Here is a 115,343-nt window from a genome sequence, read left to right as displayed (position 1 = left end):
CCCTTTCCTTCCCCTCCTCGCTCCCCCACTCCCCCATCTCCCCGTTTCCCCGGAGCCCCAGGGCGCCGTCTCCCTACCCCGCCATGCCCATTTCACCCGACGCCGAAAGTCGCATCATGCCGAAGAAGACCTCCGAATCCCTGTCCGTGAACCGTTCCGCCCTGACCCACCGGATCGGCTACGCACTGCGCAACCCCGCCCGCATAGCCCCCTATGTACGCCGCTCCGTGCGCGACACGTGGCTGAGCGCCAAGCACCCCAACCACGTCGACTACTACCGCGCGGTGATGGCGTCGGACACCAGCCGCAACCCCGAGGCGGCCGTCGGCAGCCAGACGCATGAGCGCTGGCTCGCGCTCGGCGCGATGCAGTTCGACTACCTGGCTGAGCACAATCTGAAGCCCGGCCACCGGATGCTCGACATCGGCTGCGGCAACCTGCGGGCCGGCTGGCGCTTCATCGACTATCTCGATGCCGGGAACTACTACGGGATCGACATCTCGCCGGACATCCTCATCTCCGCCAAGCGCACCGTCAGCACGTACCACCTGCAGGACAAGCTCCCGCATCTCACGATCACCCATGACCTGACCCTCGACTTCCTTCCCCAGGGCCATTTCGACGTGGTTCACGCGCACAGCGTGTTCTCGCACTCGCCGATCGAGGTCATCGGGGAGTGCCTGGCCCACGTCGGCCGCATCCTCGCGCCCGGAGGCTTCTTCGACTTCACCTTCGACCGCACCGACGGCGTCGAACACGCGGTGCTGCGGGAGGACTTCTACTACCGCACCGAGACCCTGATCGCCCTCGCCGCCGAACACGGACTCGTCGCCCGGTTCATGGAGGACTGGGAGGAGCGGCCGCACGGCCAGTCGAAGATCCGCGTCTACGCCCCCGAGAACGGCTAAGGGCTCCGCCACCGGCACGGGCGGGAGCAGGGGCCGCCATCAGGACAGCGGCCCCGAAACCCGACTGACCGAGCGGCCCGAGTCACCTATCGTCAACGTGATTCCTGGCGCGGGCCTCGGCCTGCGCCAGGGCAAGGACCATGACGTGGAGGATGATTGTGCGCTACCGCGAGCTGGGACGCAGCGGTCTGTCCGTATCCGAGATCGGTTACGGCGCGTGGGGCATCGGTGAGTCCGGCTGGGTGGGTGCCACCGAGGACGAATCCGTACGCGCCCTGCACCGCGCCATCGACCTCGGGGTGAACTTCATCGACACCGCCCGTGGCTACGGCGAGAGCGAGCGGATCGTCGGCCGGGTCGTCCGCGAGCGGGCCGGTGACGAGGTACGCGTCGCGACGAAGGTGCCGCCGAAGAACGCCGTATGGCCCGCACCGGACGGCCTGGACCCAGCAGCCGCTTTCCCCGGCGAGCACATCCGCGAGAGCCTGGAGACCAGCCTGCGCGCCGGCGGCCTGGACCACTTCGACGTGCTGCAGTTCCATGTCTGGAACGACGAGTGGGTCGGCCGCGGGGACTGGCTGGAGACGATCACCGAACTGAAACAGGAAGGGAAGATCGGACTGTTCGGCGTCTCCATCAACGACCACAGGCCCGACAGCGCACTCGAACTCGTACGCAGCGGCTCCGTGGACAGCCTGCAGATCATCTACAACATCTTCGACCAGTCCCCCGCCGACGAACTGCTGCCGCTCTGCGCGGAACACGACGTCGGTGTCATCGTGCGCGTGGCGCTGGACGAGGGCGGTCTCACCGGTCGGATCACCGCCGGTACGACGTTCCCCGAGGGCGACTGGCGCAACCGCTACTTCCGCGGCGACCGCCCGGCGCAGGTCGAACAGCGGGTGTCCGCGATCGTCGACGACCTCGCTATCGCCCCCGACGAGATCGCGGAGAACGCGCTGCGGTTCGTCCTGAGTTCACCGGCGGTCTCCACCGTGATCCCCGGAATGCGCACCCTGCGCAACGTCGAGCGCAACACGGCGGTGAGCGACGGACGCCCGCTCACCGCCGACCAGCTCGCCGTGCTGGCCAAGCACCGGTGGGAGCGCAACTTCTACAGTTGATCCGCCGGGACTCCCGACGGCACCACTGCCGGGACATCGGGTCCCCACCCGTGTTCCGCGAGACCCCCTCCGTACCTGCGGAGGGGGTCTCGCTGTTGGCGGTGCCGGTGCGGGAGCCACGGCCCGCGGTTTCCAGGTCGTTGAGTACCGTGTACCCCGAACACGACACCGGGATCGTCGTCCCACCGCGCGGAACTTTCGCCCCGACGCCGCGATCTCCATCACTTTCCTGATATCAGGAACAAGCCCTACGCACCATTTTCCGATGAACCACTCTTACACGGGGGTTGGCAATCCAAGCGCAGTCGATCGGCACATCAAGACCCCGCCGACCCTCCGAAGAAGTCAAGAGCAATCGCCTCGACAGCGCCCTTGCGGCCGTATCCCTCTATGCGGCGATCAAAATCATCGGCCTCATAGGCTTGATAACCTGGTCCGCCTTCCAGCAGAAGAGCCCCCATGAACTGTTGAGCCGGCGCTGGGACTCGCTCTGGTACACGCGCGTCGCCGAAAGCGGCTACTCGTTCACGGTCCAGGCCCCCGACGGGCGAAATCTCTCCAGCATGGCCTTCTTCCCGCTCCTTCCCTGGCTGGAGGAGGCGGGGGCCCGCATCGGCCCCTGGAACGCGTCCGACACCGGGCTGGCCATCAGCGCGGTGTCCTCGCTGGCTGCCGCTCTGGGACTTTTCCACCTGGGACGTCACGTCCACAGTGCACGAGCCGGAGTCATCCTGGCCTGCCTGTGGGGCGCCCTGCCGGTCGGCATCGTTCAGTCCATGGCCTACAGCGAATCACTCTTCGTCGCGCTGGCCGTCTGGGCACTGCTCGCCCTGCTGCGCGATCAGTGGATGACGGCGAGCGTTCTCGCGCTTCTCGCCGGGCTGACGCGGCCTGTCGGCATTGCGATCAGTGCGGCCATTGTCGTCTCCGCGGCAGTCGTGCTCGCGACCAGGAGGTCCGAACTCAGCGGAAAGAAGCGGATCAGCCTCATCGCGAGCTGTATCGTCTCCCCGCTCGGCGCGGTCGGCTACATTTTGTGGGTCGGACAGCGGAGACAGAAATTCCTCGGCTATCTGGATGTGCAGGCGGAGTGGGGAAACGGATTCGACGGCGGAATCGCCTTCGCGAAATTCCTGGCTGCTCCCCTGTGGGATTCCGGAGTACTCGCCGCGGGAATCCTCCTGGCACTCGTCCTCCTTTGTGCGTGGCCGCACCGGATCGCCTGGAAGCAACGGCAGCCGATCGCGCTCGTGGTCTACTCCGCCATCATCACGATCATGGCGGTCGGAGCATCAGGGTATTTCGGATCGAAACCCCGTCTGCTGATCCCTGCCTTTCCCCTCCTGCTGGTGTTGGCGATCAGGATGGCCCGCGCGCGCCCCGCCTGGACCGTGGTGGTGCTCTCGGCGATGACCGCCGTGAGTGCGGTGTACGGAGCGTTCTGGCTGAACGGCTCCGGCCCTCCGTGACCTAAGGTCTGTCCCGTAGCGCGCCCACGGGCCCTTCCGCCAGTGACACATATCAGCGAAAGCCATGAGAGATCCCAACGGGTCACGGGCCCGATGGCACCTAGCGTTCGAGGGAGCGGGCACACCCGGTGACCGCGCATCGCACGTACGCCAAGGAGACGTCATGTCGAGCCCGGCCCCGACCCCGCACCGGCTCAGCAGGAGGCACGTGGTGAGCGCGGGCGCGGCCCTCGCCGCGGGTCTGGCCACCGGTCTCGCCGTGACCGCCGCGCCCGCCGCCGCGTCCGGACGGGCACCGGGTGCCGCGCGGCCCACCGGCACCGAACCGCCCGTGCGGCTCGTTCTGCCCCGGCCGACCGGCCGCCACCCCATCGGCACCGTGGCCCTGCACCTCAGCGACCGCAGCCGCCGCGATCCGTGGGTGGCCGACCAGCCGGTGCGGGAACTGATGGTCCAGTTCTGGTACCCCGCCCGCGAAGCCGCCGTCCCGAGCCGGCCGGACCTCCCCAGGGCTCCGTGGATGACCGCGGAGGCCGCCAAGGTCTTCCAGAAGACGGGGGTCCTGCTCGACGGCTACGTCACGCTTCCGGTCACCCACGGCCGTACCGGCGCCCCGGCCGACACCCGCGCGGGCCGGCGCCCCGTGATCCTCTTCTCGCACGGACACGGTCAGCACCGCGCGTCCAGCATGACCCTGGTCGAGGACCTCGTCAGCCATGGATACGTCGTCGTCACGATCGACCACACCTACGACGCCGGGCAGGTCGAGTTCCCCGGCGGCCGGGTCGCGGCCTACGCGATGCCGCCCCTCGGCGAGGGTGACGACGACCCGGTCATCCTGAAAGCGGTCGACGTGCGGGTCGCCGACACCCGGTTCGTCGTGGAGGAGCTGTCCCGGATCGTACGGTTCCGGCGCTCCGGCGCCGGGCCGCTCCCGCACGGTCTCGCCGACCTCCTGGACCTGTCCGCGCTCGCGATGTTCGGCCACTCGCTCGGCGGCGCGACGGCGGCCTCGGCAATGGCGTCGGGGGTGCCGCTTCGCGCGGGCGTGGACCTCGACGGCTCCCTCTTCGGCCCCGTGGTGGACTCGGGGCTGCGCAAGCCGTTCCTCCTGATGAGCGAGGACGCGGACACCGACCCGAGCTGGGTAAGGGTCTGGCCCCATCTGCGGGGCTGGCGTCGCCGGCTCCGCATGACCGGGACGCGGCACTTCTCGTACACGGACTACGAGAGCTTCCTGCCCCAGGCCGCCGCCCGCCTCGGGGCGACCGACGAGCAGGTCGCCGAGTTCATCGGCCCGCTGGACAGCGTGCGGTCGACCGACATCCAGCGGCGCTTCCTGCGCGCCTTCTTCGACCTCCATCTGCGCGACCGGCCGGCCCGGATCCTCGAAGGTCCGTCCGCCCGCTACCCGGAGGTGCGCTTCGTCGGCTGACGAGGGGGACGGGCCGCCGCGCGCTCACGAGGGCCGCGAAGCCTCCGGGCACGTGGCGGCATCCTTCACGGTGCGCCGGTCGGCGCGCCCCGGGCGCGGAGTCAGAGCCGGCCGAGATCCGAACTGACCCACCGCTGGGGCCGCATCCGGATCACCACCTGCTCGCCGTGGTTCTCCGAGGCGAAATCGACATAGCCGGCGACCTTGTCCGCCGCGAGATAGCGCGCCGAGACCTCTTCCAGGTCACCGCGCGTCGCGGCACGGGTCTCGACGACGGGGCCCTCGACGGACACGTAGCGGATCGTCGGCTCCACCCGGTCCACCAGGATCGTGAACCGGCCCGCGGCCGCGATCAGTTCGGCCTTGCGCGAGGTGCGCCCCGTCAGGATCCTGAGGTCGCCGCCCGGCGTGTACTGGTACCAGATGGGTACGCTGAGCGGCGCCCTGTCCCCGTCCCCGGCCGCCACCGCCAGCGCGGCGATATGAGGCTCGGCAAGGAACTGTTCACGCTCTTCGCGGGTGAGTGCCACTGCAGACTCCATTCGTACGTGGACCGGGGCCACCCAGTGTGCCCCCGGCCACCCGCCGCCGCCCCGATCGTCCCCGCCCCTGGCGGTGGCGTGTCGTCGGTACGGGGGAATCGGTACGGGGGAATCGGACGCGGAAGAGGGCCACGCCATGACGGACATCATGTCAGGGGCATACGGCGCCGTAGGGTGCTCCGATGGCGCCGGGCCATCGTCGGGTGCGTACGGCAACGGATGGGAGACGCGCGGATGTCGCGCTACCGCGAGATCAGGTTCCGGGCCACGACGCTGTTCCAGCGCAGGGTCGCCAACCCCATCACCCGGCGTTCACCGGGGCAGACAATCGTGGAGACCCTGGGACGCACCTCCGGGCTGCCCCGGCGTACGCCGGTCGGCGGCCGACGGACCGGGCACGAGTTCTGGTTCGTCTCGGAGTTCGGGGAGAAGTCCCAGTACGTGCGCAACATTCAGGCACACCCGCAGGTCCGGGTCCGGATCAAGGGGCGCTGGCACAACGGCACCGCGCATCTGGTCCCGCACGACGACCCGCGTGCCCGGCTGAGGGAGCTGCCCCGCTTCAACAGCGCGGCGGTCCGCGCCTTCGGTACCGACCTGCTGACCGTACGAGTGGATCTCACGGACTGACGCCGCGCGGCCGTTCAGCCGGTGGCTTCGGTACCGACCTGCTGACCGTACGAGTGGATCTCACGGACTGACGCCGCGCGGCCGTTCAGCCGGTGGCTTCGGTTCCGATGCAACCCACAGGTCGCCGCAGCCCCACCGGTCAACGCAAACCCACAGGCCCACCGCGGACCCCCGTGCGGGCGCCGGAGCGGTCCTCGCGGGTCTCAGCTGACGAAGCCGACCGCGCTCAGCCAGGCATCGGCGATGAGCCTGTGGCCGAGAGGGCTCGGATGGACCCCGTCCGGGGCCAGCTCCGCCGCTTCCCTCTCCTCCGCTGCGCGGAGCAGGGCGAGGTCGGCACGTACCACCTGGGCCCCGCCGGCCAGCGCGGCACGAAGGACGGCGTCGGTGCGGGGCGACAGGTCCTCGAACCAGCCTTCCTGGTCCGAGGTGACCGGAAGCAGAAACGGAGTGATGACGACCAGTCGCGCGGACAGTTCCCGCGCGGTGTCGGCGAGGAGCCGTTGGAGGCATGCTTCGAACTCGTCGACCGGGCTGAGGAGTCCCCGGTCGTAGCGCCGCCAGGTGTCATTGATACCGATCTTGACCGTGACCACGGTGGGCCGGTGGCCGATGACATCGGCGGCCCAGCGGGATTCGAGGTCGTACACGCGATTGCCGTTGAGGCCCTTGTTGATGACGGTGGGGCCGGGTCCGGCGCTCTGCCGGGCGCGCAGCGTCCGCGCGATCTCGTGGACGTAGCCGTCGCCGAGCGATGCGGAATCCGAGCGGTCGCGGCCCGCGTCGGTGATGGAGTCACCGATGAACAGAAGCCTGTCGTCCTGCCTGATGTGCATGTCTGCCGTCCTGGCGTCGGGGGTGGAGGGAGGGGAGCCGCCGCTCATCGGTCCCGCCGCGCGCCCGCTCATCGGGCCGCCGCGCGCCGCAAGGTGGCGGCCTCGCGCGCCAGCACGGCGGGATCGTCGCCGGGCACGAACTCCAGGAGCGCTTCCCACTGGGCGGGCCGCCGCTCCAGCAGGTCGAAGACCCCGGACCACAGGTCCTCACGGTCCGCCAGCGGCAGCCGGCGGTTGCCCGGCCACCACGAGAAGACATGCACTGCGCCGACCCGGTCGCCGAGTTCCGCGAGCCCGGCCAGCGCCTCGTCGTCGGGAGCGTCGAGGGGTGGCTGCCAGTAGGTGCGGAGGTTGTCCGCGCCCACTTCGTCCAGCAGCCGGACGGTTGAGGCGACGGTGTCGGTGAGGGTCTTCGAGTGGAACTCCAGCGCGAGCTCCAGGCCGTGGTCCGCGGCGATCCGGGCCGCCTCCCGCAGACAGGCCACGGTCCCGCGGCGCTCCTGCGGCGTGGCGGCCGACGAGCCGGCTCCGCCCGCCCAGACCCGTACCCGCGGCGCCCCCAGGAGCACCGCGGCTCGGGCGATCGCCGGGAATTCGGCGGCCTCGCCCGGCGTGGCGCGGAAGTACGAACCGTACGAGCAGGAGGCGAGCCCGTACCGGTCGGACGCGTCACGAGCCGCGCGGACCGCGCCGGGGTCGTCCGGAGGAGCGTGCACGTCCGCCCCCCACTCGACCACCTCAAGTCCCGCCTGCGCGGCGCGGCGTGCGACGTCGGTGGCGGGCAGCCCCCGGAAGGTGACCGAGCACAGTCCCATCCTGATCACGGCATCCCTTTCTCCCTGCGGTCGCCTCGCGGCGGCTCTTCTGTCGGTCTTCTGCTGCTGCTCTGCTGCTCTTCCCCGGTGCTTCCCCGGGGCCGATCGGTGGCTACGGCGATGCGGTCCGCCCGGGCCTGTCGGGCGGACCGCATCGCCGGCGCCCCGTCACCGGTGACGGGTCACGCGGCGTTCGGGCCCACGTCCGCGGTCGTGAGCGGGCGGCGGGCCGGGGGCACCGTCGCGTATTCGTCGGCGCCGATGTCACGGGCGCTGCCACGTGCGTCGCCGTCGATGTCATCGGCCACGGCCGGGCTGGCCAGGGTGGCCGCGCCGATCGCCGGGCTGCCAGCCGACAGCCGGGCGATGCCGTCCGATCCTGCCACCAGCTTCGGGTCGACGCGGGTGTAGCCGCCGGAAGGAGCGTTGCCGTTGGACGCCGCACCCCACAGGATGTTGCTCTGCCAGGTGAAGGCGGTGGTCGTCCCCATCGCGACCAGGCTGCCGGTGGCACCGACGAGCAGGTTGTCGGCGATGACGACGTTCCGGGGCTCGAACGCCCGTGTCTCGCCGGACAGGGAGCCGGAGTTGTTGAGCAGCGTGTTGTGCACGATCACCGCGCGGTCGCACGCGTCGTTGCCCCGCCGCTCCTCGGTCGTCTCACCGGAGTTGTGGTCGCGGGTGGTGCCGCTTCCGACCACCAGCGCCCGGCCCGACAGCCCGCTGAGGTAGTTGTTGACGATGAGGTGGTCGTTGCCGTAGAGGCGCAGGCCGTCCGTGCCACCGAGCAGGTAGTTGCCCTCCACCCTGGAACGGTTGCCGTGCCGCAGCACGATTCCGCCGACGCTGTCGCGGACGGTGTTGTACCGGATGATGTTGTCGGAGGACTTCACCGAGATGGTCTCGGGATCACCGTTGCACCGCTCGAACAGGTTGTACTCCACGACCGCGTTGGCGCCGGACAGCGCCCGGCCGCTGACGCCGAGCCGGATCGGCTCGCCGCCGTTGGCCCCGCCGAAGCTGTGGTCGGAGAAGTGGTTCCTGAAGATGTGCAGGCGCTGTGCCATGGCGGTCGAGCCGGGGCCGTCGACCACGATGAAGATGCCCGCGGTGGTCTTGTCGTGGAAGTGATTCCGGTCGATCTTCGCGTCGTCCGCCCGCACGACGACCCAGTAGAGCCCGTCGATGTCCGCGAACCGGAAGTCGTTGCGGGTCAGCCGGATGCGCGAACAGTTCGCCGGGAGCTCCAGTGAGGTGCTCTGGCGGAAGGCGAAGCCACTGACGGTGATGTTGCTGGAGTTGCTGAAGACGAAACTGCGCTCGCCCTGGAGCACCGCGCCGCCGCGGGTTTCCGAGACGATGGTGATCGGTGCGTCGGTGGTGCCGTTCCTGCCCGAAACGCTGATGCCGCCCGACGGGACGGTGTAGGTACCGTCCGCCAGAACGATCCGGTCGCCCGGTGCGGCGGAGTTGATCGCGGTCTGGAGGGCGGCCAGGGAAGCGACCGGCGCCGCGGCCTCCGCCGCGCCCGCCGATGCCAGGTGGGTGAGCGGCACGGCGGCCAGCGCTGCCACCGCGGTGCCTCTGAGGAACGTGCGTCGTTGCATGATGCCTCCATGTAGGGACAAGAAGGTGCCGGGCCGCTCCGTGCAGCCCCCGCGACTGGACGTGCTGCGATCGGCGGAGGGGACAGCCGCCGGCGAACCGGACCGGCTGTCCCCCGCGGACATGTGGTCAGCGGGACCGGGGGCCCACGTCGGCCGGGGTCAGCGGCTCGCGCCTGGCCGGCCTGCGTGCGTACTCGTCCGCGCCCACATCCCGGGCGCGCCCGCGCGGCTGCCCGTCGATGTCATGGGTGACGTATCGCCGCCGGAGCGTGGCCGCGTCGATCGCCGGGCTGCCCGCGGTCAGCCTGGCGACGCCGTCCTGGCCCGCCTTCAGCTTCGGGTCGACGCGGGTGAAGCCGCCGGCCGGGATGTTGCCGTCGGATGCCGCACCCCACAGGATGTTGCCCGACCAGGTGAAACGTACGGTGTTCGCCATCGCGACCAGTTCGCCCGAGTCCGCGACGAGCAGATTGTCGGCGACGGTCACGTCCCGCGGTTCGTGCGGGCGCTGGCTCTCGCCGGAGAGCATGCCGTGGTTGTTCACCAGGGTGTTGTGGGCGATGACGACCCGGTCGGGCGCGTCGTTGCCGCGGCGCTGGTCGGCCGGCTCCCCGGGCAGGTGGTCGCGGGCGGAACCGCTGCCGATCACCAGGGCTCGCCCGGACAGACCGGCGAGGTAGTTGTTGACGATCACATGGTCGTCGCCGTAGATCCGAAGGCCGTCCGTGCCGCCGATGAGGTGGTTGCCCTCCACCCTGCTGCGGTTGCCGTGCCGCAGGACGATCCCGCCGAGGCTGTCGCGGACGGTGTTGTACCGGATGGTGTTGTCCGAGCTCTTGACGGAGATCGCCTCGGGGTCGCCGTTGGCGCGCTCGAACAGGTTGTACTCCACGACCGCGTGGGCGCTGGACAGCGCCCGTGGGCTGAGACCGAGCCGGATCGGTTCACCGCCGTTGGACCCGGCGAAGCTGTGGTCGGAGAAGTAGTTCCTGAACACATGGACGCGCTGGGCCATCTCCTCCGTACCCGCGCCCTCCACACAGAGGTAGACGCCGAGCGTGGTCTTGCCGTGGAAGTGGTTGTGGTCGACCTCGCTGTCGTCGGCGCGCACCATCACCCAGTGCAGGCCCTCGATGTCGGCGAGCTGAAAGTCGTTGCGGGTCAGCCTGATGTGCGAGCAGTTCTCGGGGATCTCCAGGGTGCTGCTCTGACGGAAGGAGAAGCCGCTGAGGGTGATGTGGCTGGAGGCGTCGAGAACGAAGCTCTGTACGCCGCCGAGGACGACGCCGCCGAGGGACTGGGCGGCGATGGTGATGGGTGCGCGCGCGGTGCCCCGCTTGTTCCGGACGGTGAGGGGCCGGTCCGACGGAACGGTGTAGCCGCCGTCGGCCAGGACGATCCGGTCACCCGGTCGGGCTCGGTCGATCGCGGCCTGGAGTTCGTCCAGCGAGCCGACGACGGCCGTGGCGGCTGCGGCGCTGCCGGTCAGGAGAGAGCCGGTGGGGACGGCGACCAGCGCTGCCCCTGCCGCTGTGCCCATGAGGAACGTGCGGCGTTGCATGATGCCTCCGAGAGTGTGGTGGTGGATCGGGGCCCGCACCGGGTCAGCCGTCGGTCCGGTCGGCCGGCTCGTCCAGGAACAGTTCGATGACGGGCACGGGGGTGTCGGGGCGCTGGACGGGGATCTGGAGAGTGAGCGTTCCCGCGGGCTGCCCGCCCATCTCGGTGTTGACCGCGGGCCGGTCCGGGGCGATGTGGACCTGGGTGATCTCGGACGCGTCGTTCAGCAGCTGGGCGTAGCGCACCCTGCCTGCGAGACCCGGCAGGTGCAGATGGCGCAACGGCCAGGCGAACAGGTGGACGTAGAGCCGATCGCCGCGCTGGGTGTACCGGCATTCGGAGGGTGCGGTGTACGGGGACGGGCCGCAGCCGCGCACCGAGCGCTCGTGCAGGTCCATCCACCGGCCGATCTCCCCGAGTACGGCGACGGCGCGCGGGTCGAGGTCGCCGCGGCCGGTGGGGCCGACGTTGAGCAGCAGGTTGCCGTCCTTGGACACCCCGTCGACCAGCATGCGGATCAGCAGGTCGGCGCTCTTGTGGTCGAGGTTGTCGCGGTCGTAGCCCCAGCTCCCGTTGAGCGTCTGGCACGCCTCCCACAGCACGGGCCGCCCGTCGTCGGTCATGGGACCGGAGGGCTGGTACTGCTCGGGGGTGACGAAGTCGCCGGGAATGCCCGTCCTGTCGTTGACGAGGACGTGCGGCTGGAGTTCGCGGATCGTCTCCATGAGCTTCGGGGAGTCCCAGTCGTCCGGGCCCTTGCCGCCCCACCAGGTGCGGCCCGCGTACGAGAAGTCGAAGAACAGGTAGTCGATGCGTCCGAAGGACGTCAGCAGCTCTCGGACCTGGCCGTGCAGGTAGCGCCGGTAGTCGCGGATGTCGCGGTCGGCCGTCGCGGCCTTGAACTCCTCGTCGTCGCGCTGCGGATGGGTGCCGTCCACGGGGAAGGAGGGGTGGTGCCAGTCGATCAGGGAGTAGTAGAGGCCGACCTTGAGCCCCTCGGCACGGCACGCCTCGACGAACGGTCCGACGAGGTCGCGGCCGTGCGGGGTGTTGGTGGCCTTGTACTCGGTGAGGGCGCTGTCCCACAGGCAGAACCCGTCGTGGTGCTTGGTGGTGAGGACGACGTACCGCATGCCCGCGGCTCTCGCCGCCCTGGCCCACTGGACCGGGTCGTAGCGGTCGGGGTCGAAGTGGTCGAAGTACACCTGGTACTGCTCGTCGGTCAGCTTCTCCCGGTTCTTCACCCACTCGTGCCGTGCGGCGAGGGAGTACAGGCCCCAATGGACGAACATGCCGAACCGGTCGTGGGTGAACCAGGCCGTCTCCGGGGCCGGTGCGGGCACCGGGGTCGCGGCGGGCGCGGGCGACTCCGCCGCGGGGGTGTCAGCGCTCGGGGTCATGGGGGTATCGCTCCTTGTCGTCGGCATCGGGTGGCGTGCTCGGGGCGCTGTCGGCGCTCCGGCGGACGCGACCGGAGGGGCTGGTGGTGCGGGGTGTCGCGAAGAGCGGCGGGTCCGGCCGGCGGGCTCGCGGCCCGAGGTCAGGAGACTGTGCCGGGTCAGCCCTTCAGGGCGCCGGAGGTCAGACCGTGGACGAAGGACCGCTGGAAGAACAGGAAGACGACCACGGAGGGGAGCAGGGCCAGCAGGGACGCGGCCATCACCACTCCGGGGGTGACGGCGGGGTCGATCCGCAGGGTTCGCAGGGCCAGCGGGAGCGTGTAGGAGGAGGAGTCCGTGGAGACGAGGAGCGGCAGCAGGTACTGGTCCCAGATCATGGTGAAGCCGAAGACTCCGATGACGCCGAGCGCGGGCTTGCACATCGGCATGATGATCTGGGCGAAGATGCGCAGGTCTCCGGCGCCGTCGATCCGGGCGGCCTCCTCGAGCTCCCGGGGTACGTCCTTCATGAACTCCGTCATCACCAGGATGGAGAAACCCCAGGCGCCCAGCGGGACGATCATTCCGGCGAGGGTGCCGATGAGGTTGAAGTGGACCACCGGAAGGTCGGCGAGGATCAGGGACAGCGGGAGGGCCAGGATCTCCTCGGGCAGCATCAGCGTCGCCAGGATCGCGACGAGCGCCAGCGTCATCCCGGGGAAGACCTTCCTGGCCAGCGCGTAGCCGGCCAGGACGGAGACCGCCACCTGGAGCAGCAGCCCGAAGCCGACCACGAAGAACGAATTCAGCAGGTACCCGAGCACCCCCTGGTCGAAGGCGATCCTGAAGTTGTCCAGCGTGGCGCCCGAGGGGATGACGCTCAGTTCCGTCGGGTCCTTGACGTGGCTGAAGGCACTGACCAGCAGGGCCAGCAGGGGCCCGGCGAAGACGATCAGGACCAGCAGGTAGGTGACGGCTTTGAGGATCCGCCCGCCCGTGCTCCTGCTCTCGGTCAGCCCCAGCGCGGTCTCGGTCGGCGCACTCATTTGCTCTCCCTGCGTCGCAACAGATGGACGACGATGGTCAGGATCAGCGTCGCGATGAACAGCAGGACGGCTCCCGCCGCGCCGACGCCGAGTCGGTTCTGCTCCAGCCCGAGCTTGTAGATCAGGGTCATCACGACCTCGGTGGAGCCGTCGGGCCCGCCGTTGGTGAGCAGGAACACCTCGGTGAACACCCGCAGTCCGCGGATCGCGGCGAGGATGAACAGGATCGAGAACACCGACCGCAGTCCAGGCACCGTCACATGCCACACCCGCTGCGTCCTGGAGGCACCGTCGACCTTCGCGGCCTCGTACAGACCGCGGTCCACGCTGGTCAGCCCGGCGAGGATGATCATCATGTCGTAGGGGGCGCCCCGCCAGATGCCGGTGAGCATGATCGAGGCCATCGAGGTGTCGGGGTCGTTGATGAATCCCGAGGGGCCGAGCCCCACCATGCCGAGGATGCCGTTGAGCATGCCGTCCTCGGTCGGGTGGTACATGATCCGCCACAGTTCGGCGACGACCGCGATCGGCACCACCACCGGCAGGAACGCCGCGGAGCGCACGAATCCCAGCCGGCGGCCCTGCCCTTCCATCAGCAGGGCGAGCGCGAGGCCGAGCGCCATCGAGCCGGCTGTCTGCCCGGCGGCGAGGACGACGGTGTGCCACGCGGCTTCGCGGAATCCTTCGGAGTGGAGCACCGTGGAGTAGTTCTCGGTGCCGACCCATTTGTTTCCGAGGTAGGGCTGGACCTCCTGGAAGGACATGGTCAGCGCGTTGGCCATGGGGATGAACTTGAAGTACAGGAAGAGGAGGAGTGCGGGGGCCAGGAACAGCCACGGCGTCCACCATCGGCCCGCCCGGCGGTTGTTCCCGCGGCGGTCCGCGGGGGCCCCGCCGTCCTTGCGGCCCGTTTTCCGGGCGGCGGGGCCGGCCGCCGGGAGGGCGGCGGCCGGATCCGCCTGGTCAAGGCTCATGACGCGGCGATTCCCTGCTCCTTGAGGATGTCGGCGAGCTGCTTGTCGAGCTCCGCCAGCTTCGTCCCGATGTCCAGGTCGCAGTCGGCCATCAACGCGTTGACGGTCTCCGCGGTCGTCTGCCGCACCGGGGTCCAGTTGGGGATGGACGGGGCGTACCGGCCGGAGTTCTGGTACACGTCGGCGTACGTCTTCCAGCGGGGGTCGGGGCGGACCTCGGAGACGTCCACCGTCTTGTTGACGGGCAGTTGCACGGTGAAGCCGGTGTCGCCCTCCATCCCGATCTTCTGCCCATCGGCGGAGAGGGCGAAGTCGGCGAAGGAGTCCTGGCCCGCCATGTTCTCGGAGCCCGCCATCAGATAGACGGAGGCACCCTCGGCGAGCACGGTCGCGTCCTTGGGCCCCTTGGGCATCGGCACGACCTCGTACTTGTCCTTGCCGAGTGTCTCGTCGAAGCGGGGCAGCAGGTAGGGGCCGACGACGAACATGCCGGTCCGGCCCGCCTCGAACGTCTCGTTCGTGGGCGGGGTTTCCATGGTCACGGCACCGGGCTGGATGACCTTGTCCTTGCAGCCGAGATCACGGAACCACTGTGCGGCCGCCACCGATTCCTTCGTGCTCATCGCGGGCTTGTACGTGCCCTTCCCGGCTTCCGTGATGAAGTCGCCGCCCGCGGCCCAGAGGAAGTTGGAGAAGTACCAGGAGGCGTATCCGCGCTTGGTGGACAGCGGCGCGGCGAGGCCGGAGGTGTTGTTCTTGCCGTCACCGTCCGGGTCCTTGGTGGTGAAGGCGGAGGCCATCGCCGCGAAGTCGTCCCAGCTCCGCGGGACTTCCAGCTTCAGCTTCTCCCGCCAGTCCTTGCGGATGAGCAACGCGGACGCCTGTGCCGAGTACGGCAGGCCGAACTGCTTGCCGTCCACGCTCTTGCCGGAGTCCAGCCCCTGGCCGATGATCTGTTCGGCGCTCTTGATCTTGCCGAGGTCGATCTCGCGGAGCAGGCCCTGGCTGTGCATGGCACCGAGCTGCGTCACATCGTTCATGACGATGTCGGGCAGGTTCTTCTGCGCGGCCCGCTGCTGCAGCTTGGTCTCGAAGTCGTCGAAGATCGCCGTGACCTTGACCTTGAAGCCCGTGGCCTTCTCGAACGCGGCAGCGAGCTTGAGCGTGCCCTTCTCCCCCGGTCCGCCCGGTGTCGTCCTGGTCCATAGTTCGAGCGGTGCCTTGGAGTCCTGCTTGGCGTCCACTCCCGCAGGCCCTGATGTACAGCTGGTGAGGACCAGCGCCGAGGCGAGGAACCCCGCACCGACCCAGTGCGATCTCTGCATGACAACTCCTGTTTCGCCGCATCACAGCTGGCCTGGAAAGCGCTTGCTGGGGACGCTAACGGGGTCGGAATCTGCGGTCAATAGTCCGATGAATACAAAAATCTCGCGACAGCCCGTCGAACACGCGGCTGACACACCCCCGCATGTCACCCCTGCGACGCAACGCCTCCACAAGAGGAATGCCAGCCCCCAGATATCGCCTGACGGACCGGCAGACCTGCCACTCAGGACACGGACCACCCGACTCCGCACCCTCACGTACGGGCACGAAAGCGGCCGGGGCCCCACGAGCACAAGGCAACCGGGAACCGTCTAGGGGCTTTTCCAGTCATCCGATGTATCGTGCTGCAGGCACGCCGACCATGATGTCGAACAAGCCACGCCAATCCGCGACATCCGGTCAGACATTTCCCCACACGCCCAACCAGGGCTGGGCGTCGTGATGCTGACGAATCATCAACTGAGGTGCTGAGGAGCGCAATCCGTATGAACGAGCCGGCAGCCAGGCCGACAGCACTGTTGGTCATGGAGGAAGAACGCAGGGCGGACGTCTACCCCCGCGAAGTTCTGGCCGGGATCGACCGGCTCGTGGACCGGCAGGGACCGCCCCTCACGCGGCGGCAACTCGACGAGGATCCCGATGTGCTGCGAGGGATCGACGTGCTGCTCACGGGCTGGGGCGCGCCCGTCCTCGACGCCGCCTTCCTGTCGCACGCCCCTCGGCTGCGGGCCGTCCTCGTCGCGGCGGGCTCGGTACGGCACCTGACCACGCCCGCGTTCTGGGCACGCGGCATCCCGATCGTCTCCGCGGCCGCGGCCAACGCCATTCCGGTGGCGGAGTTCACCCTGGCCCAAGTCCTTCTCGGGCTGAAGCAGGTGCACCGCATCACCCGCGACGTGGCGAGCAGCCGTCGCTTCCCGCACAATCCCCAGGTCCCGGGCGCCTACCGCTCACGCGTGGGCCTGCTGGGGCTCGGGCACATCGGCCGCCTCGTCGCCGCCCACCTCGGCCGCTTCGACATCGAGATCCTCGCCACGGACCCCGTCGCCTCCGCGGACACGGCCCTGCGGGCGGGCGTCCGGCTCGTCGGCATCGAGGAACTCTTCGCCACCTGCCATGTCGTCAGTCTCCACGCACCGCTCCTGCCCGAGACCCACGGCATCATCGGGACCCGGCTGCTGAACTCCCTGGGGCCGGGCGCCACGCTGATCAACACCGCGCGCGGCGCGCTCATCGACGAGAGCGCCGCGGCCGGTGTCCTGCGTGCGAGGCCCGACCTCACCGCCGTACTCGATGTGACGCATCCGGAGCCACCGGCCGACGACTCGCCGCTCTTCACCCTTCCCAACGTCGTCCTGACCCCCCATCTCGGCGGCGCCCTCGGGGCCGAACGCCACCGCCTCGGAGAGCTCGTGCTCGACGAACTCCGCCGCTTCACCCAGGACCAGCCTCTCCAGTACGCCATCGACCCCGCCCACGCAGCGTCGCTGGCCTGACGCGGCGGCGTCGGCCTCACGCGGCGGCGTCGGCCTCACGCGGCGGCGTCGGCCTCACGCGGCGGCGTCGGCGTGACGCCGCAGATGCCGCCACCGCGACGCAGCCGGACCGGGCGACACGTCATGACGACGCGCCCGCCGGATGGATATTGCTGGCAATGCGCAATTTGTGAACTCCGTCCGCCGACGATGGGCGTGCGCGGAACGGGACGGGAGCACCGCCCTCACGGGCTTCCGGACCGCCGCCTCACCATGCCCGCACCAGCATCCACGGAGAACCATGGCCTCTGCGATCCCCCCGGACGCCACGGCCCCACAGGCCCGTGCCGGCACCCTCGTCCGGCACGCCAAGCTGTGGCTCGTACCGACCGTCCTCGGCGCGCTGGTCGCGCTGGTGCTGTCGCTCCTCTACATGGGCGGCATCCTCAACCCGAGCGACTCATTGCGCAAGCTGCCCATCGCCCTCGTCGACGAGGACCAAGGCCACCCGCTGCCCGGACAGCGGCAGAACCTGGGGAAGCAGCTCGCCGCCTCGATCAGCTCGGCCGGTCCCTCGGACACCGTGGAGTGGCGACGGCTCGGCCTCGCGGCGGCCGAGGACGAGCTGGCCTCCGCCAAAGTCTTCGGCGCGTTGATCATTCCGGACGGCTTCACCACATCCGTCGGCGCCCTGACCACGAGCCGGGCGACAGTCCGGCCGACGCTCACCGTGCTGACCAACCCCGGCATCGGCAGTCTCGGCTCCTCACTCGCGGCCCAGATCAACCAGACGGCGGCCCACCGGGCTTCACTGGAGCTCGGCAAGCGACTCACGGCCTCCACCGCCGTCCCCACCACGCGTCTGCTTCTGACCGACCCCGTGACCGTCACCACCCGGGTCGGCCATCCGATCGGCCGGCACAGCGGCCTGGGGCTGACCGCCTTCTACTACACCCTGCTGCTCGTCCTGAGCGGCTTCATCGGAGGAAACCTCGTCAACAGCGGCGTCGACACCGCGCTCGGCTACGCCGACAGCGAGATCGGCCCCTGGCACGCCCGCCGGCCGACCGTCCCCATCAGCCGCACCCAGACGCTGCTGCTGAAAATGCTGATGTCAGCGGGTATCTCCGTGCTGACCACCACGCTCGTCATGGTGGCGACGGTCTCGATCCTGGGCATGGACGCCACGCACCTGCCGATGCTGTGGATCTTCTCCTACTGCGCGACGGTGGCCGTCGGCCTGGGTGTCCAGGCCATCAACGCCGCCTTCGGCGGTATCGGACAGCTCGTCTCGATGTTCGTCTTCATCGCGCTGGCCCTCCCCTCCTCCGGCGCCACCGTCCCCCTGGAGGCCACCCCCGGCTTCTACCGCTTCCTGGCCACCTTCGAGCCGATGCACCAACTCAGCTCCGGGGTACGGTCCCTCCTCTACTTCGACGCCCGCGCCGACGCGGGTCTGGCCCGCGGCTGGACCATGATCGCCGTCGGCGTCGTCCTCGCCCTGGCGTTCGGATTCGCCATGACCCACTACTACGACCGCAGGGGCCTGCGCCGTCTCACACCACAGCCCGCGTGAGATTCCGGCCCCGGACGCGCTCGGACCGGACCGGCAGGGCGCGGACGAACCGCGCTCCTGCCTCGCGCTCATGAGCTCTCATGGGCTCATGGGCTCATGGGCTCATGGGCTCATGGGCTCATGACCGGGTCAGCCCAGAAGTGCGCTCAAGGAACCGTTGGCGGTGCGCTGTTCGCCGCGCATCGCGCCACGGGCCAGACGGACCAGTTCCTCCGGCGTGAGGTCGGTGAGCGTGCGGTGGAAATGCGCGATGAGGTCGCTCGCGGCCCCGGACAGTGCCGCGTCGTCGTTGGGGCGGGCGGGCAGTCCGTCGCCGTCCAGCAGGAGTGCTTCGAGAACGGCGTACAGGTGGGCGGAACCGGCCTCGCGGACCGTGAGCGAGAGGTGGGCCGAGGCGCTCTCCCCGGTGGTCTCGGCCATATGCGCGAACCCGCGTGGTACGTAGAGGACTTCGCCCTGCCGCAGAACCACGTCCAGCAGCGGTTCGCCCGGGTCGCCGTCCACCCGCTCGGGCTGCCAGTTCCCGTCGGGCGGTCCCGGATACACCCGCCACCGCTTCGAACCGTGGATCTGCACGGCCAGCACGTCGGCGTCGTCGCGGTGCACCGGACGGCCCTGCGTTCCCGGCGGGGTGAGGAAGAAGAATGCCTCCACCTGGCGTCGGAATCGCTCCGCGAGGCCGTCGGTCAGCTCCCGTACGCCCGCGTGCCACTGGTCGACGTACCGCAGAAGGAGCGTCGCGCCCTCCTCGCCGACCAGTCGGCGTACGGCCCCCGCGTCCAGGTAGCGGTCGTCGATCCCGCCCAGGATGACGCGAGGGGAACAGTAACGCTCCTGCGGTACGGGGCCGTCCTTGTGCACGAGCGTCGCATAAGGGGTGGTGAGGAGTCCCGCGTCCAGGATCCGGTCCAGCTCGGCGACCGTCAGCACGTCCGGCGGGGGTGTACGGGGGCGCAGTACGGCGGGTGTGCGGCGCCACAGCGTGTGGTGAAATGCCTGCTCGTCGTCCACATATCGTGCGAGCCAGTCCATCGTTGCCTCTTCATGTTCCATGCCGTCGGCCTGATCAGACGGTCTGGCGGTTGCTGTACGCACACGGCCGTGCCCGGCCGATGACATCCTGCGGAGTCACCGCGTCGAGCCGTGCGCGCAGATGGTCCAGGAGTCCGGCGGCGGAGTGCAGCAGGGCGTCGTCGTCCAGTGGACGGCCCGGCAGCGAGAGTCCGTCCACGAGCTGTGCCAGCAGAGCTCCGCGCAGATGTTCCGCACCGGCTTCCCTGATGACCACCGTCAGATGAGCCGACGACTCGTCGCCCACGGCCGCGGCGGTGTGCGCGAATCCCCTCGGCACATACAGCACTTCGCCCGCCTGAAGGACCGTGTCCAGCAGGGGCTCTCCCGGATTCTCCGCACGGACCGGCGCCCAGTCGCCGTCGCCCGGCCCCGCGTACACCTGCCAGTGCTTGGCACCGCTGAGCTGGATGGCCAGCAGGTCCCCGTCGTCCCGGTGCACCGGACCCCGGCGGCCGGGAAGGCTCAGGAAGTAGAACGCCTCGACGAGCCGGCCGAGCCGCTCGGCTATGCCGTCGGTGAGCTCACGCACCGGGGGATGCCATTGGTCGACGTAGCGGAACTGCAGCGTCGCCCGCTCCTCACGGATGAGCCGGCGCACCGCCGCCGCATCGACGTAACCCTCGGCAGGATGCCCGGTGATCACGCGCGCCGGGCAGAAGAGCTCGTCGGCGATGCCGCCCTGTGCGGTGTAGAGGCCGACGTACGGAACGCGCAGCAGCCCGCCGTCGAGGAGGGCATCCACGTCCGTGCGTGTCAGCACCTCCAACGGCGGGTTCCGCGGCCGCATGAGCACAGGCTTACTTCGCCAGTACGAGCCCAGGAGCTGTTCCACGTCCGGTACACACCGCTCCAGCCAGTCCATCGGTCGGTCCTTCCTCGAAGGGACCCGCCGATGCGGACATCGGCGGGTCCCGGTCATGCGTGCGTGCGCTCGTGTGCGCGTCGGTCAGGCGATCAGATGACGTCGGGGTAGCAGTCCCCGCAGCCGGCCTCGATCTTCTGGTCCGACGCCGGGGGTGCGGCGGCGTGCCCGACGGACGGCGCGAAGAACGCACCTCCGGCAACGGCGAGCGCCGCCACGCTCAGCGCCGCGCGCTTGGAGATCTCCGTACGCTTCGACGGCTCCGCGACCTGGAAAGACGACATGACCACTCCTTTCCCCGGCCACGGTTTCGCCGCGGCCAGGTGTTCGATCGGCCCCGGTTCCGAGGCCGGGACTGATCTTGCTTCGGCCCACCTGCGGAGGAGAAGCGGCACTGACGTGTTCCATACGCCGCTTACGGATCCCTGACGCGCCCTCACCTGCGCGGAGACCTTGCCGGACGGCCTTCGCCGTGATCGGAACGCGCCCGGCTCGGGCGGCCCGGCCCTCCTGCGGCAGGCTCAGCCGTTCTGCGGGTGGGCGGGCTTCCATGGGGCGCCCTCGCCCGGCAACGGCCCCCACACCAGCGCGCCCCGGTGAAGACCGGGAACGACCCCGGTCAGCAACGGGCCGGTGCCTCGGGTGAGGGCTTCGGCCAGCGCGTCCAGGAACTCGCCGAGGGATCCGTACCCCGGGGAGGCGAGCGGCTTCGACGGCGGCTCACCGTCGGCCAGGTCGAAGGCGGCGAGCCGGCCTCCGGCGTCGACCGCCAGGCCGCCCCACGGGGAGAGGGAATAGCCGGTGACGGCGAAAGGAACCCAGGCGTCCCAGAACTGATCGGTTTTCCCTTCGTGGCCCCGGACATCCACGATCTCCTGGAGCGGCAGCAGATGGTGCTGGGCGAGGAACAGGCCGGGGTCGTACTCGTCGGGGTCGCGATCACGGGCCGAGGCGTCGACCGTTCCGTCGCACCCCCTCAGGGGCGTCACCAGGGCGGCGGGCAGGTCCATCCCCAACTCGCCCTCGGTACAAAGGACATCGACCGGCGACGCGCCCGGCCGCAGAGTGGCGTGCGAGGCGGGTGCGTGCACCGCCAGATAGTCGCTGATGGCGGCCCAGGCGGGCGGAACGTCACTCATCTTGCGCTCCATCGGGGTATCGGCCCCGTACTCATCGCGGTCGAGCGGCCGGAAAGGTCCAGCGTCCGAAATGGTCCGACGGCCGGAACAGTTCGGCAGCCGGAGCGATTCGGCGGCCGGAACGGTTCGGCCGACCGCCACGCGAGGCTACCGACGGCCCGTCACCCGGCCGCGGGCACCCCGCGCCGGTGGGTCTGCGGTCCGGTGGCCGAACGCCACGCCCTTCCAAGGCACTTGGGTCGGGAACGACTCCGCGCGGCGTTGTCCGGCCGGGCGCGGGCCGCCCGTTCGATCTCGGGTTCCGCGTGCTCGACCCGCTCCAGCCACTCCAGCAGTTCCTGGCGCAACTCGTCGGCGACCGCACGGTGCGAGGTGAGCCCGGCGAGGTTGTCCAGCTCGTACGGATCGGCTGCCAGGTCTTACAGTTCACTCTCCGTATAGCGGTCCGCCTCCCGGTCGTTCCAGGCGTCCGCCCCCGGTGCCTCCACCGCGTACTTCCACCGGGAGGTGCGTACCGCACGGAGTGGGCGCTGTGCGACCTCGGGACCGACCCGATCGAGATCCACGATCTGGCTGCCGAACGTCCGTCCGTGGTGGCGGAGTTGGCGTCCGCCTGGGAGGAGGCGGCTCGGCGCAACGGGGTCTTTCCGCTGCCCGACGGCAGTGGCGCGCGCCCGCCGCGACCCGGCCGAGCGGCGGCTGTCACGCCCGCTGACCCTGCTGCCCGGCACCCCGGAGCTGGAGCGCCACCGCTCCTTCCGCCCGAACGCGCTGCGGTCCTTCGAGATCTCCGTCGTCCTCGACGAGGCCGGGGAGGGGGTGCTGGTCTCCCACGGCGACCAGGGCGGCGGCTACAGCCTGTACGTGGAGGACGGCCGGCTCCACTTCGCCTGCAACGAGTACGGCGTGCTCCGCGGGAGTGACGCCGGGCCCCTGACGCGCGGAGAACACGTCGTCGCGCTCGCCGCGGCGGCCGAGCGGGGGCTGCGCTGGAGGTTCACGGTGAGCGTCGACGGCGAGGTGCGGACCGCCCCGCCGAGCGTCCACCAGCTCATCGGCATGGCCCCGTTCCAGGGCATCAGTGTCGGGGTCGACCGCAAGTCCCCGGTCTCCTGGCCGCTGTACGAACGCCACCTCTCCTTCCGGCACCGCGGCCGGCTGAGGCCGGTGACCTACCGCCCGGGGGAACCCGGGCCCGACTCCCCGGAGGCGGTGGCCGCCGCGCTCAAGGAGACGGCGGCCACGTTCGAGTGAGGACCCTCGCCGGGCACGTGGGCGGGCGGTGCTCCGATGGAGCGGATCAGGAGCGGTAGACCTCCAGTTCGCCGATCTGGGCCGCGGGCCAGCCGGTGTTGGCGGTGGCGGTGACCCGCAGGTGCCGGGTGCTGGTCCCCGGCGGCAGCTCCACGGTCACGGTGTTGCCGGTGGCCGGGTCGAAGCGGTAGTCCCGCCCGGCGACCAGCGTGGTGAAGGCGGAGCCGTCGGTGCTGCCCAGGACGGCGAGGGTCTGGGTACGGGCCTGCCAGGCCGCGGCCGGCGGCAGTCGGAGCACGAGCCGGCCTGTCCGGACCGTCGCCCCCAGGTCCACCGTCAGTGACTGCGGGAAGGCCCGGTTCGTGCTCTCCCAGTAGGAGTTCACCTCACCGTCGACGGCCCTGGCCGGGGTGTAGACATCGGCATGACCGGTGGCGGTGACGGGGCGCGTCCTGGCGAGGTTGGCATTCGGGTCCGGGTCGGTCGGCGTCGGCGTGGGTGTGGGCGTGGGCCCAGGGCCGGTGCCGTGGTCGTAGTTCGCGGCGGGCCACGGTCCGCAATAGGTCGTCGGCAGTTTCTCGTTCCAGCCCGAGTTGCCGGTGCCCTGCGTCAGGACGAGCGAGGAGCCGAGGCAGCTGTAGAGCGGCTCGGTGAATCCGATGTTCTTCGCCTTGACGTTCGTGAAGGAGACCTGCGCCGGGTCGTTGAACTGCAGGGCGAAGGTACCCGTTCCGTCGATGTTGATGTCGGAGAAGTGGACGTTCTTGGTCGTACCGGAGACGAAATGGACGGCGGCGTAGGAGCTGTCCAGGATGTCCGTGTCGGTGACGTTGATCGTGGCCTTGTCGATGGGGCTGTTGCGGGCGTCGAACCAGATCGCGCCGATCGGGAACGGCCAGCCGTAGTCGGTGTTGCCCGCGCGGATGGTGGTGTTGCGGGCCAGGGTGAACGTTCCCTGGACGTCGGTGCCCTGTCCGGGCGAGACACCGGGGAAGCGGTTGCCCACGTGGATGGCCCCGCCGTTGGTCAGGCTCTCGGCGAGGACGTTGTCCGTGACGGAGATGTCCTTGCCGCCGTAGACGGCGATGTGATTGGCGAGAATGGGAGCCACGACGGTGTTCCCCCTGAAGGAGTTACCGGCGTTGGCCTTGGTGTCGGACCACATCGCGAGCCCGTCGTCACCGAGATTGCGCAGGAAGGTGTTCTCCACGGAGGAGTTCGTGACGCCCCAGTGGAAGTTCACCCCGTCCGCGGTCTGGTCCAGGATGCGGCTGTTGCGGATGTGGAAGTTGTCCATCGGGCCGTCCATCCACGCCCCGACCTTGGTGTGCTGCATCCAGACGTTGTCGACGACGGAGTCGCTCATCGCGCCGCCGATCGCGTTGACCTGGTCCTCGTCGACGCGCTCGGCGATGTCACCGATGATCGCGAAGTCCTTGAGCGTGACGTTCCGGCTCGGTCCGCCCGCCTCGTGCGGGCGGATGCCCCCGTTGTAGCCGCCACCGGCGACGTATTTGCCGTAGATGCCCGCGGCGCGGTTCCGGTCGGTGGGGTGGCGGCCGGTGAGCACGCTGTACCAGGGACCGGCCCCGCGCAGTATCACCCGGTCCACGACCACATGGTCGGTCAGCTTGAAGGTGCCCTGCGGGATCCACACCTCTTTGCCCTGGGCCGCGCCCGCGTCGACGGCCCGCTGGAATGCCGCGGTCGAGTCCGCCGCTCCCCCGGCGTCGGCACCGTAGTCGGCCACGGAGAGCGACCCGGACGGACGGGCCACCGGATCCGGGACCTTCTCGAAGTCGGCGAGGTCCACGACCGCCCACGGCGTCGCGCCCGTCGACGGAAGGGTGATGCGGACCTTCGCCCCGGCGGCCAGTGTTCTGCCGAAGAGCGCTCTGGTCTCGTCGTAGAAGTGGTGCGGCTTCTCTCCCGGGGTGTTGGTGAACGGATAACTGCCGTAGAACCAGCCGTATTTGGACGTGAAATCCAAGTCTTTGAGCTTGGTCCCGTCCAGGCTGAGCGCCACCGGTGCCGTGATGCCGGTCCCCGCCGCATTGTCCGGCAGGGCGTAGCGCACGGTCATCGCGTTGGCCGGCTCGGTGAGGGTGAACTCCACGTACTCCCCCGGCGCGTCGAGGCGCACGGCACGCCGGCCCGACGCCTCGGCGGGAAGGGAGGTGTAGGTGCGGTCGGGTCCGATCAGTGAACCGCTGGTCGCTGCGGTCTCCGCTTCCAGCTCGGTGAACGGCACCGGCGCTCCGCGCCCCGCCACCGCGAACGGCGAGAGCGGGGGCTGCTCGGCTGCCGTCGCCGGCCCCGCGCCGCTCACGGACACCGCGGCCGCCGTGCCCAGGGCGACGGTGCAGACGAGTGAGGCGAGCAGGGCGGTCAGGGACCGTGCACGGGGTGCGGCTCGGGTCGCGCTCATGACGCATAACCTCCTGGGAGTGGGGATCGGCTGTCCGGCGGTCCGGCCGCGAGGGTCAGGAGAGCAGCCACACCGCCGTGTCCTGCGGGAGACGGCCCCCGTCGTCCAGGGGGCCGCTGGTGATCAGGACGTCTGTGTGGGCCGGAAGCTCTGCGGGCTCTTCGGCGAGGTTGACGACACAGGTCAGGCCGGGACCACGGCGGAAGGCCATGACTCCCGGCTCCGACGGAAGCCAGGTCAGCGGCTCGCCCCGGAAGCCGGGGACGGTGCGTCGCAGCCGCAGCGCCTCGCGGTACAGCGTCAGCATCGAGGCGGGGTCGGCGCTCTGGCGGTCGACGGCGTAGGCCGACCAGCCTTCCGGCTGCGGCAGCCATGGCTCGCCCGGCGTACCGAAGCCGCAGGCGGCGGCGTCGGCGACCCAGGGAAGGGGCACCCGGCAGCCGTCGCGCCCCGGGTCGGTGCCGCCGGAGCGGAAGTGCATCGGGTCCTGGATGCGGTCCAGGGGTACGTCGGCCTCGGGCAGGCCCAGTTCCTCGCCCTGGTACACGTAGACCGACCCGGGCAGTGCGAGGGTCAGCAGGGCCGCGGCGCGGGCCCGCCGGGTGCCGAGTGCCGGGTCCGAGGGTGTGCCGAAGGTCTTCTCCGCGAAGTCGAACCCCGTGACCTCGCGGCCGTACCGGGTCACGGTCCGGGTCACGTCGTGGTTGCACAGCACCCATGTCGCGGGGGCGCCGACCGGGGCGTGCTCGGCCAGCGTGTCGTCGATGGTCCGTCGCAGGCGGTCGGGCTGCCACGGGCAGGCGAGGAAGTTGAAGTTGAAGGCGGTGTGCAGCTCGTCGGGGCGCAGGTAGCGGGCGAAGCGGTCGGAGTCCGGCAGCCAGACCTCGCCGACGAAGACTCCCCGGTACTCGTCGGCGATGGCGCGCCAGGACCGGTAGATGTCGTGGAGCTCGTCCTGGTCGATATAGGGGTGGGGGTCGACGCCCTCCACGAAGTCGGCGAGCGCCGGGTCCTTGGCGAGCAGCGCGGCGGAGTCGATCCGTACGCCGGCGACGCCCCGCTCGAACCAGAAGCGCAGCACCTCTTCGTGCTCGCGGCGGACGGCCGGGTGGGCCCAGTTGAGGTCGGGCTGCTCGGGCGTGAAGAGGTGGAGGTACCACTCACCGTCCGGCACCCGGGTCCAGGTGCGTCCCGAGAACTGGGAGGGCCAGTTGTTGGGCGGGAGTTCCCCCCTCTCGCCCCGGCCGGCGCGGAAGTGGAAGAGCTGGCGCTCGGGGCTGCCGGGCCCGGCCTCCAGGGCTGCCCGGAACCAGGCGTGCTGGTCGGACACATGGTTGGGGACGATGTCGACGATCACCCGGATGCCGAACTCGCGGGCCTCTCCGATGAGTTTCTCCGCCTCGGCGAGCGTTCCGAAGGCGGGGTCGATCGTGCGGTAGTCGGCGACGTCGTAGCCGCCGTCGACGAGCGGGGAGACGTACCAGGGCGTGAACCAGATCGCGTCGACGCCCAGTTCGGCGAGGTAGGGCAATTTCGTCCGGACGCCCGCGAGGTCCCCGGTGCCGTCGCCGTCACCGTCGGCGAAGCTGCGTGGGTACACCTGGTAGATGGCGGCGCTGCGCCACCAGTCGTCGGTGTGTTCCGAGTGAGGGGCTGCCACGTGACGGTCCTTTCGGGCAGGGGTTTCTCCGCCACCGGCCCGGACGGCAGGGCGTCGAAGAACGGGCCGGCGGCGGAGGCTTCATAGAGGTGCGGGACTGTGGGAGTGGTGGGTGCGAGGGTTCTCCGGGTGCGCGCGGGCGCTCAGCCCTTGATTCCCCCCGCGGTGAGGCCGCTCATGATGTTGCGCTGGAAGATCAGGAAGATGAGCAGCGTGGGCAGGGACGCGATGGTGAGCGCGGCGATCAGCACGTTCTCGGGTACCCCGTTGGACAGTGAGTAGATGCCGACGTTCAGTGTCTGCATGGCCGGGTCGGGCAGGGTGAGCATCGGCCAGAGGAAGTCCTTCCAGACCCCCACCACGGCGAAGATGGAGACGACGCCGAGGATCGGCCGCGAGATGGGCAGCACGATCGACCACAGCGTGCGCATCGGTGAGGCTCCGTCCATGGAGGCGGCGTCCAGCAGCTCCTTCGGGATGGAGTCGAAGAACCTCTTCAGCAGGAAGATGTTGAAGGCGTTCGTCACGGACGGCAGCCAGATCACCCATGGTGAGTTCAGGAGGTTGCGCTCCACGATCGGCACGTCCAGGACGGTGAGGTACTGCGGGACGACGAGCACGGTCGCCGGGATCATCAGGGTGGCGAGCATCATTCCGAGGATCGCCTTGCCGAAGACCGGCCGCAGCCTGGAGAGCGAATAGGCCGCCGCCACATCGAAGATCAGCTGGAAGGCCAGGGCGCCGAAGGCGTAGTACAGCGTGTTGAAGAGGAGCCGGGAGAGGTCCATCACCTCCCAGGCGCGGGAGTAGTTCGCGGGGTTGAGCGACTGGGGGACGAACGTCGGGGGTGTCTGGACGACCTCCTGCGTGGTTTTGAGGCCGCCGGACGCCATCCAGTAGAGCGGTCCGAGGAAGACCAGGGTGAACAGGCCGACGACGAGTACGAAGGTCACCCAGTAGACGATCCTGCCCCGGGGCCTTGCCAGTTGGGCCGGCGAGATGAGTGTGCGTGTGGACATCTTTCGTATCCCCCGGTCCTAGTCGTCCTCGGCGCGGCTGAGCTTCACGTACACCGCCGAGACCCCGGCCAGCAGTACGAGCAGGACCAGACCGAGCGCCGCCGCGGCGCCGTAGTTGTTGAAGTTGAAGGCGTATTGGTAGATGAGGTAGACGACCGTGGTGGTCGAGCCCCCGGGGCCCGCGCCGCCGGTGAGCAGGAACGGTTCGACGAAGACCTGCATGGTGGCGATGACCTGCATGAGCAGCAGCAGCGACAGGATGAGCCGGGTCTGCGGGATGGTGACGTGCCAGATCTTGCGGAGGAGACCGGCCCCGTCCAGCTCGGCCGCCTCGTACAGCTCGCCGGGGATTCCCTGCAGTGCGGCGAGGTAGATCAGGGTGGCGCCGCCCATGTTCATCCAGGTCGCCGCGACGACGACGGAGAGCATGGAGGTGTCGGGGTCCTGGAGCCATTGCTGCGCGGGCAGGCCGAAGAGGCCGAGGATCTCGTTGAGCAGGCCGTACCCCGGGTCGTAGAGGTACTTGAAGAGCAGTACGGAGGCGACCGGCGGCAGCATGACCGGCAGGTAGACCAGCAGCCGCAGATACCCCTGCGCGTGCCGGAACTCGTTGAGGACCACGGCGACGACGAACGGGACGGCGAAGCCGAGGACCAGCGCGAGTGCGGTGAACAGCAGGGTGTTGCGCCATGCCTGCCAGAACGCCGGGTCGTTGAAGACGGTACTCAGATTGGACAGGCCGGCCCAGGTGGTCTGTCCGTCCTCGGTCTTCTGGAAGGCGAGCACGAACTCGCGCACCATCGGGTACCAGGAGAACAGGGAGAAGCAGATCACGGCGCCGATCAGGAAGCCGTGGGCCGTGAGATTGCGGCGCAGGTGCTTGGTGAACGCTCCGCCGGACGGCCTGGGACGGTCCCCGTGGAGCTCTGTGTCGCGCGGCTCCTTCGAGGTCGTCGTGGAGAGAGTGGGGGCCGACATCGTCGCCTCCTCGGTGCGGAAGTGCCGGAGTGCGGTCCGGGCTGGGACGAGACGCGGGGGCCGGGCGGCCCGGCCCCCGATGCCGGTTACTGGTTGGCGAGGACCTGGTTGACCTGTGCCTCGGCGGTGGCCAGCAGCTTGTCGATGTCGGCGTCCTTGTTGGTGAGGATGCCCGACATCACGTTGTCGATGACCTTGTAGACCTCCTGGGCCTTCGGCGGCTCGGCCTTGCCCGCGACGGGGTTGTCCATGAAGGTCTTGAAGTTGGCGACCGGCATGGTGGCGTGCTCGACGCGGGCGGCATCGTCCTTGGTCTTGGACTCGTTCAGCCAGAAGTTGGGCTGGGGAACGCCCACGGGCAGCTTGTCCGCCTTGGTGCGGGCCCAGGCGAACTGCCCCTTGCCTACCGTGAGGTTCTTGAAGTTCAGCCAGGCGATCGCGGCCTTGATCCGGTCGCCCGGGATCCCCTTCTTGACCATGTAGTTGTTGCCACCGGCCAGGGTGTTCTTCGCGCCGGGTATCGGTCCCATGCCGAAGTTCTCGTACTCGGCCCCGAGTTGCTGGACCATGTACGCGATGTCGTCGGGCGCGGCGAGGAACATGCCCAGCTTGTCGGTGGCGATCTGCTTCTGCAGATCGCCCCACTTGAGCAGCTGGGTCTTGCCCATGCTGTCGTCCTCCCAGCGCATGGCGTGGAGGTTCTGGGCGACCTGCTTGCCGAGGTCGTTGTTGAAGGCGGCCTTCTTGCCGCTCGCGTCGACGACCTCGCCGCCGACGCTGTACATCTGCGCGGTGAAGTGCCAGCCGCCCGTGTTGCCGGCGCTGTATTCGCCGAACCCGGCGATGCCCTTGCCCAGGCCCGCGATCTTCTTGGCCGCTGTGCGGACCTCTTCCCAGGTGCGCGGCGGGGCGTCGGGGTCCAGGCCCGCCTGCTGGAACAGCTTGCGGTTGACGAGCAGGCCCATCGTGTAGTTGCTGGTGGGCAGGCCGTAGAGCTTGCCGTCCTGCTTGAGCGAGTCGAGGACGTTCGGGTCGATGTCCTTGAGCAGCGGCACGCTCTTGTCGTTGACGTAGGCGGTGATGTCCGCCGCGCCGTCGTTGTCGAGGACCTGCGGCAGGTCGGTGAAGTACGTGTAGAACACGTCCGGTTGCGACTTGGCCTTGAGCATCGCGGTGAAGCGCGGCGGCTCCAGGCACTGGCCGGGGGTGGAGCGTCCCTCGACGGTGACATTGGGGTACGTCTTGTTGAACTCGGCGACGTCCTCCTTCCACTCCTTGAGCTCGGCCGCCTTCGCCGTGGGGGGCATGCAGTCGATCGTGAGTGTCACCTTGGTCTTCGGGTCCAGCGGGGCGGTGGGGTCGGAGTTCCCGCCACCGTCGGATCCACCGCTGCCGTTGTTGCTGCTGCTCGTGCCGCAGGCGGCGAGTGCGGTCAGCGTGAGCGCGGAGACGAGGGCGACCGCACTGGAGCGGCGGGTACGACGGAACCGGGCACTTCTCATGGGTGGACCCCTTCGGGCATGAACGTGGAAGTCGCCCCACCGCCGATGCGTTGTGGGGCGTCGCACACTCAACCACCGCCGACAGGTGGACGCAATATGTCGCGCCGATTTCGTAATTGTTTGACAGATGACCGCATGAGGCGCGCCGGGAGTGCGGGACCCCTCGAACGATCCCGGCGATACGGACAGCGAAATGCCCCGGGGCCCTGTCCGAGTCGGACAGGGCCCCGGGGCGTCGCGACGTACGGGAGCGGGCCGGCGGCCGGGTTCTACCGCGGCACTTGGGCCGTCGAGCCCCGCACCACCAGTTCGGGCTCGAAGAGCAGTTCACCGGAGTGGGCCTCACCGCCCCGGATCTGAGCGCACAGCAGGTCGACGGCCGCGCGCCCCATCGCCTCGATGGGCTGGCGCACGGTGGTGAGCGGGGGCTCCGTGCAGTTCATGAAGGCCGAGTCGTCGTAGCCGACCACGGAGACGTCGCCCGGCACGGCGAGCCCGCGCCTGCGTGCCGCCCGGATGGCGCCCAGGGCCAGCGGGTCGCTGGCGCAGATGATGCCGGTGACACCCTTGTCGAGCAGGCGCGAGGCGGCCGCCTGGCCTCCCTCCAGGGAGAACATCGAGCGCTCGACGCACTCGCCGGACAGCCCTCCGCCGTTGGCGCGGGCGACCTCCCGCGCTGCCGCCAGCTTGCGCCGCGAGGGGACGTGATCGGTCGGGCCCAGCACCAGACCGATGCTCTCGTGACCCAGCGAGACCAGGTGGCGCCAGGCCTGTTCGACGGCGACGGCGTCGTCGCAGGAGATGCAGGGGAAGTCGAGGCTCTCGATCGCGGCGTTGATGAGGACCACCGGGATCTTGCGCTCGGCGAGCTGCCGGTAGTGCTCGTGCGGGGCGTCCGCCTGGGCGAACAGACCGCCGGCGAAGACGACGCCGGAGACCTGCTGCTGGAGCAGCAGATCCACGTAGTCGGCCTCGGAGACACCGCCCTTGGTCTGGGTGCACAGGACCGGCGTGAGGCCCTGCTGCGCCAGCGCACCGCCTATCACCTCGGCGAGGGCCGGGAAGATCGGGTTCTGCAGCTCGGGCAGGACCAGACCCACGAGGCGCGCGCGCTCGCCCCTCAGCTGGGTCGGCCGCTCGTATCCGAGCACGTCCAGCGCGGTGAGCACGGACTGCCGGGTCGCCTGCGAAACCCCCGGCTTGCCGTTGAGGACCCGGCTGACCGTGGCCTCGCTGACACCCACCTTCTTCGCTACCTGAGCAAGTCGTCGCGTCATGAACGCAAGACTAGCGCAAGCCCCGCAAACGGCTTGCGCTAGTCCTGCGTATCAGTCGCTGTATCAGTCGCTGTATCAGTCGCTGTATCAGTCGCTGTATCGGTCGCTGTATCGGTCGCTGTATCGGTCGCTGTATCGGTCGCGCGGGGTCCCCGTCCCTTCTACGGGTTGACGTTGATCTTGAAGGTGGAGGTGGTGTTCCGGGTGTCGACCGCGTTGCCGGTGAACCGCAGACCGTTGAAGGTCACCTCACCGACCGCCGGTCCCTGCCCGGATTCCGGCAGTTCGTTCGCCCAGAGGCCGAACCCGGACTTGGCGTCGAACGCGTCCCCGCTCTTGCGGGCACCCGAGATCGAGATGTCGGTGAAGATCGTGTCCTTGATCGGGAACTGGGGCTGACCGCCGACGTAGTTCGTCTGGAACATGACCCCGCTGTAGGTCGGGTCGACGATGTCGACATGGTTGACCCTGATGCCCTGGAAGATCTTGGAGGCGGAGAACACCCAGATGGCCGGGAAGGTCTGCGCTCCCCAGAAATGGCCGCCCGCCCGGACGATGGAGATGTTCTCGAAGGTCGTCGGTTCGGTCCCGAAGCCGTTCATCGGGTAGCCGAAGTCCAGTGAGGAGATGGTGATCCCGGAGTAGACGAGCGTGTCCGCGATACGGATGTTGCGGAAGGTGTTGTCGTACCCTCCGTAGACGGCGACACCCGCGGCCCGCCAGGTCAGGATCGACGTCAGGTTCTCGTAGACGTTGTTCTTCATGTCCGCCCCGCCCGCGTCGATCGCGGAGAAGAGCGCGAAGCTGTCGTCACCCGTGGCGCGCGCCTCGTTGTTGGACACGAGGTTGTCGGTCGAACCGTTGGTCATGTTGATGCCGTCGGCGAACATGTTCCGGATCCGGGAGTTCTTGATGGTGATCCGGTCGGTGTTGGCGCCCCAGTAGAGGCACACCATGTGCTCGTTCCAGACGTTGTCGATCACGATGTCGCTGACGTTGGCGAAGTCGAACACCTTCCCCGGGCCGTCGATCCGTGAGGTGTAGTTGCCGAAGTAGGCGAAGTTCGCGAACGACGACCCCTTCGCGGTGGCGTCCGCCCGGAACCCGATGTCGGTGTTCTCCTGTGTGCCGGGTGCCAGGAACTTCGTGTACCAGGGCCCGGCACCGGTCACCTTCACCGCCTTGCCGTACACCTGGAACTTGCTCGACGTCTGGTACTCACCGGCGGGCAGGTAGACACCGACGAGCTTTCCGGTGGTGTCCATGCGCACCTTGTCCAGCGCGTTCTGCACATCCTGGTGCGTGAAACCGGCGGGCACGGTGTACGTCGCCGGATCCGGGTTGGCGACCGCCGCCGCCTGCTCCAGGCTGACGAAGTCGATCGCGTACGTGGAGGTGTTCGCGGCATCCTTCTGCAGCCGGATCCGGCTGCCCGCCGGGACGGTCTCGCCGAGCATGATGTGCGCCTCGTCGTAGATGTGCCGCGGTGCGCCCGAACCCGGGGAGTTGCCGGGCCCGGCCTCGGCGCCGTACAGCCAGGCGTACTTGGACGTCAGCGGGAGCGCCTTCTTCATGACACCGTCGACGTAGACATTGATCGTGGAGTCGATGCCTCCGCCGCCCGGGGCGTCCGGGATGGAGTAGCGGGCCACCAGGGTGTTCGTCGAGGCACGGGTGGTGAACTCGACGTACTCACCGGTCGCGTCCAGATTCACGGCCTTGCGGCCGGACGCCTCGCCCGCGATGTCCCCGACCGTGCGGTTGGGGCCCACGGTCTGGGCGCCGCCACCGGCCGTGCCGTCCTCCGCCTCGTACATGTCGTACGGCATGTCGGCGCCGCGGCCGACGAAGAGCGGCTGGGCGGAGGTGTTGTTCTGCCGCTTCACCGGAAGCTCATTGGCATCGTCGGCGATGACGACCTTGACGGTGTACGAGCCGTTGGCGGCAGCCCAGGTTCCGAGCCGCACGGGAGCGGCGGTGGCACCGGGCTCGATGGTGCCGGTGAAGGCGCCCGTCAGTGTCTTGACGGTGGCGCCCTTGGAGTCGGCCAGGGTCAGCGTCACACCGTGGCTGCCCGGCCCGGAGGCGACGGTGCCCTGGTTCTTGATCGCGACGGAGAAGCTCACGTCGTCTCCCGCGGCGGGGCTGGACGGCGAGGTGTTCACGGCGGCCGCGATCAGGTCCGAGCTGGCGACGGGCTTCACCACGAGGGGATCGGGGCTGGTGAAGGTGTTGTTGGACTCGTTCTGCTCGATGATCTCGTTCGCCTCGTCGACGACCGCGCTCAACGGGTAGGTGCCCGCGTCCCGGGCTCCGACGGAGGCGCTGACGGTGGTCTGTGCCCCGGCGGCCAGTGCGCCGACCGATGCGGTGGCGGCCTTCGTGCCACCGAGACGGAAGTCCAGCTTGCTTGCGGGCGCCGCGAGCGGGCCGCTGTTGCGAACGGTGGCCTTGAGGGTGATGTCGTCCGACTCGACCGGTGCGGCGGGCGACGCCGTCAGACCGCTGACCTCAAGATCCGGGTTGGGCGCCGGGACCCCGATGACCTGGAACTCCGCGACCTGTCCGGCCGACGAGCCGGTGTTGGCGGTGAACTTCAGCTGTACGTCGGCGACCCGGGCGGTGACGGGGACGGTGACGCTGTTCCCGCTCGCCGGGTCGAACGTGTAGCTCTTGGCGGCGACGAGCCCGGTGAAGGAGGTGGCGCTCTGTTCCCGGCCCAGGACCTCGATGGTCTGGTTGCGGGCCGACCAGGCGTTGTCCGGGTTGAGCTTGAGGACGACGCCGCTGATGTCGGCGTTCGCGCCCAGCTTGACGGTGAGGGTGTTGGGGTAGCTGCCGCCTGCCCCCTCCCAGTAGGTCGTCACACTGTTGTCGTTGGCGTTCGCCGCGACGAAGGTGTGAACCACGGAGGACGCGCTGATCGGCTTGCCGACCGCGAGGTTGGAACCGGCGCCGCCGGAGCCGTTGCGCGTGACGGAGTTGCTCTCGGCGGACCGGTTCCCCGCGGCGTCCTTGGCCCGGACCACGTAGCTGACCGTGGTGGCGGCCGGCTGGGTGTCGGTGTAGGTGGTCACGTTCCCGGCCACGCTGCCGCGGAGCGTGTTGTTGGCGTAGATGTCGTAGCCGGTGACGCCGGTGTTGTCCGAAGAAGCGCTCCAGGTCAGCTTGACCTGACCGCTCGCGGGCTCCGTGAAGGCAAGATTCGCCGGGGCCGTGGGCGCTTGTGTGTCACCGGAGTCCGCGCGCCGGGTGACGGTGTTGCTGTTGCCCGACTGGTTTCCGGCGGCGTCCTTCGCCCGCACGTAGTACGAGACGGTCTGGCCGGCGGGCCGGTTGTCGGTGTACGTCGTGACGCCGCCGCCCACGCTCGTCAGGAGCTCATTGTTGGCGTAGATGTCGTAGCCGGTGACGCCGGTGTTGTCCGAGGAAGCGCTCCAGGTCAGCTTGACCTGACCGCTCGCGGGCTCCGTGAACGCCAGGTTCGCCGGGGCCGACGGCGCCTGCGTGTCCCCCGACTCCGGGCCGTAGATCTCCAGCTCCGAGAGCTGGGCGCCCGGCTGGACGCTGTTGGCGGTGACCAGGACGCGGACGTATCGCGTGGTGGTCGCGTCGAAGGTGATCGTCGCCGACTGCCCGCCCGCGCTGTCGAAGGCGTATGCCTTGGACGCGGTCAGATCGGTGAAGTCCGTGCCGTTCGTGCTGCCCTGGAGCTTCAGCGTCTGGCTGCGCGCGCCCCACCCTCCGGGCAGCCGCAGGACGACCCTGTCGACACGGACGGCAGAGCCGAGGTCGGCCTGGATCCACTGCGGGAAGGCGTTGTTGCGGCTCTCCCAGTAGGTGGACCCGTTGCCGTCGTTGGCGTTGGCCGCCGCGTAGACCTCGGTATAACTGCTCGCCGTCAGGGTCCGCCCGATCGCCAGGTTGACCGAGGACTCGTCGGCGGTGTGCACCTCCAGCTCGGAGAGCTGAGCGGTCCGCCCACCGGTGTTGGCGGTGATGTTGATCCGCACGTAACGGGCTTTGGTCGCAGGGAAGTTCACCGTGACGGCGTTGGCCGATCCAGGACTGAAGGTGTACGTGGCGGAGTTCTTCAGGGTCGTGAAGCTCGTCCCGTCGGCGCTGCCCTGAACGGAGAGCGTCTGGCTGCGGCTCTTCCATCCGGCCGGAAGCTTCAGGACGACCCCGTCCGTCCGGGTGGTGGCCCCGAGGTCGGTCTGGACCCACTGGGGCAGATCGGTTCCTGAACTCTGCCAGTACGTGTTCTGGTTCCCGTCGGTGATGCCTGTCGCGGCGTTCGCGCGCTGTGCGCTGCTCGCCGCGGCCGACCGGCCGACGGCGATGTTCGGGCCGTCGGCCGCCGATGCGCTCAGCGCCGGCCATCCGAGCGTCAGGAGACTGGTCACGATCACGGTACTCATGCCCCGCGATCGCCAGCGTCGCACTCTCATGTAACCCCGTCCTCGGCCTCGCGCCCTGACGGCGACGAGGCGCGGCTCAGTCGATGTCGTGATGTGGATTGGGTTTATGCATGATGCACTCGATCTTTTGCGTGGATCGATCAGAGGGTTGCAGAGAACCCATGACCCGTCTACCGATCGTGCACCCGCCACTTGGCACCGAATCGGCCTCACGCAAGCCAACACCCGTTCACACCAGGGACTTTCGCGATGGCTTTCAGAAAACGTAAGTTCACCGCAAAAACTGCAAGCCACTTGCGCCCGTACGCGCGGCGGGCGGACGGGCGCGGGTCGAAGCCCGGCAGAGCAGCCTGGTCGTTCGCGCGGCGGACGCGCGTAGGCCCGGCCGGGACGGCGACCTTCCGGTGGCCTCACGCACACCGGCCACCAGACCTACGGCGCCCCACCACCTACGGCCCTGAACTGCGCGTTCCTACGGTGTGGCGACACGGAACGTCCCCACAAACCGTCCGGGAGCGGTGCCCCATGGCCGCCCCCGCAACCTCTCTCCCAACACCCGGCTCCCTCAAGCGCGTCGACCCCGTCGAGCAGGAGGAGACCGCGAATCCGACTGACAGGGGCCGCACCTCGCCGCAAGGTGCCCGACGGACATCGGGCTCCTCGACTTCTTCGCGGCCGTCCTGGCCGGCTCCGACGTCGGCTCCGGCTCCGCTCAAGATCCGCCGACTGACTACTCGTCCGAGCCCGCGTCCGACGGCGGTACCTCAAGGACGAAGAAGAGGAAGCCGATTTTGGTCGAAAGGGCCTGGAAGTCGTCGGGGAACAGCTCACGGGCGGCCGGGTCGGGCTGCGGCTCGCTGATGACGGCAAGGCGGAAGCCGGCGGCGGTGAAGGCATCAGTCATCGCGTGCAACGGCCTGCGCCAGAAGCTCATCAGGACGGACTGTCCGTTGAACGGCATTTCGCAGGTGTAGCTGGTGGTCGCGGAGTAGTCGGGCCGAGGGTTCTGGATCGCGTAGTCCACGAAAGGGTGCTGCACTGACGCGATCAGTCGGCCACCGGGCCTGAGCACACGCCGCATCTCGGCCAGCGTCGGCCCCCAGTCCTCCAGGCAGTGCAGCACCAGCGACGCGACCACGTCGTCGAACGCACCGTCGTCGAACGGCAGGGGATCGCTCAGGTCGACCACATACAGGGCCGCGTCGGCACCGAGCCGCCGCCTGGCCAGTGCCAGCATCCCGGCGCTGGCGTCGATGCCGGTGACGTCGGCACCGCGGTCGCGCAGTGCGGCGGCCAGGGGGCCCGAGCCGCAGCCGGCGTCCAGGATCCGGCGGCCGTCCACATCTCCGGCGAGGACCAACATCGCGGGCCGCTCGTAGTACGCGTTCAGGAGGTTGTTCTCGTTTTCCGCCGAGTACGCCTCGGCGAAGCTGTCGTAGTCATTCGCCTGGGCCGGGCCTGGGCGAGCGGGCTGGGCGAGCGTCTCGGGCATGTCGGTGACTCGGTCCATCGTCGCAGCCTAAGGGCGTGTCCGGCGGATCATGGCGGGATCAACAGGAGAGGCGCAGGTCACGCGCCAGATTTATCGGTGCGCTCCATGGTCGGTCCCATGGCAGGATTCATGTATGCCGAATGTTGCCGTGTCTTCCGAGGTGTCCATCGCGTACGAGAGCTTCGGCGACCCCGGGGACCCGCCCGTCCTGCTCGTGATGGGTTTCGGTGCGCAGATGCTTGCCTGGCACGAGGACTTCTGCCGGGCGCTGGCGGACCGCGGTCGGTACGTGATCCGATACGACAACCGCGACTGCGGACTGTCCACGAAATTCGACGAGCACCCGGTCGACATGGGCAGGTTCATCGCCACCGTCAGCTCGGGTGACATTCCCGCCGCCCTCGCGATGGTTCCCTATGGGCTTCGCGACATGGCTGATGACGGACTCGGTCTGCTCACCGCGCTCGGTATCGAACGCGCCCACGTGGTCGGCACCTCGATGGGCGGGATGATCGCCCAGACGATGGCTCTCTCCTCGCCGGAGCGAGTGCTGACCTTGACGTCGATGATGTCCTCGACCGGCGAGAGTGAATACGGTCAGTCCAGCCCGGAGGCTCAGGCGGCGCTGTTCACCCCGAAGCCGGCGGACCGCGCGGGATACGTCACGGCGGCGGAGAAGGAGCTGGCGTGGGCTTCCAAGCGCTACGGCGACGCGGCGGCGCTGCGTGAGCTGGCCGCCGCGAGCTACGACCGCTCGTACTACCCCGCGGGAATCGGGCGGCAACTCGGCGCGATGATCCTCAGCGGTTCACGCGCGGACGCACTCCGTGAACTGCGGGTGCCGACGCTGGTGATCCATGGTCTGGACGACACGCTGATCGACCCCAGCGGCGGAAAGCGCACTGCGGAGCTCGTGCCCAGTGCGGAACTCCTGCTGATCCCCGACATGGGCCACGACCGCCCCCGAGAGCTCTGGCCGGACCTCATCGACGCCGTGGTATCCCACACCGGCTGAGTAGGTCGTCCGCAGCATCCGCGGCCTGGGCAACGCACACTGCCTGGAGGAAAGCGGGTTACCTGCCCGCTCGGACAGTTGCTGCTGTCCCACGTCATGGGCGGAGCCGGAGTCGAATGGAAACGATGGTGACGGTGCCGTGAAAGACGTAAGCCCGTTTGTCGAACCGGGCTGCCAGGGCCCGGAAGCGCTTCAGCGCCTTGATCGTCCGCTCGACCTCGTTCCTGCGCTTGTAGACCGTCGTGTCGAAGCCGGTGGGACGGCCGCCGTTGCTACCCCGGAGTTGTCGGTTGGTCCGCTGATTCTTCGGCTCGGAGATGGTGTGCTTGATCTGGCGCCGACGCGGGTATCGGCGGTTGCGGAGGGATGAGTACGCCTTGTCGCCGCCAAGATGATCAGGCCGGGTACGCGGACGTCCGCCGACCAGCCGTACGACGCGAATCCGTTCCATGACCGGGATGAACCGAGGGGGTCCGCCCACTGCCCTGGAGTGATCAGCATCGCTGGAGGCGGCGCCCGCCCCCGCCAGCGATTACACAGTCTTCCACGGACCGAAGCGTGCAGGTGGAACACGCCATGGCACTCCGGTTCGCTGCCGGTACAAGACCCCGTTGATGATCCTGCGATGGCTGACCCAACGGCCGCCACGCTTCCTGGACATCGGCGGATGAGACTTCAACCGAGCCCGCTCCGCGTGTGTCAGATCTCCCCGCCCCATGACCAGGCCAACGGCCCGAAGCCGCGACGGTCACAGGATCCGCCGGACACGCCCTGGTGTTCGCATGATCCGCCGACAGAACCCAGTAGGGCTTTGTACGCCTCTGGCACGTGGCCGTTCTGGTGGCTCCCCGTCGGTATGACGACAGATGAACTCGCCATATTCCGGGGCGGGTCGGAGGTGCTCGCCGGGTATGCGGACGTCCCTCCGCCTTGCGACGCACCGCATCCGACGCCGCACGCTGATCCACCAGGGATGATGGGACAGCCCTTAGCTGGTGACCGGGGCCGGTTCCGTACCGGCGCGGCGGCCGGACCCGAGCGCCCCGGCCAGCGTGGAGGCGACGATCAGCAGGGCGAGGACGACGGTCATGGTGAGCCGGAGTCCGATGTGGTCGGCGAGGAAGCCGAGTGCGGGCGGGCCGACCAGGAACGCGACGTACCCCGCGGTGGCGACCGCGCCGACCCGTGCCGCCGCGTCGTGCGGGTGGTCGCCCGCCGCGGAGAGGGTGACCGGGAAGCCGAGCGAGGCACCGAGTCCCCACAGCACCGTGGCGGCGCCTGCCATCAGCGGGCTGGGCGAGACGATCACCAGCACCAGCCCCACGGCCGCGGTGACGGCACTGACCCGGACGACCTTGACCCGGCCGAAGCGCTCCAGCAGGAGGCCGCCGGCGAAGCGGCCGAGCGTCATCGACGAGGCGAAGGCCAGGAAGGTCAGCGACCCCGCCGTGGCGCTCACGTGGTAGCCGTCCACCATGAGCAGCGGCAGCCAGTCGTTGGCGGCGCCCTCCGCGAAGGCCATGGCCAGGACTATCACCGCGATGAGGACCAGCCGCCGGTCCTGCCACACCCGTAGCCCGCCCCGCCAACCGCCCTTCCCCAAAGCGCCGTTGGCCCTACCGGCCGCCTCCTTCCCGGTGCCGTGCGGGATCGAGACGACGGCCCGGACCGCGACGGCCGCGATGAGCACCGCGACGGCCGCCAGGTGCCGGCCGACGGGGACCGCGGCCGCGGTCAGCCCCATGCCCAGCAGCGCACCGACGACGGTGCCGAGACTGAAGCAGCCGTGCAGCACCGGCAGGACGGGCTTGCCGATGACGCTCTCGACGGCCGCGCCCTCGATGTTGAACGCGACCTCGGCGAGCCCCATCCCGCCGCCGAACAGGGCCAGTCCGCAGAAGACCCCACCCGCCAGCGACAGGCTCGTGCCCGCCGCGACGGCCAGGAGCCCGGCGACGATCAGGGCCGCGCCGACGCTGATCGCCGCCCGGCCCCCGTAACGGCGCACGAGCGGACCGGAGGCCGTGACGCCGGCCATCGAACCGGTGGAAAGACCGAACAGCACAAGCCCCATCGAGCCGGTGGACACGTCGAGGCCGTCCCGGACGGCCGGGGTGCGGGCCACCCAGGACGCCATGCCGGTGCCGGCGGCCAGCATGAGGAGAAACAGGGCGGTGCGCCGGCGGCGCGTAGCGGCGTCCATGACAGCGGGGCCTCAGCAGACGGATCGAAGTGGGGGAGCGACTGGAGCGTACGGTCGTACGCCTTGAGTGTACGATCGTACGCATGAAGGACCACTTCGCGGGAGACCCCCGTACCAACCATGAGCGGATGCTCGCCGGAGACCTCTACATCTCCGACGACCCGGACATCGCCAAGGCCCAGCAGCGAGCCGTGCGCCTGGCCGCCCAGTACCTCGCGGCGTACACGGAGGACGCCGATGCCGCGCAGCCCGTCGTCGCCGAACTCCTCGGCGGTGTCGGCGCGGGTGCCCATATCCGGCCGCCGCTCTACGTCGACTACGGCACATACATCACGGTCGGCGAGGACACGTTCATCAACTACAACCTCACCGCGCTCGACGTGGCGCCCATCACCATCGGGCGCGACTGCCAGATCGGGCCGAACGTACAGTTGCTCACCCCCACCCACCCGGTGGAGCCGGAGCCGCGCCGGGACAAACTGGAGGCGGCCAAGCCGATCACGATCGGCGACAATGTCTGGCTCGGCGGCGGAGCGATCGTGCTCGCCGGGGTGACCATCGGGGACAACAGCGTCATCGGCGCCGGAGCCGTCGTGACGAAGGACGTCCCCGCCAACGTGGTTGCCGTGGGCAATCCGGCCCGGGTGATCCGCTCGATCTAGAAAAGGGAAGCACCGTGGCGACTGGAAGGAACGACCCCGAGCGGCGGGAGCGCATCATCACCGCCGCGCTCGACCTCATCGCGGAGGAGGGGGTCGCCGGAACGTCGCACCGCAAGGTCGCCGCCCGCGCCGGGGTGCCGCTCGGATCGATGACGTATCACTTCGGTGGCATGGACGAGCTGTTGCGGGAAGCGTTCATCCGCTTCTCCAGCAGTATCGTCGCCGTCTTCGAGGAGCGTCTCGGCGCCGCGAGCACCCCCGACGAGGCCCGGGAGGCGGTCGTCGGCCTCGTCCATCATCTGTCCAGCGGGAATCAGCGCGAACTCGTCCTCACCCACGAGCTCTACACGCTCGCCGCCCGGAAAACCGCCTACCGCGAGCTGACCCGGGAGTGGATGCGCCGGAGCCGCCGCGCGCTGGAGTGGCACTTCGACCCGGCGACGGCACGGCAGCTCGACGCGCTGATCGAGGGACTCGCCATCCACCGCGCGCTCGACACCGAACCGCACGACCGCGCCCTGACCGTCGAGGCGATCGCCCGCATCACACAGGGCGCGAGCGGGAATCCCTGACCCGCTCCTCCCAAGACCCCTGGCCGGCACCCCACCTGACCGAGGTGCCGGCCAGGTCGTACCCGTGACCGCGCGAACCGGACCCCTCCCCGGACATCAGCCGCGCGGTGCGGGCACCGCCGCCAGCAGTTCCCGGGTGTACGGGTGCCGGGGAGCGCCGAGTACCTGCTCGACATCGCCGTACTCGACCAGTTCACCGAGGTGCAGGACGGCCACCCGGTCGCAGAGGGCCCAGGCGAGCCCGACGTCATGGGTGATGAAGAGCAGCCCGATGCCCTCGTCCCGGCGCAGCTCGGCGAGGAGTCCCAGCACCTGGGAGCGGATGGAGACATCCAGCGCGGAGACCGGTTCGTCGCAGATCAGCGCCTCGGGGCCGAGTGCGACGGCGGCGGCGATCACCACCCGCTGACGCTGGCCGCCCGAGAGCTGGCGCGGGTAGCGGTGCCAGTAGCGGTCGACCGGGGCCAGCCCGCAGCGTTCCATGGCGGCGACCGCGAGGGCGGTGCGCTCCTCCCCGGGCGCTCCGATGCCCTGGACGTCCAGCCCTTCGAGTACCTGTGCTCCCACGGTCCGGCGGGGGTTGAGGGACTGATAGGGGTCCTGGAAGATCATCTGGACCCTGCGGCGGAAGTCGCGGTCACGCGGCCCGGTCAGCGGCTCGCCGCGGAACCGCAGGCTTCCGCCGCTGGGCCGCTGGAGCCCCATCAGGGTCCGGCCCAGGGTGGACTTGCCGCTCCCGGATGCGCCGACCAGGCCGAGTACCTCGCCCTCGGCCCAGGTCAGGCACACATCACGGAGCGCGTCGACGGGCTTGCCCCGGCCGGGGAAGGTCACGCCGAGGCCTTCGGCCTCGAAGAGCGGATGGGCGGCGGCGGTCATCGGGGCGTCTCCGGTTTCGTGGCGGGCCAGGGCAGGAGGTGACAGCGGACGGTATGGCCTCCTCCGCGGGGGTCTCCGGCTGCCGCCGGTGCGGAGGCGCGGCACCGGTCCTCCACCCGGTGGCAGCGGGGAGCGAAGGCGCATCCGGGTTCGGGCGCGGACGGGTCGGGGGGTGAGCCGGGGATCGGCGGCGGCAGTTCGCGTGGGCCTCCCACCGTGGGGAAGGAGGCGAGCAGCCGCTGGGTGTAGGGGTGCCCGGGGGCTCCGTACACCTCGTCCACGGTGCCCGTCTCCACGACCCGGCCGGCGTACATCACCGCGATCCGGTCGCAGGTCTCCGCGAGGACCGACAGATCATGAGTGATCAGCAGTACCGAGAGGTCGAGTTCGCGGCGCAGTTCGTCCAGCAGTTCCAGGATCCGGCGCTGGGTGATGACATCCAGGGCGGTGGTCGGCTCGTCGCCGATGACCAGGTCGGGTTCACAGGCCAGGGCGAGCGCGATCATGAGGCGCTGCCGCTGTCCGCCGGAGAACTCGTGCGGGTACGAACGGATGCGGACGGGGTCGAGCCGTACCTGTTCGAAGAGTTCACGGACCCGGGCGGTGACGGCGGTCCGGTCCAGCGCCGGACGGTGCAGGCGTACGGCCTCACCTATCTGCTCACCCACGCGCATCACCGGGTCCAGGGCGTTCATGGCTCCCTGGAACACCATCGAGATACGCCGCCAGCGCACGGCGCGCATACCGCGCGGCGACAGGGTGTGCAGCGGACGCGGCCCCTGCCCGGTGTCGAGGTGTATCTCGCCGGTGGTGCGGAGGAGGCCGTCGGGCAGGAGTCCCAGCAGAGCCAGCGCGGTCGTCGTCTTGCCGCAGCCGGATTCCCCGGCGAGCCCCAGGGCCTCGCCCCGGCGCAGCTCGAAATCGACGGAGTCGACGATCCTGGCGCCGGGCAGATCCCGGCGTACGACGGTGAGGTCGCGGACCGAGAGCAGCGGGTGGGTGGTCGGGGCGCTCACGCCGCCGTGCTCGGTGCGGGTGTCGGTCATCGCTGCTCCCTGAGGCGTGGGTCGACGCGGCTCTCGATGGCGTGGCCGAGCAGGGAGAACCCCAGCACGACCAGAGTGATGCCCAGACCGGGGGCGAGGAAGTAGCCCCAGGCCCCGGTGCTCATCGCCCCGGACTCCTGGGCGGACTGGAGCATTCCGCCCCAGGAGAAGCGGTCGGGGTCGCCGAGGCCGAGATAGGACAGGGTCGATTCGGTGAGCACCGCCAGCGCGACGTAGACCACCGCGTTGGCGAGGACCAGCGGCGCCACATTGGGCAGGATCTGGGTCCGGATCACCCGCAACCGTCCGGCGCCCAGCACCACGGAGCGTTCCACGAAGGCCCGGTGCTTGAGCGAGAGCACCTCCGCGCGGACGATCCGCGAGGTCCCCGCCCAGCCGAACAGCCCGATGACCATGATCAGCACGGTGGTCCGGCCGAGTGGGAGGTGCGCGGCGCGGTTGCCGAGCAGGCTCGCGGCGAGCACGGTCACCGGGATCATCGGCAGCACGAGGAACCAGTCGTTGAGGATGCTGAGGATCCGGTCGGTCCAGCCGCCGAAGTAGCCCGCCGCGATGCCCACGGCGGTGCCGATGACCGAGGAGACCAGGGCGGCCGTGAAGCCCACCAGCATGGTGTCCTGTGTGCCGAGGAGCAGTTGGGAGAGCAGGTCGCGGCCGTTCTCGTCGGTGCCGAGCCAGTGTGCCGCGCTCGGGTCGGCGAGGATCGCGGACGAGAAGGAGCCGGCCGCCCTGGGGTCCTGCGGGGCCAGCCAGGGGGCGAGTGCGGCGATCAGGGCGAAGGCGGTGAGGAGCCCGGCGCCGATGGCTCCGCGCCGGTCCCGCAGCACGGCCAGGACGGCTCCGGCGGCGCGGGCGCGCCGCCCGCCGTGTCCCTCGCCGAGCAGCCGCCGGGCGGTGGCGCGGTGCTCCTCGGTCGCGGCCAGGCCGGCCGCGACCGGCGTACCCTCCCCCGCCCGCCCCTGTCTCATCGGGCTCTCCCGCACTCGGTCCTTCTCCCTCTGCGGCTTCCTCATGCGTGCCTTCTCCATGGGCGGTGTCACTTCCGGATCCGGGGGTCGAGCCTGCTGTAGAGCAGATCGGTGGCCAGGTTCATCGCGATCACGAGGGCGGAGGAGAGCAGGAAGAGGCCCTGCAGCATCGGATAGTCCTTGCCGTTGATGGCCTCCATGGTCAGCAGTCCGAGGCCGGGCCAGGAGAACAGCGCCTCCACGGTGATCGCGCCGCCGAGTACGAAGCCCAGGTTGAGACCGATCACGGTGACCACGGGCAGCATGGCGTTGCGGACGATGTGCCGGCCGCGGACCTTGCGCGGGGCGAGGCCGATGGCCCGTGCGGTCAGTACGTAGTCCTCCCGCATGGTGTCCACCACCGCGCTGCGCATATTGACCGCGTACTGAGCGAGCAGGCCCAGGGTGAGGGTGGCGACCGGCAGAACGGCGTGCCGGGCCACGTCCTGGGCGTGGGCCCAGCCGGTGGCGGTCGATCCGGGGGTCGCGGCGAGGCCGGTGGGCAGCAGTTGCCACCATTGGGCGAAGACCGCGATCAGCACCATGCCCAGCCAGAAGCTCGGCATGGAGTAGAGCACCACCGAGCCCTGGGTGAGCATGGTGTCGCGGGTCCGGCCGCGTTTCCAGGCGGCGAGCAGACCGATCCACGGTCCCAGCAGCGAGGCCAGCACGGTGGCGAGCCCGGCCACGATCAGGGTGTTGGGAAGGGCCTTCAGCAGTTCCTCGGCGACGGGACGATTGGTGATGAAGGAGGTGCCGAGGTCCCCGGTGAGGGTGTCACGGAGATAGCGGGTGAACTGGACCCACTCGCTCTGATCCAGCCCGCGCTGCTGGATCAGGGCGGTCTGCGCGGCCTCCGTGAGGTGCGGGTTGCGGGCCAGGTCGTGCTTGGGGTCGCCCATGGCCCGGAAGATCACGAAGTTGAGCACCAGGACGAAGGCGAGGGTTCCCAGGGCGGTCAGAACCCGGCCGGTGAGGCGTCGGAAGGTCGTCATCTCGCTGCTCCCGCGCTACTCGTCGGTCCAGTCGCGGACTTCGGCCGGGACCGATCCGCGCCGACGGCCGAACAGATAGCCCGCCCCTGCCGTGACCAGCGCGAGCGCCAGCCAGGCGGGGGTGCTCATGGCCGCCGTTGGTGCCCCCGCCGCTTCGACCGTGCCCGGTGCCGGCCCGGCCCGCAGCGACGTCAGCTGAAGCCAGTTGGTGCCGAAGGGCGATCCGGCCCCGGTGTCGGGGGACGGCCGGTGGGCGTGCCAGGTGTCCGTACGGGTGAGCATGACCCTGACCGCGAAGACGGTGGGGATGTACGGCAGATCGGTGAGGGCGATGCGCTGGGCCTCCCGCATGGCGGCGACGCGGCGCGGCATGTCCATGGAGCGCACCGCGCCGAGTGAGGCACGGTCGTACGCCGGGTTGGAGTAGTACGAGTCGGACCAGGAGTTCCCGGTCCGCAGGACCTCCAGGTTGAGGTCGGGGGTGCCGATGTCGCCGCTCCACGCCCAGTAGAAGGAGTCGTAGCTCGGGGCGTAACGCCCCTCCTTGGATCCCGGGTTGTAGATGGCGTTGTTGAGGGCGTCCTCGGTCACCGTGGTCATCGTGATGGCGATGCCGATCTGGGAGGCCCAGGCCCGGATCCGGCGGACCGCGTTCTGGTCCTGGGAGGAGGTGGAGCGGACCATCATCTCGAACTCGGCTTTGACCCCGTTCCTGACACAGGGGGTGGTTGCGCACTTCCAGCCACCGTCCCGGAGGATCGCGCGGGCCTTTTCCGGGTCGTATCCGTAGCCGACCTCGGGATCCTTGGCGAAGCTGCGGTAGTAGGAGGAGTAGTAGGGCGAGATCAGCCCGTCGGCGGGTGGACTCTGCCCGGCGTAGATGGTTCGGGAGAGGTCCTCGCGGTCGATGCCCCAGGCGAGTGCCTTGCGGATGGCCGGGTTCTGCACGACGGCGGTACGGACGCTCTTCGCCGGTCCGGTGCAGGAGCCTGCTCCGCCGGACGGGCAGGAGTTGAAGGCGATCTCCGAGTAGCCGGGGGACGGCGCCGTCCAGACGGTGATGTCGTGGTCGTTCTTGAGTTTGGCGACCCAGCTGCTGTCGCCGTCCGCGATCGTGTCCAGACTGCCCAGCTTGAGGTCCCGCAGCGCGGCCTGGCTGCTCTGGTAGTGGACGAACAGCACCCGTTTCACCTCCGGGCGGGCTCCCCGGAAACGTGGATTGGAGTCGAGGACGGTGGTGCCGTTCTTCTTGTACGAGGTGATCCGGAAGGGTGCGGTGGTCACCGCCGGCAGGGGCATGGGCATCTTGTCCAGCTTGGCCACCGGATAGCGGGCGAAGACGTGTCTGGGCAGGATCGGTACGGAGGCGGACTCCAGCCGGGCGTCCGGTTCGGAGAGCCGGAACACCACGGTGAGCGGGTCGGGCGCGGTGATCTTCTTGACGTTGGTGACATAGCCGCGCAGCACATTGGTCTGGTTGGCCATGACCGCCTGATAGGTCCACTGGACATCGGAGCTGGTCAGCGGCTTGCCATCGGACCAGGTGATATCGGGGTGGAGCTGGAAGGTCCAGGTGCGGCCGTCCTTCGACGTCCGGTAGGACCGGGCGAGGGAGTTGTCGAGGTCCGGGCGGCCGTCCGCGGTGCGGTAGTTGAGGAGCATGTCGTAAGCGGTCAGGCTGACCGAGTTGGAGATGACGTTCTGCTGCCCGAAGGGGTTGACACTGTCGATCGGCTGGGCGTGGCCGATGCGGTGGTCACCACTGCCGGCGGATGCGGGGGCCGAGTCCGGCGCGGCGACGGTCGCCGGCGCGGCGCCGGTGAGGGCGAGAGTGGTTCCCACGACGAGAGCGACGAGTGGCGCGGCCCGGCGGGGGCGCTGACGGTTCCTGCGAAACATGGCGGCGCGGGCCTTTCTAGGGACTGTCGAGAGGAAGGTGGGTCCGGAACCAGTCCAGGAGCCGCTCATGACGGTCGAGTCGCCGGTCGAAGCGCCCGGTGCCCTGATAGAGGTGGCTGGACTCGGGATAGAGCACATAGCGGACGGTCCGGCCGAGCCGCCGCAGCGCCAGGAACAGCTGCTCGTTGTCGGCGGCCGGGCAGCGCAGGTCGTCCTCGGCCTGGAGCATCAGCAGGGGGGTGCGGATCCTGGCGGCGAGCCGCAGCGGGGATGCCTCCCAGAGGCGGGCCGCGCCCTCGTCGTCGAGGGGGTCGCCCATGCCGGAGGCTGTTCCGTAGGACGGGCCGATGTCGCAGTTCGCCCAGGCGGAGACCTGGTTGCTGACGCCGTTCTCGGCGACGGCGGCGGCGAAGCGGTCACCGGTGGCCACCAGCCAGTGCGTCAGGAAGCCGCCGTAGGAGAGCCCGCAGACCCCGATCCGGCCGGCGGTTGCCCGGCCGGTGGCGAGGAGGTGGTCCACCGCGGCGTGGACATCCTCCGAGTCGGCCCGCCCCCAGGCCCCGTGCAGCCCGCCGACCCAGGCACTGCCCCGGTCGGTGGAGCCGCGCGGGTTGGGCATCGCCACCCGGTAGCCGGCGCAGGCCAGCAGCAGGGCTTCGATGTTCGGCAGCGGGCCCCACTGATTGGTGGGTCCGCCGTGCAGGGACACCACGGTGGGCAGGTCGTCGGACGGGTCCGCACCGGGCGGATGCAGCAGATGGACGGTGACCGGACCGCCCGGTCCGGGTGCCTCCACCCGCTCCACGGCAGGTGCGTCCAGGCCCTCCAGCCAGGCGGAGCCGAGCGTGGTGAGCCGACGGGCGGTACCGTCCGCGTCCAGCGCGTACACCTCGGGGGCGGCGATCCGCCCGGCGGGCACCAGGACGGCGGCGGTCAGCGGGCCGTGCCGGGCGAGTGAGCCGACGACGGTACCGGGCCCGGTCAGCGGCTGCCCGGTGATCAGGTCGTACGGGCGTACGCCACCGTCGTGGGCGATCCCCGTCACCTCGGCGCAGTCCTCGGCCTCGGTCCACCAGTCGTGCAGGTCGCTCTCACCGCACAGCGCCCCGACCCACTGGTCGCCGCACCCCGGCAGCAGGCGAACGGGACGGTCCGCCGCCGGGTCGGCGTGGAATGCCTGCGGAGGGTCCTGGTCCCTCGGACCGGTCCGGGACCGGCCGATGAGCGTGAGTGTGCCGTCCGCGCGCACATGGTGGCGAACCACACCGCCGCCGAGCGCGGTGACCGGGCGCAGCGGCCCGCCCTGCGTCACCGCGTGCACCTGCGGGCAGGGGGCGAGGTCCGCGTCGGGTCCGGGGTCGGCGAGCACGTACACCGTGCCGTCCGGACCGGTACGGGGCCGGGCGACCGAGCGGGGTCCCGCGGTGAGCCGCCGGGCCGCGCCCGTGATCTCCACGCGGTGCACATGGCGGGGGTGCAGCAGCAGTCCTTCGCCGTCCAGGCGCCAGCCGGCCCGCTCCAGCACCCGGCAGGTCGGCTCGCCGTCCGTGCCGTCCGCGGATTCCCGCTCACCCGTGCGGTACGGGGTGCTCTCGCGCCGCTCCTCGGGGGCCTGTCCGTCCTCGGCGAGGACGGCGAGCCAGCCGCCGTCCGGGCCCCAGTCGAAGTCCTGGACTCCGCGGGGGAAATCCGTCACACGGCGAGGTGCTGACGTCCCGGCCGGTTTCAGCAGATACAGCTGCCCGTCGCGGAGGAAGGCCAGGGTCCGTCCGTCCGGGGAGAAGCGAGGCCGGGTGTCGCACCACGGGCCGTCGGTCAGCGGGCGGGCCGGGCCCCCGGCGTGCGGCACCGCCCACAGGCCGATCCGGTCCCGTCCTGCGACGACCGTGCGGCGGGTGAACACGACCGGGCCGCCCTCGGCCGCGGAGTGGACGGCCAGCTGCCCGATCGCCACCTGCGTGTGCAGCCGCCCCGGAGTGAACCGGCCGCGCGACGGGGTGGATATGCCCATCGGTGCGCTCCTTCCCTCGGTTTGTCGTTGGGTGGCGCACAGCTTGCCAGTACTTCAATTTTCAGACAAGAGTTCTCTTGAAATTTATGGAATAAGACATCTAAGGTTTCCAGCATGATGGAAACAGACAGCCTCGATCGGCGGATCGTCGCGGCACTCCAGATCGACGCCCGGGTGCCCTACGGCCTGCTCGCCCAGGCCCTGGGGGAGGTGGAGCGCACGGTCGCCCGCCGGGTCCAACGGCTCGTGGACGCGGACGCCCTGCGCTTCACCGCCTTCGTGGACGAACTGCGCACCGGACTCGGACAGACGGTCAGCCTGCGGGTCGAGGTGGATCCGGGGAGCGCCGACCACGTCGCCGAGGCACTCGCGCTGCGGGCCGACACCCGCTGGGTCGCCGTGGTCACCGGCGACGCGGACGTCTCCTGCGAGCTGCTGGCGGACGGCCGGGCGGCGCTCCACCAGGTGACGTCCCACGAGCTGCCGTCCATCACCGGGATCCGCAGCACCCGCAGCTACCCGGTCCTGCGCCACATCAAGCCCACCACCGCCTGGCACGCCGAGTATCTGACCCCGGAGGAGGCGGAGGCGGTCACCGCGGGTGCGCCGGCCGTCCCCTACCCCGGTGCCCCCGTCGAGATGCAGCCCAGCGACCACCGGCTGATCGAGCTGCTGGTGGAGAACGCCCGCTACAGCTGGGTGGAACTCGCCGAACGCCTCGGCGTGGTCCCGGCTACCGCCCGGCGCTGGACCGAACGCCTGCTGGGCAGCGGTGCGGTGGCGCTGCGCGCCGAGATCGAACCCGAACTCCTCGGCTACGGCGTCGAGGCGGAACTGTGGCTGGAGACGGTCCCCTCCGCCATAGAGCCGGTCGCCGAGGCCCTGGCACTGCACCCGGCGGTCCGCTACTGCGGGGTCGTGGCCGGTACCCAGGCGGTCAACGTCCTCGCCGTACTGCCCGCCATGGACGACCTCTTCGCCTTCCAGGTCGAGGTCCTGGGCCGGCTCCCCGGCCTGGTCCGCTGTGAGGCGACCCTGGTCACCCGGGCCCACAAGCGCGGATTCGTGGCCAAGCGGTGAACCCCGACACCCGGGACGCGGTCGGTCTCCTCACCGACCTGCTTCGGATCGACACCTCCAACCCCGGTGACGGCAGCGGGCCCGGTGAGCGCCGGGCGGCGGAGTACGTCGCGGAGAAGCTCGGCGACGCCGGGCTCGCCCCCGTCTATCTGGAGTCCGCGCCCCGGCGCGGCAATGTCGTTCTGCGCATACCGGGCCAGGACCCCGCTCTGCCCGCCCTGCTGGTCCACGGCCATCTCGATGTGGTGCCCGCCGACCCGTCCGAGTGGTCCGTGCCGCCCTTCGCCGGGGAACACCGGGACGGTGAGATCTGGGGCCGGGGTGCCATCGACATGAAGGACATGGACGCGATGATGCTCGCCCTGGCCCGCTCCTGGGCCGCCACGGGCCGGCGTCCCCGCCGGGACCTGGTGTTCGCGTGGATGGCCGACGAGGAGGCGGGCAGCGCGCTCGGTTCCCGCTACCTCGTCCAGCACCACCGGGACCTGTTCGAGGGCTGCGCCGAGGCCATCAGCGAGGTCGGCGGCTTCTCGGTGGAGGCCGGCCCGGAGCGCCGCCTCTATCTGATCGAGACCGCGCAGAAGGGGCTGCACTGGCTCCGCCTGGTCGCGGAGGGCCGGGCCGGGCACGGCTCGATGCTGCACACCGACAGCGCGGTGGCGGAACTGGCCGGTGCGGTGGCCAGGATCGCCGCCCACCACTGGCCGCTGGTGCTCACCCCCACCACCCGGGCCTTTCTCACCGAGACCGCCGAGGCGTTCGGTGTGCCCTTCGACGCCGACGATCCCGATCCAACACAGGTGCTCGACTGCCTCGGTCCGCTGGCCCGCCTCATCGGCGCCTCCTTCCGCCACACCGCCAACCCGACGCGGCTGACTGCGGGATACAAGACCAATGTGGTGCCCGGCCGCGCCACCGCGGAGGTCGACGGACGGTTTCTGCCCGGCCTTGAGCACGAGTTCGAGCGGACGCTCACCGAACTGGCCGGACCCGGGGTCCGGCTGGAGACCATCGAACGAGATGTCGCGGTCTCCGCTCCCTTCGAGACCCCGCTGGTGGCGGCCATGACGCAGGCCCTGCTCGGCGAGGACGAGGGGGCACGGACCGTCCCGTACTGTCTGGCGGCCGGGACGGACAACAAGTCCTTCGCCGGGCTCGGCATCACCGGCTACGGCTTCGTCCCGAGACGGCTGCCGCCGGGGCTGGACTTCTCAGCACTCTTCCACGGCGTCGACGAACGCGTACCGGTGTCGGCCGTCGACTTCGGCATGCGAGTCCTCGACCGGCTGCTCATCCACTACTGACCGGGCATCACGGCGACGAGACCGCCGGGATCACCACAGCGGGGTGCACGGGTGACGGATCGGCAGGCGCGCGCCGGGTTGGGAGGAGTACCGCTTCACGATTTCACGGTGAGCTTTCGCGGCGGTCGTTCACCTCGGTGCGGTGCGGTACTTCCGGCACGACAGCTGAGCTTGTTCCTTGAGGTCCCGATGATCATCGCATCGGGACCTCAAGGAACACGGGACAGCCCTCAGTGTGCGCTGCAGGAGTCGGTGGAGGTCGGCGCGCCGCTGCCGGTGCAGGAGGGGAGGTCGGCCACCAGCTTGGTGAGGGCGGGGTCGCCGGCGTAGCGTCGCGCGTGCAGGTCGGCGATCTTCTGGGCGATGTCGGGGTCGTCGCTGTGGGTGGTGTCGTACGAGACGAAGGACTCCAGCAGCGGCAGACCGATCCGGTCGGTGTGGGCGTGTGAGGGCGCCATCAGATACTCCCAGTACCCGTCGAGATCCTCGATGAGGAAGACAGCGCCGTACTCGAACTCGCCGCCGATGTCTCTGCCGACGACGTACCGTGCGACCGCGTCGATCGACTCGCCCTGGTTGCGCAGGCCGGCGAGGGCCTCCTCGCGCTGTTGGGCGGTGACAGTCGTCTTGAAGGTGAAGCGGTTGTGGTGATAGATCATTTCTCCCTCGATCGACCCGATGCTCGCGAGGCCGTGCAGCGTGCCCCACAGCAGGTCGCAGGCGTCCTCGATACTGGTGGGCTCGGCCGCGGTCCCGGCCGCCCACGCGCGATGAGGTGCCTGGTGAAGGCGATCACGTCGACGGCGGCACGGCGGGTGGAGGCGTCGACGTCCGTGCCGGGTGCGCCCGACATGAGTTGGTACAGGCTGGGCCGTGACCGGGCGAACTCCAGGTATGCGGCCGCCGCCAAGTGCGGTCCCCGTGACGCCGGTTCGCCGGCCACCGCGGCCCGCATCCGCTCCGCCAACTCACCGTTGACCCGCACCAGCAGCGTGTGCAGTACGGCCTCTTTGCTCGGGAAGTGCTGGTAGATCACCGGCGCGCTGTAGCCGATCTCGGCGGCGATCCGCCGGATGGTCACCGCCCGCCAGCCCTCGGTCTCGGCCATTCGGCCCGCCGCCTCCAGGATCTCGGCGAACGTCCGCTGACGTACCTCTTCCCGCTTCCCCACCACAAACCCCTAACGATGTTAGAAAATCTAACTTCGCTAGCATTCTGCGCGTTTCCCGAACCTGTCGAGCCGGCACGGCCAGAGGCGTCAGCGGGACCTGGAGCGCAGGTCGAGCTCGTTGAGGTAGCGGCGGGCCCAGCGCGTCGCCGCGCTCGGCGAGCGATGCCGACAGGGCGATCCGACCGGTGGCGGGGCCGTCGGTGAACTGCTCCGGGATCGGTGGAGGCTCCATACGTTGACTGCGGCCGCCAGTTGCGTCTGGTTTTGAGCTTGACCCTTGATGTTCGACCTGGCCCCGTGGTCACGGCCGCCTGGACACCGGCCAGTTGCGGGACCCGCCGGCATCCCTGCCATTGCCCGGTTTCGACGTGCGGGACGCGGGCGGCGCCGCGCCGGCTCTCCGTGGGGGCCGCACTGGCACTCGGCGGGGGCCGCGCAGGCCCCCCTGGCACCTCGTCAGACGGTCCTGACGACGGTGCCGGCCGCTTCGAGTGCGGTCACCTCGTCGGCAGGCGCGGTGGTGTCGGTGACGAGGGTGTGCAGGAGCGTGGAGGGGCCGACGTAGGCATGGGCGGTGCGGTCGAGTTTACTGCCGTCCGCGGCGACGACGATGCGGCGGCTGGAAGAGATGCCCGCCTTCTTCACCGCCGCTTCGTCGAGGTCGTAGGCGGTCAGGCCCTCGGCTGCGCTCAGGCCGCAGCAACTGATGATCGCGGTGTCGAAGCGCAGCGCCGACAGGGAGGCGAGCGTGAGGGGGCCGGTGAGGGCTCCTTCTGCGGCGCGAGGGCGTCCACCGGGCACCATCAGCGTGGTCGGGCCCGGGGAGTCGCCGAGTGTGTGGATGGCCTGCAGGGACAGGGGCATCACGGTGATCGGCCGTTGACGGAGGCAACGGGCGACCTCCAGGCAGGTGGTGCCGCTGTCCAGGAGGACGGTCTCGCCGTCGGCGATGAGTGAGGACACCTCGGCCGCGATCCGGCGTTTGGCGTCGACGGCCTCGTGGGCGCGCAGCGCGAAGGGCGGCTCCTCGCCCCTGAGCAGCAGGGTGCGTGCTCCGCCGCGGACGCGTTCGAGGGCGCCCTGTGCGGCCAGTGTGTCGAGGTCGCGCCGGATGGTCATCTCCGAGGCGCCGGTCAGCTCGGCGAGTTCCTGGACCGTGGCACTTCCCGACTCCCTGACGGCCCGGGCGATCAGCCTGTGCCGGTCTGTGTTGCTCATACCGCGATTGAACACCACTCCAAAACAAACAATCAAACTGTTCATGGGCTGGCTTTTCGAACACTAAATCTGTTTGTTACGGTGGGTGGCATGGAACGCTCACTCCGATCCGCCCGCGTGGCGAACTTCGTCTACTTCGCCCTGTGCGGCACCCTGATCGGCACCTGGGTGGTGCACATCCCCGCCATCGAGGAACAGGTGGGCATCAGCCACGCCACACTGGGGAGCCTGCTGGTGCTGCTGGGCCTCGGGGCCTTCGTCGGCATGCGGGTGGCCGGACGCCTGGCCGACCGCCTCGGGGCGAACGTGGTGCTCGCCATCGGAGGAGTTCTGTCCAGCACGACCCTGGTGCTGCCCGGCCTGTCCCCGAATCTCTGGACGCTGGCGGGTGCCCTGCTGGTCTTCGGCTTCTGCAACGGCTGCCTCGACGTGAGCATGAACGCCCACGCCGTGCACGTGGAGAAGGCGTACAACCGGCCGATCATGTCGGCCTTCCACGCCATGTTCTCCGTCGGCGGTGTCATCGCCGCACTCGTCGGAGTGGGCACCGCGAGCGCCGGCCTGAGCCCGTCCCTGGGCATGGCCACCGTGGGAGCCGCCGGCATCGTGATCGCACTGGTGTCGGCACGGGCTCTGCTTCCGACCGCGCCGCCCACCACCACCGCGGCCGGCCAGCAGGCACGCGCCGGGAAGCGGCGCAAGCCCCCCAGGCGGATCTGGACGCTCGCCGTCCTGGCGGCGATGGTCATGCTGGCCGAGGGAGCCGCCAACGACTGGAGCGCGCTGCACCTGAAGGACATCCTCGGTGCGCCCGCGAGCACCGCCGCCTTCGCGTACGGCACCTACGCGGCGGCGATGACCACCGGACGGCTGCTCGCCGACCGCATAGCCGGCCGGTTCGGGCCCATGGCGGTCCTGCGCTACGGCGCGGCCACGGCCGCCGTCGGGATCACGATCGTGGCTGTCACACCGTGGATCTGGGCCGCGTTCGCGGGCTGGGCGCTGTTCGGCCTGGGACTGTCCGGCTGCGTACCCCAGCTGTACAGCGCGACCTGGCGCGTCGACCCCTCCGCCGCCGGGGCCAACGTCTCCCGCGTCGCCGGGCTCGGCTACCTCGGCATGCTCTCCGGCCCCGCCGTCATCGGCTGGCTGACCCATCTCGTACCGCTGAACCACGCCTTCCTGCTGCTCACCCTGCTGTGCGCGATATCCGCCACGGCTGCCGGAGTCCTGCGTACCGGATCCGGCCGCACGCGCGAGACAGTACCGAGCGGTCACCGACCGCCTGTGCGGCACGACGCCTGACACCGTGCCGCACAGGCTCTCGCCCACCCCGGCCGGACGCCGGACCGGTGAAAAGGAACCCACCATCAGAAGGAGCCCTTTGATGCACGAGACAGACACCACCCCTGACACCCCCGCCCGCGGCCGTGTCGGAGTCATGCTGCCCCGCGACCTGCCCGTCCAGGACGTGCTGCCCTACGCCCGGCGAGCCGAGGAACTGGGATTCGACCAGATCTGGGTCGTGGAGGACCTCGGCTTTCGCGGCGGACTCGCCCAGGCCGGCCCCGTCCTCGCCAGCACCACCCACATCACCGTCGGTATCGGCATCCTGCCCGCCGGCGCCCGCAACGTGTGTTTCACCGCGATGGAACTGGCCACCCTCGCCCAGCTCTACCCCGGCCGGCTGATCGCCGGCATCGGCCACGGCATGCCCCACTGGATGCGCCAGGCAGGGGCCTGGCCCGCCAGCCCCCTGACCCTGCTCAAGGAATACACGACCGCGCTGCGCCTGCTCATGCGCGGCGAGCCCGGCCCGACGGACGGCCGGTACGTGCGCTGCGAAGGCGTCGTCCTCACCGAGACCCCCGACATCGTCCCGCCGGTCATCCTCGGCGTCCGCGGCCCCAAATCGCAGGCGGCCGCGGGCGAGGTGGCCGACGGCCTCCTCCTGGCCGAGCCCGCCGGCCCCGCGTACATCGCCTCCTCGCTGCGGCACATGGGCAACGCTTCCAACGCCGACGGCCGCGAAATCGTCAGCTACGACAACGCTGCCGTCGATGACGACGAGGACGCCGCGCTCAACCGCGTCCGCGACGGCCTCGGCGCCATCGGCGAACCGGACTGGGCCGCGCACATCGACCCCCTCCCCTTCGCCACCGAGCTGCGCGCACACCGCGCCGCGTGCGCCGACGCCCAGCAGTTCACCCGGACCATGCCCGCCGCCTGGATCCGCGAGCTGAGCATCGCCGGCACCCCCGACCAGGCACGCGCGGCGATCAACGCCCGCCACGCGGCAGGCGCCACCAGCGTCGTCCTGACCCCCACCGGTCCGGACGCCCTGGCCGCCCTCGACTCGCTCGCCCGCGCCCTGAACCCCCGCCACTGAACCCACATCCACATCCCTTGGACCCGGAGGAAGACCCACCATGTCCACCGACCGACGCATCGTGCTGTTCGACCTCTACGGGGTCATCGCCCGCTACCAACGCCCCGGCGCCCTGGCGAAGATGGCCGCCCGGTGCAACGCACCCGCAGACGTCTTCGCCGAGGCCTACTGGGCCTGCCGCCAGCCCTACGACGCCGGGCGGTGGTCCGCGTCCGAGTACTGGACGGCCGTACTGCGGTGGCTCTCCCGCACCGCCGACACCGACACGGTCGAGGAGCTGCGGCGCACGGACATCGACAGCTGGTCACGCGTCGACCGCCGTATGGTCGGCTACGCGCGTTCCCTGCGTGACGTCGCCGAGGTCGCCCTGCTGTCCAACATGCCCTCCGACCACGCGGACGCCTTCCGCGCCGCGCACCCCTGGCTGCGCGACCTGGACCACGTGGCGTTCTCCGGAAAGATCAACGCGGCGAAGCCGGACCCGGCGGCGTTCTGCCACTGCGTCGTCGCCATGCGGGCCGCCCCCGCCGACTTCCTCTTCGTCGACGACCGCGACGAGAACGTACGCGCGGCGCAAGCCATCGGCATGAACGGCCACGTCTTCACCGGACTCGACGAACTGGCGGCAACCGTCGACACCTGGCTGCCGGCCGGCGGCCGTACGTCGTGATCCCGCGCCGTTGGGCCTCGGAGCCCACCGGCCGCCCAGTACACAGGGCCCACCGGCCGCCCGGTACACGGGGCCGACCCTGCCCGTCGCAGTCACCAACGGGGGCTGTTCCGGCAGGGCAAGCGGTGGGCGGCCGGAAGGGGATCATGGTCCGACGAGGTGTTTGCACGCGAGGCGACCGCGCAGGTCACCGACCGTGATTCCGCTGCAACCGCCCCCTGCCCCGCAGCCGAACCAGACACAGAACCTGACGAAGCATTACTACGCTGCCGGATCCTGGCGGCGCAGCAGGACGGAGCAGGGATGGCGTCGCGCGGCTCCCATGCGATTCCGTGCCGCCTCTCGCGCACGATGCCATGGGTGCCCCGTCGACTGGGACACGGTGCCATCCGCCGAGAAGGACGACAGCAGCGAGGTGCCTTCGCCGACTTCTTGGCGGGGGCCGAATGCCTGTTGGCTGCTCTTGTGTTCGCCCAGATCCGGGTGAATGGAGTGGTTAGCCTCTTCGTCCGCAGCGCCCCCCGCTTTGTGCGCGCGTCCAGGATGCCGATGTCTCGAAGGTGCCCAATCACGCGGGCCACGGCAGCCTGACCGCTGCCGAGCCTGTCGGCACGCCTTACCTGAGTGTCTGCGTACCGATCCGAGTGCGCCGCCGAGTACAGATGTATGCGCACCGTTTGGGCGCCAACTGAGCCTGGAAGAATCGGGTCACTCCACGGGCACGATGATCTGGCCGGACCGACAGGCGCGTCGCTGTATCCCACGGGTGCTGCGCACTCCGTGTGACCAGTCGGCCCGTACGGCTCCGCGGACGATCCGACCGCGGAGCGGCCGGTCGTCACCCTTCTCGCATCTTGCGCACCTGCGGCGTCCGGGGAACTCGGCCCACTTGCCTGACGACTGGTTCGACAGAGGGGCGTCCCCCCTGGGACGCCGCGTGCGACGAAGGGAAAAGCGGTGTCGGGAAAATCTGGGCTTCCTCGGGTGCTGGTGGTCAACACCGTGCTCGCCGGAGTGGTGTGGCTGATCTGGGCCGTGGTGTGGGGTGCGCGCTACTTCGAAGTCCTCGCCCAGGACTGGCGGGTGGCGGTGACGATGGTGTTCGGGTCGCTGGTGGGCGGCGGAACGAGCGAGGGCGGCGGGGCGATCGCCTTCCCTGTCATGACCAAGGTGCTGGCCGTCCCGCCGGACCAGGCGCGGATCTTCACCTTCGCCATCCAGTCCATCGGTATGACGGCCGCATCGCTGTCCATCCTTCTGTGCCGGGTACCGGTGGAGCGGCGGGTGGTGTTCTACGGCTCGGCCGCCGGGGCGGTGGGGGTGGTGCTGGGCGTGACACTGCTCGCCCCGCTCGTACCGCTGCCCACCGTGCGCGCACTGTTCACCATGTTGCTGGTGGCGCTCGCCGTAGCACTCGTCGTCCAGCTGCGGCAGCGCGGCTACCGGCGCAACGCCACCATCCCCGTGTGGACGGGGCGCGAATTGCTGCTGGTCGTGGTCGCCGGGTTCGCGGGCGGTGTCGTCAGCGGAGTGGTCGGTGTGGGAGAGAACTGCGTGATGTTCCTGCTGCTGGTACTGCTGTTCCGGGTATCGGAGAAAGTTGCCACCCCGACGACGGTGGTGATGATGACCGTGGTGTCGATCACGGCGTTCCTCACCCACGTATTCGTCACCAGGGACTTCACAGGGCCGGTGGTCGGTTACTGGGTGGCCGCGGCTCCGATCGTCGCTGTCGGCGCCCCGCTGGGAGCATGGATCTGCACCAACCTGACACCGCTCACGATTCGGGGGGTCCTCTTCGTCCTGATCGGTGCGGAACTGGCCAGCACCGTCGTACTGGTGCCGTTCACTCCCGGCATGGTCATGGCCAGCGCGATCACCCTGGTCCTGGTCACCGGCCTGTGCCTCCTGCTCGTCCGGCAGGACCGCTACGCCACGCTGCCCGCAACACCGAACGAACGCGTCCCGGCCGGTGCTGTCGGTGGGTCGGTGCCGTGACGCCGGGGTGTGTGAACAATCGAGCGCCGCAATGCCGGACGCCGTTCCTCGGCCGGTCTGTTGGCTGATGAGAAGCCCCTGCGGCGACCACAAGAAACGGAAGGCCGGCGGAGGGGCTTCTTTTGCTGAGACGGAGCAATTCCGTCGGCACACCCTCTGCTCAAAAGTGCGGACGACGTGTGGGCTGTGAGGTCGACGGTCTGCGACACCTCTGGCATCCCGCAGGGCAACCCCTACATCGTCAAAGGGGTGGATACCAAGTCCCTGGACGTCCGCCCCTTGGACGGCGGGTACGACAAGTCGCCCGCCAACCATCGTGCCTGGGTCGAGCGAGGAACGTTCTTCCACCTCTCCAGCAACCCGCAGCATCAAGTGGTCCGGTGCCGTGAGCGCGTTCGGAGTGAAGCTGGGCGGGTCGACGCAGTACGACCGCGACCACAAGCAGCGGACCACCGCCGGCAACAAGACCAACGCGAGACATGACATCTGGGGAAAGAATGACAAGGTCTCAGGCAAGCCCGGTGTCTTCTACTCGTTCTGGAGCACTCGCGCTCCTCGCCTTCCTGGCACTGGCCGGCTGCTCCCCGGGGGAGCGGCATGGCCGGCGCGGTCGAGGCGAGACCGGGCACGGCACTGGCCGGCGACGGCACCCAGTCGAGTGGGGTCGTGGGCACCGAGAACGCCCGGGTGGGTGAGGTCTGGTACTTCGCCCTGCCAGTGCCGCACAACACCTCCTCGCGTTCCATCGAGATCACCGATGTCGCCCTCAAGCACATCCCTTCCGGGATCGAGGTGCTGGAGTACGGCGCCTACCACCTGGAGGACGCCGGTGGGCTCCCGCTACTCGCGGACAGCGGGGGACCGCACACCCCCGACTTCGGAAGCTGAAGAACTACGCGCTCAAGCCGGTCAAGGTCGAGGCCGGAGAGGAGAGCGACATCTTCTACCTGGCCAAGCTGAAAATCACCGCACCGCCGAAGGACTCGGTCCGCTGGTGCCGCTTCGACTACCGCCAGGCCGGCCAGGCATACAGCCAGACCATGGACTGCGAAGTCGAGCTGAAAACCGCCGAGTAGGCGCGTCCACACATATGGCCGCCGAGATCCCGGTGCCCCGCACACCCGGCAGGGCACCGGGAGCCAGGCCACGCCCGGAGACACGGGCACACCGCACTTCCCTCCAAGCCGATGCCGTACCAGCTGTGGACCAGCGGACCGGATATGGTCGGCCCGCCGTTCAAAGCCCGCCGGAATACCCGTCCCGGGCATTCGGGCAGTCATGCCGGATCAAACGGGACCTGTCGAGACCTCCGGTCCGACACCTGTAGCCCACCCCGCGCCTCCGGACAGTGCCGCTGGCGCCCATCACGCGGCCCGGCCGGGTTTCCGGAGGTTGCGGCGTGCGGCAGAAGCACAAGACACACTGAGCTTTTTGAGAGTGGCCGCCGCTGGGGTGGCGGGGGCGAGGACGCGACGCACGAGGCCCGTGCCGTTGAGGGAGGTATTCGACGTCTCAACTCATCAGCGCAGGCACCTTGTTGGTTTCCCGTCCTGCCGGACTCGACCTGCCCCATGCACCGGCCGAGTGGATCACCATGCTCATCGTCACCCGCGAGGGTGACCGCCGCCGCAAGCTCCCGCCGCACCAACGCGCGCTCGCCGGTCTGGTGTAGCTGCGCGAGCACGAACCGGAGTACGTACTGCTCGACGGGACGCTCGCCGAGTGCGACCGTGTGGGCGACGGCCGGGCCGACCACTCGCACAAGCGCCATCGCCTCGAACGCTCCATGGCACTACTGAAGTCCTGGCGAATCTTCCGAAGATCCCGGATCGGCCCCCACCGCATCACGTCAGTCGCCAAGGCCGTCCTCGCCCTGGAGAGGCAACGCTGAAAACGCCCGGTCGGTGACACCCCGGATCGGGCGCGGCATAGGCAGGGGACAACGTGCGCATCGGGCCGTCGGACCATGCGCCGTGGTTCGCCGACCGTAAGTGGGCGTACGCACGCCTGGAGGGAGGCGCGTTCGGCGACGTACCGCTCGCTGTCTCTGGAGTACAAGCTGGAGGTGTGGGATTCACCGAACTCCGCGGGTGTCATCATCGACGCCGTCCGCGCGGCCAGGTTCGCACTCGCCGGGGCGTGGGCGGCCGCTGCCCGCCCCGTCCTCGTACTCCATGAAGCCGCCTCCCCGACCCCGGGCGGCGAGCACATCAGTGAACCACCGGCCCCGTATGGGGACCGACGAAGAAGGGGACACCTGTGATGTCCGATCCTGCCACCCTGGCGACCGAGTCCGTCCGCGAACGGGACTTCCGCCTGCTGTGGATCGGCAGCGGTATCAGCCAGCTGTGCGGGATGGCGACGGTGGTCGCCTTCCCGCTGCTCGCGTCTCAGACGCTGGGCGCCTCTGTCGGTGAGGTCGGCCTCATCACAGCAGCGGGGTATCTGCCTTGGCTGATCCTCACTCTGCCGGCCGGCGTGTACAGCACACGGCTGCCCCCGCGCGTCGTACTGCTGCTGGCCGACCTGAGCCGCGCGGTGATCGTGACCCTCGTACCGGTCCTGTCGGTCACCGGCCATCTCGCCCTGTGGCATCTGTACCTGTCCAATGTGCTGGTCAGCTGCGCGACCGTGTTCTACGAGATCGTGTATCTGTCCATGCCGCCACGGATGCTGCCGAAGGACAAGCTCGTCTACGGCAACATCCGCCTCCAGATCGCCCGCGCGGTCTCCCTGGCCTTCGGCCCGACCGTGGCGGGCTTCTCCGTGCAGGTGGTCGGTCCCGAGAGCGCGCCCCTGCTCAACTCCGCGGGGTTCGTCGCGTCCGCCACCTGCAATCTGCTGATGCGCTCCCACATCCGTTCCGCCAGGAGCGCGACCCGCGCCTCGGGTCTGTGGGCCGAACTCTCCGAGGCCGCCCGGTTCATCGCCAGGCGGCCGGTGATACTGGCCTCGATCGCCGGCTCGGCGGTCGGCAATTGCTGCTTCGCCGCCTACGAGGCGCTCGTCGTCATCTTCCTCGCCCATGACGTCGGCATCACCCCGGGCACCCTGGGCATGCTGCTCGGGTCGGTCGGCGTCGGTGGTCTGATCGGCGCGTTCAGCGCGGGCAAGGTCAGCGGATGGCTGGGCACCGCACGCGCCGTGTGGCTCCCCGCCGCCGTCCTGGCTCCGACGGGTCTGCTTCTGCCGCTCACCCAGCGGGGCGCGGGGCTGCTGCTGTTCCTGTGCGGCGCCCTGCTCTTCCACGCCGGGTTCTCCATCTTTACGGTCGGCCAGGCCACCCTCGTCCAACTGCTCACCCCACTCGATCTGTTGCAGCGGACAGTGGCCTGCGTACGGTTCGTCAGCCGCGGGATGCTCTTCTTCGGCGGACTGGTCGGCGGCGGACTGGGCAGTCTGTTCGGCCCCCGCCTCGGACTGACCGTCGTGATGCTCCTCTGGCTCACCGCTCCCCTCATCACCGCGTCCTCACGCCTACGGCTCTGGCGGGACATCCCCACGCGGGACGATCCCACCTTGGAGTGACCGCATGGCTGAGACGCTCCATATCGGTCATCACCACCATCGGTTCCGGGTCGTCCGGTGCGGGACCCCGGTGGGGGCGCTCGCACCGAACTTCCGGCGGGGCGTCACGACCGTACGGTCAGCTTCCCGGCCGGTTCGCCAGGACCGCGTCGACCGTCTCCTCCAGCGTCAGCTCAGAGCTGTCGAACCACTCCCCTTCACCTGCGATCTCCTTGCGCAGTGCGTCATCCAGGAACGACCAGTCGTCGGCGAGCACCTTGTCCCGCTCGGCGACCCGCCGCGAGACCACGTCCGCCGACGGGGCCAGCACGATCAACCGCAGTGGCAGGTCCCTCAACTGCTCCCGGTAGAAGTCCAGATGGGCACGGCGCACCACCACGTCGTCCACGACCGGGATGACCCCGGCAGCGTGGAAGCTCCGCGCCAGCACCGACGCGTTGCGTGCCCGCAGCAGCAACTGGCGGTCCGCCTCCACGTCCTCCTCCGGCGAGGGCGAACGCCCACCCGACACGAGGAGGTCCTGGAGGTGGTCGCCCTCGATGTGCGCGCCGAGGGGGAACCGACGGGCCAGGCCGGCCGACACCGAACTCTTACCGGACCCCGGAATACCGATGACGAGAAATACATCGGATGCGGGTTCGGTGTCGACGACTTGGCCCTGGAACGAGGTTTCCGGCATGCTTCCCCTACTCCTTCATCGCATTTATCAAGCAACGGTCCAATATTGTCACAACGATCGCAGCCACTATCGACGATCCATCCGATCCCATTCCCGCACACAGGAGCGCTTATGCCGATCGACGGTGCGCAACGCCCGGCGATCACGGCGGGACCGTCGAGGGGCTGTCGTTCTTCGCCGCCAAACCAGACCGCCTGATGCTTCGTTGGGGTGCACGCCTCCTCGACCACTACGACGACCCGTCACCCGCACCGACGCCCAGCGCGTGAAGCACGGTGTCGAAGAACGTCCAGTGCCGGGTTCCGGAATCCCATGCCCACCCGACGAGCTCACGGTACAGCGCCATGACATTTCACCTTTCGACACCTCGCACCCGATGGCGAAATAAAATGCGGTGACAAAACGCGTATTCCATGAGAGGGGGCGGATAAATGATTCACGCATTGCCGGCCGACGCGGGCGGCGCCCTGTTCGACAACATCACGGAGGAGACGCCCTTCATACGGAACCGCGGGCTGAGACGCGGGAGGGCCTGAGAGGCCGCGTCGTCACAAGCCCGCTCCCCTCCCGTCGAAGCCGCCCGGTTCGGCCAGTCGCACCAATGCCGGGGACGCATGTGGTGGGAGTGGACGAAGAGGGCGGTTTCCGCACGTCCTAAGCTCCTGCGCAGTCGAGCAGGGAGGAATGCCGTGCAGAAGCTGAACGGGTCGGATCAGCTGAACAAGCTGGAGGAGGTCGGTGCCTGGCTGCGCCGCCGGTTGCCGGATCTGCTCGTCGAGAGCCAGGTGCCCGGGGCAGCCGTGGCGGTCCAGGCCGGTGACGCATGGGTCGAATCCGCGGCCGGTGTGCTGAGCACGTCCACCGGGGTCGACGCCACCGTGGACTCGCTCTTCCAGATCGGGTCGATCACCAAGGTGATGACCGCGACGCTGGTCATGCAGTTGGCCGACGAGGGGCGACTGGATCTGGACGCTCCCGTACGGGACGTCCTGCCGGAGTTCCGGATCGCCGACGAGGAGGCGGCGCGCGGGATCACCACGCGGCAGCTGCTGAGTCACGTCGCGGGTTTCGAGGGGGACATCTTCACCGACACCGGCAAGGGTGACGACTGCCTGGAAAAGTACGTGGGCGTCCTGCGGGACGTGCCGCAGCTCTTCGGGCCGGGCACGATGTTCTCGTACAACAACGCCGGGTACTGCGTGCTCGGGCGGATCGTCGAGGTGCTGCGCGAGGAGCCGTTCGACGTCTGCGCCCGGCGGCACCTGTTCACTCCGCTGGGTATGAGTCACACCGCGAGTGACCCCTACGAGGCGATCGTCCACCGCACGGCGGTGGGTCACATCGAGAAGGTGCCGGGGGCGCCGCTCGAACCGACGCCGGTGTGGGCCCTGGCACGCTCGAACGCACCGGCCGGATCGATGCTGGCGATGCCCGCGCGCGATCTGCTGGCCTTCGCCCGGACGCACCTCGCCGGAGGCCGGGGCCCCGACGGGGTGAGCGTGCTCGGCCCGGAGACCGTCCGGGCCATGCAGCGGCCGCAGGTCACGCTGCCCGACATCGACCAGGGAGCCGCCTGGGGGCTCGGCTGGGAGCTCTTCGACCTGTCGGGCCCCACGGTCATCGGACACGACGGGAACACCATCGGTCAGTCAGCGTTCCTGCGCCTGGTGCCGGAGCGGGGTGTCGCGGTGGCGATCGTCACCAACGGCGGCCTGTCACGGCGCGTGTACGCGGAGATCGCGGGCCGGGTCCTCGGTGAACTCGCCGGGGTCGGTCTGCCCGCCTCGCCGGTGCCGGACCTGGGCGCTCCTGTCGCGGAGACGTCCCGGTACGTCGGTACGTACACGTCCAGCACCGCCGAGACCACGGTGAGCCGGGACACCGCTGGGCGGCTGTGGCTGGAGCGCACGCCCCGGGGAACCGTCGCCGAACTGGACGAGGCGCCGTACCGCACGGAGTTGGTCGGCAGGCGCGGTGACACCTTGATCCCGGTCGAGCCGGAGCGCGGGGTCCACGCGCCGCTCGCCTTCCTCGGTGACGACGGGCAGGGACGCGCGCTGTATCTGCACACCGGCCGGGCCGAGCGGCGGGCGGAGCGATGAACGAGCTGCACCGACGCGCGATCGTGGCGGACCTGCACAACGACCTCCTGTGTGCGGTGGTCGCCCGGCCGGTGGACCGCTGGGCGGAGTTCTTCCGGGAGCGCTGGCTGCCGCAGTTGCGGGCCGGCGGGGTGAACCTTCAGGCGCTGCCGGTGTTCGTCGAGGATCCGTACCGGCCGGAGGGCGCGCTTCGCCGCACGCTGCGCATGATCGAGGCGGCACACCGGCTCGCGGCCGGCAACGCCGATGCCGTCACACTGTGCACGGACGGGGCCCAGGTCGACCGGACGCTGGCCGAGGGCCGGATCGCCCTGGTGCTGGCACTGGAGAGCGCACCCGGCGTGGGCGAGGACGTGGAGCTGCTGGAGACCCTGTTCCGGCTGGGGGTCAGGATCGCGTCCCTGGCCCACTTCGGTCGTACCTCCCTGGCCGACGGCAGCGGCGAGGACGCGACGGGCGGCAGGCTGACCCGCTCCGGGGTCGCGGCGCTGGCCGAGATGGAGCGCCTCGGCATGCTCTACGACATCAGTCATCTCGGCGCGTCCGGGGTCGAGCACGTCCTGGAGCTGTCCTCACGGCCGTTGATCGCCACACACTCCGGCGCACGGGCGCTCTTCGACCACCACCGCAACCTTGACGACGCGCAGATCCGGGGCGTCGCCGCGGGCGGCGGAGTGGTGTGCGTGAACTTCTTCGCTCCGTACCTGCACGAGAGCGACTACTCGATCGGCCGGCTGATCGACCACATCGAGCACATTGCCGGGGTGGCGGGCATCGAGCACGTCGGGCTGGGTCCCGACTTCATCAAGGAAGTACTTGCCGACACCACTCCCCCGTGCTGCGAGTTGGCCTTCGTCGAGGGAGTACCGGCCGACGCCTATCTTCCCGGGCTCACGGGTCCGGCGGGGCTGCCGCTGGTCACCGACGCGCTGCAACAGCGGGGGTGGCCGGAGCGCGACATCGTCGCGGTTCTGGGGGAGAACGTACGGCGCCTGCTGCGGAACGAACTGGGCCGGCCCTCGTCCGCCGGCTGAGCGCCGTGCGCGGCAGGAGATTCCCTTCGTGCGATCGGAACGACGCACACCTGAATGTTCAGTGAACCCGACGAACGACGACTGACGTACGTGTCTCAAAATCGTCGGACGGTCGAGGAGATGGAGAGCCATATCGTGCGCGCGAGCGAGGGTTTTGAGAACGCACGTGAGTCCGCGGACGGCGGCCGGGTGCTGACGATCCGCGATCTGTCGGTCGAGATCCGCCGGGGCGACCGGATCGTCCACCCGGTCTCGGGCGTCGGTCTGGCGCTCGATCGCGGGGAGACCCTGGGGATCGTCGGGGAGACCGGATCCGGCAAGTCCATGACCGGCCTGGCCGTGATGGGCATGCTGCCTGCCGGTGGCCGGGTGACCGGCGGCTCGATCGACTTCGGCGGTACGGAGCTCGTCGGACTCCCCGCGGACCGGTACCGGGCCCTGCGCGGCAACGACATCGCGATGGTGTTCCAGGATTCGATGACGGCCTTGAACCCCACCCGCCGCATCGGCGAACAGGTCGCCGAACCGGTGCGGTTGCACCGGGGCGCGTCGAAGCGGGCCGCGCGCGCACGTGCCGCGGAGCTGCTCGGCCTGGTCGGGATACCGAAGCCCGTCGAGCGGTTGGACGACTATCCGCACCAGCTCTCGGGCGGCATGCGGCAACGCGTGATGATCGCGATGGCCCTGGCGTGCGAGCCGCGGGTCGTCATCGCGGACGAGCCGACCACGGCGCTCGACGTCTCCATCCAGGCGGAGATCCTCGATCTTCTGGACGACCTCAGGTCCCGGCTGGGTATGTCGATGATCCTCATCACCCACGACATGGGAGTGATCGCCCGGCATGCCGACCGGGTGGGCGTGATGTACGCCGGGCGCGTGGCCGAGACCGGACCGACACCAGCTCTTTTCAGCCATACCCGGCACCGCTACACCCATGCGCTGCTGTCCTCGATCCCCTCGCTCACCCAGGACCGGCGCGAGCCGCTCTTCAGCATTCCCGGCACACCACCGGATCTGGCCGCTTCCCCCGCGGGCTGTCCTTTCGCGCCGCGCTGCGCGGCCGCGACGGACCGCTGCCACGAGGAGCGGCCGCCGCTCTCGGTGGAAGAGGACGGGCACACCCACGCGTGCTGGCACCCGGTCGCCACGACAGCGGTCCGTACCGGTTCAGGGGCATCGGCCGTCGCACGGCCCGTCGACTCCCCCGAGGCCCCTGCCGTACACGGGACGACGCCGCGGCTGCGGATCGTCGATCTCAGACTTGAGTACCCGGTGGGCGGACGGAGCCTCCTCGGGCGGCGCCGCACGGTCAAGGCGGTCTCCGGAGTGAGCTTCGACGTGGCGCCCGGTGAGACGTTCGGCCTGGTCGGGGAGTCGGGGTGCGGCAAGTCCTCGCTGGGCCGCATGCTCGTGGCCCTGAACCGGCCCACGTCGGGCGAGGTGATCTTCGACGGTGCGTCGGTGACCGGTATGAGTGCCCGCGAACTCGCGCCGCGCCGGTCCCAGTTGCAGATGATGTTCCAGGACTCCAACTCCTCGCTCGACCCCCGCATGCGCATCGGCGCGATCCTACGCGAGCCCCTCGTGATCCAGGGCATCGGCACCCGCGCCGCCCGGACCGCACGGGCCCGCGAGCTCCTCGGGGACGTGGGACTGCCGTCGGGCGTCCTGGAGCGCTACCCCCACGAACTCTCCGGGGGACAGCGCCAGCGGGTGGGACTGGCCCGCGCGCTGGCCCTGGATCCGAAGGTGCTGGTCGCCGACGAGCCGGTCAGCGCGCTGGACGTCTCCATCCGTTCCCAGGTCCTCAATCTGATGCACCGCGTCCAGCGTGAACGCGAACTGAGCAGTGTCGTGATCTCCCACGATCTCGCGGTCGTGCGGTACCTGGCCGACCGCGTCGGAGTCATGTACCTGGGCAAGTTGATGGAGACCGGCACCACCGAGGAGGTGTACGGGTCCACCGCGCACCCGTACACCGCGGGGCTGCTCGCGGCGGTTCCCGAGGCGGACCCCGCCGCGTCCCGGCCCCGGTCGGGCGGGCGCGTGCGCGGCGAACTGCCCAGTCCCATCGATCCGCCCAGCGGCTGCCGGTTCCGCACCCGATGTCCACTGGCGACCGAGGAGTGCGCGGCGACGGAGCCCGCCCTCACGACCCTCACCGGCACGCACAAGGTCGCCTGCCACCATCCCCTGCGCTCGCCGGCCGCACAGCCCGAGGAGCTCTCCGCACGATGAACCGTCACTCACCACTCCCCCGCATATCAGGCAGACCACGGATCGCCCGGAGAGGAGATGGTCACGCGTGAGCTGGTACGTGGTCCGACGGCTGGCGATCTCCTTCGTCGTCGTACTGGGCATCTCCGCGATGGTGTTCTTCCTGCTGCACGTGGTCTCGGACGACCCGGGCCGCGTGGTCCTGGGACAGCGCGCGTCCCCCCAGGCCGTGGCCGACTTCAACCGGGAGCACGGATTCGACCGGCCGCTCGTCGTGCAATACCTCAGCTATCTGGGCCAGCTCGCCCACGGTGACCTGGGCAGGTCCTACAAGCTCAACGAGAACGTGGGGACGGTACTGCGGCAGAACGCCGGCCGCAGCGCGATGCTTTCGCTCGCCGGCCTGGTCCTCGCGCTGCTGATCGCCGTCCCGCTCGGCATCCTCCAGGCGGTCCGCCGCAACAGTCTCGTCGACCGCGCCACCACGGCGGCCTCCTATGTGATCTACGCGACTCCGTCGTTCCTGCTGGGCCTGATCCTGATCGCCGTGTTCAGCCAGTCCCTGTCGTTCTTCCCTGCCGAGGCGTCCCAGTCGCACTCCACGTGGGTGATCCTCACCGATCCCCGCGCCATGGCCCTGCCCGTCATCACGCTCGCCATCACCAGCGTCGCGATCTTCTCCCAGTACCAGCGCTCGTCGGCTCTCGACCAGCTCGGCCAGGACTACATCCGGGTCGCGCGGGCCAAAGGGCTCCCGGAACGGAGCGTCCTGACGCGCCACCTGCTGCGCAACGCCTGTCTACCGCTGATCACGCTGGTCGGCACGCTCATCCCCAGCCTCCTGGCAGGCAACCTGATCGTCGAGTCGCTCTTCAACTACCCCGGCCTCGGGCTGCTGTTCCTCAACAGCCTGCAGCACGAGGACTACCCGGTGCTCCTCGCCTACACCCTGATCGGCGGCGTCCTCACCGTGGCCGGCAACTTCTTCGCCGACATCGCGGTCGCCGCCGCCGACAGCCGAATCGAGTTGAACAAATGACCTCACGACACACGGACACGGCGGGGGCCCGGGAGGCGGGCGCCACCGCGTCATCAGCGGCCGAACCGGTCGAACCGGCCGACGTGCGCGAGCGGCTCACTGTGAGACCGGTGCTGCGCGCACTGCGGCGCCACCCGCTGGGCCTCGCCGGCGGGCTGCTTCTGATACTCGTCGTCGGGTTCTGTTTCCTCGGCCCCCTGATCTATCAGACCAACCAGACCGACGTGGATCTGGTGAACGCGGCTCTGCCGCCCAGCACCGAGCATCCGCTCGGGACGGACCTCAACGGGTTCGACGTGCTCGGCCGCCTCATGGCGGGTGGCAGGGTGTCCTTGCAGATCGGGCTGCTCGCCGCGCTGTTCGCCACCACGATCGGTACGGTCTACGGCGCCGTCGCCGGACTCGCCGGCGGGGTCGTGGACGGGTTCCTGATGCGGGTGGTCGACACCCTGCTGTCGATCCCCTTCCTCTTCTTCGTCCTGATCCTCTCGGTGCGCTTCCACGCGAACGCCGTGTCGCTGAGCCTGGTCATCGGCGGGTTCTCCTGGCTGGTCTCCGCCCGGCTCGTCCGCGGCGAGGTCCTGACCCTGCGGGTAAGGGAGTTCGTGCTGGCGGCCAGGGTGATGGGGGCCTCCCGCCCGCGGCTCATCCTCACCCACCTGATTCCGAACGCGCTCAGCGTGATCATCGTCGTCATCACCTTCCAGGTGGCCGACGCGATCCTCGTCGTCGCCGCACTGGGCTTCCTGGGCTTCGGCCTGACCTACCCGACCGCGGACTGGGGCAGCCAGCTCGCCAACGGCGCGACGTTCATCTCCGCCGACTACTGGTGGCTGGTGTATCCCGTCGGCATCTGCGTCATCGTCACGGTGCTGGGGCTCAACCTGCTGGCGGACTCGCTCCGCGACGCGGTCGGTCACCGGGCCGGCTGAGGCCGCTCGCCACGACCGTCGCCTCTTCACCCTCTTCCACCACACCTCGCAGGGAGCCATCCATGACACATGTGCCCGGCAAGGCGCGAGGACGCCGCTTCGCGGTGCTCGCCGCCGTGCTCGCCGTACTGGCCACGGCGTGCACCGGCGGCGACCTGGCCAAGGATCTGCGGGGCGGTTACAAGACCCTGCCGAAGGAGTCCGGGAAGCCCAAGGACGGCGGCACGGCCACGGTCGCGCTGACTCCGGGACTCAGCCCCAACTACATCTATCCGTATCCACCGGCGTCCGCCAACGGGACCGTCATCGCCCGGGGGCTCCTGTGGCGCTCCCTCTACCGCCCCAGTGGTGAGGGCGACCGGATCGCGGACGCCGCACTGAGCCTGGCCGAGGCGCCCCGCTACAGCACCGACCGCAAGACCGTGCGCATCAGGATGAAGCACTACTCATGGTCCAACGGCAGGCCGGTCACCGCCGACGACGTCGTCTTCTCCCTGGCCCTGCTGAAGGCCTCGCTCAAGGAGAGCCCGGCCAACTGGAGCTTCTACACCCCGGGGCAGTTTCCCGACGGCGTCACCGCGAAGGCCACCGCGCCGGACGAGCTCACCCTCAGGTCCACGACCGCGTACAACCCGTCCTACCTGATGTCGATGCTGACCCTGCTGTACGTGATGCCCTCCAAGGAGTGGAACATCGCCCGCACCTCCGGGCCGCACCTGGACTACACGCGGCCGAAGAACGCCAAGGCCATCTACACCTACCTCACCAAGCAGTCGGAGTCCCCGACCACATTCGCCGACAACCCGCTCTGGCAGGTGGTCAACGGCCCGTACCGTCTGGGTAGCTTCGACCCCACGACCGGCTCGTTCTCCCTGGTCCCCAACACGTCCTACAGCGGGCCGGGCGGCTCACGGCTCGACCGGGTCGACTTCAAGTCGTTCACCTCCGCCCCGGCGGTCCTCAACCAGTTCAAGGCCGGCAACCTGACCGTCGGAACGCTGGACTCCAGCTTCATCATGCAGATCGACGCGCTGAAGAAGAAGGGCTACCAGGTATACGGCGCCCCGGCGCCCGCCCGGTTCGACCCGCTGGTCCTGAACTTCGAGAACACCACCCACCACTTCGACAAGGTGATCGCGCAGCCGTACTTCCGCCAGGCCCTGCAACACCTGATCGACCAGCAGGGCTACATCAAGAGCCGGGGCGTGTACAACGGTGCCGCCTCCGCCAACTACACCACCGCGGGCGGCGACTCCCCGTACCCGCCCGCGTTCGGTGACAAGGCGCCCTACCCGTACGACCCGGCCGCCGCCGAGAGACTGCTCGCCGACCACGGCTGGAAGGTCGAGCCGGGCGGCGCCACCACCTGCCGACGCCCGGGCACCGGGGCCGACGAGTGCGGGGCGGGCATCCCGCGCGGGCAGACGGTCGACTTCTCCCTCGCCTCCGCGAACACCCCGGCGTACGTCGGCGCCCGGGGCACCGCTTTCGCATCGGAGGCCAAGAAGCTGGGCCTCAAGGTCACGCTCGTGAGCAAGTCGCTCAACTACATGTACACCAACTACGGCAACTCCTTCGCGCCCGCCAACAAGGACAAGTGGGCGGCACAGGACTACGGACCGCTGTACCTGGCTGCCGGATACCCGAGCAGCAACACCGTGTTCAACGCGGGAGGCAGCTTCAATCTCGGCGGGTACCGCGACGCCGAGGCGGACAGGCTGATCGACGCGTCGACGTTCGGGTCGGATTCCAAGGCCTTGTCGGCCGAGGTGACCCACCTCGGCAAGGACCTGCCGGTGCTCTACTTCCCGACCCCGCACACCCTTGTCGTGTGGAAGAACACCCTCTCCGGGCCGCCGGCGTCGTTCCGCTCACTGCTCAGCTTCCTGTACACGCCGGAACTCTGGTACTTCCACAACTGAATGCCGCGCGCGGGAAGGTGGTGAGTCGTCATGGACATGTTCCACGACACATCTGCGGACATGACCGCACTGCGTCAACTGATCGGCGGAGCACGGGTCGTGGCGCTCGGCGAGGGCGCGCACAACATCACGGAGTTCTACGGGCTCAGGGACCTGCTGTTCCGGTTCCTGGTCCGGGAGTGCGGGTTCACCGGGCTGGTCCTGGAATCCGGATTCGCCGAGGGGCTGGCCGTCGACGAGTGGATCGGCGGCGGGCCGGGACGGGTCGAGACCGTCGCCCGGGACGGCGTCACCTACCGCTTCGGCGAGTGCGAGCCGATGCGGAGGCAACTGCGCTGGATGCGTCGGCGCAACTCCGGCGGGTCGGCGAAGGTCGCCTTCTACGGAATGGACCTGCCCGGCTCGTCCACCTCCCCCGGCCCGGCGGTCCGTGCCTGCCTCGACCGGCTGCCCGCACGCCCGGGTGACGAGGAGTTGCTGCGGCTGAGCGATCTGGGCGACCGGTCGCGGGCAGCGGTCCGCTACGCGGCGATGTCCTCCTCGGACCGTGCCCGGCTGCTCGACGGCCTGCGCGGACTGGGCGAGCGCGCACTCCGCTCCTCCCGGCGCGGCGGCCCGGCCGCCGAGGACGCCGAGATCGCCCTGTGGTGCGCGGCCTCGCTCGAAGCCTTCGTCGCCGAGGCCGACGAGGACGGGACCTCCTCGGAGGGCCCCTATCCTCGGGAGGCGTTCATGGCGCGCAGCGTGGAGTGGATCCTGCGCCGGGAGCGGCGCGTCGTGGTGAGCGCCCACAACGCACACGTCCGCCGTACACCGCTGCACGGTCGGCCGACCCTGGGCGGTCTGCTCTCCTCCGAGCTGGGGGCGGATCTCGTCGTCATCGGGATGACGTACGGCTCCGGGCCCGAAGTCACCTTCACCCAGCGGTCGTCGCGTCCGTTCGACTGCGATGTGACGCTCGGGGCGCGGGCCCTGACGCCGAATTCCGTCGAATCGCGGCTCGACCGTCTCGGCCCGGAGGTGACCCTCCTCGATCCGCGCCGCGCGCCCGCCGGGTTCTTCGACGGCGTCGAGGGGATGCTCGCCGGTGGGGAGCTCGACCCCGTCGAGGACTTCCCGGCCGCCTACGACGCGCTGCTCCACGTCCGGCGGGTGAACCGGATCCCCGGGGCGTTCGAGCGGCTGCGTGCCGAGTTCGCCACGGCGGCGCGAGCGGGCTCCGAGGCGGCCCCCGGTGCGGACGCGGACTCAGCAGTACATCAGTCCATGCGTCCCGGAGGCGTTGACGGTCTCCGGGACACCGAGCAGTCGGAGTCACAGTGAACAGCAGCCCTCTGCCGTATCCGCCCGCGCGGACCGTCGACGCCTTCGAGGACGTCGCGGGCGTCCGGGTGCCGGACCCGTACCGGTGGCTGGAGCCGGAGACCGACGAGATACGGCGGTGGCAGCGCCGACAGGCCGCTCTCGCCACATCGGTCGCCTACGACGGGCAGGACCCCGCGGCCGTACGGAAGCTGATCGAGACCTACGATGCCGGGTCCCGCCCGGCACTGCCGAGGTTCGCGGCGGGCCGCTGGTTCCGCGCCGTGAACCCGCCCGGTGCGGCGGCGCCCCGCGTGGTCGTCGCCGACCGGCCGTTCGGCGCGGGCCGGCCGGTGGTCGACCTGACCGCGTTCGGTGACGGGCAGAACCCCGCGTTCCTGTCGTGGCTCGCGCCGTCGCCGAACGGCCGCGTCCTGGCCCTGGGCGTCTGCACCGACGGCAGCGAGCACAACACGGTCCGGCTCATCGAGGTGGACTCGGGGCGCGTACTGGACGACGCGCCGCGGCAGGTCCTGCACAGCGCGTGGGCCGGTGGCGTGTCGTGGCTGCCCGACAGCAGCGGCTTCTTCTTCCTCGCCCTGACCGGTGCGCCGCACGAGTTCCGGCAGGCCGTGTACCGTCACCGGCTCGCCACGCGGGACGGCGCGGGCAGCACCGTGGTGGAAGCGGTCCCGGTCGGTGAGGGCTCGCGGGAGTACACACTCGTGCAGTTCTCGGCCGACGGCCGCTGGGCCGTCGCGAGTCACCGGGTGGGCAGTCCTGTTCCGGTCGCCGTACGGGATCTGTCCCGGCCCGCCACCCCCTGGCGGCCCTTCGTCACCGACTGCGCCGGGACCGTCGCCGGACACATCGTCGGCGACCGCTACATCGCGGTGACCGATGTGGGGGCACCGCGCGGGCGCGTGGTCGCGCTCCCGCTGGACACCACCGGCCCCAACGACCCGGCCTCGTGGGCGGAGTTGGTGCCGGAGGGCGAGACGGTGCTGCGGTCCCTGTCTCCGGTCGGCGACCATCTGTACCTCAGCGAGTTCGACCGGACGTGCGCCCGGGTACGGATCCTCGACCGCTCCGGCGCCGTCACCGGGGAGGTTCCGCTGCCCGGACGGGGGGCGCTCTCCGCACCGTTCTTCGCCCTGACCGGCCTGGCCGTGGGCTCTCCCCCGGACGACTTCGTCTTCGCCTTCTCCACCCCGACCAGCTCCTGGGGCGTCTATCTGCACCGTCCGGGCGAGGCGGACATCGAGACGCTGTCGGCCCCGGCGGTCACCCTCGACGCCGACGTGACGTTCGAGCGGGCCGTCGCACCCGACGGCGTGGAGATCCCCTACCACGTGGTGCGACCGGCGGGCAGCGACCCGACGCGGCCCGCGCCCACGCTGATCTCCGCGTACGGAGCGGCGAACGTGCCTCTGCTGCCGCAGTACCAGCCCGAGATGGCCGCCTTCGTCGCGGCCGGCGGCGTGCTCGTCCAGGCTCATCTGCGCGGGGGCGGCGAGTTCGGCCGCGACTGGTACCTGGCCGCGCACCGGGAACGCAAACACGTGCGCGACGGCGACCTCGTCGCCGTTGCCGAGCACCTCATCGCCACCGGGTTCACCACACCCGAGCGGCTCGCGCTGACCGGTGGCTCCGACGGTGGTCTCATGTGCGGGGTCGCCCTCACGACGCGCCCCGAGCTGTGGTGTGCCGTGCTGCCGATGGCGCCGCTCCTCGACCTCATCGGGGGCACTCGCGATCCCTATCTGGATTTCGTCATCCGCAAGGCGTGGGCGGATCCGGACGATCCCGCGGAAGTACGGCGGCTGCTGCGGCTCTCGCCCTATCAGTTGGTCGGGCCCGGCGTCTTCCCGGCGGTCTATCTCCAGGCCGGGGCGACCGATCCGCGGTGTCCTCCCTGGCATGCGCGCAAGTTCGCCGCGCGTCTGCAGGCGGCACAGGAAGGGGACGCGCCGATCCTCCTGCACGTCTTCGACAACGCCGGGCACGGCGCGGCGACGTCGTACGAGGTCGCGACCGCACAGGACGCCGAGTGGCTGGCCTTTCTGATCAGGACACTCGGTCTTGGCCGTCGTGAAGCTTGCCGATGAACGGGCGGGACGGCCCGTCCGCTCATCCGCCGTCCGGGGCCGACCTCAGCGACATCAGGTGCAGTTGCAGCATGGCCGAGAGACGTGCGGACGGATCATTCAGGTCGATCCGGCCGACCTCCGCCGCGCGCCGGAGCCGGTAGCGGAACGTGTTGGGATGCACGAACATCGAGGCGGCGGCCGTGGCGACATCACCGAAGGCGTCGAGCCAACTCCGCAGCGTATCGGTCAGGTTGGTCTCGTGGATCTCGTCGTAGGCCATGACGCGTGCGAGGACGCCGCTGGGCAGGTCCCCGCGCGGGACGAGGTCGGCGAGCTCCAGCAGCAGTGCCTCGACGTGGACGTCGTCCAGGCGGGCGACCGACGGCCCGGCGGTTCCCGACCGCAGGACGCGCGACGCCCGTTCGGCTCCGGTACGCGAGCGGGCCAGCGCCGCACTGTCCTCGGCGTACGGCCCCACGCCGATGACGGGGCGCAGCCGGGAGCCCACGCGGGCCAGGAACTCGGTGGCGATGCGGGCCGCCCTTTCCTCGGCGTCGTGCCGGTTCTGCGGAAGAAGGGGCAGGATGCCGTACGCGATGTCGCCGATCAGCGCGGCGGTGGCGTGCGGGTGCACCGCGGCCAGATGCATGGCGAACGCGTCGGCGAGGCGTTTGCGTTCGGTGGCGGTACGGGCGGGCAGCCGGTGTTCATTCGCCGCGTCGACGACGGTGAGCGCGAGAACGACGGCGGGCCCGTCCTTCAGGCCGAGGCGGCGGATCGCCTCGGGTGATCCGGGGCCGCTCTCCAGTGCGGTGGCCAGCAGCTCCGCGCGCTGCCGCCGTTCCATGTCCGCGTCCGCGCGCTGCCACACCATGTGCATCGCGACCAGCTTGGACGCCTCGTAGAGCGCTTCGCTGCGGTCCTCGCTCAGCGGCTCGGCGACGACCACCCAGATCGCGCCGAGGATCTCGTCCCCGGCACGCACGGCGATCGCCGCGCGCGGCAGTTCGGGCGGCTGTGTCGTGTCGCCCGACTCGGGCAGAGACGCGACGAAGACGGGGCGGTCGCTGCGGTAGATCGCCTGGAACACCCCGCGTTCCTCAAGGATGCGCGTGTAGTGCTCGGGGACCTGCCGGCCCAGGATCGTCTGCACCCGCGAGGGGTCGATGTCCTCCTGCCGGCCGGAGAAGGCCAGTAGGCGCGAGTTGCGGTCCTCGATGGTGACGGGCGCGTCCAGCAGCGCGGCGATCGCGTTGGCGACCGCGAAGAGGTCACCGGACTCGAACCGGTCGGCCGTGTGACCATCCATGTCATGCCGGTTGCTGTCGGTCGTCAGCGTCCGGAGCATCCCCGCCAGGTGCGTCCAGGAGGCGCCGCGGGCGAAGGAGAGCACGGCCACGCCCGACGCCTCGGCCGCAGCGGTCAGCGCCTCGTCTGGGGTGAGGGGCGCGCGCACCACCAGGGCGGCGGCGCCGCGCTGCCCCAGCCGGGTGACGACTCGGGCGATGTCGGAGAGGTCGTGCAGGGCCACACCCAGTACCAGCGCGTGGTCCGGGAGTTCCGGCTCGTCGAGTGGGTCGTGGATGACGACGCCGCCGATGCCGTCGGCGCGTTCCGCGTCACCGCAGACCACGTCGAGCAGGGTGGAGCCGAGTTCCTCCAGGACACGCGCGAGGCTCGCTCGCGGAAGGCTGGTCACGGGAATGAGCACGGGGCCGAAACTAGCCCGGCCCACCGGCATCGGAGTTGGTCGCGCATGACGTAATGATGCCAGCCCGTTCGTCCGCACGGACGAACGGACCGGCATGGCGAGGGCCTCAGGGCACGGGCACCCAGGTCGTCGAGTCCGTCACCTCGTCCAGAATCTCCTGGACGGGGGTGACGCCGAGGCCCGGCCCGGTCGGCACGGCGAGATGGCCGTCCACGAGGCGGAACGGTGCGGTGATGTCGGTCCGGTAGTAGCGGTCGGAGGCCGACGTGTCGCCGGGCAGCACGAACCCGGGCAGTGCGGCGAGCGCCACGTTGGCGGCGCGGCCCAGTCCCGTCTCCAGCATGCCGCCGCACCAGACGGGGACGCCGTGCGCCACGCAGACGTCGTGGATCCGCCGCGCCTCCAGATAGCCGCCGACGCGGCCCGGCTTGATGTTGACCACGTGGCAGGCGCCGAGGGTGAGCGCGGCGGCGGCGGCGCGGGCGGAGACAATCGACTCGTCGAGGCAGATCGGGGTGGTGATGCGCTTCGCGAGTTCCGCGTGGCCGAGGAGGTCGTCCTCCGCGAGCGGCTGCTCCAGCATCAGGAGGGCGAACGGGTCGAGCCGGGCCAGATGGCGGGCGTCGCCGCGGTGATAGGCGGCGTTGGCGTCCACCTGCAGCGGGATGTCGCCGAACCGTTCCCGGACGGCGCGCACCGGCTCGATGTCCCAGCCGGGTTCGATCTTCAGCTTGATCCGCAGATAGCCGGCGTCCAGATATCCGGCGACGGCGTCGAGGAGCGCGGGGATCGATTCGGTGATCCCCACCGACACCCCGCACGGCACTCTGTCGCGGACCGCGCCGAGGGCGTGTGCGAGGGGCACTCCCCGGGCCCGGAGGTCCGCGTCCAGCACCGCCGTCTCCAGGGCGGCCTTGGCCATGCGGTGCCCCTTGAACGCGGCCAGGGCCGGGGCGACCCGGTGGGCGTCGAGGTCGGCCACCCCGGCGAGCGCCGGGACCAGGAAGCGGCTGAGGACGTCCGCCGCGGCGTGTGTGTACTGCGACGAGTACAGCGGAGCGGTACCCGCGCCGCACTCGCCCCAGCCCTCGGCCTCCTCGGTGACGACGCGCACCAGGAGTGCCTCCCGCACGGTCTCGGTGCCGAACGAGGTGCGGAACGGGGATACGAGGGGTGCCTTGATGGTGCGCAGCTCGACTCCGGTGACCTTCACACTGTCTCCTGTGGCGCTTCGTCGTGGTGGGTTCCGTGCCCGCGCGTGCCTTCGGCGACCCGCGTCGGGCCTCCGCGGTCCACGACGTACCAGCCCGCCGGGTCGAAGCCGCGCACCCGCGCGCCGTCGGCGAGCAGTCCGCCCAGCACGTCCCGTACCGCCGCGCGCCAGCTCACGGCGCACGCCGGGTCGCTCCCGCGCAGTGACTCGATGTCTTCGGGTACCGCCACCAGTACGGTGCGTGCGTTGCCGTCGGCGCGCCCCAGGGACGGCGCGCCCGTGGCGGAGAGTCCGAGTGCGACGGTCGCTCCGCGCGACCGGGCGACCTCCGCGTCGGCCGGTCTGGGCCGCCCGGCGCAGACCGACTCGGCGTCCGGGGACGCCAGCCGCCACCGCACCAGAATCCGGTCGCTGTCGTCGCTGCCGTTGATCCCGTCGTCGATGGGACCGTAGAAGTCCGGCAGGTACTCGACGGGCTCGGCGGCCAGCTTGGCGATGTTGAAGTACGCGTTGCGGCGCACCAAGGGGTCATACGTCCAGCGGATCTCGTCCACACCCCGCGCCAGCGTCCAGGCCCGCTGGTGCAGTTTCAGGGCGAATCCGACGTTGCGGCGCCGCACGTGGGGCAGCACCCCCGCGATGTGGCTGTGCAGGGCCGCGCGCGCCGGCGGGGAGAAGAACCCGAAGCAGGAGCCGACCAGTTCGTCCCCCACGAAGGCGCCGCTGACGTAACTGCCCGCCTTCGCCAGCGCACGCAACAGGTCGGCGGTCACCACCGGACTGTTCTCGCCGGTACGCCAGATCCGCTCGTACAGGCGCCGAGCGGCCTCAAGCTCACTGACGCTGTCCAGGGAACGGATGTCGATGCCCGCGCCGCGCGCGGCGGTATCGGCCGCGGCGTACGCCGCGTCGACGGGCGGGGATTCGGTGCGGTCGCGCAGGAAATCGGTCACGCGGGTCATGGTTTCAATCCCGATCTACGCGCAGCTGGTTCGAGGGCACAGGATGCGGGCTCCCGCTTCGTCCGGGCGGACAGCCGTCCCGCGGTGCCAGGAGATCGGCCGTCAACGCGGTGAGCAGTCGGGTCCGCCGCGGCAGTTCCGCGACGAGCAGATGTTCGTCGTCGGCATGCGCGCCGCCGCCCACCGCTCCCAGGCCGTCGAGAGTCGGGGTGCCGACTCCCGCGGCGAGATTTCCGTCGGAGGCGCCGCCGACGGCCACCTGCGAGAGCGGGCCGAGCCCGAGGTCCGTCGCGAGCCGGCACGCCCGCGCGAAGAGATCCATCGACGCTGTGGCCTGCAAGGGCGGCCGGTTCGGACCACCGGTGACCTCCACCGCCGCGCCGGGCAGCCGGGCCCGCAGGTCGCGCATCGCCCGGTCCACACGGTGCTGCTCCGCCGCGTCCCGTATGCGGACGTCGACGTCGAAGCGTGCCGAGGCGGGGACGGTGTTGCTCGTGGTGCCCGCCTCCAGGCGGGTCGGCGTGACAGTCGTACCGTGTGCCGCATCGCCCAGCGCGGCCACGGCCAGGATCTGGTGGGCGGCCTCGATCGTCGCGTTCACGCCACGCTCCGGCTCAAGGCCGGAGTGGGCAGCACGTCCTCGAACCAGCACCTCGTAGCGCGACACCCCTTTGCGTTCCGTCTTCAGGGCCCCACCCGGTCCGGCGGCCTCCAGTACGAGGGCGGCAGCGTGGGAGCGGGCCTCGTCCTCGATGAGCTCCCGGGACGAGGGCGAACCCGGCTCCTCGTCACCGGTGACGAGGAGGGTGACACCGTCCAGCGGATGCGCGGCCCCGGGTCCGGACGCACGCGTCCGTGCCCCCGCGGCGATCAGGTCCGCCAAGGCGTGGAACGCCATCACCAGGCCGGCCTTCATGTCGAAGCAACCGGGTCCGCGCAGCACTCCGTCGCGAACCTCGAACGGATGGCTCTTCAACGACCCGACCGGCCACACCGTGTCGTGATGCCCGATGAGCAGCACGCGCGGGGTCCGGCCGAAGCGCCACCGCAGATGCGTGCATCCGTCGATGACCACCCGCTCCGCCTCGGCCCCGAGGTGACCGGCGCCGATCCGGGCCACCAGCTCGGCGCTGCGGGCGACCGCGGCCAGGTCGTCCGAGGGGGACTCGCAGCGCACCAGCCGCTCGATGTCCGCGACCATCGCGGCCGTACGCTCCCGGTCCCGGCTCTCCGGCCGGGCACCGTCATCCTGCCCAGTGGTCCGATTCACCACGGTGCGGTGTTCTGTCACGGCGGACACCTCCAGTCGACGCGTCTGCCCAGCATCGTGAGCCGCGCGGCGGTGGGAACTGTCCGGTCGGCCAATATTGATGTGCTCGATTGGGATGGGGCGATGAACCGGTCCCCCGGTGCGGTGACCCGGCTCAGGCCGTACCACGAACGGCCGGGGCGGCCAGGTCCACGATGGTGACGGGTCGGCCGTCGGCGAAGGTGGGGACCGTCCGGACCGCCGGACCGTGTCCGGACGGTTCGCGCGGCAGAGGAACACGGCCCCGAACTCCCCCCACGGCTGACGCGCGCTGCGGCGACTCCGCTACCGGAGTTCGGTGGATCCCGGGCCCACCGCCCCCCAGTCGAAGCCGAGTTCACCCTTCTCTTCGAGAATCCGTTCCCACCAGGCACGGTGCTCCACGTACCAGTCGACCGTCTCGGCAAGGCCCGCGTCGAAATCACGCACGGGTCGCCAGCCCAGCAGCGTTTCGATCTTCTCCGGGTCGATCAGGTACCGGCGGTCGTGGTTCGGCCGGTCCGGGATGTGCTCGATCCATTCCGACGGGTCCAGGCCGAGCGCCGTGACGACCCGACCGGCGATGTCCAGGTTGGTGACCTCGTGGCGGGCGGAAACGTCGAAGATCGGCAACAGCTCCGGTTCCGTGGCCGCCTGCGGAGGAACCGGTCCCAGGTCGGCGTGCAGCACCCGGTGTACCGCGGCGCAGTGGTCGGCCACGTGCAGCCAGTCACGGCTCTGCAGCCCGTCACCGTAGACAGGCACCTTCCGGCCGCGCAGGAGATTCGTCACCGCCAGCGGGATGAGCTTCTCCGGCAACTGGTACGGGCCGTAGTTGTTCGCGCAGTGCGTCATCCGGATGTTCAGCTCCGGATAGGTCTGCATGTACGCGCGTACGATCTGGTCTCCGGCGGCCTTGGCCGCGCTGTACGGCGTCTTCGCGTTCAACGGTGACCGCTCGGTGAACCACTTCTCCCCCGGGGCCAGTTCCCCGTACACCTCGATCGTCGACACATGTACGTGGGACCGGACCGGCACCAGACGGCTGCACTCGGCCATCACCTGCGCCCCGAGCGCGTTGGAGCGCATGAACGCGGTCGGGCCCAGGATCGCGCGGTCGTTGTGCGACTCCGCCGCGAAGTTCACGACGAAGTCCGGCCGATACCGCCGGTAGATCTCCTCCATGGCGTCGAGGTCGGCGATGTCCGCCTTCTCGAACACGATGCGGTCGGACACCGGTTCCAAATTCGGCCGGTTGCCTGCGAATCCCAGGTAGTCCACCGCTATCACTTCGACATCTGACGACTCCCACTCCAGCAGGTGCTGCACATAGTTCGCGCCGATGAAACCCGCGGCGCCGGTCACGAGATAGACAGGCATGACTACTCCGGAGGTCGGACAGCCCTCAGGGGCTGGGGTGCTCGCCATAACGTTCGGCCAGGTGATCCGCCAGGGCGGTCACAGTCGGATGCTCGTAGATATCGGTCATGCGCAGCCGTCGGTCGATGCGCACCATGCTTCGTATCGCCTTCATGGAATCCCCTCCGTGGTCGAAGAAGTTGTCGTGGCCGTCCAGGTGGTCGACGTCCAGCACGTCCCGCCACGCGTCGACCACCAAGCACTGCCAGTTCCGGCCGTGCTCCGGTTCCCGCCGCGGCGTGCGCGGGGTGGTCTCGTTCCCTTGTGCCGGTGAACTCAGCGCAAGCCGGTCGACCTTGCCGTTCTTGTTGAGGGGAAGCGACTCCACGATCTCGATCGACGAGGGAATCATGTGTCTCGGAAGCCGTTCGTGCAGCGCGTCGAGCAGTGACGCGTAGTCCAGCGTTTCGCCGTGCTGGGCCGTCACGTATCCGACCAGCGTCACGTGACCGTCCGCCTCCCGGGAGACCACCACCGCGCGCTTCACCCCGCGGTGTGCGGCCAGGACGGATTCGATTTCCCCCAACTCCACCCTGATTCCGTTGATCTTGACCTGGAAGTCCTTCCGCCCGAGGATCTCGATCAGTCCGTCGGGCCAGAACCTCGCCATGTCCCCCGTGCGGTACAGACGCTCCGCGACGTGGTCGCCGCACGACCACCGGACGAAGCGCTCGCTCGTCTCCCGGGGGCGGTCGAGGTACTCACGGGCCAGGCCGACCCCCGCGAGACAGAGCTCTCCGACCACGCCGACCGGTACCGGCATCATCCGCTCGTCGAGGATGAACGCCCTCTGGTTCGCGAGGGGCCGGCCGTACGGAAGGTTGCCGCCGCCCCACTCCTCGGACGCGTCCCACTCGTACGCGGTCGAATGGACGGAGGCCTCCGTCGCACCGCCCAGTGCCACGAATCTGAGGCTCGGAGCGACCTTCCGGAAACGTGCGGGCATCGTCGCCGGGACCCAGTCCCCGCCTGTCATGCAGAGTTTCAGCGGAAGCGGACGGGTGCCGCCGCTGATCTCGACAAAGTCCAGGAACAGCTCGATCAGTGGCGGAGCCGTGTTCCAGACCGTGACGTGGTGCCGGTCGACCAGTTCCCACCACGAAGCCGGGTGATATCCGGCCTCCGCATCCGGAATGACGACTTTGCCACCCGCGATGGTGATGCCGAGGAACTCGTACGCCGACATGTCGAAGCTCGGGGAGGACAGCGCGAGAACCGCGTCCTCGGGTCCCACACCGAATCTCGTGTTGAGATCCGCGAGATTGTTCAGCACGCCGCGGTGGCGCAGGGCGATCGGCTTGGGCGTGCCGGAGGAGCCCGATGTGTGGATCACGTAGCAGAGGCTGTCCGGGCGGACCGCGGTATCGGGATTCCCGGCGGGTGCGCCGGGCCGGCTCCCCAGGTCGTCGACCACCAGGTGGTGCCGCACCTGTGCGGGGAGGATCCGGTCGAGTCCCCGGCTGGTGACCATTACTTCGCAGCCGGTGCCGAGGACCATCCTCTCCAGCCGGTCCCGCGGGTATTTCGGGTCCAGGGGCACGTACGCCCCGCCGGCCTTCAGGACGCCCAGGATCGCCATCAGGAGGCTGGGGGTCCTTTCGAGGTGGATGCCCACCCTGGCGTCCGGTCCGACTCCGAGCCCGATCAGGCGGTGGGCCAGTTCATTGGCCCGTCGGTTCACGTCGTCGTACGACCACGACTCGGATCCGAAGACGACCGCCACCGCGTCGGGCGCCTTCGCGGCCCGGGCCTCGAACGCCTGGTGGAGGCAGATGTCCTCGGTGAGGCGGGTGCCCGTGTCGTTCCACGCGCGGAGCATGGTGTCGGCTTCGTGTGCCGTCAGGATGTTCAGCCGTGCGACGGGCGCGTCCGGGGTACCCGCCATCTGATCCAGCAGGACCTTGTAGTGGCCCGCGATCCGATCGGCATACGCGTCGTCGAATCCGGTGGCGTCGAAATTGAGCGTCACCCTGGACGATGCGAGGTCCGCGGAGAGGACCAGTTCGTGTACGACCGCGGCGTCCGAACCACAAGCACCGGTGAACGAGACGGCGAAGGGGGCAGGTTCGAGGTCCGAGCGCGCCGTGGTGCTCATCCCTTCGACGAGATCGAGGGTGCTCGACTCGTCGGTGACAGCCAAGGAAAAGGTGTCCTGGCCGTCAAGTCCGTCGATGGCGACCCGCTCAAGAGCGGTGTACCGATGGACGAGAACGGCCATCGCCGCTGTCAGGATCGATGTGCGGGACAGTTCTCCGTCGGCCGTGGGAAACGCGACGTCGAGGGATCGTTCCAGGCGCTCGCCCGGTCGCGCTCGGTTCGGTGCCGAACGGACTCCCAGCCCCGAAGGAAAGGAGGAGGAAGCCGGCCGGGCCGTGTCATCGGCGAAAGTCATGCCTTGTACAACCTTCCGAACGAGGCGGGCGTCTACTCGTCTTCGAACCGAAACGGAAAGCGCGCACAGAGGATGCTCACGCGGTCGCGCACCGATTCGCGGAGCGTTCCCTCCAGTTCATAATGAGTGGAATCCAGGACCTTGACACCGGACAGCACTTCGTGCACGAGACCTGCGCATTCACGAACCTCGAAGGGTCCCATTCCACGCTGCGCGATGATATTTGTTCCGAAGCGCAGACCGCCTCCCAGCGTAGGCGGAAGAGAATCTCCAGGTATTTTGTTTCTGTTGACCAGGATTCCGCATTCTTCGAGTGCCCGTTCGGCCACGACCCCGGTGAGCCCCGAGGCCCGGACGTCGACCAGAACCATGTGGGTGTCGGTGCCCCCGGCCAGAACGTCGTACCCCAGCGTCACGAGTTCGTCCGACAGCGCCTTCGCACCGTCCACGACGCGTTTCATCGTGGACTGGAAACCGTCGCTCGACGCGACGGCCAGGGCACGCGCCTTGGCCGCGATCGAGGACGGATCCGGAGTTCCCTGGAACCCGGGAAACACCGCGCTCTGCATGAGCTTCCACAGCTCGGTCCGACCGTCCGGCGCGCTCCGGCGGTAGTCCTTGCCGAGGAGGATCAAACCCCCTCGGGGACCCGCAAGCTGCTTGTAGGTACTGGTCGTCGTGATGTGCGCGTAGTCGATCGGACTCGGGTGCAGGCCCGCGGCGACCAGCCCGGCTATGTGGGAGATGTCGGCGAGGAGGTAGGCGCCGACACGATCCGCGATGGCCCGGAACCGGGCGAAGTCCAGCCAACGGGGAAACGCGCTCGCTCCCGCGATGATGACGTCCGGTCGCTGGTCGAGCGCGCGGCCGAGGACCTTGTCGTAGTCGAGGCTTCCGTCGGGTTCGACGTCGTAGCGGGCCACTTCGTAGTACTTCCCGCTGACCGATGCGCTCGCGCCGTGCGTCAGATGCCCACCGGAATCGAGATCCAGCGCGAGGATCTTTCCGCCGCGGGGCAGCAGTGCCGCCATGACCGCCAGGTTGGCCGATGAGCAGGAGTGCGGCTGAACGTTTGCGTACCGGGCACCGAAAACGCTCTTGGCACGTTCGACCGCAAGCCTCTCGATCCCGTCGAAGTGCACGGCACCGGGATGGTAGCGCGCCCCCGGATAGCCCTCGGCGGTGACGTTCGACATGACTGTGCCGTTCGCACAGAGGACGGACGGCGGGGCCACGCTGGCCGAGGCCACCATCGACAGGCTCGTGGTCTGGTACCTCGCCTCGGCGTCAAGAAGCGCCCCGAGACCCGGATCGTTTCTCATCAGCACACTCCAGCCCATCTCGGCGATGGACCGGGTCGTAGGATTTGCCATTTGCCCAGATTCAAGCACAGAGGATTCCTTAGGTGCGATCGCGCGGTGCAGGTCTCGCCGAATAAGGACTGGAGTCCATTACTGGGATCAGCTCGGCCGCAGAGAGGTTCCGAGCGAGAGCAGCTGCGGGCGGTACAAAGCGATCACCGCAGCCACCGCAGTGCGGGGCGCATCCGTTCACCCCGATGGAACTAGCCGAAATTCCGTTTCAGCCAGGCATCATCAACGTATTCGGTCGCCGCATGGAAATCAATCTCCAATTGGCGCAAGAAAGAACTGATCACGTACACCTTTTCGGGCGCGAACTGCCGCAAGGCTTCCACCAGGCCCGGAACGTCGAGGGACTGGGTTTCACTCGCGATGAGCGCCTTCGCGGCCTCTGCGCCTGAGGTCAGCGTGTACATCCCTGGAACCGCGGTGACCACCGGAGCTTTCGGATGACCGAGCTCATTCTCTTTCAGCAGAGATTCCAGCCGCTGACGGCTGGGCTCCCGGAACGGTGAGTGATACGCCTGATGCGCGAGGGACCGGTCCACGACCTGTAGGTCCGCGGGGCCGTCTCCGCGCGCCGATTCGAGCGCCGAACGCAGGCCGGACACCATGATCATGCGGCCGGCGCCGTTGAGGACCGAGCCGAAGTCACAGGAGATGGTCATCCGCTCCGGCTGGTCGTAGTAGCGCCAGTCGATCGGCGCGGGTACGAACGCGAAACCGATTGCCTCGTCCCGCCCGGTGTCCTGCAGATGCCTCTCCCGAAGGAACCTGACCACCATTTCGGTCGAGGCCGCCCCAGACGAATGCAGTGCGGCGAGTTCACCCAGGGAGACACCGCCGTACACGGAGGCCGCACCGTGATTGCGCTCCAGGATCCGCCCCACACTGAGCATGGCGGCCAACTGCCGTATCCAGCGCAGCAGCACCGGATGGAGGTGCGCCACCTCTCCGTCGATGAGGTGGCCCACTGGAACATCGATTGTTTCGGCAAATTCACGATAGATCGACTGCGCGACCTCCGAGCTCCGCAGCATCGGTTCGTATCCACGGAAATCTACCGCGGCATCGGCGGGTCCGAACAATACGAACTTCGTCATGGAAACTCCATCCTTCGCTGTTGCAGGAATCAGCTTTCTGCCACGGCTTCCGCACTGCTCACCTTTCCTTTCGAAGCACCGATGGCGAGTGCCAGCAATGCCAATGCGCTCAGTCCGAGGACGGCAGCGACGGCCGGCAGCAGTCCAGCCCCCACGCTGCCCAGCGTCAGGCCGCCGATGGCTCCGCCCAACGAGACCCCGAGATAGGTGCTCGACGTGTTGAATGCCAGGGCCTGAGCCGCGGCCGGTCCGGCGAGCAGATAGAGGCGTGCCTGAATGGCCGGGGAATTCCAGAAGGCCATGCCGCCCCAGATCGTGCCCACCACGACGAGGACGGTGAAGGGCACGGGGCGAACGAACCACAGCAGGCCCAGCACCACCATGATTCCGGTGAAGAGTCCGATCCCGGCGACCAGGGTGCGGTCCGGACCCCATCGGTCGGTGGCCTTCCCGCCCGCCCAGATGCAGATGATGCCGGCGAACCCCGACAGGCTGAACGCGAGCGCACGCTGATCCACGCTGGCCTCGCTCACCGCGGCGAGATAGGGAGCCATGTACGTGAGCATCATCATCGAACCGGTCATGAGCGCGCAGTTCGCCAGGAGTCCGAGCGACACCGGCAGATTGCTGAGGGCACGCAATTGCTCGCGGATATTCGGTACTTCACTGGCCTTGTCGCCCTCGCGAGGCAGGGCCACGAGCAGGAAGGCCAGTGCCGCGACCCCGGCCACCGCCATGGCGACGAAGGTCGCCCGCCAGCCGTAATGGCCACCGATCCACGTGCCGATCGGGACTCCGGCCGCGATCGAGCCCGTGACACCGAGCGCCACGACGGCGACGTACCGCCCGATATGACTTTCCGGCGCGCGCTCGGCGGCGAAGGCGAACACCGCAGGAGTCGAGGCCGCCGCCGCGAGCGCCGCGACGATCCGCAGTGCCATCAGGAGACCGAAGCTGCTGTTCGTGGCCGCCACCAGGTTCGCGGCGATGAAGACCACGAACGCGACGGTGAACAGGCGACGACGGGACACCCGTGCGAGAGCGAATCCGGCGACCGGCGCCGCCACGGCGACGGTGAGGGAGAAGACGGTCACCAGCTGGCCGGCCTGCGCCTCACTGACATCCAGGTCTCTTGCGATCTCCGGCAGAACGCCGGCGATCACATAGTCATCGGTGTACAGGACAAAAGCCGCAACGAGCAACGCAAACAGCCACGCGGGCACAACTGATCTCCTTATGTACTTCGACAGTGCCTGATGGCGCAGCTATCAGGTCAGTCGTCGGTCGGTGCGGCGTCGACGCCGGGACCGTCCACCAGGATCGAACGCAGATGCGCCCGCAGCGTCGCCCGAAGGCGTTCGACGCTGAGCGATCCGTGTGGCGTCACCGAGTCCAGAACCAGCCCGCCCAGGACCGCGATGACCCGTTCGGCCTCCTCGGCCGGGGCGTGCACCTCAAGAACGCGCAAGGCATCCGTGATGACCTGCCGCATGTCGGCGGCCATCTGCTCGGTCACCGGACGGAAAATCGGATTCACCCGGGCGGCGACGATGAATTCCGTCAGCACAATCGCCTCGACGCGGCGTTCCTCGTCGACCGGAAGCAGTTCCTCCAGCCGTGACTGCAGGGCATCGACGGCGGATTCACCCGTGAGTCCGGCCAGCGCATCGGTCGGATACCGGGTGAGCCTCTCCCCCATGCGATTACCGACGTTGGTCACTGCCGCCACGAGAAGGCTGCGGTGGTCGTCGAAGTAGTGGCGCACCGAACCGATGTTCAATCCCGATTCAACGGCGACCTTTCGCAGCGACATTCCGCTGAGGCCCTCCGCGACCAGGAGGCGAAATGCTGCCTCGATAACCTCCTTGCGGCGTTGTTCGAGGTCAATCCGAGCTGGCATTTTCAAACAGTATCACGGATGTGACAAAACAGGAGTCGAGCGCGCCCGGCCGTGTGGATCCCACTTCGATGGGCCGCTGAAGCAGGGTCACGAGAGCTGACTGTCAGGCCGAACACCAGGGCATTGCAAGACAGTTGGCGCCTGCTGCTACTCACACCCGGCCGGACGGGCGGACGGACGCCGCCGACCCCTACGACGCCCCACCCTCCACATACCGAGCAGGCGCCCAACCCATCGCACGCGCAGGGACGTTGGTCACCCACGGCGCCGCTTCACGCGTTTCTCGTCCCACACCGGCTCCGGCGACTCATAGACGGTGCCGTCGGAACCGAAGACCAGGAACCGGTCGAAGTCCCGGGCGAACCAACGGTCGTGGGTGACCGCGATCACGGTCCCTTCGAAGCCGCGGAGCGCGTGTTGCAGCGCCTCGGCCGAGACGAGGTCGAGGTTGTCGGTGGGCTCGTCCAGCAACAGCAGTGTCGTACCGCCGAGTTCGAGCAGGAGAATCTGGAATCGCGCCTGCTGCCCCCCGGACAGGGAGTCGAAGGTCTGCTCCGCCGCGCCCGCCAGCTCGTATCGGGCCAGCACCCGCGAGGCATCCTCGCGCGGCAGCCCTTCCCGACGCTCGTCGCCGCGGTGCAGGATGGACACCAGTGTGCGGCCGGCGAGGTCGGGCCGCCCGTGGACCTGCGCGAACCATCCCGGACGCACCCTCGCACCCAGACGGCCCACGCCCTCGTGCGACACCGGCTCGACCGGAAGGTCACCCACCGGCTCGTGTTCGGGCTCGGGGGCACTGCCGCCGGCGGCCAGCAGCCGCAGGAAGTGCGACTTGCCCGAGCCGTTGGAACCGAGCACGGCAACCCGGTCCTCGAACCAGACCTCAAGGTCGAACGGCTTCATCAGGCCGGTGAGTTCGAGACTTTCACAGACCACGGCACGCTTGCCGGTACGCCCGCCGCGCAGCCGCATCGACAGATGCTGCTCGCGTGGCTGCGCGGGGGGCGGCCCTGCCTTCTCGAACCTGTCGAGCCGGGTCTGGGCAGCGCGGTACCGCGAGGCCATGTCCGAGTTGTAGGAGGCCTTCTGCTTGTACATCTGCACGAGCGCCTTCAGCTTCCCGCGCTCCTCGTCCCAGCGGTTGCGCATTTCGTCGAAGCGCTCGAACCGTTCCACCCTGGCCTGGTGGTAGGTGTCGAATCCGCCGGGGTGCACCCAGGCGGTATTGCCCGCCGCACCGAGCTCGATCGTGACGATGCTCTGCGCCGTGCGGGCCAGCAGCTCGCGGTCGTGACTGATGTACAGGACGGTCTGCGGAGTTTCCATCAGGCGGCTCTCAAGCCACCGCTTGCCGGGTACGTCGAGGAAGTTGTCCGGCTCGTCGAGCAGGAGCACCTGATCCAGGCCGCGCAGCAACGCCTCCAGCACGAGCCGCTTCTGCTCACCGCCCGAGAGCGTGTCCACGGCACGCCGTTGGCACCGGTCGAAGGGGATACCGAGGGCCTCCGTCGTGCACACGTCCCACAGCACCTCGGCGTCGTAGCCGCCGGCATCGCCCCATTCGGCCAACGCGTTGGCGTACGCCATCTGCGCCGCGGTGCCCCCACGCGCCTGCATGGCCGCTTCCGCCGCGTCGACCGTCGCCGCGGCGCGGCGGATGCGCGGGTCCGCCACCGATAAGAGCAGATCACGCACTTGGTCACCCTGGCGGGCGACGAACTGCCGCATGACGCCGTGGCTTCCGCTCCGGCTCACCGCCCCGCCATGAGGTGTCAGGTCTCCTGCGATCATCCGCAGCAACGTGGTCTTCCCGGATCCGTTGGCGCCGATGAGCGCGGCCTTCGTCCCCTCACCGACCCGGAACGAGATCTCGTCGAGCAGCACCCGGCCGTCCGGCAGGCCGAAAGAAATTGAGTTCACATCGATATATCCCACGGACGGGATCTTATCACAGCCGTGATACACGGTTCTCGGGCTTCACGCCACCTCGCGCGTGCGGCCCTTCACGAACTCGGCGATGCTCTCCGCCACGTAATCGATCTTCTCGATACTCAGGCCGGGGTAGACCCCCACCCAGAAGGTGTGCTCGGTAACGATGTCAGTATTGGTCAGCTCACCGGAGATTCGATAGTCGCGCTCGATGTAAGCAGGATGACGGGTGAGATTCCCGCCGAACAGTCGCCGCGTTCCGATGTGCCGCTCCTCCAGGAAGGCCACCAACTCCTGTCTGGCGTACGGTGCGTCCGGCAGCACGGTCAGAACGAAACCGAACCAGCTGGGGTCGCTCCCCGGGGTCGCCTCGGGCAGCAGGAGGCCGGGCAACCCGTCCAGCGCCTTCCGCAACCGATTCCAGTTGCGACGCCGAATCTCACCGAATTCCGGGACCTTGCCCAGCTGACTGAGTCCGAGCGCCGCCTGCAAATCAGTCGTCTTCAGGTTGTAGCCGATTTCGGAGAATATATATTTGTGGTCGTAGCCGTGCGGGAGATTTCCGAGCTGGTAATCAAAACGCTTGAAGCAGGTATTGTCCTGGCCTGGCTCGCACCAGCAGTCCCGGCCCCAGTCCCGCAGCTGCTCCACCAGCCGCGCCAGTTTCAGATCGTTGGTCAGCACGCATCCGCCCTCCCCCGTGGTGATGTGGTGGGCGGGGTAGAAGCTGAGCGTGGCGAAGTGGCCGAAAGTACCGGTGAGCCGGCCCTGATACGTCGAGCCGACGGCATCGCAGTTGTCCTCGACCAGAAAGAGATCGTGCTTCTCGGCAAGTGCGGCGATCTCGGCGACCTGGTAGGGGTTGCCCAGGGTATGGGCCATCGCGATCGCCCGGGTGCGGGGTGAGATGGCCGCCGCCACCCGCTCGACCGTGGTGTTGTACGTACCGAGCTCGACGTCGACGAACACGGGGACCAGACCGTTCTGGACGATCGGATTCACCGTGGTCGGAAAGCCCGCGGCCACCGTGATGACCTCGTCCCCGGGGCGCAGCCGCCGATCGCCGAGCTGCCGGGAACACAGCGCCGATACGGCCAGGAGATTGGCCGAGGACCCCGAGTTCGTCAGATGGGCCTTCCTCAGCCCGAAGAGATTCGTCAGTCCCCGCTCGAACTTCCTCGCGGTCACACCGGCGGCGATGCGCATGTCCAGCGCCGCGGCCACCAGCGCGACCCGGTCGTCCTGGTCGAGCGCCGCGCCGGAGGGCCAGATGGGCGTGACGCCGGGAACGAATTCCTCCGCGGCACCGGTTTCACCGTACGCGCGAGTGAGCTCCAGAATGTGATCTTTTTCGCTGCCTGCGGACACGCTGCCTCCTGATTGCTCACCTGTGGCTGTCTCGGATGCGGTCGGTCGATCTCAGGGCTGTCCCAAAATCCCTGCTGTCGGCGCACGCCCGCCGGGGATTACGGGACAGCCCTCAGGCCCGCGAAGGCGGACTTCGGGGCGGCCGCCTTCACCAGCGTTTCGGCGTACTCCGCCTCCGGGTCCGACAGCAGTGTGATCGCGCCTCCGACTCCGAACGATGCGGAGTCCTTCTCCAGGACCAGGGTCCTGATCACCACGCTCAAGTCGGCGCGCCCGTTGAGGGACACCCATCCGAGGACGCCGGAGTAGATGCCTCGCGGCTCCTCCTCCAGTGCCGCCAGAATCTCCATGCTGCGCAGCTTCGGCGCACCGGTCATCGAGCCGGGCGGAAATGCCATACGGATGCAGTCCACCGCCGAGACGTCCTGCCGGAGCTTCGACTCGATGGTGCTCACCATCTGGTGTACCGACGCGAAGGTGTGGACGCCGAACAGCTCGACGGGACGGACCGATCCGATCTCGGAGACGCGGCTGAGATCGTTCCGCATCAGGTCGACGATCATGAGATTCTCGGCGACCTCCTTCTCGTCGGTCGCGAGCTCCCGCTTCAGCGCCGCGTCCTCGTCCGTGGTGGCACCGCGTCGACGCGTGCCCTTGATGGGGCTCACCCGCACGGACCGGTCACCGCTGATGGTCATGAACCTCTCGGGCGACGCGGACAGCACGGAGAATTCAGAGGTCCGAAGGAACGCGCCGTAGGGAACCGGGCTGGCGGTACGGAGGCGTGCGTAGGTCTCGACCGCATCGAACTCACCTGCTATCGAGGCGGTGTTCGTCAGGCAGAGTTCGTAGGATTCACCGCTGGACAGGTAGTCCTGACACTTCAGGATCTTCGCCAAGTACGCCTCCTTGCTGTCCCGGAAGACGACGCCTTCCGGCTCTTCCGGCTGTGCCCGGGCCGTCGGCTCCAGGTCGGCGGGAGGCGCCGAGATCACCTTCCGCACCGTGCGCGAAGCGCTCTCGAACCACGCCTGCGCATCTGCGTGTTCCCCCAGCCCAGGGCCGGAGGCGAACAGCAGATAGACCCGTTTCTCCCGATGGTCGACGGCAACATAGCGATCGGTGAGCAGGAAGCGGGCATCGGGAAGCCGGGAATGCCGGGAAACGGCCATCTTCTCGGTGTCCGCTCTCAGTTCGTATCCGAAGTAGCCGACGAAGCCGGGGCGGAACTCGAAGGGCAGCAGGTCCTCCCTGTCCACCCTGAGGAAGCGCTGCTGGTCCTTCAGGAAGGTGAACAGGTCGCCATCGACGTACCGCACCGAATCGTCGGCGTCCGTCACCGTGACCCGCCCCTCGGCCACGCGGTAACTCGCCGTCGTCGAGCGGGCGTCCGGCAGCCCGCCGATGATGGAGAACCGCGCCCGGTCGGTGTCGGAACTGTCGAGCCAGAAGCTCTCCGTCGACGAGCCGCAGAACGCCTCGAACAACGTCCGGCCGTCAACCTCCCCTTCGACACACACCCACGTGCAGTCGATCTCACCGTTCCGGTTCTCACGATCGGGCGACGCGCCTCTGCTGTCGGTGACGATCTCGGCGAAGTTGCGCAGGAGGAGCCGTCCGTCGTCGCTGAGGATCGACTCGGGATGGAACTGAACGCCCCATACCGGCCGGTCGCCGTGACGGATCGCCATGGGAATCCCGTCCTCGTCCTCGGCGATGACCTTCAGGGGCTCTTCGACGCCCGACAGGGCCAGGGAGTGGTACCGGACCGCGGTGAACTCCTCGGCCATGCCGCGGAACAGGCGGTCTCCGCCGTGGCGGACCCGGGAGGTCCTCCCGTGCATGATCCTCGGAGCCGGCCCCACCTTCGCCCCGTAGGCACTGCCGATGAGTTGATGCCCGAGGCAGACACCGAGAATCGGCAGGTCCACCGACGTCACGATGGTGCGGGATATTCCCACGTCGGCAGGTACATCGGGACTGCCGGGCCCCGGCGAAATCACTATGCCGTCGAAATCCTCGAAGCATATGGATGCCAGCGGATCATCGTTCTTGACAACCACGCATTCGACATCCGGGAGCTCGCTCAGGTACATCCAGATGTTGTAGGTGAAGGAGTCGTAGTTGTCGATGATAAGAATACGGGTCATCGAATCACTCCAGGCTCTCCGTCGATGAGTACAGAAGTCAGCTTGTGCCTCATGATCTTGCCGCTGCCGGTGCGCGGAATCTCCGGCACCGGTGTCCACTGCTTGGGGACTCGGAAAGGATCCAGGTGCCGGCGAAGTTGCGTCCGGAGTGCGGCGAGGGACTCTTCCGGTTCCCCCGTCGACGGATTCATCACCACGAGCGCGGACAGTGTGGACACACCATCGACCAGGGGCGCGAGTACGGCGCAGTCCTCGACGCCCGCACAGCTTCTGATGGCCGATTCGATCTCCACCGCCGACATGGAGATTCCACCGGCATGCACGAAGTCATCCGTTCGTCCGACGACCACGAGACCGCCGTTGTCGGCCCAGTACCCGATGTCCTTCGTCTCCAGCCAGCCGTCGACCAGCAGCTCTTCCGTCCCGTTCACGGTGACCGCATGGCGCGGAATGGTGGGCCCGGTGACCCACACCGCGCCGACCTCCTGTTCCGATCCGACCGTCGGGAGCGGGCGGCCGGAGTCGCTACGCAGTTGCACCGCGTAGCCGGGACACACGAAACCGGCGGTACCCGTGGCCCGGCGCGTCACTCCGTTCGCGCAGAAGGCGTTGCCCACTTCCGTGGAGCCGATCTGGTTCAGCACCGGGACCTGCCAGCGGTCCTCCAGCCGAGCGGCGACGGCGTCGGGGAGCGGTTCGCCCGCGGAGACGACGGCCCGCAGCGCCGCCGGACGTTCGACGGCGGCACTCTCGACGTGGTCTGCCAGCTTGGCCAGCGCCGACGGAACGGAGAACGCCAGGGTGGCTCCGTACTGGTGCAAGGAGTCGACGAACGTCTTTTCGTCCCTGCGTTGCCTGCTCAACACGACCGAGGCGCCGCTGAAGAGCGGGTAGACGAACTGGTTGTTGAAACCGTAGGTGAAATAGTATTGCGAGAGCGAGACGATGGTATCGGTCGCCTGAATATCCAGGCCGTTCGTGCCGCCCACCGCGTCGTGGAAGAAGGGCAGGTCCAAACTCGTGTGTGCCACGGCCTTCGGAATTCCGGTCGTCCCCGAGCTGTACAGGTAGTAGCGCGAGACCTCCGGCCCGCCCCCGTGTTCATGGTGAACGGCCGGAGGACGGGATTCGCGGCCCTCGATGTACAGCGCGCCGTCGCGGTACGAGATCACGAACTTGGTGGGCAGAATTCCCAGCATCCTCGACTGCGTGTGCTCCGCCAGGTCCGGATTCACCACCAACGGAACTGCGCCGATGGCGTGCAGGGCAAGGAAGACGGGCATCCATTCGGGCCGGTCGCCCACCAAGAACCCGACATGATCACCTGGCCCGATCCCACGGCCGAGAAATTCGTCGGCGAGTTCGCCGGCACGAGCGTGGACGTCCCTGTGCCGCTGGATGTCACCCGTCCGTTCGTCTATGACAGCGGCCGTATCCGTCCAGCCGCCCTCGTCCGCCAACCGCGCGGCCAGAGTGGATGTGTTGCTGAACATAGCTCTCCCCGTTTCCCTGGATATTGCTGGTACGGACTGAATCAGCCGAGCGCCGCCGACGCCGTTTCACTGCGAGCGAGGGCCGCGCCTATGGAGTCGGTCAAGGTGAAATCCCTCGTCCAGCCGAGGTGTGATTCCGCACGTGCGGTGTCGGCGCACTGCCACCGCGCTCCGGTGCGCAGGCCGCCAGGATTCCGCCCGAACCGATAGGGAATCCCGGTCTGCGCAGCGAAGGCGTCGAAGAGCTGCCGGATGCTCGTCGCGGTCCCGGACGCCGCGTTATAGACGGCCACCGCCGGTCCCGGGCGTCCGGCGGCCAGGCTCACCAGGCCGGCCACGTCCCTGACATCGATCAGGTCCCGCGCCGTCTCCGGGAGCGGAACGTTGGCCACCACCTGCTCCGATCCCGCTTCTTCCGCGGCTCGGTACAGCCCGACCGCGGAGGCCCAGATCCCCTTCGTACCGTGCCCGGGGCCGATCACGTTGAAAGCGCGGATCAGCGTCACCGGCCTGTTCATCCGGTAGGCCGCGCGGACCAGGTGGGAGGCTCCCGCGGTCTTGGACTTCCCGTACGTCGTCAGAGGAGCCAGGACGCTCGACTCACTCACCCGTACGCCCGGCGCGGTGTCACCGTATTCGTGCGAGGACCCGAGGTGCAGGATCGACTCCGTCGTCCCGGACCGTTCGCACGCTTCCGCGAGGCGGCAGGGCCACACGACGTTGTCCCGGCGCACCACCGCGGGGTCGGTGGACCACGAGGCACCCACGGCGTTGACGATCACGGCAGGGCCGCAGCGCCGCAGGAAGCGGGACAGCGCGAGGGACGACCAGTCGTTCCCTGCGTAGTAGGGGCCGTCGACCTCCCCGGCGCCACCCGTCGTACGCCCGTACCGATCCACCCCTGTGCAACGCCACCCGTCCGCGGCCAACGCCGCGGTCACGCACCTTCCGATGAACCCCTTGGCTCCGAAGACGACTACGGTTCCGGCCACGCCGCCCCCGTCACTTCGCCGCGGCCACGCGGGCCGTGTCGAGTACGACCTCCGCGGCCACCTTCGCGCCGTCCGCCCCCACTTTCTCCACCAGGCCGGTCCAGATGCCGGCGGGAAGCGCCAGGCACTCCGGGATCAGCTTCGCCAGTTGTGTCCGGAAGGACAGGCGCGTGATGTCCGAGTGCCGGCGCAGACCGTCCGCGATCGCCTCATAGACGTAGTCGTTCCCGGCGGCTTCGCTCTGCGCCGCCTTCTGCCGGACCACCGCCTCGTCGACGACGCCGGCCGGCCACTTCACGCCGGTGTGGGCCCCGGTCGCCATCCTGTGGATCTCGCTCTGCTGGAATCCGGAAACGTTCTGCGGTGGCAGCCGGATCAACGGCGTCCCGCAGGCGCTCGCCTCCAGCAGGCTCATCAGTCCCGGCTGGCTGAGGCACAGCGCGCTCTCCGCGACGCGTGTGCGGTACTCGTCACGGGCCAGCGGACCGAAGCGGAATTCCGCGCGCCCCGAGTACGGGGCGACGAGGGCGTCCAGATCCGCCTGAGGGGTGTTGCCGGCTATGAGGATGTCGTCGAAGCCGGTTTCGATCAGGGCCTCGATGGCTCCTGGAAGCACCAGGGACGGGTACGTGGTGGTGTCCCGCATGGTCAGACCGAGCATCCCGCCGAGCGTGACGATGGCTCGCCGGTTTCCCTCCGCGTATCCGTAGGTGTTCCGCGTCTGGTCGGGCGGCTGCCACGGAACCACCGCGCCGATCCACTGCAGATTGCGGATGTCCCGCATCCAGTCGAGGGTCTCCTGGGACAACCCGGGGAGCCTCAGGGCGAGGTAGCGGCTCACTTCCAGCGGCGGCACGGCGAGGTCCGCGCCGTGCCACAGGAAGGGCATGAGGTCGACGAAGACGGTACGCACACCCGCCGCTTCGAAAGCGCGGGCGGCGAACCCGTCCAGTGTCACGAGAGCCACGTCGAGATCCTTCTCGGCGGCCGCCCGCGTCAACGCCTCGTAACCCGAACCGTCGAACGCGCACCACTCGTCGACCACGTTCTGCATGAGGGACCGTCCGTACTCGCTCCCGAAAGCGACGACCTGGCAGTCCCCGGACACCGTCCGCCGGATCTCGCTGATGACGGTCTCCAGCGCGGCATGCGGCCCCCAGCCGAAATTCACGCCGAGGATGCCGATCCGGACACCGCCGGGAGTCGAGGCCGACGCGTTCACCGTGCTCCTCCCGGCGAGCGGAACTTCAGGGCACGCTCGACCGCCGTGCTCTCCCAGAACCGGTCCGACTGCCGGTACTTCGCGCCGAGGCCGACCGCCAGGGAACAGGCCTTCTCCACGACCGCGGGGCTGCGCAGATCGCCCTCGACCACCTCCAGTTCGAGCAGGGTGCCCATGCCCCTCAGCATGGAGGAGAGCGAGTCGAAGGACGTGGTGACCAGGACCGTGGGCCGACGGACCGAGGCCGCGTAACCGAGTTCGAAGGCCACTCCGGCCGAGGGTTCGTCACCGACGAGTGCGCACAGGCTGTCGGACGCGTGCAGGGCACGGAGGTCGTCCCGCATGCAGTCCTCGGGCGGCAGTCCCGCGGCGCCCCACTCCTCGTTCATGTGGGAGCTGAAGACCGAGGCACCCAAATCGGAGAGCCGTGTGTGGTAGCTGAGGATTTCGGCCTTCCGCTCCGGCAGGAATTCGTCATCGCGTACGTAGTTCCCGAAAGGCGCCGCGAGGAACACCTTCGGACCGGGGACCATGGAACCGCTCATGCGCTGACCGCCTTCACTACGATGCTCCCGCCGAATCGGCCGCGTACCTGCCCCGTCGCATAGTCCCGGAAGCCGAGGCTCGCAATCCTGAGCCCGGATTCCCGGAGCAGCCGGGTCACTTCGGAAGGACTGAACAGATGAACGGGGGTGTGCAGAACTTCGTCGCCGTTCCGGTACGCCGCCGTGAAATTCCCGCCGCCGGGGAGCACACGGTCCCTGGCCACATTGCGGATCACACTGAGCGGGCCGTAGGTGACGGCGTTGTACCGGTTGTTGACATCGAACACGAACACGCCGCCGGGCTTCAGAAGACTTCTGATCTGCTTCAATCCCGGTACCAGCTGCGTCTGCGGGATGTGTCCCAGGACATTCGACAGACAGGTCACCAGATCGAAGCGCTCCGAGAACGCGTCCGGCAGCTCGGGGGCCCCAAGAGGCATCGCCAGCACCTGGGCGCTGGGACAGTTGCTCTGTGCGAGGACGGCCATCTCGGGACTCTCGTCGATGGCGGCAACGCGATCGGGACGGATTTCCGAGACCACTCGTTGCAAACGTTCACCGGTGCCGGTGCCCACGTCCAGCAACGCGAGGCCCTTCCGGCTCCCGGCTGCTGCGGCTATCTCCTTCTCGACTGAGCGAAAATAGCCGCTATGACGCTCCAAATATGTGGCGTATCCGCGTGAATAGGCGTCGTAGAACCGCTTCGACGTCACTGCGGTGGTCCGAGGTGTGGAACCCTGCGACATACGTCTCCTAATTCCGGATGTATCCGAGGCAACTCTCGATGTCGAAGCGCCCCCAGTCTGCGGCATGCTCCAGGCCGGCGGCGACGGCCTCCTTCGGCAGGTCCGCAGTCGCCCGCAGCACGAACTCGCACACCTTGCGCAGCTCCTCGACCGGTACGCCGCTGGACCAGGCCAGGTAGTAGAAGGCCTGTGCCCCGTGCCCGAGTGCGCGGAATTCCGCGTCCGCCGTCGACAGCACCAGCTCCTCGACCGCCTGCGGTGCTCGCCAGGGGTCGTCCAGGGTGGGATTCCGTCCCGCGAGGACGGAAATCTCCTCCCACAGAGCGGCGGTGATCATGTCCCAGGGGACGAATTCCCGCGCCTGACCGGTCGCCGCGAGTTCTGCGTAGACCGCCGTGTACTCCGATGCCAGCGAACGATTGGACAGACGCGCGGACAGGGGCCGTGCGGTCTCGACGAGCCGCTCCCTGGCATCGGGGTCGAACCACAGACTCCGGAGTGCTTCCGCGATCAGTCCGCCGTCCGGCGCGTCCACGTACAGCGCGCCCGACTCCCCTCCCAGGTACTCGCTGATCCCACCGGCCCGGGTGGCGATCACCGGACAACCGGCGGCCTGGGCCTCGACATTGACCAGGCCGCCGCCCTCCGACTTCGAGGCGACGACGGTGGCGAACGCGCCCTTCAGCAGGGAGGCGGCCTCCTCGATCGGCACCTCCCCGATGAACTGGACGCGGGAGCTCAGGCCGAGCCGGTCGGTGTACTCCTCCAGGGCGGCCCGCTCGCTGCCGTCCCCGGCCACGACCAGCTGGAGCTCCGGGATTTCGTCCTTCAGGCAGCTGATCGCCTCGATCGTCCTGTTCACGGACTTGGCGGGCTCAAGACGTCGCAGTGACAGCACATAGGGCCCTCGCGCGCCCGCGTTCTCGTGGGGTGCCGCGGTGCTGAACAGGTCGTGGTCGATGCCCACGTAGAGCGTCGGCACCGGGGCCTTTTCACCGACCATCAGCTCGGTCTGCCGGGCGAGGTCGTCCGACGCCGCGTTCAGCAGGTCCGCCCGCCGCATGGCCGGGAGGACGAAGTCCCGTCCGGTCAGCCAGACGAGCCGCGGATCCGGATCGACCACATCGGGGATGTCGTAGCCGCCGACGGTCTGGATGACCGGCACGTGCCACAGACAGGCCAGGAGCTCCGCGATCATCGGAAGCGGCCGGCGCAGGCCGACGACGTGGATGACATCCGGCTTCCTGACCCTTCGGATGAACTCCCGCAGCTCGCCCGTCAGTGCCCGGAAGTCGGAGGGCAGCACCGGATTACGGACTCGGTGTATGCGCACGCCATTGCGCACCTCTTCCTTCGGCGTGGTGTCGGGCACATGGCGCGTCAGCACGTCCACGTGGTGTCCACGTGCCACCAGCTCGGCCCCGAGTTGGTCGATGGGGTCCTGTGCGCCACCGGTCACCGGGTAGTACACGCTGCATACGAATAGAATGTTCACTGGCTTCCACTCCTCGTCCTGCCGACCGGTGTCGCCGAGTTCAGGGCTTGGCCTTGTAGCGCTTCCCCTTCAAGCCGTGGACTTCCTCCACGGGGAATCGGTCGATGTTGACGGCCAGCTTCTTGTCCGCCGCCTCGATCAGGTCGAAGTCGCAGTAGCGCGCGAAGCGGATCAGGTAGTTGAGGATGTCCGCCGCCTCGAAGGACAGCTTGTTCCTGAACTCCCTTTCCGTACGGAGCAGTTCGACGACTTCGGGTTCGCTGAGCCACTGGAGTTCGGCCAGCAGCTCGCCGGCCTCGCCGCCGACCGCCATCGCGAGGCCGCGCGCCTCCTCCAGTTCGTCCCAGCCCCGGTTGTGAACGAACGTCAGGAGGCGTTCGGTGTAGGCCTTCAACCGGTCGGAGTTGCGGCCCAGGTGAGTGGTCTCGCCGACGAGCCAACCCCACTGGGCGGCTACCTTTCCCGCGGAATACGCCTCCGGGAGCAAGCCTTCGAGCGTCCACATCTCGCTCTGGAAGGCGGTCACCACCGCCGGGTCCACGTGCTGGTGCGTATACAGCTTGTGCGTACGTCCCTCGGCCCAGGACTGCGCGAACCTGAGGGTCTCCCGCAGTGCGCTCCGCGATGTCGCGCTCAGCGGCATGAGCTTGACCGCGCCGCCCTTCTTCGGCCCGAACGCGACGACGGAGCTGAGGACGTCGGATGCGTAACCGAGGTATATCTCCTTGTACTTGGACTCCACCTCGCGCGAGCTCCGTCGCTCGTGTCCCGCGACCAGGGCTCGGACGAAGTCCTCGTCTATGCCGTCGACGAAGGCGTCCATGCGGGAGGTCAGGAACCGTTCGAGCTCCTCGTACTTCGACGGGGAGTACTCCTCGAACTTCAACGGCTCGCGTACGGCAGCGGACTCGTCACTGTCGATGTCGTAGTAGATCGCATGCTCGACGACGCCGGGACGGTACTGACTGTTCGACTGCGAACCGCACGTCCAGCCGCGGTTCAGGTAGAACGTCTCGATCCAGGAGCTCGGCTCGGCGACGGTTCCATAGAGCTGCCGGATGCCGCGCTCCTTCGCCACCTCGACGGACTTCGCGAGCAGCGCGGATCCGGCGCCGTTGGAACCGCGGAAGTCAGGGTTGACGATGAGAGGGCTGATCTTCATGGTGCCCTGGCGCTTCTCGGCGATGTTCATGACGCCGACCACCTCGCCACCGGCTTCGGCGACGTAGACGTGCTGGGTCTTCGAGAAGTGGCCCACGGGGTCCGTGCCACCGCCGAGGTGCGCATCGATGATGCGATCGGCCTGAGCGACGTGATCACCGTCGTAGTTCCGCCTGAGGGAACCGTGCAGGAGCCCCTGAATGACCGCTCGGTCCGCTTCCGTGGCGTCCCTGATGACGATCCTATCGAGCTCTTCGGACAAGGTTTCGTTGGTGTCCTGCTGAACAGTCATTTTCATCTCCCTCACGTATGGCGGAAATTAGGCGAGCTGTTGTCGACGGGCGACCGCGGCGTCGACCAGGCGGTCGGGTGTGCCTACGTCGAACCACCCGGCTTCCTCGGGAACGGCCACCGCGGTGAGGCCTCCGTCGTCGATGTAGGACTTGAGCAGAGACGTCACTTCCAATTCACCCCGGCGCGACGGGACGATCGACTCCAGCCTCTTCCATATCGAGCCGTCGAAAGAATAGAGCCCCGTGCACACCTGACTGCTGTGATGCACATCGGCCTTTTCCTGAACGCTTACGACTGTCCCGTTCGCGATGCTCTCGACAACCCCGAAATCCTTTGGATTGGGGTGTTCGATGACCGCGACCGCAGCGCTGCAGCCGGTGTCGTCGGCCTGCGTGAGGATGTCTCCTGCCCAGGTCGAACTGTGTACGTACAGCGTGTCCCCGAGGCCGACGACGATACGCTCGTACCCTTCGGGTTCCAGGTACTCCCGGGCACAGGCGATGGCGCCGGCGATGCCGTTCGGCTCGTTCTGGACCACCGTCCGGATTTCGATGTCAGAATATCCGAGCCAGGCCGGAATGCTCCGGTATATCTCTTCGTCCGCCGCATTGCAGACGAGGACCAGGGTATCGACACCGCATTCTTTCATCACGTCCATGGAAAAGGCGACAGCCGGTCGGTCGTACACCGGAAGGAGATGCTTGTTCACTACGCGTGTCGCCGGAAACAGCCGGGATCCGGTGCCTCCTACCAGTACGATTCCGGCAACTCGTTCTTTGACAGGGTTCGTTGCCCCCATTGCCTACCGCCTTCTGGCCCGCAACGGGGCCGTGGTCGATCTACGGTCGAGAGGTGTGGGTTACGCGAGAGAGGTCGCGGTTGCTTCTTCCAGCGCGGCGATGCGGCGCAGAATGGCCGGACATTCGACCAGCCCCGCCGTCCTCGAATTCCGCAGGTGCCTCGCGGCCGCGGTCAGGCACGCCCGCGTGGCGTTGGTGGGCTCGGAGGTCGCGACGACCCTCGGCCCGGGTTCGTCCCTCCTTCTTCCGACGACCTGCCCCGGGGTGTCCACCCGCGGTGAGAACGCCCGGAGCAGTTCCAGACGCCGGTGGGGGTCCGCGACGACGACGCTGTTGGCGTAGGAGTCGCCGATGGCCCACGAACCGGTGTAGGTGAAAGTCCGGCCGCCGATCAGTCGCCTCGTGATCGCCGCGCCGCCGTCGGCGTCGGACTCCCCGAACAGCACCGCGCCGATGTCGAGTTCTTCGGCAGCGGCACCGAGCCTCATCAGCGCGTCGACGCAGTAGGTACCCAGGTCCGCGGCGGCCCCTCCGTGTCGAGGATGCCGACGAAAGTCCGTCGGTTCTCGTCCCGGTATGCGGAACACCGCGGAAACGGACACGGAGTCCGCCCAGTCCTCGACGCGCACCCGGGCGAGGAAGTCGGTCCAGCCGGGGTGGTACGGGTAGGAAAGGCACTCGAAGACCGTGCGGTCGCAGGCACGAGCCATCGCGTCCAGCTCGCGGGCCTCCGCGGCCGTCAGAGAGACCGGCTTCTCCACCAGCACGTGTTTCCCGGCGGCCAGTGCCGCTCGGCAGTCGTCGAAGTGACGGCCGGTCGCACTGGAGACGTAGACGACGTCGACGTTCTGATGGGCCAGCACCGCGTCGCGGTCGGTGAGCTCGATCCCGTCGGGTGGTACGGCTGAGCGCGTGTTTCGTGGATGGTCGGTCCCCACGAGGAGAGGTCCGTCCGTGCCGTTGAGTTCCCGGAGCAGTGGAGCGGTCCGCCGGCTCAAGTACTCGGAATTTCCGATCGCCGCGATCATGCGTTCAGGGTTCCGCTCGCGATGAGGCCCTTGATCATCGTCAGACAGGTGCGCAGCTCGACGCTGAGCCGGTCACCGTGTTGATCGAGCGCCTCCACCTCTTTGAGAGTGATCCATTGCCCGGCCGGCTGCTCCTCGACGTCGGGAAGCAGCCCCAGTTGGTAGGTGGCGATGGCACCACGGAATCGACCGCCCTCCTCGGTGTGGACCGCGGAATGGATTTCACGGCAACGGACGAGACCCGAGGACTCCGCGATCATCGAACGGCGCCGGGACTCCGTTGTGTGGTCGGCGATATCGCCTCGCTGGAACCGCGCCTCCAGACTGGGTCCGCGGACGGATCCGATCCGGACTCGTTCCGAGACAAGCAGTTCCGGGCCGTCCGGACCGGGCCGGATCAGCAGAGTGCACTGGCCCATGCCGACCGGTGCCAGCAGCGGCTGGTCCCAGGACGCGACCTCACGGCCCTGTCCTTCGACGCGGCAGCCCACGACGGAGAAGAATCGACGCTGCCGGTGCTCGATACTGTCCGCGATTTGCCATTGCGACAAGCTGCCCAGTGGCACGAGTTCGGGATTCGATCCCGGCGATTCCGGATCTTGTCCGCCCGGTCGCGGTCTGCTCGTCACCGGGCCGAGGCCGTCCGGGGACGCGGTGGCCTCCAGCGGCCACATGGACAGGACCGACCGCAGATCCATATTGAGAAGGCGGCTTTCCAATGCCGCCTCCAGTAGAACCGGAATCGGTACCCACCGACTTTCCGGTACGGTCCGAGCGACATCGGCCGCTTTCTGGGCGTCGAGCAGGACTATGCGATTACGGTTGACCTTTCCGAGGAACCACGACTCCTGCTCGCGTTGTACGGCATCGGCCAGCGTGCACACATCCTTGGACAGCGCGATTTCGACGGCCGGAACCCGATGCCCGCCATGCGCGGCTTCGTAATTGCTACGGGTGGCCTGCACGGTCGGTGCTACTTCGATGCCGTCCGGAGTGCCCGGCTCGAATTTGAATGTGATCAGGGCATGGAATTGTCCGTCGAACTGTGCCACGAAGAGGCACAGGATTCCGACTTCGCTCTGTTCCACGAGCGGCTGCTCAAGTGGTTGATTCGTACCCGACAGATCTCTTGCGCCGACGACCCTGAAGAATCGACCCGTCTCGTGCGCCAATGACCCGTCTTCCGTCATGGACCACGATCGTAATTCGGTCAACGGAACGGGAAAAACGCGTGCGGTCAGCGAATTACGCCGCCGTAAACACTCCGAGCGTAGCTCCCGAACTGTGCCGATCACCTTGGATACTGGTTTCAATGACACGCATATTCCCCGTCGTGTACGCGTTCATGCCACGCATTCGCCCAGCCGGTCGCAGACGTAGTCGATCTCGTCAAGACTGAGCAGCGGATGGATCGGGAGGCAGATGACGTCTCGGGAAAAGCGCTCCGCCACGGGCGTATGGCGGGTAGCGCCGAGAGGAAAATCGCCGAGCGGTCTGAAATAGATCTCGGATTCGATTCCGGCGGAATCGAGTTCTATCCGCACGCGTTCCCGGTCCTTGACCAGGACGGGCACGGCGAAACCCCCGGACCTATCGGAGTCATCGGCCTCGCGCACGAGTTCCACCGGCGAGCCGGCCAGCCGCTCGCGGTACCGGCGCACGATCGACCTGCGCTTCCGCAGCTTGTCCTGCAGGGCTTCGAGCTGCGCGAGGCCGACCGCCGCCGCGATGTCGCCCATGTTGTACTTGAACCCGAGCTCGGGGATGTCGTAAGGGTTCCCCCAGGACCGGGCCCCCATGTCGATCCCGAGTCTGCGCAGTCGTTTCGCCCGCTCCGCGGAGACCGCATCGGGGAAGGTGACGCATCCGCCTTCACCGACGGCAAGGGATTTCGTCGCATGGAAAGAATAGGCTTGAATATGCGGCGACTCACTCATCGGACGTCCCTGCCACCTTGAGCCGATGGCATGGGCACAGTCCTCGACGACCGTCACTCCATATTCTTTGGACAACTCGTTCAACCCTGCAATGTCGCAAGGGATCCCCGAGTAGTGGACGGCGATGACCGCGCTGACGTCCGGTTCGGTGTCCAGAATTTCCCGCACCGAAGCCATATCAATGTTGCCCGTCGCGCGTTCAATGTCGGCGAGAATCACGCGGCACTGATGCTGAAGTGCCACTGATGCTGTCGAAACAAATGTGTTGGCGGGAACGATGATGGCGCTTCCCTTGGGCACGTTTGCCACAACCAGCGCCAGATGGAGGGCCGCGGTGCCGGAATTCACGGCGACCGGGTACTTGCCGACCATATCCGAGTTTGCTAACTCTTGTTCGAACTGCTCCGTCACGGGTCCGAGTCCGATCCAGCCGGATTCAAGAACCCCTCGGAGACGATCCAACGAGGACGTCTCCACTTGTGGTCGATACATTTTTATTTGTTTTTTTGACGGGACATGCTGCGTCATCACGCACCCCCTTCACCACTTACATGGCGACACTCCGGTCAAAACTTCAACATCTACACACTTGCCTATGCACCCATCAATGGATTCCCCGTCGATCCGTCTCGGTTCGGCGACTTGATCACACTCTATATCGGCTGTGATAAAACGTAAAGCTTTGGCATGGACTGCAGGTCACAAGCCTGTGTGACCTGCAGCTATTCGACTTGTCAAGAGTGCTGCGCGGCCTGCGGCACGCCATCGTGCGTGCGTCGCCCCGGCGCACCGGGGCGACTCGCGGCGGCCGCGCGGACCCTCGGGTCGGCGCATCCGACAGCTCAGCCGCCAAGGGCACCCGTCGCGGAAGCGAAGTGTGGGTGTCGGAGGTGAACCCCCCTCCGGACGCGGCCTGGCGAGTCGTCGCCGCCGGCCTCGTCGGCACCACCGTCGAGTGGTACGTCAACTCGTCCGACCAGAGCTAGGACCTGCACCTTCCCCTGGTTCCGGCCGCCGAGATCGGCACATATCCAGCGGCACCCCTTGCCGGCTCTGCCTGTTGCAGTGAGCAAGCGTTGCTCGGCTCACCTCCGCGCGAGCGGAGGTGAGCCTTGCCGAGCCCGGTGGTCGTTGGGTGTCCAGGCTGGTGGCCATCAGAAACCCAGGGGTGTGGCCAGTGGTGTTCCTGAGGGTGGGGATCAGTTCAAGGGGCCACTCCCTTACCGGCGGCGGGTGGCCGCGCCGCCGCCGGCGACCCCCTCGGTGATCAGAAGCCGCAGAACCTCGGCGGGGTCCCGGCGTTGGGCTCGGGCGGTGGCCAGGACGTCCGGGGCCGCTTCGCGTACATAGGGCAGGCGCATGAGCTTGTCGGGCTCCTCGGGCAGAGCCGGGGCCTGGGGAAACGTCACGGTTTCACATTCCTTCGTCGGTGCGGGTCGGCGCCGACAGGCTCGACGGGTGATCGACATGCAGGTGCGTGGTGACAGCGGCGACGTCATAGCCCGGGCCGAGGGCGGGTTGCGGTGGACCTCCGCTTTCGGTGATCTGAATCTGGGGCTGTTCCCCATGCTCTGGGGCCCGATTCCCTATGGGGATGCGGTCTTCAATCATCGGCAGGTGCCGCTGCTCCTGGCGGAACTCGACCGGCTCCCGGCCGCTTGCGGCGGTGACTGGGTCGAGCAGGCCCGCACGTTGTGCCAGGTAGTCGAGCAGGGGCCACACCGATATCTGTGGTTTGTCGGCGACTGAGCGCGGGGGCTGTGCGTCAACTTCCGTGAGGTCGTTGCCTACTGACCCAGGGCCGGCCGGCCGACGGTTCCGTTCTGGACGATCCCACCGGCGGGCTTGCTGTCCGCGATGTGTCCCAGGATCGAGAGCAGGTCGTGGTCGGCGATGCGCCCGGCTGTGGCCGCCGGACCGAGAGCCTGGTCGGCTTTGTCGTTTCCCAGGACGGCGGCCGACTCGACCGCGCGGGCCGTCTTGGCGCGGATGCGGGTGGCACCGGCAGGTCCGGCTTTCTTGAGCCGACGCCCGACCCCGGGCCGATGCCCACGAACCCGATCTCCGCCTCCGAACGGGGCCGCAGCCAGCGGTTCGCTGTGGTTCGCGGGTGGGCGCGGAGACGGCAACTGACCCTGGAACGTGGGCCTGTAAAGGAGCCGCATCACCGACGGACGAGGAATCTCACGCGCCGTCAGCGCCGGGTAGCGCGTTCGACGACGACATCCAGAGAGCCGATGCGGCTGTCCGCCGTGCCGTCGACGGCCTGCTCGACAGCGAGCTGAGGCCCGTACCCAGGCACTCGGGGAAACACCCACCGAGCGCCATGCCCCTCCCAGGCCGACACCGTCCGGACGACCACCTTCGAGACCGGTGACGTGACGTCAACTACCTCTAGCGAAAGGGCTCACAGAATCGCCCTCCGCCCGTGACATGCGCAAAGACCGCTACGCGGGGGATCCGCGGAGAACGACTTCGCCATTCCGCCACGATCTTATGTAAAGCCCCTCTAAGATCTCCGGCGAGGCGGTTCTGCGCATCTCTGTGTACTCCGTCACGAGCAGGACGAAAAGGCCCCTTCCAACATTGAGAGCAGGGGATGACATTCACACATGACGCCGCCAAGAGAGCCACGCCCGATCCGCGTCGGCCGCGGTCGGGCGTGCTCGGCCGCCGTACCCTCGGCTGCCTGGGCGTGCTCGCATTGGGAATCGGTAGTGGCTCGTTAGCCATGGCGCCTGCGGCGTACTCGCAGGCAGAGGAAGGATCGGTGACGGTCCGGGTGATCCGGGCCGTGGACGACAGCGGTGTATGGACGCCTGCGCTGGAGCCGGGTATCGCCGGCGTCAGGGTGACCCTCACCGACGACGCCGGAGTGGGCGTCGAGGGGGTCACGGCGGCCGACGGCACCGTGTCCCTGACGCCCACAGGAGACGGCGCCACCAACGGCAAGTACCGGGTTCAGGTGGTGAACCCGAAACCGGGTGTGCTGTTCCCGGCCTTCGCCTCCCGTCAAGGACTGGACGGTGCACCCAACCAGCTGAGCAGCAACGAGGAGTTCGTCGACCTCTCCGGCGACAAAGACGTCGCGTACACCACCGGGTTGTGGAGCCCTGGCGACTACTGCCAGAAGAACGCGCCCTTGGTGACCACCTGCCAGCCGGCCACGCGCGAGGGCGGGACACAGCGCACGCTGGTCTCCTTCCCGTACTCCGCGCGCGGCCAGGACGGCGTCGACGTCAACGTCACGAACATCGCCACCAACGCCGAGACGGGCACGCTCTACGGCATGGCGTGGAACAAGGCCGACAAGCGGGTGTTCTCCTCGGCGGTGGCCAAGCGCACCACGGACTATGGTCCGGGCGGCGCCGGGGGGATCTACGTGACCGACCTGGCGGGGAAGAAGACCACCCTGTTTACGGTCGTCCCGGACGCGGGGACGACGGCACACGCCTCGGGCACCGACGACGCCTTCCTCGCCGTGCCCGGCAGGGAGAGCCTGGGCGGCATCAAGATCACCGATGACGGCCAGGACCTGTTCGTCGTCAACCTCAACAACCGCAAGCTCTACCGGTACGACGCCACCGCGGCGACCACGGCGGCGCCCGAGGCCGTCGCGGCCATCCCGGATCCGGGCTGTCCCGCAGCGGTGGACTGGCGTCCGTTCGGCCTCGGCCTGCACGACGGCGTCGGTTATGTCGGCGGGGTGTGTTCCGGCGAGTCCACCGGAAAGGCCTCGGACCTGCGCGCTGTGGTCCTCCCCTTCGACCTGGCCACCGGAGCGTTCCAGGAACCGGTCCTGGACCAGCCGCTGGACTACCCGCGCCAGTCCACGATCGGCGGGCCGCCATGCGACGGGGCGGGCTGGTTCCCCTGGACCGACACGTTCCCGACCTCCCAGAACGGCCAGGCGTGCGCGACCTATATCGCCCAGCCCGAGCCGGAGTTGGGTGAGATCGATTTCGAATCCGACGGTTCCATGCTGCTGGCGTTCCGTGACCGCTTCGGCGACCGTTCCCCGGCGGGGCCCACGCCCGGCTCGGTCGGCACCGTTCTGTCCGGCGGCGACCTGAACAAGGCATGCCTGGTGGACGGCGCGTACGTGATGGACACCAACAACGGCTGTGGGCTCTCCCCCCGGGGTACCCGCTTCTTCGACACCAGCCGGATGGGTTCCCATCACAACGCCTCCTTCGCGGGGATGGCGTTCTCCAAGGTGGAGGACACCATCGCCACCTCGGGCTTCGACCCCAACAGCACCGCCTTCGGGTACGGCACCACCTTCAACAAGCGCGACGGCAGGCAGGACCCGCAGTCCGGTCTGCGTCTCAACCCGGCCGGGGTCGCGGCCCCGTTCGGCAAGGGCGCCTCGATGGGCGACCTGGAGGTGCTCTGCGACCAGGCCCCGCTCCAGATCGGCAACCGGGTCTGGTACGACCCCGAGCGCACGGGCATCCAGAAGCCGGGCCAGCGCCCGGTCGTGGGCGCGACCGTCAACCTGTACGACGAGACGGGCAAGCTCGTGGGGACGACGGTGACGTCGGCGCGCGGCGAGTACTACTTCGACGACTCCAATGTCACCGGAGGCCTCCAGCCGAAGACCAAGTACACCATCCGGCTCGACAAACCGGCCGACTACGCCCAGGGCGGTCCACTCCATCAGTGGGTGCCCACGGAAGCGGACGTCGGCGACAACCGCTTCATCGACTCCAAGGGCATCGTCCCATCCGGCGGGAAGTTCCCTGAGCGGGCGCTGACCACCGGGGGGCCGGGAGAGAACGACCACACGTACGACTTCGGCTTCCGGCAGCAGGAAGGCGCGCTGAGCCTGGTCAAACACGACCAGGACGGCAAACCCCTGGCCCGGGCCACGTTCCAGCTGTGGAAGGAGACGAACGGCTCCGACGCCTTGCAGACCTCCGGCGCGAAACCGGATACGAAGGTCAGCGAGCCCTGCGTGACCGGGACCGACGGCAAATGCGGCGGAACCGGCCTGCCGGGCACGTACTACTGGCAGGAGGTCAGCCCGCCGGACGGCTACGCCGTGCCGCGGGACCCCGTGTTCGGACCGCTGGTGCTCACCGCCGAGAAGCTCGACGACGGGGTCTCGGTGACAGCGGTCAACCACCGGTTGCCCGGTCCCGATCCGAAGCCCACACCGACGCCAAAGCCCACCACGCCGACACCGGGCACACCCGGCGCACCCGGGGCACCTGGTGCACCTGGTGCCCCGGGCCACCCGTCCGGTTCGGGCGGCCTGGCGGCCACCGGCGTGAGCCTGGCGGTTCCGCTGGCAGCCGGCTGCGCCGCGCTCACCGTCCTCGGCACGGTGCTGGTGGTGACGATGCGCCGCAGGCGAAGGGCACAGCGCCTCTAGCCCCCGGAACGGGGCGACCGGCACCGGGGTGACTCTCCGGGCCGGCTCGGGCGGGTTCGCGGACCAGATGTCCGCGAACCCGCCCTCTTGTGCGACCGACCGAAGAGAGAAGGCGAGTACATGGCGCGAAAGAGGAAGACCGGCGGCAGTACACCGCGTCGGACCCTCTGGTTCAGAACGCTGATCGCGGTCACGGTGTGCGGCGTCGCCGTGGGCGGCCTGGCGGTCTGGCGGGCCTTCTCCGCCGACACCGTCACCGACCGGCCGGTGACGACGGAGGAGGCGTCCAGGCTGGCGCTGTCGCGGCTGAGTCTCTACCAGGCCAGTCCCGTGGCGGTGAAGCTCACCGCCACCGAGGGCGGCGACGTGGTGGTGCGGGTCCAGGGGGTCGTGGACTACCGGAACCACCGGGCTGTGGGGAGCTACCAGGTCACCGGCGCCTCAGGAACCTCACAGCCCACGGGAGCCTCAGGGCCCGCCGCCGGGCAGCTCGACCACGGGCTGATCGTCTGGGACACCGGCGGTCTCGGGCTGGCTCCCGCGCCCAAGGACGACGACAGCCCGTTCTGGCAGCAGGCCGAGCGCATCCCGCGCTCCGGCTGGTCCGCGCGCTCCTACACGACCGACCCCCTGGACGCCGGGCTCCAGTTACTGATCGGGCTGGGCGCGGACCGCCCCGACAACCCGCTGCTGCTCGCACAGTCCGGAGCGCGCTGGCTGGCGCGCGAACGCGTCGACGGCCGTGACTACGACCGGTTCGCCGGGCCGCGCGCCCAGGGCGCCACGCCTGTCACGGGGCCCGACGGCGGACGGTCGCCGTTGACGTACTGGGTGGACGGCGACGGCGGACTGCGACGCGTGACGATGCGGATGCCGGGTCTGGGGATCCCCGCCACCCTGGAGTTCTTCGGACGCGACGGCCGCGCGAAGCTCCCCGAGGCACCGTGGGCCACCCGCTGACCGCTCACCGGCCGCTGGGACGCGGGCTCAGCGAGCGCGCGGCACCGCGTCCACGTTCTTCGGGAGCGGGTAGGCGGCCGGGTCCACGGCGCCGGGCAAACCGGTCGCCGGGCGGCCCGGGGCCGCCGGGTCCGGCATGGACGGCTGGGCGGACGGGGCCGGCACCTGGCTGAACGGGACGCCGGGCGGCGCCTGTACCGGAGTCGTCCGGCCGCCCGGCGGTGCCTCCCGGCGGCGTGTGCCACAGCCCGCGAGACCCTCCAGGCCGTCCGGGCTCTGGGTGGCGGGCCGGTTGCCCGCGAAGCAGTTGCCGGGGTCCGCCGAGGCCAGTACGAGGTCGGTGCCGTTGCCGGTGGCACGGTTGCCCTCGACGCGGTTGCCGCTCGCCGGATGTCCCGGCGGATCGGTCACCACCACCCCGGCCGCCCGGTTGCCCCGGACCAGATTGCGCTGGACACGGTTCCCGGTGCCACCACCGATACCGATGCCGATGCCGAACCCCCCGTCCGCCTGCTCGGGCGTGTCGGCCGCGTTGTTGTCGAGGACCGCGTTCCCCGCGATCACCGCGCCGCGTTGCGGGGCGAGGGCCTCCAGGTCATTGGAGTTGACCGTGATGCCGACCCGGTTGCGGACGACGCGGTTGCCCAGCACGAACAGGCGGTCCGAGGCGTTGGTCAGTTCGACGCCGACGGCGTTGCGCTCCACGGTGTTGCCCCGGACGACGGTGTCGCAGGGCTTGCACTGGCCGACGTAGATACCGGAGTCGGCGTGCCCGGAGGCGTACGAGTCCTCGATCACGCCCTCACGCGCGTCGAAGGCGTAGATGCCGTACAGGCCGTTGTTGTACGCCGTTACCCGCGTCGCGCGAAAGCCCCGGACGGCGGGGAAACGCTCGGTGTCCAGCGGGTCGTAGGCGGAGCCTCCGGCCCCACGCTGTTGCAGCCGCTCGTCGGTGACGCCGGTGAACAGCACGCCGTTGGCGAGATAGCCGTGCACGGTGAGGTTCTCGACCACCGAGCCGGCACCGGTCACGGTGATGCCGTTGGCCAGCCGCACACCACCGTCGAAGACCACCTTGTTGCGGTCCGTTCCGCGCAGCACCACGCGGGGCTTGGTCACGCGCACGCTCTCCCGGTACACGCCCGGGCCGATCAGCACCGTCTCACCCTCGCGAGCGGCGTCCACGGCCTTCTGCACAGTGGGGTAGTCCTGCGGCACGCGCAGCACACTCCCCGCCGGATGCCGTGCATCGGAGGACGTCGACTCCGGACCGGAGCAGCCAGTGGCCACCAATGCGGCTGAGGCGATCAGCGCAGACAGCCGCAGCATCGCCCGAGACGCCGTCAACCGACCGACCGGACGCGCCAACAGGCCTTGCGCAGACAGGATTTGCATGGATGTTGTTCTATCGTCTCCAATAGGCGCATGCCCACCGAACAGGGAAAAGAACAGGATTCATCCCGCCCTGCGGCAGCTCGTGTGGGGCGGCGCCGGGCGCTGCTGGCCGGCGGAGCGGTGCTCGCGGCCGGGATCGGCGCGGCGGCCGGCGAACTGGCGGCGGATGACCGTGCGGACGGCCGGGCCACCGCCGACGCCCCGCCGGCCGCGATCCCCTTCCACGGTGTCCGGCAGGCGGGCGTCATGGCGCCCCAGCAACCGGCCACGCATCTGCTCTCCTTCGACCTCCCGCGGACCTCCGCCGCC

89 protein-coding genes and 4 pseudogenes (1 of these 93 cut by a window edge) are annotated in these 115,343 nt (G+C 69.0%); 33 read left to right on the top strand and 60 right to left on the bottom strand.

Features of this window, described 5'->3' with window-relative positions:
- The first annotated feature begins 116 nt into the window (after window positions 1-116).
- From OG413_RS27650 to OG413_RS27635, 4 genes are all read left to right on the top strand, one after another.
- A complete protein-coding gene (locus tag OG413_RS27650) occupies window positions 117-908 on the top strand; it encodes a class I SAM-dependent methyltransferase (RefSeq protein ID WP_266809774.1) in 792 nt (263 codons plus the stop codon).
- Between the two features lie 158 nt (window positions 909-1,066).
- Window positions 1,067-2,032: an aldo/keto reductase gene (locus OG413_RS27645; RefSeq protein ID WP_266810400.1), complete on the top strand. Its 966-nt coding sequence runs from the start codon at window positions 1,067-1,069 to the stop codon at window positions 2,030-2,032.
- Between the two features lie 287 nt (window positions 2,033-2,319).
- A complete protein-coding gene (locus OG413_RS27640) occupies window positions 2,320-3,501 on the top strand; it encodes a hypothetical protein (protein WP_266809773.1) in 1,182 nt (393 codons plus the stop codon).
- 163 nt (window positions 3,502-3,664) lie between these two features.
- A complete protein-coding gene (locus OG413_RS27635) occupies window positions 3,665-4,936 on the top strand; it encodes a hypothetical protein (protein ID WP_266809771.1) in 1,272 nt (423 codons plus the stop codon).
- Between the two features lie 101 nt (window positions 4,937-5,037).
- Here the strand turns inward: OG413_RS27635 and OG413_RS27630 are convergent, their stop codons facing one another.
- A complete protein-coding gene (locus OG413_RS27630; RefSeq protein WP_266809769.1) occupies window positions 5,038-5,466 on the bottom strand; it encodes a pyridoxamine 5'-phosphate oxidase family protein in 429 nt (142 codons plus the stop codon).
- A 246-nt stretch (window positions 5,467-5,712) separates the two neighbouring features.
- On the opposite strand from OG413_RS27630, the gene OG413_RS27625 reads away from it, so the two are divergent.
- Window positions 5,713-6,108 carry a nitroreductase/quinone reductase family protein gene (locus tag OG413_RS27625; protein WP_266809767.1) on the top strand — a complete coding sequence of 132 codons (396 nt, stop codon included), beginning with the start codon at window positions 5,713-5,715 and terminating at the stop codon, window positions 6,106-6,108.
- A 203-nt stretch (window positions 6,109-6,311) separates the two neighbouring features.
- On the opposite strand, the gene OG413_RS27620 is transcribed toward OG413_RS27625, so the two are convergent.
- The 8 genes from OG413_RS27620 to OG413_RS27585 form a co-directional block, all read right to left on the bottom strand.
- Window positions 6,312-6,944, bottom strand: a complete 633-nt coding sequence (locus OG413_RS27620; protein ID WP_266809765.1) for a GDSL-type esterase/lipase family protein — start codon at window positions 6,942-6,944, stop codon at window positions 6,312-6,314.
- Window positions 6,945-7,012: 68 nt separating this feature from the next.
- Window positions 7,013-7,759, bottom strand: coding sequence for a sugar phosphate isomerase/epimerase (locus OG413_RS27615; protein ID WP_266810398.1), 747 nt, complete (start codon window positions 7,757-7,759; stop codon window positions 7,013-7,015).
- Window positions 7,760-7,941: 182 nt separating this feature from the next.
- Window positions 7,942-9,366, bottom strand: coding sequence for a polysaccharide lyase 6 family protein (locus OG413_RS27610; RefSeq protein WP_266809763.1), 1,425 nt, complete (start codon window positions 9,364-9,366; stop codon window positions 7,942-7,944).
- Between the two features lie 127 nt (window positions 9,367-9,493).
- Complete coding sequence (locus OG413_RS27605; protein WP_266809762.1) at window positions 9,494-10,927, bottom strand: polysaccharide lyase 6 family protein; 1,434 nt, start codon at window positions 10,925-10,927, stop codon at window positions 9,494-9,496.
- 43 nt (window positions 10,928-10,970) lie between these two features.
- A complete protein-coding gene (locus tag OG413_RS27600) occupies window positions 10,971-12,326 on the bottom strand; it encodes an alpha-L-fucosidase (RefSeq protein WP_266809760.1) in 1,356 nt (451 codons plus the stop codon).
- Between the two features lie 158 nt (window positions 12,327-12,484).
- Window positions 12,485-13,351 carry a carbohydrate ABC transporter permease gene (locus tag OG413_RS27595; protein WP_266809758.1) on the bottom strand — a complete coding sequence of 289 codons (867 nt, stop codon included), beginning with the start codon at window positions 13,349-13,351 and terminating at the stop codon, window positions 12,485-12,487.
- Window positions 13,348-14,325 carry a carbohydrate ABC transporter permease gene (locus OG413_RS27590; protein WP_266809756.1) on the bottom strand — a complete coding sequence of 326 codons (978 nt, stop codon included), beginning with the start codon at window positions 14,323-14,325 and terminating at the stop codon, window positions 13,348-13,350. The genes OG413_RS27595 and OG413_RS27590 overlap by 4 nt, the downstream gene beginning before the upstream one ends.
- Complete coding sequence (locus OG413_RS27585; protein ID WP_266809754.1) at window positions 14,322-15,650, bottom strand: sugar ABC transporter substrate-binding protein; 1,329 nt, start codon at window positions 15,648-15,650, stop codon at window positions 14,322-14,324. The genes OG413_RS27590 and OG413_RS27585 overlap by 4 nt, the downstream gene beginning before the upstream one ends.
- Window positions 15,651-16,136: 486 nt before the next feature.
- Here OG413_RS27585 and OG413_RS27580 point away from each other — a divergent pair, with 486 nt between their 5' ends.
- Together OG413_RS27580 and OG413_RS27575 are read left to right on the top strand one after the other, a co-directional pair.
- The gene (locus OG413_RS27580) at window positions 16,137-17,147 is read left to right on the top strand and encodes a hydroxyacid dehydrogenase (protein ID WP_266809752.1); all 1,011 of its coding nucleotides are present in this window, start codon (window positions 16,137-16,139) and stop codon (window positions 17,145-17,147) included.
- 280 nt (window positions 17,148-17,427) lie between these two features.
- On the top strand, window positions 17,428-18,702 hold the full coding sequence (locus OG413_RS27575) for a YhgE/Pip domain-containing protein (RefSeq protein WP_266809750.1): 1,275 nt from the start codon (window positions 17,428-17,430) through the stop codon (window positions 18,700-18,702).
- A 129-nt stretch (window positions 18,703-18,831) separates the two neighbouring features.
- On the opposite strand, the gene OG413_RS27570 is transcribed toward OG413_RS27575, so the two are convergent.
- From OG413_RS27570 to OG413_RS27550, 5 genes are all read right to left on the bottom strand, one after another.
- Window positions 18,832-19,734 carry a cupin domain-containing protein gene (locus OG413_RS27570; protein ID WP_266809748.1) on the bottom strand — a complete coding sequence of 301 codons (903 nt, stop codon included), beginning with the start codon at window positions 19,732-19,734 and terminating at the stop codon, window positions 18,832-18,834.
- Between the two features lie 34 nt (window positions 19,735-19,768).
- Complete coding sequence (locus tag OG413_RS27565) at window positions 19,769-20,638, bottom strand: cupin domain-containing protein (RefSeq protein WP_266809746.1); 870 nt, start codon at window positions 20,636-20,638, stop codon at window positions 19,769-19,771.
- Between the two features lie 92 nt (window positions 20,639-20,730).
- A complete protein-coding gene (locus OG413_RS27560) occupies window positions 20,731-20,922 on the bottom strand; it encodes a hypothetical protein (protein WP_266809744.1) in 192 nt (63 codons plus the stop codon).
- Window positions 20,923-21,159: 237 nt separating this feature from the next.
- Entirely contained in the window at window positions 21,160-21,777 is a 618-nt protein-coding gene (locus OG413_RS27555) for a hypothetical protein (RefSeq protein WP_266809742.1), read from the bottom strand.
- A gap of 419 nt (window positions 21,778-22,196) precedes the next feature.
- Entirely contained in the window at window positions 22,197-22,343 is a 147-nt protein-coding gene (locus tag OG413_RS27550) for a hypothetical protein (protein ID WP_266810420.1), read from the bottom strand.
- On the opposite strand from OG413_RS27550, the pseudogene OG413_RS27545 reads away from it, so the two are divergent.
- Window positions 22,296-23,031, top strand: a pseudogene (locus OG413_RS27545) (arylsulfatase); the annotation flags it as partial. The gene OG413_RS27550 and the pseudogene OG413_RS27545 overlap by 48 nt on opposite strands.
- Before the next feature lie 46 nt (window positions 23,032-23,077).
- On the opposite strand, the gene OG413_RS27540 reads toward OG413_RS27545, so the two are convergent.
- The 8 genes from OG413_RS27540 to OG413_RS27505 form a co-directional block, all read right to left on the bottom strand.
- Window positions 23,078-25,459 carry a discoidin domain-containing protein gene (locus tag OG413_RS27540; RefSeq protein WP_266809740.1) on the bottom strand — a complete coding sequence of 794 codons (2,382 nt, stop codon included), beginning with the start codon at window positions 25,457-25,459 and terminating at the stop codon, window positions 23,078-23,080.
- 55 nt (window positions 25,460-25,514) lie between these two features.
- Window positions 25,515-27,119, bottom strand: a complete 1,605-nt coding sequence (locus OG413_RS27535) for a glycoside hydrolase family 13 protein (RefSeq protein ID WP_266809738.1) — start codon at window positions 27,117-27,119, stop codon at window positions 25,515-25,517.
- A 143-nt stretch (window positions 27,120-27,262) separates the two neighbouring features.
- Entirely contained in the window at window positions 27,263-28,138 is an 876-nt protein-coding gene (locus OG413_RS27530; RefSeq protein ID WP_266809736.1) for a carbohydrate ABC transporter permease, read from the bottom strand.
- An 18-nt stretch (window positions 28,139-28,156) separates the two neighbouring features.
- On the bottom strand, window positions 28,157-29,116 hold the full coding sequence (locus OG413_RS27525; RefSeq protein ID WP_266809734.1) for a carbohydrate ABC transporter permease: 960 nt from the start codon (window positions 29,114-29,116) through the stop codon (window positions 28,157-28,159).
- Between the two features lie 86 nt (window positions 29,117-29,202).
- Complete coding sequence (locus tag OG413_RS27520; RefSeq protein ID WP_266809732.1) at window positions 29,203-30,618, bottom strand: extracellular solute-binding protein; 1,416 nt, start codon at window positions 30,616-30,618, stop codon at window positions 29,203-29,205.
- A gap of 269 nt (window positions 30,619-30,887) precedes the next feature.
- Entirely contained in the window at window positions 30,888-31,895 is a 1,008-nt protein-coding gene (locus OG413_RS27515; RefSeq protein ID WP_266809730.1) for a LacI family DNA-binding transcriptional regulator, read from the bottom strand.
- A gap of 161 nt (window positions 31,896-32,056) precedes the next feature.
- The gene (locus OG413_RS27510) at window positions 32,057-36,346 is read right to left on the bottom strand and encodes a discoidin domain-containing protein (RefSeq protein WP_266809729.1); all 4,290 of its coding nucleotides are present in this window, start codon (window positions 36,344-36,346) and stop codon (window positions 32,057-32,059) included.
- A 700-nt stretch (window positions 36,347-37,046) separates the two neighbouring features.
- Window positions 37,047-37,826, bottom strand: a complete 780-nt coding sequence (locus OG413_RS27505; protein WP_266809727.1) for a class I SAM-dependent methyltransferase — start codon at window positions 37,824-37,826, stop codon at window positions 37,047-37,049.
- Between the two features lie 115 nt (window positions 37,827-37,941).
- On the opposite strand from OG413_RS27505, the gene OG413_RS27500 reads away from it, so the two are divergent.
- Window positions 37,942-38,823: an alpha/beta fold hydrolase gene (locus tag OG413_RS27500; protein WP_266809725.1), complete on the top strand. Its 882-nt coding sequence runs from the start codon at window positions 37,942-37,944 to the stop codon at window positions 38,821-38,823.
- A gap of 94 nt (window positions 38,824-38,917) precedes the next feature.
- On the opposite strand, the pseudogene OG413_RS27495 reads toward OG413_RS27500, so the two are convergent.
- Window positions 38,918-39,541, bottom strand: a pseudogene (locus tag OG413_RS27495) (transposase).
- A 270-nt stretch (window positions 39,542-39,811) separates the two neighbouring features.
- A complete protein-coding gene (locus OG413_RS27490; RefSeq protein ID WP_266809723.1) occupies window positions 39,812-41,026 on the bottom strand; it encodes an MFS transporter in 1,215 nt (404 codons plus the stop codon).
- Between the two features lie 83 nt (window positions 41,027-41,109).
- On the opposite strand from OG413_RS27490, the gene OG413_RS27485 reads away from it, so the two are divergent.
- Together OG413_RS27485 and OG413_RS27480 are read left to right on the top strand one after the other, a co-directional pair.
- On the top strand, window positions 41,110-41,688 hold the full coding sequence (locus OG413_RS27485; RefSeq protein ID WP_266809721.1) for a sugar O-acetyltransferase: 579 nt from the start codon (window positions 41,110-41,112) through the stop codon (window positions 41,686-41,688).
- A gap of 14 nt (window positions 41,689-41,702) precedes the next feature.
- Complete coding sequence (locus OG413_RS27480) at window positions 41,703-42,260, top strand: TetR/AcrR family transcriptional regulator (RefSeq protein ID WP_266809719.1); 558 nt, start codon at window positions 41,703-41,705, stop codon at window positions 42,258-42,260.
- Between the two features lie 96 nt (window positions 42,261-42,356).
- Here OG413_RS27480 and OG413_RS27475 read toward each other — a convergent pair whose 3' ends face one another.
- From OG413_RS27475 to OG413_RS27450, 6 genes are all read right to left on the bottom strand, one after another.
- Window positions 42,357-43,139 carry an ABC transporter ATP-binding protein gene (locus OG413_RS27475; RefSeq protein ID WP_266809717.1) on the bottom strand — a complete coding sequence of 261 codons (783 nt, stop codon included), beginning with the start codon at window positions 43,137-43,139 and terminating at the stop codon, window positions 42,357-42,359.
- Window positions 43,136-44,185 (bottom strand): ABC transporter ATP-binding protein, encoded by a 1,050-nt coding sequence (locus tag OG413_RS27470; protein ID WP_266809715.1) that lies wholly within the window; start codon window positions 44,183-44,185, stop codon window positions 43,136-43,138. The genes OG413_RS27475 and OG413_RS27470 overlap by 4 nt, the downstream gene beginning before the upstream one ends.
- A complete protein-coding gene (locus OG413_RS27465) occupies window positions 44,182-45,219 on the bottom strand; it encodes an ABC transporter permease (RefSeq protein ID WP_266809713.1) in 1,038 nt (345 codons plus the stop codon). The genes OG413_RS27470 and OG413_RS27465 overlap by 4 nt, the downstream gene beginning before the upstream one ends.
- 23 nt (window positions 45,220-45,242) lie before the next feature.
- A complete protein-coding gene (locus tag OG413_RS27460) occupies window positions 45,243-46,208 on the bottom strand; it encodes an ABC transporter permease (RefSeq protein WP_266809711.1) in 966 nt (321 codons plus the stop codon).
- A gap of 15 nt (window positions 46,209-46,223) precedes the next feature.
- On the bottom strand, window positions 46,224-48,050 hold the full coding sequence (locus OG413_RS27455; RefSeq protein WP_266809709.1) for an ABC transporter substrate-binding protein: 1,827 nt from the start codon (window positions 48,048-48,050) through the stop codon (window positions 46,224-46,226).
- A 73-nt stretch (window positions 48,051-48,123) separates the two neighbouring features.
- Window positions 48,124-50,118 (bottom strand): prolyl oligopeptidase family serine peptidase, encoded by a 1,995-nt coding sequence (locus tag OG413_RS27450; RefSeq protein WP_266809707.1) that lies wholly within the window; start codon window positions 50,116-50,118, stop codon window positions 48,124-48,126.
- Between the two features lie 114 nt (window positions 50,119-50,232).
- Between OG413_RS27450 and OG413_RS27445 the strand changes: the two genes are divergently transcribed.
- Both OG413_RS27445 and OG413_RS27440 read left to right on the top strand, forming a co-directional pair.
- Entirely contained in the window at window positions 50,233-51,198 is a 966-nt protein-coding gene (locus OG413_RS27445) for an Lrp/AsnC family transcriptional regulator (RefSeq protein WP_266809705.1), read from the top strand.
- The gene (locus OG413_RS27440) at window positions 51,195-52,502 is read left to right on the top strand and encodes a M20/M25/M40 family metallo-hydrolase (RefSeq protein WP_266809703.1); all 1,308 of its coding nucleotides are present in this window, start codon (window positions 51,195-51,197) and stop codon (window positions 52,500-52,502) included. The genes OG413_RS27445 and OG413_RS27440 overlap by 4 nt, the downstream gene beginning before the upstream one ends.
- A gap of 230 nt (window positions 52,503-52,732) precedes the next feature.
- Here OG413_RS27440 and OG413_RS27435 read toward each other — a convergent pair whose 3' ends face one another.
- From OG413_RS27435 to OG413_RS27425, 3 genes are all read right to left on the bottom strand, one after another.
- On the bottom strand, window positions 52,733-53,161 hold the full coding sequence (locus OG413_RS27435; RefSeq protein WP_266809701.1) for a Dabb family protein: 429 nt from the start codon (window positions 53,159-53,161) through the stop codon (window positions 52,733-52,735).
- Window positions 53,158-53,673 carry a TetR/AcrR family transcriptional regulator gene (locus OG413_RS27430; RefSeq protein ID WP_266809699.1) on the bottom strand — a complete coding sequence of 172 codons (516 nt, stop codon included), beginning with the start codon at window positions 53,671-53,673 and terminating at the stop codon, window positions 53,158-53,160. The genes OG413_RS27435 and OG413_RS27430 overlap by 4 nt, the downstream gene beginning before the upstream one ends.
- 456 nt (window positions 53,674-54,129) lie before the next feature.
- The gene (locus tag OG413_RS27425; protein ID WP_266809697.1) at window positions 54,130-54,891 is read right to left on the bottom strand and encodes a DeoR/GlpR family DNA-binding transcription regulator; all 762 of its coding nucleotides are present in this window, start codon (window positions 54,889-54,891) and stop codon (window positions 54,130-54,132) included.
- Between the two features lie 90 nt (window positions 54,892-54,981).
- On the opposite strand from OG413_RS27425, the gene OG413_RS27420 reads away from it, so the two are divergent.
- From OG413_RS27420 to OG413_RS27385, 8 genes and pseudogenes are all read left to right on the top strand, one after another.
- Window positions 54,982-56,196: an MFS transporter gene (locus OG413_RS27420; protein ID WP_266809695.1), complete on the top strand. Its 1,215-nt coding sequence runs from the start codon at window positions 54,982-54,984 to the stop codon at window positions 56,194-56,196.
- A gap of 82 nt (window positions 56,197-56,278) precedes the next feature.
- Window positions 56,279-57,280 carry an LLM class flavin-dependent oxidoreductase gene (locus tag OG413_RS27415; RefSeq protein WP_266809693.1) on the top strand — a complete coding sequence of 334 codons (1,002 nt, stop codon included), beginning with the start codon at window positions 56,279-56,281 and terminating at the stop codon, window positions 57,278-57,280.
- A 40-nt stretch (window positions 57,281-57,320) separates the two neighbouring features.
- Complete coding sequence (locus OG413_RS27410) at window positions 57,321-57,950, top strand: HAD-IA family hydrolase (protein WP_266809691.1); 630 nt, start codon at window positions 57,321-57,323, stop codon at window positions 57,948-57,950.
- Between the two features lie 957 nt (window positions 57,951-58,907).
- A complete protein-coding gene (locus OG413_RS27405; protein ID WP_266809690.1) occupies window positions 58,908-59,948 on the top strand; it encodes a TSUP family transporter in 1,041 nt (346 codons plus the stop codon).
- A 597-nt stretch (window positions 59,949-60,545) separates the two neighbouring features.
- Entirely contained in the window at window positions 60,546-60,836 is a 291-nt protein-coding gene (locus OG413_RS27400) for a hypothetical protein (RefSeq protein WP_266809688.1), read from the top strand.
- Between the two features lie 649 nt (window positions 60,837-61,485).
- Window positions 61,486-61,839, top strand: a pseudogene (locus OG413_RS27395) (hypothetical protein).
- A 50-nt stretch (window positions 61,840-61,889) separates the two neighbouring features.
- Window positions 61,890-62,137: pseudogene (locus tag OG413_RS27390) on the top strand (inositol-3-phosphate synthase); the annotation flags it as partial.
- 73 nt (window positions 62,138-62,210) lie between these two features.
- A complete protein-coding gene (locus OG413_RS27385; RefSeq protein ID WP_266809686.1) occupies window positions 62,211-63,476 on the top strand; it encodes an MFS transporter in 1,266 nt (421 codons plus the stop codon).
- A gap of 118 nt (window positions 63,477-63,594) precedes the next feature.
- Here OG413_RS27385 and OG413_RS27380 read toward each other — a convergent pair whose 3' ends face one another.
- Window positions 63,595-64,155, bottom strand: coding sequence for an AAA family ATPase (locus OG413_RS27380; protein WP_266809684.1), 561 nt, complete (start codon window positions 64,153-64,155; stop codon window positions 63,595-63,597).
- A gap of 689 nt (window positions 64,156-64,844) precedes the next feature.
- On the opposite strand from OG413_RS27380, the gene OG413_RS27375 reads away from it, so the two are divergent.
- The 8 genes from OG413_RS27375 to OG413_RS27340 all read left to right on the top strand — a co-directional run bounded on the left by OG413_RS27375 (window position 64,845) and on the right by OG413_RS27340 (window position 76,811).
- Window positions 64,845-66,257, top strand: a complete 1,413-nt coding sequence (locus OG413_RS27375) for a serine hydrolase (protein WP_266809683.1) — start codon at window positions 64,845-64,847, stop codon at window positions 66,255-66,257.
- Complete coding sequence (locus OG413_RS27370; RefSeq protein WP_266809681.1) at window positions 66,254-67,291, top strand: dipeptidase; 1,038 nt, start codon at window positions 66,254-66,256, stop codon at window positions 67,289-67,291. The genes OG413_RS27375 and OG413_RS27370 overlap by 4 nt, the downstream gene beginning before the upstream one ends.
- Window positions 67,292-67,411: 120 nt before the next feature.
- Window positions 67,412-69,529: an ABC transporter ATP-binding protein gene (locus OG413_RS27365; protein ID WP_266809679.1), complete on the top strand. Its 2,118-nt coding sequence runs from the start codon at window positions 67,412-67,414 to the stop codon at window positions 69,527-69,529.
- Window positions 69,530-69,596: 67 nt separating this feature from the next.
- Window positions 69,597-70,547: an ABC transporter permease gene (locus OG413_RS27360; protein ID WP_266809677.1), complete on the top strand. Its 951-nt coding sequence runs from the start codon at window positions 69,597-69,599 to the stop codon at window positions 70,545-70,547.
- Window positions 70,544-71,479, top strand: a complete 936-nt coding sequence (locus OG413_RS27355; RefSeq protein WP_266809675.1) for an ABC transporter permease — start codon at window positions 70,544-70,546, stop codon at window positions 71,477-71,479. The genes OG413_RS27360 and OG413_RS27355 overlap by 4 nt, the downstream gene beginning before the upstream one ends.
- 62 nt (window positions 71,480-71,541) lie before the next feature.
- Window positions 71,542-73,401, top strand: a complete 1,860-nt coding sequence (locus OG413_RS27350) for an ABC transporter substrate-binding protein (RefSeq protein WP_266809673.1) — start codon at window positions 71,542-71,544, stop codon at window positions 73,399-73,401.
- A 30-nt stretch (window positions 73,402-73,431) separates the two neighbouring features.
- A complete protein-coding gene (locus OG413_RS27345; RefSeq protein WP_266809671.1) occupies window positions 73,432-74,724 on the top strand; it encodes an erythromycin esterase family protein in 1,293 nt (430 codons plus the stop codon).
- Window positions 74,721-76,811 carry a prolyl oligopeptidase family serine peptidase gene (locus OG413_RS27340; RefSeq protein WP_266809669.1) on the top strand — a complete coding sequence of 697 codons (2,091 nt, stop codon included), beginning with the start codon at window positions 74,721-74,723 and terminating at the stop codon, window positions 76,809-76,811. Before OG413_RS27345 ends, OG413_RS27340 begins: the two co-directional genes overlap by 4 nt.
- A 22-nt stretch (window positions 76,812-76,833) precedes the next feature.
- Here the strand turns inward: OG413_RS27340 and OG413_RS27335 are convergent, their stop codons facing one another.
- From OG413_RS27335 to OG413_RS27215, 25 genes are all read right to left on the bottom strand, one after another.
- Window positions 76,834-78,504 (bottom strand): CdaR family transcriptional regulator, encoded by a 1,671-nt coding sequence (locus OG413_RS27335; RefSeq protein ID WP_266809667.1) that lies wholly within the window; start codon window positions 78,502-78,504, stop codon window positions 76,834-76,836.
- A gap of 106 nt (window positions 78,505-78,610) precedes the next feature.
- Window positions 78,611-79,717 (bottom strand): o-succinylbenzoate synthase, encoded by a 1,107-nt coding sequence (gene menC / locus OG413_RS27330; protein WP_266809666.1) that lies wholly within the window; start codon window positions 79,715-79,717, stop codon window positions 78,611-78,613.
- Window positions 79,714-80,670, bottom strand: a complete 957-nt coding sequence (locus OG413_RS27325; protein ID WP_266809665.1) for a GNAT family N-acetyltransferase — start codon at window positions 80,668-80,670, stop codon at window positions 79,714-79,716. Before OG413_RS27325 ends, menC begins: the two co-directional genes overlap by 4 nt.
- A gap of 13 nt (window positions 80,671-80,683) precedes the next feature.
- Complete coding sequence (locus OG413_RS27320) at window positions 80,684-81,880, bottom strand: M20 family metallopeptidase (RefSeq protein ID WP_266810396.1); 1,197 nt, start codon at window positions 81,878-81,880, stop codon at window positions 80,684-80,686.
- A 393-nt stretch (window positions 81,881-82,273) separates the two neighbouring features.
- Window positions 82,274-83,347, bottom strand: coding sequence for a dTDP-glucose 4,6-dehydratase (locus OG413_RS27315; RefSeq protein WP_266809663.1), 1,074 nt, complete (start codon window positions 83,345-83,347; stop codon window positions 82,274-82,276).
- A gap of 25 nt (window positions 83,348-83,372) precedes the next feature.
- Complete coding sequence (locus tag OG413_RS27310) at window positions 83,373-85,778, bottom strand: non-ribosomal peptide synthetase (RefSeq protein ID WP_266809661.1); 2,406 nt, start codon at window positions 85,776-85,778, stop codon at window positions 83,373-83,375.
- Window positions 85,779-85,810: 32 nt separating this feature from the next.
- Window positions 85,811-87,169 carry a serine hydroxymethyltransferase gene (gene glyA / locus OG413_RS27305; RefSeq protein ID WP_266809659.1) on the bottom strand — a complete coding sequence of 453 codons (1,359 nt, stop codon included), beginning with the start codon at window positions 87,167-87,169 and terminating at the stop codon, window positions 85,811-85,813.
- A 173-nt stretch (window positions 87,170-87,342) separates the two neighbouring features.
- Complete coding sequence (locus OG413_RS27300) at window positions 87,343-88,242, bottom strand: hypothetical protein (RefSeq protein WP_266809657.1); 900 nt, start codon at window positions 88,240-88,242, stop codon at window positions 87,343-87,345.
- Window positions 88,243-88,271: 29 nt separating this feature from the next.
- A complete protein-coding gene (locus OG413_RS27295; RefSeq protein WP_266809655.1) occupies window positions 88,272-89,465 on the bottom strand; it encodes an MFS transporter in 1,194 nt (397 codons plus the stop codon).
- A gap of 50 nt (window positions 89,466-89,515) precedes the next feature.
- Window positions 89,516-90,142, bottom strand: coding sequence for a TetR/AcrR family transcriptional regulator (locus OG413_RS27290; protein ID WP_266809653.1), 627 nt, complete (start codon window positions 90,140-90,142; stop codon window positions 89,516-89,518).
- A gap of 255 nt (window positions 90,143-90,397) precedes the next feature.
- A complete protein-coding gene (locus OG413_RS27285) occupies window positions 90,398-92,077 on the bottom strand; it encodes an ATP-binding cassette domain-containing protein (RefSeq protein WP_266809651.1) in 1,680 nt (559 codons plus the stop codon).
- Between the two features lie 42 nt (window positions 92,078-92,119).
- A complete protein-coding gene (rfbH, locus tag OG413_RS27280) occupies window positions 92,120-93,439 on the bottom strand; it encodes a lipopolysaccharide biosynthesis protein RfbH (RefSeq protein WP_266809649.1) in 1,320 nt (439 codons plus the stop codon).
- A gap of 98 nt (window positions 93,440-93,537) precedes the next feature.
- Entirely contained in the window at window positions 93,538-95,589 is a 2,052-nt protein-coding gene (gene pabB / locus OG413_RS27275) for an aminodeoxychorismate synthase component I (protein WP_266809647.1), read from the bottom strand.
- The gene (locus tag OG413_RS27270) at window positions 95,586-97,082 is read right to left on the bottom strand and encodes a class I adenylate-forming enzyme family protein (RefSeq protein WP_266809645.1); all 1,497 of its coding nucleotides are present in this window, start codon (window positions 97,080-97,082) and stop codon (window positions 95,586-95,588) included. The genes pabB and OG413_RS27270 overlap by 4 nt, the downstream gene beginning before the upstream one ends.
- Window positions 97,083-97,123: 41 nt before the next feature.
- The gene (locus tag OG413_RS27265) at window positions 97,124-98,074 is read right to left on the bottom strand and encodes an NAD(P)-dependent oxidoreductase (protein WP_266809643.1); all 951 of its coding nucleotides are present in this window, start codon (window positions 98,072-98,074) and stop codon (window positions 97,124-97,126) included.
- Between the two features lie 10 nt (window positions 98,075-98,084).
- Window positions 98,085-99,296 carry a hypothetical protein gene (locus OG413_RS27260; RefSeq protein WP_266809641.1) on the bottom strand — a complete coding sequence of 404 codons (1,212 nt, stop codon included), beginning with the start codon at window positions 99,294-99,296 and terminating at the stop codon, window positions 98,085-98,087.
- Window positions 99,293-99,841 (bottom strand): nucleoside 2-deoxyribosyltransferase, encoded by a 549-nt coding sequence (locus tag OG413_RS27255; RefSeq protein WP_266809639.1) that lies wholly within the window; start codon window positions 99,839-99,841, stop codon window positions 99,293-99,295. The genes OG413_RS27260 and OG413_RS27255 overlap by 4 nt, the downstream gene beginning before the upstream one ends.
- Window positions 99,838-100,587 carry a class I SAM-dependent methyltransferase gene (locus tag OG413_RS27250; RefSeq protein WP_266809637.1) on the bottom strand — a complete coding sequence of 250 codons (750 nt, stop codon included), beginning with the start codon at window positions 100,585-100,587 and terminating at the stop codon, window positions 99,838-99,840. Before OG413_RS27250 ends, OG413_RS27255 begins: the two co-directional genes overlap by 4 nt.
- 7 nt (window positions 100,588-100,594) lie before the next feature.
- Window positions 100,595-102,082: a glycosyltransferase family 4 protein gene (locus tag OG413_RS27245; RefSeq protein ID WP_266809635.1), complete on the bottom strand. Its 1,488-nt coding sequence runs from the start codon at window positions 102,080-102,082 to the stop codon at window positions 100,595-100,597.
- Between the two features lie 40 nt (window positions 102,083-102,122).
- Window positions 102,123-103,535, bottom strand: coding sequence for a GNAT family N-acetyltransferase (locus tag OG413_RS27240; RefSeq protein ID WP_266809633.1), 1,413 nt, complete (start codon window positions 103,533-103,535; stop codon window positions 102,123-102,125).
- A 27-nt stretch (window positions 103,536-103,562) separates the two neighbouring features.
- Entirely contained in the window at window positions 103,563-104,336 is a 774-nt protein-coding gene (locus OG413_RS27235) for a sugar phosphate nucleotidyltransferase (RefSeq protein WP_266809632.1), read from the bottom strand.
- 60 nt (window positions 104,337-104,396) lie between these two features.
- Window positions 104,397-105,365, bottom strand: a complete 969-nt coding sequence (locus OG413_RS27230; RefSeq protein WP_266809630.1) for a Gfo/Idh/MocA family protein — start codon at window positions 105,363-105,365, stop codon at window positions 104,397-104,399.
- The gene (locus tag OG413_RS27225) at window positions 105,362-106,660 is read right to left on the bottom strand and encodes an NDP-hexose 2,3-dehydratase family protein (protein ID WP_266809628.1); all 1,299 of its coding nucleotides are present in this window, start codon (window positions 106,658-106,660) and stop codon (window positions 105,362-105,364) included. Before OG413_RS27225 ends, OG413_RS27230 begins: the two co-directional genes overlap by 4 nt.
- Window positions 106,661-106,708: 48 nt before the next feature.
- Window positions 106,709-107,794 (bottom strand): DegT/DnrJ/EryC1/StrS aminotransferase family protein, encoded by a 1,086-nt coding sequence (locus tag OG413_RS27220; protein ID WP_266810394.1) that lies wholly within the window; start codon window positions 107,792-107,794, stop codon window positions 106,709-106,711.
- Window positions 107,795-108,522: 728 nt separating this feature from the next.
- Entirely contained in the window at window positions 108,523-108,711 is a 189-nt protein-coding gene (locus OG413_RS27215) for a hypothetical protein (RefSeq protein WP_266809626.1), read from the bottom strand.
- Between the two features lie 58 nt (window positions 108,712-108,769).
- Between OG413_RS27215 and OG413_RS27210 the strand changes: the two genes are divergently transcribed.
- The 3 genes from OG413_RS27210 (at window position 108,770) to OG413_RS27200 (ending at window position 113,639) form a co-directional block, all read left to right on the top strand.
- Window positions 108,770-109,051 carry a hypothetical protein gene (locus tag OG413_RS27210; RefSeq protein ID WP_266810392.1) on the top strand — a complete coding sequence of 94 codons (282 nt, stop codon included), beginning with the start codon at window positions 108,770-108,772 and terminating at the stop codon, window positions 109,049-109,051.
- A gap of 1,021 nt (window positions 109,052-110,072) precedes the next feature.
- The gene (locus OG413_RS27205; protein WP_266809624.1) at window positions 110,073-112,679 is read left to right on the top strand and encodes an SdrD B-like domain-containing protein; all 2,607 of its coding nucleotides are present in this window, start codon (window positions 110,073-110,075) and stop codon (window positions 112,677-112,679) included.
- 120 nt (window positions 112,680-112,799) lie between these two features.
- Window positions 112,800-113,639 carry a hypothetical protein gene (locus tag OG413_RS27200; RefSeq protein ID WP_266809623.1) on the top strand — a complete coding sequence of 280 codons (840 nt, stop codon included), beginning with the start codon at window positions 112,800-112,802 and terminating at the stop codon, window positions 113,637-113,639.
- 27 nt (window positions 113,640-113,666) lie between these two features.
- On the opposite strand, the gene OG413_RS27195 is transcribed toward OG413_RS27200, so the two are convergent.
- The gene (locus OG413_RS27195) at window positions 113,667-114,857 is read right to left on the bottom strand and encodes a nitrous oxide reductase family maturation protein NosD (protein ID WP_266809621.1); all 1,191 of its coding nucleotides are present in this window, start codon (window positions 114,855-114,857) and stop codon (window positions 113,667-113,669) included.
- Window positions 114,858-115,064: 207 nt separating this feature from the next.
- On the opposite strand from OG413_RS27195, the gene OG413_RS27190 reads away from it, so the two are divergent.
- On the top strand, window positions 115,065-115,343 hold the beginning of the coding sequence (locus tag OG413_RS27190; RefSeq protein WP_266809619.1) for a Dyp-type peroxidase. The gene runs 927 nt beyond the window's last position; 279 of the gene's 1,206 nt are visible here — the first part of the coding sequence; its start codon is at window positions 115,065-115,067; the stop codon falls past the right edge of the window.

The sequence above is a fragment of the Streptomyces sp. NBC_01433 genome, from assembly GCF_026340105.1.
Classification (GTDB): Bacteria; Actinomycetota; Actinomycetes; order Streptomycetales; family Streptomycetaceae; genus Streptomyces.
The sequence above is the reverse complement of the archived record's forward strand: the minus strand, read 5'-3'. Positions and strand labels throughout refer to the sequence as shown.

What these genes read in the sequence shown, in the direction of transcription:
- OG413_RS27650 (WP_266809774.1), top strand. Translation starts at nt 117, where the DNA reads ATGCCGAAGAAGACCTCCGAATCCCTGTCCGTGAACCGTTCCGCCCTG.
- OG413_RS27635 (WP_266809771.1), top strand. Translation starts at nt 3,665, where the DNA reads ATGTCGAGCCCGGCCCCGACCCCGCACCGGCTCAGCAGGAGGCACGTG.
- OG413_RS27625 (WP_266809767.1), top strand. Translation starts at nt 5,713, where the DNA reads ATGTCGCGCTACCGCGAGATCAGGTTCCGGGCCACGACGCTGTTCCAG.
- OG413_RS27620 (WP_266809765.1), bottom strand. Translation starts at nt 6,944, where the DNA reads ATGCACATCAGGCAGGACGACAGGCTTCTGTTCATCGGTGACTCCATC.
- OG413_RS27615 (WP_266810398.1), bottom strand. Translation starts at nt 7,759, where the DNA reads ATGGGACTGTGCTCGGTCACCTTCCGGGGGCTGCCCGCCACCGACGTC.
- OG413_RS27610 (WP_266809763.1), bottom strand. Translation starts at nt 9,366, where the DNA reads ATGCAACGACGCACGTTCCTCAGAGGCACCGCGGTGGCAGCGCTGGCC.
- OG413_RS27605 (WP_266809762.1), bottom strand. Translation starts at nt 10,927, where the DNA reads ATGCAACGCCGCACGTTCCTCATGGGCACAGCGGCAGGGGCAGCGCTG.
- OG413_RS27600 (WP_266809760.1), bottom strand. Translation starts at nt 12,326, where the DNA reads ATGACCCCGAGCGCTGACACCCCCGCGGCGGAGTCGCCCGCGCCCGCC.
- OG413_RS27595 (WP_266809758.1), bottom strand. Translation starts at nt 13,351, where the DNA reads ATGAGTGCGCCGACCGAGACCGCGCTGGGGCTGACCGAGAGCAGGAGC.
- OG413_RS27590 (WP_266809756.1), bottom strand. Translation starts at nt 14,325, where the DNA reads ATGAGCCTTGACCAGGCGGATCCGGCCGCCGCCCTCCCGGCGGCCGGC.
- OG413_RS27585 (WP_266809754.1), bottom strand. Translation starts at nt 15,650, where the DNA reads ATGCAGAGATCGCACTGGGTCGGTGCGGGGTTCCTCGCCTCGGCGCTG.
- OG413_RS27580 (WP_266809752.1), top strand. Translation starts at nt 16,137, where the DNA reads ATGAACGAGCCGGCAGCCAGGCCGACAGCACTGTTGGTCATGGAGGAA.
- OG413_RS27575 (WP_266809750.1), top strand. Translation starts at nt 17,428, where the DNA reads ATGGCCTCTGCGATCCCCCCGGACGCCACGGCCCCACAGGCCCGTGCC.
- OG413_RS27570 (WP_266809748.1), bottom strand. Translation starts at nt 19,734, where the DNA reads ATGGACTGGCTCGCACGATATGTGGACGACGAGCAGGCATTTCACCAC.
- OG413_RS27565 (WP_266809746.1), bottom strand. Translation starts at nt 20,638, where the DNA reads ATGGACTGGCTGGAGCGGTGTGTACCGGACGTGGAACAGCTCCTGGGC.
- OG413_RS27560 (WP_266809744.1), bottom strand. Translation starts at nt 20,922, where the DNA reads ATGTCGTCTTTCCAGGTCGCGGAGCCGTCGAAGCGTACGGAGATCTCC.
- OG413_RS27555 (WP_266809742.1), bottom strand. Translation starts at nt 21,777, where the DNA reads ATGAGTGACGTTCCGCCCGCCTGGGCCGCCATCAGCGACTATCTGGCG.
- OG413_RS27540 (WP_266809740.1), bottom strand. Translation starts at nt 25,459, where the DNA reads ATGAGCGCGACCCGAGCCGCACCCCGTGCACGGTCCCTGACCGCCCTG.
- OG413_RS27530 (WP_266809736.1), bottom strand. Translation starts at nt 28,138, where the DNA reads ATGTCCACACGCACACTCATCTCGCCGGCCCAACTGGCAAGGCCCCGG.
- OG413_RS27525 (WP_266809734.1), bottom strand. Translation starts at nt 29,116, where the DNA reads ATGTCGGCCCCCACTCTCTCCACGACGACCTCGAAGGAGCCGCGCGAC.
- OG413_RS27520 (WP_266809732.1), bottom strand. Translation starts at nt 30,618, where the DNA reads ATGAGAAGTGCCCGGTTCCGTCGTACCCGCCGCTCCAGTGCGGTCGCC.
- OG413_RS27515 (WP_266809730.1), bottom strand. Translation starts at nt 31,895, where the DNA reads ATGACGCGACGACTTGCTCAGGTAGCGAAGAAGGTGGGTGTCAGCGAG.
- OG413_RS27510 (WP_266809729.1), bottom strand. Translation starts at nt 36,346, where the DNA reads ATGAGAGTGCGACGCTGGCGATCGCGGGGCATGAGTACCGTGATCGTG.
- OG413_RS27505 (WP_266809727.1), bottom strand. Translation starts at nt 37,826, where the DNA reads ATGGACCGAGTCACCGACATGCCCGAGACGCTCGCCCAGCCCGCTCGC.
- OG413_RS27500 (WP_266809725.1), top strand. Translation starts at nt 37,942, where the DNA reads ATGCCGAATGTTGCCGTGTCTTCCGAGGTGTCCATCGCGTACGAGAGC.
- OG413_RS27490 (WP_266809723.1), bottom strand. Translation starts at nt 41,026, where the DNA reads ATGGACGCCGCTACGCGCCGCCGGCGCACCGCCCTGTTTCTCCTCATG.
- OG413_RS27485 (WP_266809721.1), top strand. Translation starts at nt 41,110, where the DNA reads ATGAAGGACCACTTCGCGGGAGACCCCCGTACCAACCATGAGCGGATG.
- OG413_RS27475 (WP_266809717.1), bottom strand. Translation starts at nt 43,139, where the DNA reads ATGACCGCCGCCGCCCATCCGCTCTTCGAGGCCGAAGGCCTCGGCGTG.
- OG413_RS27470 (WP_266809715.1), bottom strand. Translation starts at nt 44,185, where the DNA reads ATGACCGACACCCGCACCGAGCACGGCGGCGTGAGCGCCCCGACCACC.
- OG413_RS27465 (WP_266809713.1), bottom strand. Translation starts at nt 45,219, where the DNA reads ATGAGGAAGCCGCAGAGGGAGAAGGACCGAGTGCGGGAGAGCCCGATG.
- OG413_RS27460 (WP_266809711.1), bottom strand. Translation starts at nt 46,208, where the DNA reads ATGACGACCTTCCGACGCCTCACCGGCCGGGTTCTGACCGCCCTGGGA.
- OG413_RS27450 (WP_266809707.1), bottom strand. Translation starts at nt 50,118, where the DNA reads ATGGGCATATCCACCCCGTCGCGCGGCCGGTTCACTCCGGGGCGGCTG.
- OG413_RS27445 (WP_266809705.1), top strand. Translation starts at nt 50,233, where the DNA reads ATGATGGAAACAGACAGCCTCGATCGGCGGATCGTCGCGGCACTCCAG.
- OG413_RS27435 (WP_266809701.1), bottom strand. Translation starts at nt 53,161, where the DNA reads ATGATCTATCACCACAACCGCTTCACCTTCAAGACGACTGTCACCGCC.
- OG413_RS27425 (WP_266809697.1), bottom strand. Translation starts at nt 54,891, where the DNA reads ATGAGCAACACAGACCGGCACAGGCTGATCGCCCGGGCCGTCAGGGAG.
- OG413_RS27420 (WP_266809695.1), top strand. Translation starts at nt 54,982, where the DNA reads ATGGAACGCTCACTCCGATCCGCCCGCGTGGCGAACTTCGTCTACTTC.
- OG413_RS27415 (WP_266809693.1), top strand. Translation starts at nt 56,279, where the DNA reads ATGCACGAGACAGACACCACCCCTGACACCCCCGCCCGCGGCCGTGTC.
- OG413_RS27410 (WP_266809691.1), top strand. Translation starts at nt 57,321, where the DNA reads ATGTCCACCGACCGACGCATCGTGCTGTTCGACCTCTACGGGGTCATC.
- OG413_RS27400 (WP_266809688.1), top strand. Translation starts at nt 60,546, where the DNA reads ATGGCCGGCGCGGTCGAGGCGAGACCGGGCACGGCACTGGCCGGCGAC.
- OG413_RS27385 (WP_266809686.1), top strand. Translation starts at nt 62,211, where the DNA reads ATGTCCGATCCTGCCACCCTGGCGACCGAGTCCGTCCGCGAACGGGAC.
- OG413_RS27380 (WP_266809684.1), bottom strand. Translation starts at nt 64,155, where the DNA reads ATGCCGGAAACCTCGTTCCAGGGCCAAGTCGTCGACACCGAACCCGCA.
- OG413_RS27370 (WP_266809681.1), top strand. Translation starts at nt 66,254, where the DNA reads ATGAACGAGCTGCACCGACGCGCGATCGTGGCGGACCTGCACAACGAC.
- OG413_RS27365 (WP_266809679.1), top strand. Translation starts at nt 67,412, where the DNA reads ATGGAGAGCCATATCGTGCGCGCGAGCGAGGGTTTTGAGAACGCACGT.
- OG413_RS27355 (WP_266809675.1), top strand. Translation starts at nt 70,544, where the DNA reads ATGACCTCACGACACACGGACACGGCGGGGGCCCGGGAGGCGGGCGCC.
- OG413_RS27350 (WP_266809673.1), top strand. Translation starts at nt 71,542, where the DNA reads ATGACACATGTGCCCGGCAAGGCGCGAGGACGCCGCTTCGCGGTGCTC.
- OG413_RS27345 (WP_266809671.1), top strand. Translation starts at nt 73,432, where the DNA reads ATGGACATGTTCCACGACACATCTGCGGACATGACCGCACTGCGTCAA.
- OG413_RS27320 (WP_266810396.1), bottom strand. Translation starts at nt 81,880, where the DNA reads ATGGTCGCGGACATCGAGCGGCTGGTGCGCTGCGAGTCCCCCTCGGAC.
- OG413_RS27315 (WP_266809663.1), bottom strand. Translation starts at nt 83,347, where the DNA reads ATGCCTGTCTATCTCGTGACCGGCGCCGCGGGTTTCATCGGCGCGAAC.
- OG413_RS27310 (WP_266809661.1), bottom strand. Translation starts at nt 85,778, where the DNA reads ATGACTTTCGCCGATGACACGGCCCGGCCGGCTTCCTCCTCCTTTCCT.
- OG413_RS27300 (WP_266809657.1), bottom strand. Translation starts at nt 88,242, where the DNA reads ATGACGAAGTTCGTATTGTTCGGACCCGCCGATGCCGCGGTAGATTTC.
- OG413_RS27290 (WP_266809653.1), bottom strand. Translation starts at nt 90,142, where the DNA reads ATGCCAGCTCGGATTGACCTCGAACAACGCCGCAAGGAGGTTATCGAG.
- pabB (WP_266809647.1), bottom strand. Translation starts at nt 95,589, where the DNA reads ATGACCCGTATTCTTATCATCGACAACTACGACTCCTTCACCTACAAC.
- OG413_RS27270 (WP_266809645.1), bottom strand. Translation starts at nt 97,082, where the DNA reads ATGTTCAGCAACACATCCACTCTGGCCGCGCGGTTGGCGGACGAGGGC.
- OG413_RS27255 (WP_266809639.1), bottom strand. Translation starts at nt 99,841, where the DNA reads ATGAGCGGTTCCATGGTCCCCGGTCCGAAGGTGTTCCTCGCGGCGCCT.
- OG413_RS27250 (WP_266809637.1), bottom strand. Translation starts at nt 100,587, where the DNA reads ATGTCGCAGGGTTCCACACCTCGGACCACCGCAGTGACGTCGAAGCGG.
- OG413_RS27240 (WP_266809633.1), bottom strand. Translation starts at nt 103,535, where the DNA reads ATGACTGTTCAGCAGGACACCAACGAAACCTTGTCCGAAGAGCTCGAT.
- OG413_RS27235 (WP_266809632.1), bottom strand. Translation starts at nt 104,336, where the DNA reads ATGGGGGCAACGAACCCTGTCAAAGAACGAGTTGCCGGAATCGTACTG.
- OG413_RS27230 (WP_266809630.1), bottom strand. Translation starts at nt 105,365, where the DNA reads ATGATCGCGGCGATCGGAAATTCCGAGTACTTGAGCCGGCGGACCGCT.
- OG413_RS27220 (WP_266810394.1), bottom strand. Translation starts at nt 107,794, where the DNA reads ATGTATCGACCACAAGTGGAGACGTCCTCGTTGGATCGTCTCCGAGGG.
- OG413_RS27210 (WP_266810392.1), top strand. Translation starts at nt 108,770, where the DNA reads ATGCAGGTGCGTGGTGACAGCGGCGACGTCATAGCCCGGGCCGAGGGC.
- OG413_RS27200 (WP_266809623.1), top strand. Translation starts at nt 112,800, where the DNA reads ATGGCGCGAAAGAGGAAGACCGGCGGCAGTACACCGCGTCGGACCCTC.